Source organism: Brevibacterium antiquum (genome assembly GCF_016107655.1).
GTDB classification, from domain to species: Bacteria; Actinomycetota; Actinomycetes; order Actinomycetales; family Brevibacteriaceae; genus Brevibacterium; species Brevibacterium antiquum.
In genome coordinates, this window is the sequence record NZ_JABASX010000009.1 from 1 (window position 1) to 115343 (window position 115343).

Consider the following 115343-nt stretch of genomic DNA (forward strand, 5'->3'; position numbering starts at 1 on the left):
GTCCATTCGCCAACATCGTCGTTGCTCTTCCCTTAATTATACATTCATTTCACCCAATTGCACCCTGAGTTTCGATTTCAGTTCGTTCATTCTTCCATTCTCGTATCAATTGCTGACCCAGAAACTGAATGCTCCCACAAAGCCCCAGGTCAGAGGGTAGAACGACAATCACCCCACGAAAGTCGGAGACCTGAAACCAGAACGTCGGAAAAAATTTCAGCCCGACAGAACGCTGATCACACAAAAATGAGTCGCGACATCGTGTGATCACGATGTCGCGACTCGACGCCGAAAGCTGGCCGCCTCAGCTCAATGCAGCCCTCTCAGATCGCGCTGAGCATCTTCCCTGGGTTGAGGATCCCCTGGGGGTCAAGAGCATTCTTCACAGCGATCTGGATCCGCCTCGAGCCCTCGTCGAGCTCGTTGTTGAGCCAATCGCGTTTGAGGAAGCCCACACCATGTTCACCGGTGATCGTGCCGCCCAACTCGAGGCCGATGCGCATGATCTCGCCGAAGATCTCCTGCGCCTTAGCAGTCTGCTCCACGTCGCTGGCATCGAAGAACACCGAGGGGTGAGTATTGCCGTCACCAGCATGGGCCACCAGGGCGATCATCAGGCCAGATGACTCCTGCAGCTCTTTCAGCCGGTCGCAGAACTCAGGCATCGCCACACGTGGCAGACACACATCGTCGAGCAGCTGGCCTCCGCCGTGAGCATTGGCGAACTTCTCGTAGGCGGGCTGGATCATCCGCCGTGCAGCGATGAGCGCCGCCGAGTCGCTCGGATCGTCGGAGTACGCGACGTCGAGGGCACCGCAGGCTTCGGCCACCTCGGCGAACTGGGCCATAACTGCTTCGGAATCCGCAGGATTCTGGTCGACCTGCATGATGAGCATCGATCCGGCATCTGAGTCGAGGCCGAAGTCGCCGAACCCGTTGAGCATCTTCAGGCTCGACGAATCGAGGAACTCCAGCAGACTCGGCACACCCCCGGCGGCCATGAAGTCCGCCACGGTCTGGAGGCCGGAGCGCTCGTCGGGGAAGGTCGCGACGGCGGTGAATGGATCGGGCAGCTTCGGGATCAGGCGCAGGGTCGCCTCGACGACGATGCCCAGCGTGCCCTCGGAGCCGACGAACAGGTGGCGCATGTCGAGCCCGGCGACACCCTTGGCTGTCTGCGGGCCTAACTTCGTGAGCGTGCCATCGGCCAGAACCACCGTGAGGCTACGAACGTAATCCCTGGTCACGCCATATTTCACGCAGCACAGGCCACCCGCATTGGTGGCGATGTTGCCGCCGATCGACGACAACGCGACCGAACCCGGATCGGGTGGGTAGGACAGGCCGAAGGGTGCGAGGTGATCCTTCAGGTCCTGGTTGATGATGCCGGGCTGGACGGTGACGAGCCGTTCGGCCTCATCGACGGACACGACGTCCTTCATGCGCGAGACGTTGAGCAGGATCGCCCCTGGTGAGCCGTTCGCCCCACCTGAGATCCCCGACCGAGCACCCTGCGGGACGACGGGGACGCCGTGCTCCGTCGCGAAGCGCATGACCTCCTGCACATCGGTCGCCGAGGTGGCCCTGACCAGAGCGATCGCCCCTTCGTGGGGGCAGAACAGAGCTTCGTCGCGGGCGTGGGCTTCGATGACGTCGGGATCCGTCGTCAGCGTCCCCTCACTCAACCGTGCCGCGAGCGCATCGAGTTCGGCCGCACCGACTGCGGTCTGGTCCTGTACTGTCATGACGTCCTTCCGAACGGAACGGCCGGGGTGGTCACGACCGCCTCGGCGACTGTCTTCTGATGACGATCGGGTGTGTGTTCGCACCTACTTCGCCATCTCCGGATTCACCTTATCGGGCGCGGGAGCGGCCTTGAGGATGAGGGTGACGATTCCGGCGGCGACCATGGCGGCGCCGACGACCCACATGCCCGCGTTCTGAGTTCCGGTGAGCTCGGCGAGTCCGCCAGTGATGTAGGGCGCGAAGAATCCGGCCGAGTTGCCCAGCGAATTGATGAGCGCGAGTCCTGCGGCAGCTCCGGCGCCGGCGAGGAAGGTCTGTGGCAGGGGCCAGAAGGTCGGAAGGGCGGCGCAGATCGCCATGCAGGTGAGGGTCACGGCGATCATCGTGGTGAACGGCGAGCTCAGGTACAGGGCGATCGGGATCGTGACGCCGCCGATGAAGAGCGGGATCGCGACGTGCCAGACACGTTCGTTCGTCCTGTCCCCGTGACGGGACCAGAAGTACATGGCGAAGGCACCGAAGACATAGGGGATCGCGGTGATGAAGCCGATCTCGACGATCGAGTATTCGACGCCAAAGGTCTCCTGGAAGCCGGAGATGATGGTCGGCAGGAAGAAGCTCATCGCGTAGAGGCCGTAGACCATGCCGAAGTAGACGAAGGACAGCGCCCACACACGTGGCTGCAGAAGGGAACGGCGGACCGGGTAGTGGAAGGTCTCGGACTTACCCTTCTCCTCGGCGTCCATTGTCGACTGCAGCCAGTTCCGCTCCTCGGAAGTCAGCCATTTGGCGTCGCGTGGGTGGTCGGTGAGGTAGAAGATGCACATGATGCCGAGCAGGACCGCAGGCACGCCTTCGACGATGAACATGAAGCGCCAGCCGGCGAAGTTCGCGAAGATCGAGTTGCCGCTCGAGATCAGCCACGAGGACAATGGGGAGCCGATGACGCTGGAGAGCGGGATCGCGAGCATGAACAGCGCGGTGGCCCGGGCCCGCATCGATGATGGGAACCAGTACGTGAGGTAGAGGATGACGCCCGGGAAGAATCCCGCCTCGGCGACTCCGAGGAGGAAGCGCAGGAAGTAGAGCCATCCGTGGCTGGGCACAAACGCCATCGCCGCGGCCACGATGCCCCAACTGATGAGAATCCGGGCGAGCCAGATCCGAGCGCCGAACTTGTGCAGCGCAAGGTTCGACGGCACCTCGAGGAGGAGGTAGCCGAAGAAGAAGATGCCCGCCGCGAAACCGAACTGAGTGGCCGTCATCGCGAGGTCTTCGTTCATGCCACCAGGGCCCGCGATGCCGAGATTGGTGCGGTCGAGGTAGTTGATGAAGTACATCGCGATGATGAACGGAATCAGCCGAAGAGTGACCTTCCTCAGGGTCCGCTTCTCCATTGCTGAATCGCTCGACGGCTGCTGGCTCACAGGTGGGTTCACCTCGGATGACATGTGATCTCCCTCGATCAGGCTGAAGCCGCGGTGACGGCTCTCGGCACACTACGTCGAACACATTACGTCAGCTTTCGCTCAGGATCCTAGAGATCGGCTCCAAAGTGCCGAATATCGGGACGCAGGTGCTGACGACTGCCGGGCCTAGGATTGACCCCAAGAACCAGAGGAGGACGCACCATGCAGCCGATGACCGAGCTCGATGCCGATTCCCTGCGTGACTACTATCGGAAGTTCTCCCGATTCGAAGCGAGCGGCACCTCACCGATCTACGCCGCATGGGCCGCAGGCGTAGCGGAGGACGAGGAGATCATCGAACTGCTCCTCGAACTGCCCAAGCCCAAGCGTCAGGCCAACCTTCTCTTCGCAGCTGCCCGCCACCTCGGCGCCGGTGAGGGTGACTACCCGTCACTGCGGACGTGGCTGCTTGCGCACTGGGGCGTGACCCGGGACCTGATGCTTGCGCGCTCGACCCAGACGAACGAAGCCGGCAGGTGCGCCGTGCTGCTGCCGGCACTTGCGCGGATCGAGGGGCCGATCTCCCTCATCGAGGTCGGCGCCTCGGCGGGCCTGTGCCTATACCCCGACCGTTACAGCTACATCTACACCACAGAGTCTGGGTCGCTGGCCCTTCACCCCGAGGCCGCCCCGAGCACTGTCGAACTCACCTGCGAAATGACGAATGCAACGCCTCCCGAGCAGATCCCCGAGGTCGCGTGGCGAGCCGGAATCGATCTCAATCCCATCGACATCACCGACAGTGACCAGCAGGAATGGCTACACGCGCTGATCTGGCCTGAGCACCGACTGCGCCGGGATCGTCTGAGTGCCGCGGTCGCCCTTGTGTCCGCTGACCCGCCGAGGCTGGTGCCGGGCGATCTGCTCGAGACTGTGGAAGGCCTGGTGGCCGAGGCTCCCGCAGGTACGCAGAAGGTCGTATTCCACAGCGCAGTGCTCGCCTATGTCGAACCGGCCGAACGCGAAAGCTTCGCCGCTCTCATGCGATCGCGTGATGACGTCGTGTGGATCAGCAATGAGGGAGGCGGGGTACTGCCCGATATCGGAACTCAGCTTGACCGCGAAACCGACGGACGATTCGTACTCGCTGTCAACGGACAGGCGATTGCACTGACCGGGCCGCACGGGCAGAGCTTCGAGGGACTGGGCTGACGAACTTGCTCTTCAGGCAATCGACGAACTGGCCGTATACAGCTTGCACATTCGCAGTGAGAACACCGCGCTGACGAGCTCCGCTAAGCACAGCGGATCCTTCAGCGAGCGTCCCGTGAGTTCGTGCACACGGCGGAGTCGATAACGAACCGTGTTGGAGTGGCAGTACAGCTGTTCTGCGGCGCGCTCGGCCGACCCCTCATTGTCGAAATAGGCAACGAGCGTGTCGAGCATCATCGACCGGTCCGAGGCAGGCAGTTCCAAGACCCCGCTGAGCACCTCATAGGCCAGCCGGCGACCCTCATTCGGCTCACATGCGAGGAGCGCAGCCAAAGGACTCGAACTGAACTCGCGCACCTCTGTCTGACCTGGTCGCAATGTCGACAGAGCTGTACGTGCCAGCTGCAGAGCACGCGGCGTCTCAGCCAGCGCCCTGTATGGCGGGCTCACTCCTGCACGTACCGCAATGCTTCTCAGAACACCCAGAGCAGCTTCGTGCTGCTCGGAGTGCAGTGACACAACTCCGAGCTGCAGCGTCGGCGTCCGCTGCCACCCGGAGACAATGCCTCGGTCCGCAAGCTTCCGTTCCACGTCGGCCAGATCTCCGCCTGCCTGGTGACGTTTGTCGACGGCAACCACGATGAGATCCGCCCCCGGGGCCAGGCCGAGCAATGTGGCCATCTCCCAGGAGCTGCAATCCGGACTCGGCCGTCCTGCGAGCAGCGACTCGACCAGAGCCGAGCGTCGGCGCCCCTCTTCGGCGAGAAGCTCAGCCGATGCCGCCCGATAGGAATCAGTCAACGCCGATGCGTGCGCATCCGCGACTGACCACAGTCGAGTTGCCACAGCGAAGATGGCCTCCGGGGCTTCACAATCGCCTCCAGGCTTCGCCGCCTCGACCAGCGCGCCCCACAGAACGCCGAAGCTCAGATGGTTCGCCTGCAGGATCTCGGCCAGAGGAATCCCCTGCTGGGCTCGATGTCTGCCTGTCTCATGGGGCGCCGTCATCTGCAACGTGTCGTGACAGTGGTTCATCGCGTTGACCGCGGCCCTCAGGTTGTCCTCGATCGATCGATGAAGGTCCTTCTGAAGAAGCGGATCTGCGCGCTCGTAGAGCGGAATTCGCTCGAGAATCATGTCGTGGGCATCCCTGACAATGCGCGGCATCTGCGAATCAGCCCAATACACGAGTTGATCGGCATCCGACATCGTCAGCGCTCCCGCCGGCCGGCTCATCTCTGAAAGGTGCAACCCTGTACCCATTCCTCAACCTCGCGTCCAACCGATGTGTACCGATAGTACAAGTTTCAAGCTAGCCATGCACGCATGATCCTCGTTACCGTCATATTCGCCCAAAGGACAATTCACCTTGATTTCTCGTGGAAAAGCGCCGTTATCTGTGTACGTAATTTCCGCAACGAAGAAACCACCGTAAGGACGATCATGAAAATACCTCGCTTCACGCGGATCGATCAGTAAAAAAGCGATCAACTATGACGCAAAACCTCAGATCTCCTGTCGCTATCCAGCAATTGTTGCACATCACAACCAGGCTTGTTCTTCGTGTCAAAGTTCAATAGAACTCTCAAAATCTCTGGACACGGCCTGAGCGTTTCGGAAGTATGTCCTGTGGGTAACGCTCGTTGGTGCATATGCCGACATCTGAGGGAGCGGTCCAAACAACGAGCGGTACTTTGGAGGTAAATTCGTGTCTCACCACGTGCAATCACGTCCCCACGATGGTCGTCGAAAGAGAAAGACGGCTCTCAGGCGAATTCTGCCTGGCCTGGCTGTCGGAGTCGCGGGAACATTGTTGGCCTCGACCGCGGTATCGGCACAGGACGTCAAAGCCGATGAGCCGACGGAAGCCGGAGCCAGTGTCGCAGGCATGACTCTAGACTCGAAAGAACTTGTCGCACTGGGTAAGTCCAAGGCCGCATCCGAATCGGATCCGGGCCCGAACCGCGAAGCCTTCAACGGCGCCATCGGCGCCGACGAGGTCGTCGATTTCGGTGCAGGCTACGAGATCCCGCTCGATGATTTCCTCAGCTTCGGTGAAGCCGGCGCCATCCACAGCGAATCCACCGCTGCCGACTCCAAAAACGGTAAGTCCGTCACAGGAATCGTCGGCGCCGACGGTGGACTCACACTCGACGGCAAAGACAGCGACTTCGGCACCGCGAGCGTCGACCTCCTTTCGCTGGTCGATGCCACCGGAAAGTCTGATGTCACCGACGGACTCATCGACCAGGCAGACTTGAACTTCGGTTTCGGCGGTGCCTGGGTCGAAGCAGTTGACGGCGAGCTCCAGGATCCAGACGGTGTCGGCGGATACGGACAGTACCGCGTCGGTGACGCAAAGCTCAATCTCCACTCCCCCGCCATCGAAGATGCCGGCGACGGAGTGTCGGACGCTGCAGGTCAGATGGAAGACGAAGTGGCCGACAAGGTCAACGATGCGCTCGGACTCGGCAAAGCCCTCCCGGGAATGAAGGTCGACACGACCGTCACCTCCAACATCGAGGAAGACGTTCTCGATGCGATCCTGCGTGAACCGATCAAGACCGATGACGGACTCGCCACGATCGACCTTGGAAAAGGCTCGGTGGAGGTCGACCTCGCCCGCCTCGGCGGCAACGACGACGGAGTGACCGATCGTCCGGTCGGAATCAACAATCAGGACCCGAACTCCGAGCTGATCGACGATGAGACATACCCGCTCATCGCCAGCAGCATTCACGACGCCATTGAGAAAGTCATCGACGTCGCAGTGGACACAGCGATCGAATCGCTGCGCAGCGCGAAAGTGAACGTTGATATCACTGCCCTCGATGGAACCACCGCCGGATGGGACATGGACCTCACCGGAAAGGTCAGCAACTACGACTGCAAACCGTCGGGCGCAACGGGATCGGTGTCCTGCACGACGATCGACACCGTGATGAACTCGATGAAGACCGTAACCGGCCCGATCTATGACAAACTCTCGGACCCATCAGGCCTGCTGTACAAGGCGTTCACCACGATCAAGACCGACATGATGACGGTCCCGATTCGCGCGGCAGTTGATCCATTCCTCGAGCTGCTGGCTGATAACCTCGTTTCGCTGCAGATCAACCACCAGGAGACAACTGAGTGCAAGACCGCCGACGGTGAAAAGGTCGTCAGCGGCGTGGACGTCTCCGCGCTGAGCCTCGGCGTTGCCGGTGGCAAGTCACGGATGGGCTTCGGCAACGCTGGAGTCCGCACCGATCCTTGTGGCGAGTCAGCAGACGCCGTCAAGCCGGGACCGGTCGAGCCGCACAGCGACAGGTCGATGTTCGACCCACGCAATCTGTTCCCTGGCCTGTGAGACTCCCGACAGCTGCTGATCGCGATGCCAGCCATCGCAGTCGACAAAGATGCAGCACACGCGTTCACGAACACAGCGAATGCGGCGAACACAGCGAATGCATGACGCTCATTCCGCGATGAGCACCCGGGTGGTGGCGACACATTTCATGTGCCGCCACCACTCCCATTTGTCCATCAGATTCCGCCGGGAAAGACGAGCTGAACAACCTTGAGTAGACATGCCTACACGAACAGACGTCTGTTGCAGATCCTGGCAGGAGGACTCTGTCTCATCCTCTTCGTCTCGGCGTGCACTCGAGGTGACACCTCACCCAAAGATGCGAAGACTGCGGATTCCTCTGCAGTCGCCTCCAGCAGCTGCAAGGAGCCCGCGAAGAAGATCTCGCAGACCCTATCCAGCGGAGCGACCTGGACGATGTGCTGGGGTGTCCATCCCGATTTCGGCCTCAGTCTTTCCGAAGTCTTCATCGCACCTCCCGGAAAGGACCCGATCAGAATCATCGATTCTGCCTCCATCGCTCAACTGGAGGTCCCGTACGACACCGGAAAGCGCAATACATCGGATATCACTGCAGCCGGCTTCGGCGGCCGCAAGATGAAGACGCTGAAGGCCGATGCCTGTGCGGGAGACCTGAACTCGATGGAGATCCCGAAGATCGGCGACGGCAAGTACGGAGACAGCGAGACACGCAATGTCCTGTGCACCGAGGTCATCGACGACGGACTCGCCTATCATTCGAGCGATCTCGTGGCACCAGCCTCCGACCGAAAGAACGCTCTGCGACTGTCGACGATTTCGCGGGTGGGCTGGTATGAGTACGTCTCTCAGTACACATTCGGCTCGGATGGATCCATCGACGTGCAGCTCGGGGCAACCGGCGACCTCTCGCCTGCCGACTACACGGACAAGAACCACGGCTGGGACGTCGGAGACGATGAACATGCGGCTAGTCATTCGCATAACGCGGTCTGGAAGGTCCGTTGGGGACTCGGAGGCGAAGGCGGAATGAAGGCGCAGCAGTTCGACGCCACGCCGACGGGCGAATCCGGACCGGAATCACCGATCATGACCGGAAAGCTCAAGGATATCGAGCACCCGGCTCTCGCACGATGGAAGGACCGCCGTTGGTGGCGAGTCCTCAAACCGGATGTGCTCAACGACGACGGCCATCCCATCTCCTACGAGATCGATACCGGAAAGTCGGACTCATTCGAGTTCGTCGATGACGTCGAACATGCCCACTCACACGAGGAAGAGCCCGGGTACGACGTCGGCTTCACGAACTTCAACGAATGCGAACAGTATGCGACGAACAATCGGGGCGATTGCGGCCGTGGGGTCCCTGAGTTCGTCGATGACGGCAAGGGTCAGAAGCTCGACGACGTCGTGTCGTGGGTCGCTGTCGGATTCCATCATGTCCCCCGTGATGAAGAGCAGTCGCCCATGGAGATGCACTGGCAGGGATTCAAACTGCTCCCTCGTGATCTCACCGCGCAACGATTCGACATTCCCGAAGGGCATGAAGAAGTGAATGGTGTTCCCGACTCCGAATGGAATCAGGAACCGACGAATTGATTAGCTACTGTTTAGTAGAAAATGGAAAATGCCCCTGAGGGGACTGCTGATTTGCCTGGCAAACTCGTCTTGAGGAGCGAGATTAGCATTGCGGGTAAATAGCGTTACAAGGTAGGCTGATTTTGCTGACTTAGCATATTAGCTACTTGGCAATCGCATGAAAGTACCTCAGAGCGGAAATGCGATAACTCCTGAGCGCACGCAGCTTCCCGTGCGCTCGGGAGTCCTAATATCTATTAACTACATCAGATTTACATTGATAATGTTACATGGCGATCGTTCTGGCCGAACCGCACAACCTGAGCTATGAAAGACCCTGACCGCCGAGGCGGGCCCGTATTCTGGCACTGGCATCATTGAGTCCCACAATCTCTACGTGCTTTCCATAGTGCTCGTACGTGTCGGTCACAGAGTCCAATGCAGCGATCGTCGAAGCATCCCAGAGATGGGACTGATGCATGTCGATGACGACGTGCTCAGGGTCTTCGGCGTAGTCGAACATCGTGTACAGGTCGTTGGAGGATGCAAAGAACAGTTCACCGTTGACGGCGTAGCGGGCACTCGGACGTCCGTCAGATTCCACGATCTCACGGTGGACGCTGACGAAGTGCGCCACTCGATTGGCGAAGGCGACCATGGCCACGAGCACGCCGAGAATCACTCCGATCGCCAGATTGTTCGTCCAGACAGTCGCAATGACGGTGACCAGCATGACGGTGGTCTCTGACTTCGGCATCCGCTTGAGAGTGCTGGGGCGGATGGAGTGCCAGTCGAAGGTCGCCCAGGAAACGAAGATCATGACCGCGACCAGTGCGGCCATGGGGATCAGCGCAACGATGTCGCCGAGGACGACGACGAGGATGAGCAGGAAGACACCGGCGCAGAACGTCGAGATCCGTGTCCGAGCCCCCGAAGCACGCACGTTGATCATGGTCTGACCGATCATCGCGCAGCCGCCCATGCCGCCGAAGAACCCGGTGACGATGTTGGCCACGCCCTGCGCCCAGGACTCTCGAGTCTTGTTCGAACGGGTATCGGTGACATCGTCGACGAGTTTGGCCGTCATCAGTGATTCGAGCAGCCCGACCAGGGCCATCGCCACCGCGTAGGGGGCGATGACCTTCAACGTCTCAAGTGTCAGCGGCACCTGCGGAACAAGGAGAGTCGGCAGCGACTCAGGCAGCTGACCCTTGTCACCCACATTGGGAACATCCCAGGCGAAGAGCACGACGAGAAGGGTCAGGACGACGATGGCGACCAGGGGCGCCGGCACGATGGACGTGAACTTCGGGAGGACGAAGACGATGATGAGGCCGAGCAGGCACAGTGGGTAGACCAGCCACGGGACGTCGAAGAGTTCGGGCACCTGGGCCATGAAGATGAGAATGGCCAGGGCGTTGACGAATCCGACCATGACTTGTCGCGGGATGAATCGCATGAGGCGGGCGACCCCGACCAGTGCCAGTATCACCTGGATCAGACCTGCCAGGATGACTGTGGCGATGAAGTAGTCCGTGCCGTGCGAGGCCACCAAGGGTGCGATGACGAGCGCCACTGCACCGGTCGCCGCAGAGATCATTGCCGGTCGTCCGCCGAGGATCGCCACAGTCACAGCCATCGTGAATGATGCGAAGAGTCCGAATCGCGGGTCAACACCGGCGATGACGGAGAAGGCGATCGCTTCGGGGATGAGCGCCAGACCGACGACGAGCCCGCCCAGAATCTCGGTCTTGAGCCAACCGGGCCGTTTCAGCGTCCGGAGCACACTTTGGCGCTCCTCCGGTGTCGGAGTGTGCCGTGCAGTGTCTGGGGGCAGGGTGGTGGACACAGTGGGGCTCCTACAGGCAGGAAGAAAACGGGATACGAGTTGGTACCGGGAGTCGTCACGAACCTTCACAGCACGTCAGAGTTCCCGACCAACATTAACCTTGCGTTAAGGTTGGTGCAAACCAGTTCCTGCGGCCGGCACAGGCCAGGAGTGAGACCGGAGCGAGGCTGGCACTAGTCCGGAGCGAGGCTGGCACAGGTCTGGAGCGAGACCGGAGGCGACGAAAGGGTGCACGGCATGCACATCGGCGAGATGACGGAGAAATCAGGACTGTCCTCACGGACTCTGCGGCATTACGAAGACATCGGGCTCATTCCTGCCACGGGCAGGACCGAGGGTGGTTTCCGCGTCTACACCGACGAGGACTTCCGTCGCCTGATGACGATCCGGCGGATGAAGGCCCTCAGCTATTCCACTGCCGAGATGGGTGAGCTGCTGGCCCACCTGGACATCCTGGAGGGCGACTCTCCCGAGGAGGAACGAGCCGAGGCTCGGCGCAGACTGCTGGCACTGCTCGACGATGCCGATGCCAGACGTGAGAAACTCGCCCGCCAGGTCGAACGCGCCGACGAGTTCCTCGGCATCCTCCGTCATCGCCTCGGCTGAGGAACGCCTGCTCGCAACTGCCCCAACACGGCCGACACCGACTCACTCACATCTTCGCTGTCCACCCCAGCTTCGGTCCGATCTCGGTCGCGAGCTGGTGGAGGATGTGCTTCCAACCATCGAGTTCGAACTCGAAGGGCAGCTCGAAGAGGTAGTCATCGGACTGCCCGAACGCCGGATCGCTGAGCAGCCGATCGACGATCTCCTCGTTCGACCCCAGCACATCAGTCGCGATGATCGTGTTCTTCCCGTGGACCTTCTTCGTCCGCGGAGTCCTGGCCTCCGCATAGTCGCGATACTTCTTCACCTGGTGGGGGGGCTGGCACCGTCGGTGGGGACGATGACCAGAGCGATGCTGACTCGGCCTTCGCCGCCCGATTCTTCAGCTCCGGCATCGCCGGCCCAGGAGGCTGATTTCAGAGAACCACCGCCGTACCAGAGCCTGCCCGAGAGCCCTGGTGAGTACGGTTCGAGGCGCTCGGAATCGATGTCCCCCGAACACTTGGTACTCCGGCTTCTCGCGGACGGGTACTCTGGCGAGGAAGTCCCTCAGCCGATCGATACGTCGGTAGCTGAAATCGCTGCCACACCAGTCCTCGTCGAAGACCAGATCGTTGACCTCCTCGATGAATGCAGGAGGATGCACACTCAGCCCGGGAAGCACTCGCCCTCCGGTGAGCACATCGGCAACTGCGAGGTCTTCGGCCAGGCGGTAGGGGTTCTCATGCCCGACGGGATCACCGCGCTCCCCAAGCCGATGCGCTCCGTATGTCGGGCCAGCGCGGCAAAGTACACCGCCGGAGACGGCAGACCGTACTGCATATGTCGGGTGCGCACCCAGCCGCTGGCCAGGCCGAGCTCCTCTGCAAACCTGAAGAGCTCGATGCCCTCCTGCAGCCCCAGTGCCGGGTGGCTGCGGTCGAAGGGAACCAGATGGATGAAGCCCAGGTGATCGAGTGGCCGTGTCGTCTGTGTGCTCACGATTTCTCCCCCATGACGTCTCACTGAGGCGCCAACTTCAAGTAGTTGAACCATCAATTCATATCAGCATCGCCTGAACATCGGCCGTCATGCCGACGCATCGGCGAGCTCGCATCCTCATCTCCGTGACGGCGCTCCAACAACGACGTCACTCCAACAACCAAGCGCAATCGCGTTCACGCCCACCCGACAACGAGGCGGGCCGCCTCGGCGGGGATCATCGGGTCCACCCCGGTCAGGTCGGCGAATCGGCGCAGGCGGTTGGCCACCGTATTGCGATGGCAGAACAGCTCGGCGGCACTCGCCCCGATGCTCCCCGAGCGCAGGTAGGTGTGCACGGCCTCGACGAGGCGCTCACGTTCGCCCGATCCGCAGACGGCGAGCGCCCGTTCGACGTCGGTGACGATGGAGTTCCCCGCCGCATTCAGCGCCTGAGCGGCCAATCTGGCCCACCCGCGCTCCCAGGTCATCGCCCCCACCTCGGCGGCGGTGAGCACCTGCGCCAGATCTCGAGCTGTCAGCGCTGACCTGCGCAGGGACCCGATTCCCCGGGTATTGACCAGGCCCACCCGCGCCTCGGCGAGCCGACGTTCGACCGTCTCCAATCGCGACCCGGAGAGCTCGGATGACCCGGTGAAGGCAATGAGGACATCGCCGAGGTGGTGCGTGAACATGGTCCCGCCCGCGCGCTCATGGTCGGACACGAGAACCCGCAGCGCCGAGGTGTCCTCACCGTGCGCGGCCACGACGAGCAGCGGTCCGTCCGGGTCGAGGCCCAGCGCCGAGGCGATCGTGGCCAGGCGTTCGTCCGTCGGGTTGAGATCATCGAAGAGTCCCGCGATGAGTCCCTGCCGGACGGAGGATTCCTCCTCGCGCATCCGCTCCCGCTCTGCCGTGTAGGCACGCTGAACCTGGGAGACGTATTCGTCGACGGTGGAGAGCACGATCCCGGTGTGCCGGATGACGAGCTCCGCATCATCCTGCGTCGCGACCCTGGTCAGGGCCTCCCACAGGACGTTGAAGTCGTGCCTGATCGCCGTCATCAGCGCCTCCAGCGGAATCCCGGCACGAGCGCGAGAGACCCCGACCTCCGTGGACACCGCAACCGGGCCGTCGAAACCGCCGGCGCGCAGGCCCTCGACGAGAGACTGGAATGAGACGAACCCGGTCCGCCGCAGCTCCGAGACCGGAATCGGGGCGGGATCGTAGCCTGGCACCCTGACGACTCGGGACATGAACCGTTCGGTGAGCTGCTCGAGATCGAGGGCGTCGAGGAGTTCGATCCAGCGCTGACGGTCACCGGTCAGCGGCTGGTCCTTGAGCTGTCTCTCGTGTGTTGGCGGCATCGTCCTAGACTATGTGCGGAAGGCTGTGCAGATGCACAATCAGCAACCGAGATCTCGGGGCAAAATATACTCGAAATGGTGCGATCTCACTCTGTAGTGTTCTAAGTTACAGGTTGAATGCCCTAGCCGACCATGCCCTGCAACCCAGTCCTGCCACCCCGTCCTGCACTCGATGGAGAGAAACATGAGCCACACCGACCCCACAGCTGCGGCGGAATACTCCGCAACTCATGAACTCAGCGTCAAAGACGCCAACAAGGTCGCGCTCGGCGCCCTCCTCGGCACCGCGCTCGAATGGTACGACTTCTTCCTCTTCAGCGCGGCTGCGGCACTGGTCTTCAACGTGCAGTACTTCACCAGCGAGAACGCCACTGCCGCTGCCTTGGCATCCTTCGCAACCTTCGGCGTCGGTCTCGCCGCCCGTCCCATCGGCGGACTCATCTTCGGCCGCATCGGCGACAAGCTCGGCCGCCGTCAAGTCCTCATGGTCACGATCGTGGGCATCGGCATCGTCACCGGCCTCATCGGTGCGCTCCCGACCTACGCCGCGATCGGCTTCGCGGCACCTGTCCTGCTCGTGCTCCTGCGCATCCTGCAGGGACTCTTCGTCGGCGGCGAGTGGTCTGGCGCTATGACGCTCGTCGTCGAGAACGCCCCGCTTCACCTGCGCGCACGCTACGCCGCAATCCCGCAGATCGGCTCGCCCATCGGCACGATCCTGTCCTCGGGCGGCTTCTTCGTCATGACCCTGATCCTGTCGGCGGACAGCTTCAGCGCCTGGGGCTGGCGCATCCCGTTCCTCGCCGCCATCCCGCTCCTCCTCGTCGCCGTCTACATCCGCAGCCGCCTCGAAGAATCCCCGGTCTTCCGCCAGCTCGAGGATTCCGGCGAGCTCGAGAAGAGCCCCGTGCGCACCACCTTCCGCGACAGCTGGAAGCAGATCATCGTCGGCATGGCCGCGGCCCTCCTCGGCGTCGGCGGCTTCTACCTCGTCACCGCATTCTGCGTCTGGTACGGCGTCAACGTCCTCGGCTACGACGATTCGCTTCTGCTGTTGGGCAGCATGGTCGCCGCCGCTGTCGAGATCTTCGCCCTCATCTGGGGCGGAGCGCTCGGAACGAAGTTCGGGGCCAGCAAGGTCATCCTGTGGGGCGGCATCGCCTCGGCGGTGGTCTCGGTTCCTGCCTTCCTCATGTTCGCATCCGGGAACCCGGTTCTCGTCGTCCTCGCGATGACCCTGGCGGTCGGCACGCTGTCACTGCCCTACGCCGCCTCGGGCACCGTCATGACCGGACTGTTCCCGGCCAGCACTCGCTACACCGGTGTCGCCCTGGCACAGAACGTCGCCGGCATGATCTCCGGATTCATTCCGCTGCTCGCCACCGGGTTCGTCGCCGCAGCTGCCGATCATTGGTGGCCGGCCGCCGCGATGCTGGCCTTCCTGTCCCTGTTCACGGCCTTCGCCGGAGCCATCGCACCGCGCCTGAGCGTCGACCTGCCCGGTTTCAAGCACTGACGGACGGCGCAGCACCGGCGCTCCCGCCACCAGCCCCCATCTGCACTCACCTTCACGAAAGGGCCCCCACGCATGTCCCGCTCGGCCGGTCACCTCATCGTCAACACCCTGGAGAACGCCGGAATCGAGCGGATCTACGCGGTCCCCGGCGAAAGCTACCTCGACGTCCTCGACGGACTCTACGACTCTCCCATCGAGACCGTCGTGTGCCGACAGGAGGGCGGCGCAGGGTTCATGGCTCTGTCCGAATCACGGCTGACGGGGCGGCCCGGAATCGCCATGGTCACCCGTGGTCCGGGCGCCGCGAACGCGATGATCTCCGTGCACACCGCCTACCAGGACGCCACCGCGCTCGTCCTCTTCGTCGGACTCGTGCCCATCGCGGACCGCGCCCGGGAATCGTTCCAGGAGTTCAGCCTGCCCGAGTGGTTCTCCTCCACCGCGAAGAAGGTCATCATCGTCGACGACGAGCACCGTGCCGGCGACCTCACGGCCGATGCCCTGCGCATCGCCGCAGCCGGTCGCCCCGGTCCCGTGGTCGTGGGTCTGCCAGAGGACGTCCTCGTCCGCCTGACCGACTCACCAGCAACGACACCCGCTCCGATCGCCGAACCTCGGCCCTCGGCCATCGACCTCGAATCGCTTGGCGCCCGCTTCACCGCCGCGCAGAAGCCGGCCTTCGTCCTCGGTGGAGACGGGTGGCACGAAGGCCATGGGCGGGCATTGCTCGACCTGGCCGCCTCGGCGGGGATCCCGGTCTTCTGCGATTGGCGCGCCTACGACGCCGTCCCCCACACCGGCCCCGCGTGGGCCGGATGGTTGGGATATGGCCGCACCGAGGCGGTCGCCGCCGGATTCGGTGATGCCGACCTCCTCGTCTTCGTCGGGGCCACCCGATCCGATGTCGCCAGCGACGGCTACACCCGCGGCTTCGACGCGGAGACCGTCGTCGTCGGTCTCGACCCGGAGGCGACCCAGCATGCCGGGCGCATCGACCAGCAGATCCTGGCCTCCCCACGCAGCTTCGTCACGGCTCTGAGCTCGATCGATGCCTCAGACCTGCGCGGAGGACGCAACGACGCGTGGATGGAGTCGCGTTCAGTCGTGCAGTCTCAGGTCGCCGAGCACAGGCCCGACGCCGAGGTGGCCGGTGCCCGTCCTCGAACTGGAGTCGATCTCGGGGTTGCGTTCGGGATCCTCGATGACCGCCTCGGCGGCTCTGCGGTTCTGACATACGGAGCCGGCAATGCCACGATCTGGGGCCACAGGTTCATTCGGCATCTAGAGCCGGCGAGCCTCGTCGGCGCCCGCAACGGTGCCATGGGCCTTGCCGTTCCCGGTGCGGTCGCGGCCTCGCTCGTCTTTCCAGAGCGTCGCGCGGTCGCGATCTGCGGTGACGGTGACTTCCTCATGAATGGGCAGGAGCTGGCCACGGCCTTCGCTCATGGGGCGAAGCCGTTGGTCATCGTCGTCGACAACGGCGTGTACGGCACAATCGTCCAACACCAGGTCAAGCACTATCCCGGGCGTCCCTCGGGCACCTGCATGGTCAACCCCGACTTCGCAGTGTGGATGTCCTCGTTCGGCGGGCACGGCGAACGAGTCGAGCGGACCGAGGACTTCGAGGCCGCGCTCGACCGAGCCCTGGCTGCAGACGGTCCGGCGCTCGTCCACGTCCTCATCGACTCCGAGCTCATGCCCCCGGCTGCCGACGAGATTCCGGCCTGACGATTTGCCGACCATCCACGACAGTCCCCACAATCCCGCAAAGGACGAACCATGACGAAGACTCCCCACTCGCAGACTTCAGCTTCCTCACCAGCGACGACGCAGACCGATAGGGACGACGACTTCCTCGCCGACTGGTCGGTCCACTCCCGCTTCGGAGCCGTCGAGGGCACGAACGGCGTGGATCGTCAGGCGGCGAGCGCGGCCGACGGTGAGCAGCGCAGATGGTTCGCCGAGCTGCTGGACAAGCACGGGTTCAGCGTGCACCGGGATGCGATCGGCAATCAGTTCGGTCTGCTCGAACTCGTTCCCGGCGCCCCGTATGTGCTCACCGGATCGCACATGGATTCGCAGCCGACCGCCGGCCGCTTCGACGGGGCGTATGGCGTCATGTCCTCGGCTCACGCCTGCTTCGCCGTCGCCGATGAGCTGCGCGCCGACCCTGCAAGGGCGAAGTACAACCTCGCCGTCATCAACTGGTTCAACGAAGAGGGCTCGCGCTTCAAACCGTCGATGATGGGCAGCAATGTCTTCACCGGCAAGGCCGAGCTCGAGGCGGCACTGGCCACCACCGATCCTCATGGCGTCACCGTCGCCGAGGCACTCGATGCGATCGGTGAGCGTGGCGACTTCACCGCGCCGGAGATCGCGGCCTATGCCGAAATCCATGTCCAGCAGGGCCGCAGCTTGGAGGAGGACGGAGTCACGATCGGCCTCGTCAACGCCACGTGGGCTGCTCATAAGTTCGAGTTCCGCGTCACCGGCGAGCAGGCCCACAGCGGTTCGACGCTGATGAGCGATCGTCGCGATGCGCTGCTGGGTGCCGCCCGGCTCGTCGTCGCCGCGCGTGAACTCGTCGACGAATTCGAGCCCGGGGCGCTGCACACGGCGTGCGGTGAGCTCAACGTCTATCCCAACTCCCCGGTCGTCGTCGCCAGTGAGGTCGGCCTGCTGCTCGACCTGCGCTCCCCCGACGCCGAGGTGATCGCCGCCGCGCACGAGTCCCTCATGTCCACGGTCGCCCGGGTCCGCGACGAGGTCGGTGTCGAGATCGAGATCGTCGCCGAACACAGCTGGGATCAGAACCCGTACTCCGAGGACGGGGTCGAGCTGGCACGGTCAGCGGCCGAGGACCTGGGACTCACCTCGGCGCGGGTGATGACCGTGGCCGGACACGATTCGACGAACATGAAGGACACCGTGCCCACGGTCATGCTCTTCGTGCCCAGCGTCGGCGGCGTGTCCCACAGTCTTCAGGAATTCACGAAGGACGAGGACCTCGTGTCCGGCCTGCATCACCTCACCGAGGTGGTGCGACGGCTGGCCGCTGGCGCGCTGGGCTGAGCTGAGCTCGCCCATCTCGCTTCCGCTAGCCAAAAGTGCCCTGGTAGAGCACAAATGCTCTACGTGAGCACATTTGGCTAGCGGGCGTCAGGGCTCGCAGCAGCCGGGATTTAGAGGTGCGTCAAGCGATGGGCTCGACGTCCTGGTTCTCGTCGACGAGCTCTTCGGCCAGTGTCTCCCACTTGTCATAGGCCTCGGGATGTCCTGAGCCTTGGACTGCCTGGGCCGCGGCACCGGGATCCATCGTCTCCCACCCCGCGATCTGGAGCAGCCCCGGGTTCGGGCACTCAGGATTGACTCCGTAGAAGGACTTCGAGGCGTACACCGCATCGGTGATCTGCCCGTGGGTCCCCCAACCGTATGACGGCCGCTGTTGGAACAGTCCGGCGGAGTCTTTGTCACCGCTGTCGAGATTCCGCAGACTCGATTCCTGCAGCGCGGTCATGACTGCGATCGTCTGAGCCTGCGCCGTAAGATCAGAGCCCTTGCCGACGGCGATGATGGTGCGAGCATTGTCGATCTTCTCCTGCGAGAGCTGGCTGGTGTCTTGGGGCCTGGAACCTTCACCGCCATCAGCGGCCTTGCTCGTAGGAGGAAGGGTCTGCGCAGGCACTGCGGTCGCCGCAGACGCGCCACCGGCGAGGAGGCCTGCGGAAAGAGCTGTCACCGCTAATGCTCGTGCAAGTTTCATCGGTTCTGATTCTCCTGAAATCTGCTCAATGAAGCAATGGGCATTGTCTTGAGCGGTAGGTCCGCGCGAAATATCCTCACTCGAGGAACACACGGGCCTCTGAAAACTCGCCCACGCTCCAGCCTCTCGAAGGGACAATGTCGCCTGCAACGAACAGGGAGCTAACGGCTGTTGAATTGTGCCGATCCGGCGGCGTGTCGAAGCCGCAACGCGGTTGACGCACTGCGGCCGACGCCGAGGCAGTACTCTTGCCCCATGGACTCGACACTGCCTGAGGAAGCTGCCCACTCTGTCGAGTCATATCGGCGAGTCGCCGACCGACTGCTGCCGGGTGCGGTCATCGCATGCGCAGTCGGTGGGTCCATCGCCCTTGATGCCTACCGACCGGGCCGCAGCGATATCGATGTCATCGCTGTGCTCAGCGATGAGTGGAAAGACCACCGCAGCCTCATGGCCCGCTTGAGGCTTCTGCATCTCTCTCAGGTGCCCCGTCTGACCGTCCGTGCTGCACGCGGTCTGGGGTTCAGCGCATGCTGCAACACCGTGTTCGTCTGGCAGTCCGAGATCTCCCGCGCGGTGACCGAGATCCACCCGGTCGCGTCCCACGTGGGGGAGGTCTTCGACTCTCAGGGCGCGTTCGACGTCAATCCGGTGTTCTGGAAGCAACTCGTCGACGGCGGCATCTCCGTCCGCGGCGGCCCCGTCTCGGATTGGAGTCTCGACTCCGAGCCGGGTGAACTCCGTAACTGGGTGGCGCGCAACGTCCGCGAGTATTGGGCCCCGCTGGCTGAAAGGGCCCGCGGAGGTCGACGCACCTTGTCAGCTGGAGCCGTGGAGTGGTGCCTTCTCGGACCGGCGCGAATGCACTGCACCCTCCTGACCGGGGAGATCATCAGCAAGGAGGGTGCAGGAAGGCATGCGCTCGATGCTTTCCCTGATCACTCGGCGATCATCGAGGTTGCCCTCGCCCGACTGCGAGGCGATCCGCTTCCGACAACGCCACCTCGTGATCAGTGGCGTGGGCTGACTGCGTCGGCGATGAGCTCGATCATCGCCGACTCCCCAGTGAACGACCTCAATTGATGTCGTCGACGTCCTGGTTGTCGTCGACGAGCTGATCGGCCAACGGTTCCCACTTCGCGTATTCGTCAGGGAAAGCCGAAGACTGCACGTCCTGCGCGGCCTGCCCCGGGTCGATGTTCTCCCAGTTGTCGATCTGAGTCAGGCCCGGATTGGGGCTGTCGGGGTTGACTCCATAGAAAGACTTCGAGGCGAAGACGGGATCCTCTACCTGTTCGGCCGATCCCCAGTTCATCGAGGGACGCTGCTGGAACGCTCCGACGGAGTCGCGATCCCCGCCGTCGAGATTCTGCAGGCTCGACTCCTGCAGTGCGGTCATCACGGCGATCTTCTGGGCCTTCTCCGACAAGTCTGCGCCCTTACCGACGCCGATGATGGTGCGGGCATTGTCGATCTGCTCGGAGCTGAGCTCGTCCGGATCGTCGATGCCCACGGCTGTGCCGTCGCCCTGGTCCTGACCGGCGCCCGAGACGTTCTCGCTCGGCTGGTCGACGGCCCCTGAGATCGGACCCGCCGCGGCTGAGGTCGCCGCCCCCAGGGAGAGTCCCCCTGCGATGACGGCAGCGGACAGTGCAGTCACCGCAAATTTACGCACGCTTTTCATCTGTTCTCACTTTCCGGTTGGATCGGGCGAGCTGCCCGGACGGCGTCCTGATCGGATTCGGCACACATCTGCTTCCTGCATTCGGCACAGGGATGCTCCGTTAATCGCCTCACACCACACTGTCGGACGCAGGAAGGCGGTTCAATGCCGAGACGCTCATAGGTGGCTCCGTCTCGCCACAACGAATCGGAAGGGACTGGTGAGCATCAGCTCAGAATTCGCTGGATGCTCTGCGGCACCATGCGGCGCCCGCACACACCCGTGACCCGGGTCTCGGCCCACCCATCGGGCCACTCGAAGGTGCGGGTCAGGCTCCATTCAGGCGCGCGTCTGCCTACCTCACAACCTCGCGAGAGGTGTTGTCGATGCGGCGGGTCCAGCCGCGTCCGTCGAGGTATTCGAGGAGGGGAATGACGATGCGACGGGTGGTGCCCAGAGTCTTCCTCGCCGCGCTCGTCGTGAAGGGCTGATCCAAGCCTGCGAGCAGTCGCATCGCCTGTGCCGGTGTGCGTGGTGAAACAACCACACCATCGCCGAGGCGCAGGAGCCGTCCCGCTCTCTCGGCGACAGCAAGCTCCCGCACTCCCAGTCGGAGTTCTCGCAGGTCATCGGCCTCGGGCGCGGCGAAGGGGTTGGCCGCCAAGCGTCGTTCCAGCTCGGCGACTCCCGCCTCGGCCGGGCCCAGATCGGCGGTGTGACCGGGCGGTCGGACCATGCCCTTGACCGTTTCGAGGCCGGCGCGAGAGGCGATGGCGGACACGAGTTCCTGACCGCCGCTGTTCGGCAGCGGGGGCTCGAAGCGTCGCAGCTCTTCGGCCAGTGCCTTCTCGGGAACACCAGCAGCCAGAGGCTCTGCCGCCAGCTTCGTCTTCACCGTACTTCGCGCGGCAGTGACCCACTTCTCGAGTGTCGGCCGGTGGACGAGCCATCCTCCAGCGATCTCGTCAACGCCCTCGACGGCGTCGGGAAGCGTCAGTCCGAAACGCACCAATCTGGCACGTTCCACGGCTCCCCGGCGGGCCACCTCGGCGAGGATGTCTCCAGTCTCCGGACGATCGGTCAACTCGCGGGCCCGCCTGGTGCCGGCACCTCGGCGGCTCAGTTCCGGCGGGTCGACGTCGAGGATGACGACTCCGGCGAAGACATTGCGGCTGCCGGGGCTGCGCAGGACGATCCGGTCCGTGACCTGCAGCGGCAGCGGACGCTCGAGTGTGAGGCGGGCGTGGTCACCGTCGAAGGGCCTCATGTGCACCGGGACCGCGGCGGTTCCGATGTGGAGCATGAGTCCGTGCACGCCCTCGTCGAGTGGTTGTCCCATGGTTCGGCGAACGTCGATGATCTCGACGATCGGCCATGCATCGTCGGTGATGAGAGCGTCACCGCGGTGGATCTCATCGGCTGCGACCTCGCGCAGATTCACGGCGACACGGGCACTGGGGGCAACCACCTCGGCGGAGGAGTTCCGGCTCTGCAGACCACGGACGGCCGTCGCCTCGTCCGAGGTCTCCCCGACGAGGCGCAGACGATCACCGGTGCGCAGAGTTCCGGCCGTGAGCGTGCCGGTGACCACGGTGCCGGCGCCCTTGATCGTGAAGGCGCGGTCGACCCACAGCCGCAGTCGGGCCTCGGAGTCGGGGGCAGGGGCCTCGGCGGTGACCTGGTCCAACGTTGTGATGAGCGCTTCGATGCCGTCCCCGCTGGCTGCCGAGACCGTAAGCACTGGAGCATCGGCCAGCGGTGTGCCCCGCAGTTCGGCTCTGACCTGGGCCTCTGTCGCTGCGAGCGGCTCGGGGGCGAGGTCCGCGCGGGTGATGACGACGAGGCCGCCGGTGATGCCCAGCGCGGTGATCGCGTCCCGGTGGTCACTCGACTGGGCCTGCCACCCCTTGTCCGCTGCGACGACGAGGCACACGATGGGGGCCGGGCCGACGCCTGCGAGCATGTTCGCGAGGAACTTCTCATGCCCAGGAACGTCGACGAAAGCGAGCTCCCTCCCCGACGGCAGAGTCGTCCAGGCGAAGCCGAGGTCGATCGTCAGACCCCGCTTCCTCTCCTCTGCCCACCGGTCCGGTTCCATCCCGGTCAGGGCGTTGACCAGCGTGGACTTCCCGTGATCGACGTGGCCGGCGGTTGCGAGAACGTACATCTCAGTCATGGTTCGTGACGTCCGGATCATCGCCGAAACCCACACCATGGTCGCCGAGGTGGTTCCGCGTGTTCTCACGAGCCCGGTTCACGGCCTCGCCGATTCGATCGTCATCGGCTTCGGGGACGCAGCGCAGGTCGATGAGGCATCGTCCCTGGTGAACTCGGGCGACGACTGCCGGGTCGCCGAGGCGCAGCGGGCGAGCGAGCTCCTCGGGCAGTTCGACGGCCCAGCCGGGAAGGGGAACGCCGGGGGCTCCCCCGCCGCCGACGCGCCCGTCGTGGGCGACAACGGTTCCGGAGACGAGGCCGGCCAGGCGTTCGGAGCGTTCCCTGAGTCGATCGACGTCGATGTGCAGGGCCTGACGGACCGGAATCTCGGTGTTCGCGACCGTGGCCTCGATTGCGGCCAGCGTGAGTTTGTCGGTGCGCATCGCCCTGGCCAGGGGGTGCTTCGCGATGCGCTGCACGGCGTCGCTGCGGCCGAGGATGAGTCCGGCCTGCGGGCCGCCGAGGAGTTTGTCGCCGCTGACGATGACGACATCGGCTCCGGCGGCGAGCGCACCGGCGATGTCGGGCTCATCGGGCAGGTAGAGGTCGGGTTCGAAGAGTCCGCTGCCCAGATCGGCGATGAGTGGGAGTTCATGGTCGTCGGCGAGTTCACGCAGTGCAGCGATCTCGACGGAGGCGGTGAAGCCTTCGACTCGGAAATTGCTCGTGTGGACCTTGAGCAGACTCGCAGTCAGGTCGTTGATTGCCTCGGCGTAGTCGTCGAGATGGGTGCGATTGGTCATGCCGACTTCCCGGATCCGGGAACCGGTCGTCGCCATGAGATCGGGCAGGCGGAAGCCAGCACCGATCTCGATAAGTTCCCCGCGACTGACGATGATCTCGCCTGCCGCCTTCGCGTCGCTCGCACCGGCCGAACCGTCATTTCCTGTCACCTCGTCACCGCGCAGCGCAGTGACGGCGAGCAGCAGCGCAGCGGCACCGTTGTTGACGACCAGCGCGTCCTCGGCACCCGGGCAGGCACGCAGAAGCGCCTGCTTCGCACCGATCCCCCGCTTGCTGCGTCGACCGGTCTCCAAGTCCATCTCGACATCGACGTAGCCGGCCGCACTGGCCACGGCCCGCCGGGCTGCGGCAGACAGTGGGGCGCGGCCGAGGTTGGTGTGGACGATGATCCCGGTGGCGTTGAGCACCGGGGTCAGTGAGGAGGCCGAACGAGTGCTCAGGCGCTCGATGACGGTGGGGACCACCTCGGCGACGGGGATCTCACCGGTGCGGGCGGCTCTCTGTGCTTCGGAGATGATCGCTTTGATCGTTGCCTGACTCAGCTTCTCACCTGCGGAGATGACCTCCGGGAGGTTGAGGAGGTGATCGGTGCGCGGAATGCTGCGCCGCGGATCCGTATCGGCCAAGGCTGCATTCTCCTTCACTGCTCTCGAGCGCGACGACACCGACGATGCTGGTGGCGGAGGCGGACGGGAATCGAACCCGCCAGACCGAGATACTCGGTCTCACCGGTTTTGAAGACCGGGGAGCCCACCAGGACTCGGACGCCTCCGTCAGAGATCCTACCGCCCATCGGGGATGGAGCCGATTCCGTCCGAGTTCTCTGCTCACGTCACGGTTCCCGTTCTGCGGTGTCGCTGTCACCGCCAGATGCTAGCCTGAGATTGGAGGCGCAGGGCGCACTCCGATGTCGAAGGAGACATCCATGCCGATCGGCTATCTCATCACCATTGTCATCATCGGGGTGTGCACGTTCGCCTCCCTGATCCGTGTCACGCGCTTCGGAATCCCCGCGTTCTACCTCACTGTGATCATCAACGAGATCCCGCAGGTGGTGGCTCTTGCACTCATTCTCTCGACCGCTCTGGCGCTGAGCGAAGGGGATCTGGACGGGCCCATCGGCATCACGCTCCTCGTGATCGCGGGTCTCGAATTCCTGGGTCTCCTCGAGCTGGTCAGGCGCGCGACCGTGGCCCGATCAGTGGTGGAGTCAGTCGCACTCGCACATGGCGAGCGGATCAGAAATGATGTGACTCGAATCTGGCTGCGACCGCTCGTCTTCCCGCTGCCTCTGCGGCCCGGGTCAGTGAAGAGGATCGGGCCGCTGTCCTATGGCGATCATCGCCGACAGCGCTTGGACGTCTACCAGCACAGAAACAGCGAATTCTCGGGTCCCGTCTTCGTCTACTTCCACGGCGGCGCCTATTCGTCAGGGAGCAACCGGAACGAGGGCCGCGTCCTGCTCCATCGTCTGGCAGCTCAGGGATGGACCTGCATCAGCGCCACCTATCGCCTGCGACCGGAGGCAGGTTTCTCCGACCACCTCGACGATGCGAGGGCAGCCCTGCAGTGGGCCCGCGACAACGCCGATATTCACGGCGGGGACGTCACGAAGATCGTCATGGCGGGCAGTTCCGCCGGCGCGCATATGACCGCACTGACTGCCTTGTCACCCGCGAATACCGCCGAGGCGGGATCTCGGATCGCCGCGGCCGTGTGCTTGTACGGGTGGATCGGTCGGTACTTCGGCCGGGGCGAGGACGAGTCGCCGCCCTCGACACCATTGGCGCTGGACCCATCCTCGGCGCCACCGATGTTCATCGCCCACGGCGACCACGACTCCTGGGTTCCGGTCGAGGAGGCTCGCGCACTGTACGAGCATGTTCGTACCGGTTCGCCGAGCGAGACCTGGTATGTCGAGCTGCCCGGTGCCCAGCACGCCTTCGACGCCCTGTTCTCCTGGCGCAATGCGGCCGTCGTCGAAGGCATCGTGGCCTTCCTGCGGCCCATCGGCGATGCACCCTCTCTGGAAGGGAAGCACCATGCCTGATTTCACTTGGGATCCGGATACCTATCTCGACGTCATGGCCGAGGAGATGTTGGCCGGCGCCGCGCAGGTCCTCGACCCGAACCGCCGTTCCCTGACATTCGGACGGCTCGAGGACCCTCTGCCGAGTGACCCGTTCGACCTCGTGATGTCGACTCTCGCCGTGCACCACCTCGGCGGCGATGGCAAGGCCGATCTGTTCGCGAGGATTGCGCAGGTCCTTGTCGACGGGGGTCGGTTCGTGCTTGCCGATCTCGTTGTCCCTCTCGAGCCGTCTGCTGTGGTCACGCCGATCGACGGAGTCATCGACACTCCCAGCGCATTGGCCGAACAGCTCGATTGGCTGAGGGCCGCGGGACTCACTCCTCGCGTGTCCTGGCAGCACCGCGACCTTGCGGTGGTCGTCGCAGACAAGCCGTCATAAGAGGGACAAGGCCGAAGCTGTTGCTAACCCGAAACTGCTCTCCCGCCGGAACGAGGACGGCATCGCCTGCACCTACGATGAAGGCCTCCTCGGCGATCTCGATGTCGTGCTCCCTCTCAAGGACGTGGAGGACCTCCACCTCTGTCATTGTGTGCGCCAAGCCTGGCGTCTGCGGGGAGAAGACGGCCCTCCAAGCCCCCCAATCGCTGTGCCCCTGTGGCACTGCTGGGGAACGAATTGAAGACAACTCCGTGTGTGGTAAATGTGCGAGCGGCGATATACGGGAGATAGGACATGAGTCCTCCATTCAGCCAGTCTTGACCAGTATGGTCAATGTCATTGGCCATACTGGTCAATGACATTGACGACAAGGCCTAGAGTGAAGGAGTGGGCACTCCTGACGATCTCGCCATGCCCTGCTTCCTCTCCGCAGCATTCGACAGTCTCGTCGACGCCGTACATGCTCGTTTGGACGGGGAAGGTTTTCCCGGCCTCAGCGCCACCGATGGATTCGCCATGCAGGCGATCGGTGAGGGTTGCACGTGTGTCGAACTAGGAGGGAAATGACGAAGCATCTGCACTGACATCTGCACTGAGGGGAGAATCTCATGACGTTGCCGCTGGCACAGATGCCGCTGCGCATCGCACGTCCCAGCTGGGACCTCCACGCCGCAAAACGGTTCTGGGGTGAGGGGGTGGGACTCGAAGTCCTGTGAACGGTCGAGGCGACGAATTCTGCGGAACACGATTTGCTCATGATGGGCAGCGCCGAAGCTCAGTGGCATCTCGAACTCGTCTGCGACCCGGCCCTCATGGCCGAGCACCCGTCCAGCGCCGAAGATCTCCTTGTCCTCTATCTCGATGCAGAGATCGACGAGGCGTGGCCCGATCGGATCGTAGCCGCAGGAGGAAAGCGCGTCGAGGCGCACAATCCCTATTGGGAGAAGTGGGGCATCACGATTCTCGATCCCGATGGGTACCGTCTCGTCCTCTCGACGCGAGGCTGGGGGCAGGGCGGCTGATCCCTGATGTCCGAGCGGTTCGGTGTTAGTCTCGCGGTATGACTGCGACTCAGGAACGTCTGACTTCATTCGCCCACGGCGGAGGCTGCGCCTGCAAGATCCCGCCGGGCGAGCTCGAGGAAGCGGTCAAGGGGCTCACCGGTCAGTCCGGGCCCGATGTCCTCGTCGGCCTCGACGACGGCGATGACGCCTCGGCCGTGCGGGTCCGCGACGATCTCGCGGTGCTCTCGACCGCTGACTTCTTCACCCCGGTCGTCGACGATGCCTACGACTGGGGACGCATCGCCGCGGCGAACGCCCTGTCCGACATCTACGCGATGGGCGGAACCCCCATTACAGCGATCAACCTCGTCGGATGGCCGCGCGAGAAGCTGCCGATGGAACTGCTCACCGAGGTGCTGCGCGGCGGGCTCGACGTCGCTGGCCACGCGAAATGCCCCGTTGCCGGCGGTCACTCGATCGACGACCCCGAGCCGAAGTACGGCATGGCCGTGACCGGCATCGCCCACCCAGATGAGCTCATGCGCAATGCTGCCGCCGAGGCGGGGCTGCCCCTGACCTTGACGAAGCCCATCGGTGTGGGGATCCTCAACAACCGCCACAAGCAGACCGGCGAACACTTCGCCGAGGCGATCGCCACGATGACCGAACTCAATCGCGATGCTGCGCAGGCGGCCGTGGCAGCCGGCGTGCGCGCCGCGACCGATGTCACCGGGTTCGGGCTGCTCGGGCACCTGTTCAAGATGTGCCGGGCTTCGGGAGTCGGCGCGGTCATCGATGCGGCCGCAGTGCCCCGCCTCGGCGGTGTCGATGATTCGATCACTTCCGGCTATGTCTCCGGCGGAACTCGCCGGAATCTGGACTGGGTGCGCCCCAGCCTGAGTGCTGATGACTCCGTGAGCGAGGACGACCTGCTGCTTCTCGCCGATGCCCAGACGTCGGGCGGGCTGCTCGTCGTCGGCGAGTTGCCTGGTCATCCTGTCATCGGCGAGATCGTCGTCGGGTCGGGTGTGCACGTGCGCTGATTCGGGCAGCTGCCCGCCGTCAGCCTGAAGAGGGCGTGACGTCCTCGTTGGCATATTTTCTGAAGGCACTGGTGAAGGCCCAATAGTGGAACCCCTTCAGTGGCGCGGCCAGGAGGACCTGCCACCATGCGTAATTGCCGTTGCCCCACCCGAGGAGATGCATTCCGAAGTGGACTAGGGGAACGAGGATGGTCACGATGACAGCCTCTTTCAGACTGCCTCGGTCCTTCAACACCCATTCCTTCATAGGCCTGTCACGTTTGGCCCCATTGAGGACATTCGGAGCCGATCCGGCGCAAACGATGCTCTATCGACTGTGCTTACTAACGCGGCAATACGGTTGATGCCGGGCCGTGGAGGGATGACGAACAACTCAGGTGGCTGGCGCGTTGCTGCTCAGTCGTTTGTCATCAGAATTCGGCAGGCCAGTGAACCGCCAGATAAGGCCGCCGACCACAGCACCGATGATTCCCGGCACGATCCAGCCGAACCCGGCTGCTGCCAGTGGGATCGCTTGCTGAACATTAACGAGATTAGGCGGCAAACTCCACGCAAATTCCTCGCTGAGGAAAGCCGCTGCATCGTAGAGACCTAGGAGGGATGCTCCGATAAGTGCACCCTTCCACACGCCATCGTTCGGTATGGCTTTCCGAGCCAGTCCAAGGATCACGGTGATGATCATCGCCGGGTAGAAGAACAGCAGGAACGGCGTGGTGAAGGTGATGATGTAGGACACTCCGCCCATCGCCTGCACGATGAAGATCACGGTGATGATGAGGATCGTCCAGAAGTACGTGATCTTCCCACGCGACAGCTCCTCGGTGAATTCGCCAATAACCGTGGCCATGCCGATCGCCGTGGTCAGGGTGGCGAACAGTACGGCGACTGCGAGTGCGGCTGTCGCCGGCGGCCCACCGAGCTCGGCGACCACCGAATTGAGCAGAACCGTCGCGTCAGTGTCCGCGCTGAAACTGGCAGACCCTTGGGCACCGAGGTACTCCAGGCCACCGTAGATGACCATGAGACCGATGAAGGCGATGGCCGCGGCTCCGATGAGCGGCAGGGTCCGCTGCTTCTGTGTGGAGTATCCACGACCTGCCAAAGCGGCGATGAAAATGGCTCCGGTGATCAGTCCGGTAGCGACATCACCCGTCTGGTAGGAGGTCGTGAACGCCGTGTAGAACGGATCGTCAACTCCTCCGGTGGGAGTTCCAATCGGATTGACGAGAGCGAGCACCACGACGATGAGGAGCAGAATCAGCAGAGCAGGAGTGAGATATTTTCCGATCCGGTCGACGACCTTGCTCTTCTTGATCGAAAACGCGAGCACGATGAGAAAGAAGCCGATGATGGCGACTGGTTTGAGAATCGCCTGGTCGACATCGGGCAGAAGGACCCGGACTCCGGCCTCATATCCCGTGGCTCCGGTGCGAGGAACGATCGCTGCCACCGAACCGGTGTAGAGCAGCGTCGCCATGAACACCGGATGGAACCAGCGTGCGTATGGTCGGAAGAGACGTTCTGGGGAACCTGCATTGGCGACGGCGACGATCGCCAGGATCGGCAGGCCGACGCCTGCAATGGCCAGCGCCACCATGGCGATCGGCCACTTGTCACCGGCCAGAAGACCGATCTGGGGCGGGAAGATAAGATTTCCGGCCCCGAAGAAGATCGCGAACATAGCGAAACCGACCACGAGGACATCTTTGTTGATGAGGGCATGTCGCATGAGAGTCTGTTCTCTTTTCATTCGTGAACACCGGTCGAGGCGGTCGAGCACCGCTCGTATGGTCGGTACCCGGCCCCCGGTTCATGGTCAGGCCTCGTAGCGCTTGGTCCCTGCCAGCCACGTCTGGCTGACCTGCACGGCATCGAGTTGTTCGATAGGCAGGGTGAAGAGATCGCGATCGAGAACCACGAAGCTGGCCTCGAACCCTGGCCGAATCCGTCCCAGGCCCTCGAGACAGGTGACCTCGGCAGCCCGGGCCGTGTACAGGAGCATCGCCTGGGCCACCGAGATTGCTTGGTTCTGGCCGATGTCCGAACCGTCGTGGGAGCGTCGTTCCACGGCGGCTCGGATTGAGGTGAAGACGTTGTCGGCATCGGCCCATGCTGTGGCCGGCGAATCCGAAGCCAGGGCCGTATGTGGGACGCGCTCGTAGAACGAACGAATCGGGTAGGCGTTGTCGAACTGGGTGTCGGATAGGTTGTTGGCGTAGGCCTCATATTCTGCGAAGAAGAAGATCGTGTGGCTGATGACCCCGAAGCTCATCCGCGCCCGCAGGAGGTTATCGATCATCTCCGGTGTGAACAGTGAGGCGTGGTCGAGGCGGATGGAGGGGACATCCCCCATCCATGGCTCGTCTTCCCCGAACAGGGTCAGCACCTGGTTGAGGGCTCGATCGCCCATGGCGTGGAATGCCACCTGGACGCCGTTCCTCCGGGCCCAGGCGACGGCAGATCGCATGTCGTCGTCGGTGGCGACTCGTCCCCCGTGGGAGCACGTTCCGGGATAGGGGTCCTCGTTCCATGCGTTCCGGTCGGAGAAGGCCCCGTCCATGAACAGCTTGACGCCGCCGATCTTGATCCGTCCGGCGCGGTCGTCGTCACTGAGGTCCGGAACTATGCCGGCCTCGGCCGAATCGACAAGGGCGTCCCAGCCGGGATAAATCACGGCCTGCGGGGAGAATCCTTGTTCCCCTGCTCGCCGAAATGTTGGGAGGGGATCGTCGATGAACGAGGCGTAGAGGTCGTTGACCCCCACGAGACCGTGGGAGAGAAAGTGCTCGTCGAGGCCGGCAAGCTGTTCGGCGGATCTGTCGCCGTTGCTTGGGCGCTGCTTCTCGACGAGGTTCATCGCCGAGGTTTCGACCAGGACGCCGGTGGGAGCACCGTTGTCATCGCGCTCGATCCGCCCGCCTTCGGGGTCGGGGGTCGCAGCGGTGATCTCTGCCAGCTCGAGGGCGAAGCTGTTGACGACCATGGTGTGACCGTCGCAGCGGCGGGCGACCACCGGCTGATTCGCAGCGACCCGGTCGAGATCCTGTGCGCTGGGTTTGCGCCCATCGGAGAACTTCGACTCATCAAAGCCGTGGGCCATCACCCAAGCCTCCGAACCGGCGCCGAGTGAGGGATGGCTGCGCAGGACGTCGAGCATCTTGTCCAGCGATGTGACTCTCGGCGGGAAGATCTCTAGCGAGTCCGTCAGAGAGGCCATGAATGCGGGATGGGTGTGGATATCGAGCATTCCGGGAACGACCGTGCGACCCTGGAGGTCGACTACCTCGGCGTCGGAGGGGATGCTGTTGATTTCGCTGTCCTCGAGCACGCGGGAGAATCGTCCTTCGCAGACGCCGAACCCCGAGACGAAGTGTTTCTCGGATTCGCCTGTGAAGATCTTTCCGTTGACGAAGTAGCTCTCGCCGGTCTGCGCGGCGGTGTCTGGAGCAGCCATGTGGGGCTGTGTCCTGTCATTCATACCGGCACACCAGCGCCGATGAGTCCGAAGAGATTCTTTGGATCGTCGGGATCGGCGATGAGGTCGATGTCCTCCCGGAACTCGGTATCGCGCGTCGCAGCTTCCGCGTAGCGCAGCGCGGTGAAGTCGGCGATTGCGAAGCCCACCGAGTCGAAGAGGGTGATCTCTTCCGCCGAGCTGCGCCCAGGCGCCTCGCCGGTGAGGACCTGCCAGAACTCGGTGACAGGGAAGTCCTTGTCCTGGAGTTGGATCTCTCCTTCGATCCGAGTCTGCTCGGGATATTCGACGAACACCGAGCTGCGGCCCAGGATCGTAGGATCGAGCTCCGTCTTTCCGGGGCAGTCGCCACCGACCGCGTTGATGTGGACTCCGGGTGCGACGTTCTCATCGGCGACTGCGACACGGTGGGCTTTGTCCGCGATGCATGTCGTGATGATGTCCGCACCGGTAACGGCATCGGCTGCTGAATCGGCGGCGGTGATGCGGAACCCGAGCGGTTCGAGGTTGCGGGTGAGTTTGGCGACGGCGGCGGGGTCGGTGTCAAAGACACGCAGCTCCTCGATGCCCAGCCCGGCGCGGAACCCGAGTGCCTGGAATTCGGATTGGCTGCCCGCTCCGATGAGTGCCATGATCCTCGATTCCGGGCGTGCCAGCTTCCGGGCGACGAGGGCCGAGGTCGCGGCCGTTCTCAACGCGGTCAGCAGTGTCATCTCTGCCACGAATCGGGGGTAGCCGTTGTGCACATCGGCGAGGACTCCGAAGGCCGTGACGGTCTGGAAACCGCGTGCCGGGTTTGACGGGTGTCCGTTGACGTATTTGAAGGAATAGCTGTCGAGATCACTCGTCGGCATAAGTTCGATGACACCGAAGGGCGTGTGGCTGGCGACCCGGGGTGACTTGTCGAATTCCGGCCACCTGCGGAAGTCCTGGTCGAGAAAGTCGATCATTCCGCTAAGGGTGGCTTCGATGCCGATGCTGGACACCCAACGGGCCATAGATTTTACTCCGAGAAAGCTGGTCATCTGCTGTGTTCCCCTTTTCATTGTGTTCTTCTTGTGGTGATCTCGCCCCAGGTATCCCGAACGTTTTCGGACCTTCTAGGTTCTGTCTGTGGGCTCTGGTTATGTGTGTCGCTAGTGTGCCGAGACCTTCAGTCTGTGAGGTCCTTGCCGCGGGTTTCGGTGAGGCGGAAGGCGACGAATGTCGAGATCACCAGGAGCACAGTGACGTAGACGTTGAATGGCACCTGCCCGAACTCCTCGTTCAGCCATGCTTGCAGGTACGGCGCTGTTCCGCCGAAGAGCGCAATGGCCACCGAGTAGGGCACTGCAACACCGATGGTGCGCACTCGAGTCGGGAACATCTCTGCGAACACGGCCGGCGTGTTCGCGAGGACTGCGCCCATGATCACGAGGATGATCGTTGCCGGAATGAACAGGGACCAGAAGTTTGAACCCAGCATGTACTGAAGTGGAGTGAAGAGGAGGATGGGTACTCCGGTGCCGATGATCATGGCCGGGCGGCGACCGAAGCGGTCGGAGAAGCGGCCCCAGAACGGCAGAGAGATGATGAGCACGACATTCGACAACACGCTTGCCAGCAGTGCCGTTCCCTGTGGCATCCCGTGGATGAGGACTGCCTGCTGCACAGCGGAGACGCTCCACACGTAATAGCAGACGGTTCCGCCGACACTGAGCCCGATCACTCGTGCGGCAGAGGCCCAGTTCTTCCTGATCTCGGGCCACATCCGCGGCTTGTCCTCAACAGAGTCGAAGGCTTCGGTTTCGCTCAGGCGAGCCCTTGCAAACAGTGTGCATACTCCTATCAGGGCACCGAGAGCGAAGGGAATGCGCCAGCCCCAGACAGCCATGCTCTCCGCGGGTAGAAGTGCGTCGAGGATAACGCCCATGAGGAGGCCGATGACGATGCCGCTTGTTCCGGAGACATAGATAAGCGAGGACCAGAGGCCTCTGCGCTTAGCGGGCGCAGCCTCGGCGATGTAGGTCTGGGCCGTGGGCATCTCACCGCCGTGGGCAAGGCCCTGCATGAGTCGCGCGAAGAGAAGGATGAATGCCGCCCACAGGCCGACTGCGGAATAGGTCGGCACGAGGGCGACGAGGAGACTGCCTGCCGAGGCCAGTCCCACTGTCGAGATCATCGAGACTCGTCGTCCCAGATGGTCGGCCATCCAGCCGAACACCCAACCGCCGACCGGTCGAGCGACGAAGCCGACGGCGAAAACCGCCATGGCCCCCAGCAGAGCTGCCACCTTGTCATCGGGATTGAACACCTGGGTAGCGAAGTAGATGGCGAAAGCGGAGTAGATCCCCCAGTCGAACCATTCGAGAGCGTTGCCCATTCCCGTGGCAATGAGAGTCTGGCGAGTAGATCTGGCAGAGATACTCGATTGTTCGACTCGACGCTGAGTCATTTTGGTCATTGTTCAAACCTTTCGTTCACTGTATTCGCAAGCAGGAGGCGTGATCACACCTCCTGCAGTGGTCGCCAACGCCTGCAGTGTTGCCGGCGCCTCTTTATCTCACTGAGTCTCGGCGAGCATCTGCAGTCGAGATATTGCCAATTGGGCATACAGTGCGGCACCGTCAGGGAGGACTGAGTCCTCGAATACTGCCCGGGGTGAGTGGTTGAATTCGCTCGTGGACCCGTTCGGTGAGGCATCGAGGTTGATGAAGCTTCCGGGCACCTCTGCCAGAACATCAGCGAAGTCCTCCGACCCACCCAAGGGCTGGGTCAACGATGCATATCGCTCACCACCAAAGAGTTCGGCAACCTGATGAGCTGCGAATTCGGTGTGTTCATCGTCGTTGGCAAGGACTCTGCCTCCGACCCTGTAGTCGATAGACACATCGACTCCATGCGCGGCAGCGACGCCTTCGAGCACGCGGGGGATGAAATGTTGAAGCAGATCACGCGATCGTGCTGAGTACATTCGGAGACTGGCTCCGAACTCTGCGGCGTCGGGGATGACGTTGACGGCTTCTCCGGAGTGAACGCTGCCTACTGAGATGATGACCGGATCATGAGCGTCGAAGCGTCGAGTGACCATCGTCTGTAAAGACATAATCATTTCTGCCATGGCCGGAATAGGATCGGCGGCGGTGTGCGGCTGGGACCCGTGCCCCCCGCGACCGTTGATCGTGACAAAGAGTGCATCAGCTGCTGACATCATGACCCCCGGCAGAGAGCTGAACTGTCCTCGCTTCCCACCGGCGGAAAATACGTGCATCCCGAAGGCAGAATCGGCGCGGCGACCGGCCAGATCCAGGATCCCCTCCTCGATCATCTTCGGGGCGCCAGCGAGGAGTTCTTCCCCGGGTTGGAACATGAAGACCACGTCGCCGCCGAGCTTATGTCTGCGTTCGGAGAGTATACGAGCTGCACCGGCGAGCATTGCCGTATGCAGGTCATGTCCGCAGGCATGCATCCGCCCCTCTACTTGAGAAGAGAAATCGACACCGGTGGCCTCTTGCAGAGGCAGCGCGTCCATGTCAGCTCGCAGCAACACCACAGGATTTGACTCGCAGTTGTTGCCATCTCCACGGAGGACTGCACCAATGGAGGTGAGGTCCTCACCGAGAGTGATCTCGAGTGGCAGATCCTCGAGTTCTTTGAGCACTGTCTCTTGAGTGTGTGGGAGCTCGAGTCCGAGTTCAGGGTGTTTGTGGAGTCGATGACGCAGCTCAGCCATGGTGCCTGATAGCTCCTGCGCATCGCCGATGAGATTATCCACTCGGCCAGTCCTTTCACGAGGCATCATTGGTTCGTTGTGCGGTAGCTGGTACACAAGTCTAATTTTTAGGTACCTCTGGTAGATAAAAGCGAAAGAAAAAATCATTAAATGTATAATCCAGGTTCTTTTCCGTCAGAATGAAAGTACACATGGTGTTCTGATCGGAGGTTCCGTTCAGCAGGCATTTCGAAGGAGCATGACATGCGCCCAGTCCTCTCAGAGCAATACCTTGAGTTGGTCAATGCCCTTCAGATCGCGCCCCGCGCGTCTTGGATACGCCTGGCCGACATCCTCGGCAGCAAACCGGTGACTTTGTCTCGCCGGTGGGAAGAACTGCGAGCTCGCGGTCAGGCATGGGTAACGGCGATGACCTCAGGGGCTGTGAGGAACTCGGCGATCGCTTTCGTAGAAGTCGACTGTGCGATGAGTCAGCAGGAGAAGTTAGGGCGTAAATTCGTCAGCACCCCAGCGATCGCTTCGGTAGAGCGTCTCACTCAGGGTCCCAACTTCGGGCTCACTGTCGTCGCCGATAGTCTGGAAGCGATGACGATGGGCCCGCTGGATTCGTTTGCCGAATCCCCGGGGATCAACAGTGTCCAGACCTCGGCATGCATAGCCATGCACCACGGAGCTCATAGGTGGCGACTCGAGCACCTCGATAAGGGCCAGATCGAGGCTCTGAAGACGATTAACACAGAGATGACCGAAACCGACCCATCGATTACGCTCGATCCCGCGGCTAGCCAGATCGTACGCATGCTCCAGCTTGATGGTCGCTGCAGCGCGGCGGACATCGCCCGTGAACTTAATCTATCTCCTGCAACTGCACGCAGACGCCTCGACAAGGTGCTCCACAGTGAGGTGATAGCCCTACGTACGGAGATCGCTCAGTCTCAGTCGGGATGGCCAGTGAATGTGCAGTGGTTTGCACGTCTGCCGGCAAGTGAGCATTCTACTGCGGCTGCTCGCCTGGCTGAGCTCAATCCACGCATGATTGCCTCGTGCACTGGACAATCGAACATCCTCATCACGTTTTGGCTACGGTCCCTGCATGATGTTCTCACCGTGGAGCAGAGGATCGAAAAGGCGGTGCCTGCGATCAATATCGATCACAGTGCTGTACTTATCAATGGACTGAAACGTCAGGGGTGGGTACTTAACTCTGATGGCACCACAACCGGTGAGTTCATAGCGGATACCGGTCAATGATCGACTAAATGATTGCGCCTAGAACTCAATATTGAGGTCGACTTTCTGCTCGTGAATGTATCCATGCCGGTGGATATTTAGATGAAGACATGGCCTAATGCGATGGTTCAGGTGATGAATAGTCGACCTCGGGCGAGCCTTCCAATGTTGCTGAACAGTGCCTATTGCAGAGCTACGGAGCTCATCCTGGCAATACATATTCAGGGCAACGGAATTCTAGCGGAGCGAATTCAGGCGGCAGATTGTTGCGCGCGGACATGTGCTAATAACGGCCGGTGGATACGTGTGTGCCTCGATAGCAGGTCAGATATTCGCGATGCTTGCAGTTACCAGTCCGAGTGGTGCCTGGAGTAGTTCCAGTGCTGCGGGTGATTCATTCCACGAGACTGAGGTCGGAATGAGTGTGGCGGCACTGCCGCCACTGCATGTCGGTATGCCGTTACGGTATGGATAGACGATTGAAAAAGTATTTGAAGTAATGTTTCGACTGAACCTAACGTGGGATAGAACACATCGACGTGTGTGGATTCCAGTCCATTTCCAAGCGTCGTGAATTTCGCGATGGAGGGCAGCAACAGTGAAGATCGACAGCTTCTGGCACGGTAACTTTTGGACGGGAAACCCGCAGAAACCGCAAGCACGAACCCTTGCAGTTCACCGTGGACGAATCGTCGCCGTCGACGACGTCGACGGTCTGAGGCCCAGTGACGAATACGACCTCGGCGAAGATATCGTCATTCCCGGACTCCATGATGCCCATCACCATACGACAGCTGTCGGGGAACAGCTGGCAATGATCGACCTCAGATACCCGAACGTGACAACTCTCGACGGCCTTTACCAGGCAATTCGTGAACGTGCCTCAAAGTTGCCGGTCGATGCTTGGGTCAAGGCTGGAGGCTACGATCAAAACCGCCTTGGGGGCCATCCCACTGCTGAGGGGCTTGATCAGGCGGGGGGCGGCAGACCAATACTAGTCGAACACGTGTCGCACCACATGGTCGCAGCCAGCACTCGAGCCTTTGAGATCGCCGGCTACCCTCGCCGTGAAAACTTCCCGGACATTGACGGTGGGCGGGTGATTCGCGACGAACACGGACTGCCAGCAGGTCTGCTGCAGGAAAATGCCGGAGGACCGATTCGCCTCGCGGCAGCAAAGGTGAGCAAGGAAGAAAGTCTGGAACATCTTCGCCTCGCTTCCGAGCAGTCGGTAGCCTACGGTCTGACGAGCCTCACCGAACCCGGAATCGTCATCGGGGGTGCCTTGGGCATCAACGCTCCTATTCTCGATGCCTACCAGACGGCGGTGGAGTCAGGCGTTCTCAAGCCTCGCATGACCATCATGCCCTTCCACCACGTCCTGCATGAGCTCGATCTCAACAGTGAAGGGCTGCAGACGCTGGACATGGGTGTGCGTACCGGGTTCGGCGACGACAGACTTCGCCTGGGCCCGGTGAAGATCATCTCCGATGGGTCCCTCATCGGCCGCTCCGCTGCGGTCCACGACTGCTTCTGCGCAGAACCGGACAACCGTGGGGTGATGGTTGTCGACCCGGCTGACCTCTCGGCTCTTGTTCCGGCATATGATCGCGCGGGCTGGAGTGTAGCCATCCACGCCATCGGCGATCGCGCCATCGACCATAGCCTCGATGCGATCGAGAGAGCTCGCCGTGACAACGCTTCTACGCGTCGGCATCGAATCGAACATTTCGCCATCGCCACTCAGGAACAGGTCGACCGGGCAGCTCGTCTTGAGGTGGTCCCGGTGCCGCAGGGAGTCTTCATCTCCGAGTTCGGAGATGGCATTCTGGAGTCTCTGGGGAACCAGCGCGCAGCTGGGACATACCGGATGCGATCACTGCTCGATGCGGGCATCACAGTTCCGGGCTCGACCGATGCTCCGGTCTCCGACGCCAACCCATTCGTCTGCCTGCGTGATCTGGTCATCCGCAAGACCTCCTCGGGCTCGGATTTCGGTCCGCAGGAACGCGTGGCTGTCTCCGAAGCTGTCAGCGCCTACACTCATGGGTCGGCCTATGCTGTCGGTCAAGAGAGCGAATGCGGCACTCTCGAACTAGGCAAGCTGGCCGATTTCGTCCGGCTCAGCGACGACATCTTCCAGGTCGAATCTGAGCGCATCGGCGACATCGAAGCGACCGCCACTGTCATCGGCGGATCCCTTGCGTTCAATACCGATGACGTCACTACCCGCAGATCTACTGTCACCAAAGGACAATGATGTTCACAAGCTCCGAAAATTCCCTGTTGGCAATCATCCTGCTCGTCTATTTCATCTTCCTCATCGTCTTCGCCTACCTCGTCAACAGGGGAGTGAAAACCTATGAGGACTACAGTGTCGCCGGTCGCACCGTCGGCACGTTCCCGATGATCCTCACCCTTGTCGGCACCGCTATCGGCGGGTCCATTCTTCTGGGATACATCACCAACGGCTACACCTTGGGGATGGGCCAGATCTGGCTCGGCCTCGTTGCCGTCGTCCCCTCAATCCTCATCGTCGTCTTCCTGGCTAAACCCATCCGCAGGCTGGGCACCCGCTACAACATGATCACGCTCGGGGACTTCTCCGCACTCGTCTACGGTGAGAAGGCAAGAGTTCCTACCGCACTGAGTATGCTGTTCGCCTACTGTGCGATCACCGGCATGCAGTTCGTCGCGATTGCCTCCGTGCTCACGTTGACGACCGGGATCGACCTGACTCTGGGGATCACGATCAGCTGGGTGATGCTGACAATCAAAACGGTTCTCGGCGGACTGAAATCGGTCGTGTTCCAAGATGCGTTCCACGGCACGATTCAAACAGTCGGCATCTTCGTGCTCTTCGTCGTCGTCATCATCGTCTCGGGCGGATGGGACACGATCGAAGCCAACGCAGACAACCTCGATGCCCAAGCTGCTCTGAACTTCATGAACATCCCACCGAGTCAACTGGCGGTGCTGTTCCTGACCATCGGTGCCTATCAGTTCGTCCGTCAGGACCTGTGGCAGCGTATTTGGGCTTCCCGCACACTCAAGGTTCTCCAGACCAGCTTCTGGGTCGCCATCGTCCTCCAGACTCTCCTCGGCACGGCCGTGGTGGTCCTCGGTGTCATGGCGAAGTTCGGTCTCAATATCGACAGCGCGGATCCGACGCTGATCTACTACGAAATCGTCGGCGAGGTCTTCCCCTTCTCCCTTGTCGTCGTCATGCTCATCGCGTTGCTGGCCACCGTCATCTCAACAGCGGACTCCTTCTTCCTCGCCGGCAGCTCCTCGATCGTCAACGACATCATCCGACCACGGCTGAAGTCGCCGACTTCGACCACCCTTCTGCGGTGGAGCAAGATATCTGTTCTGATCACTTCGGTCATCGCCTATCTGATGGCCCTCTACATCCCCGAACTGATCGTCCTGTGGATTGTGGGAACTGCAATGCTCGTCTCCGGGCTGTTGGCACCGGTGATCATCGGCATGTTCTGGAAGGGCGTCAGCCGTCGTGCCGGAGTCGCGGCCATGTGGTCGGGCCTTGTCATCGCCGTCGCCTGGCAGATCTTGGGCCAACCCTGGGGATGGCATCCTGTCTTCGTCGGCTTGCCGATCTCTATCCTCGTTCTCGTCCTCGGATCCCTGTTCCTTCGGGACCCGACCCCATTGCCCCAGTCATGGTATCGCCACTCCCGTACGCTCGACGAAGAGGCCCCTGCAGAGGAGGAAATCCATGAGTGAGCAGACTGTGCCGCAGGCTCCTGCCGAAATGATCATCCACTCAGCCCAGGTCGTGTCCACTCGATCTGTCGAAGGTTCGGCCATCGACATCGAAAGGTGCGAAGCGTTTGCAGTCCGCGGCGGCAAGATCGTCGCGTTGGGCACGAACGCGGAGATCCTTGCGCTGCAGGGTGCTGAGACTGAGCTGGTCGATGCCAAGAACAGAACGGTGCTGCCTGGCTTCATCGAAAGTCATGTCCATCTCACTCAATTCGGAACGAACCTCCTTGAGGTCGACTGTCGACCCAGTTCCACTCCTTCGGTGTCCGCGCTGGTCAAGGCGGTCACAGACGAAGCGAAGAAGACGCCGGCGGGGGAGTGGGTCCTCGGCTGGGGGTGGGACGAAAGCCGAATGGACAGTGGAGTGGCCCCAACGCGTTGGGACCTCGACGCTGCTGCTCCTGACCATCCTGTCTTCATCCGCCGTACCTGTGCCCATATGGCTGTGCTCAACACCCGGGCACTTGAACTTTCAGGCATTGACTCTGAGACTGTCGTTCCCAGCGGTGGAAGACTGGTCCGCGATGAGGATGGGAGTCTCACTGGCCTCGTTCAGGAAAGCGCACTCAACCTCGTCGACCTGCCGCAGAAGACGCCCGCGCAGCTTGCACGGGGAATCGAACTGGCTCAGCAGCAGTTCTTCGCCCGCGGCATCACAACCATCCACGATATGGCCACGCAGGAAACTGACCTCGAAGCTTTGACAGCTCTCAGGGGGACCGGGTCTCTGCTGATTCGCGTACGTCCCTGGCTGTGGGCCCTCGACGGCAACGGATTCACCGGGATGCTCGATACAGCCGTGGAGCGCGGGTATGTTGCCGGTACCGGTGACGACCTCGTGCGGATTCAGGGAATGAAGTTCATGCTCGACGGCAGCATCGGCGGCAGAACAGCGGCAGTCGAAGAACCGTATGAGGGCTCGAATGAAACCGGTATCCTCATCCGCACTGCCGAGGAGGCGCTCCCTTTCGTCGCCTCAGCCCTGACTCACGGATTGCGGACTGCGATTCATGGGATCGGTGATCGCGCGGTGGCCACCGCAACCGAGGTGTACCGACAAGTGGCAGCAGCTCTGCCGGAGGCAGCCGGCATGCGCAATCGCATCGAACACTGTGCCCTGCCCTCATCCGAGGATCTGGCGACAATGCGATCTCTGGGAATCATCGCGGCCTCGTCAGTCGGGTTCCTCCGAGAACTCGGCGACAGCTATCTGGCCAACTTGGGACCTGAACGAATGGCTCGAGTGTACCCGCAACGAGACTTCGCCGACCACGACATCATCGCGCCGCCGAACTCAGATTGCCCCGTCACGGATGCCAACCCCTGGCCCATCATCGACGCTGCAGTGCATCGTCGATCGCTCAGCAACCGAACCCTTGACACAGTGCAAAACATCTCGGTTCAACAGGCCCTCGACGGCTACACCAGACAGGCGGCGATGGCCTCCTTCGAAGAAGGAATCATAGGATCATTGTGCCCGGGTGCGCTGGCTGACTTCATCATCGTCGATACCGATCCCACGGCTGCGGACATTGACCTGCGAACCATTCGCACCGACGAAACCTTCGTTGGCGGCGTCAGAGTCCACAGTGTGTAGCCGGTGACGTGATGAGACGATGAACATCACCCGTCTGCGATACTTCCTCAGTGTCGTCGAAACTGGAACAATCACGCACGCGGCCGCCCAGATGCACATCGCCCAACCGGCGATGAGTCGACAGATCAAGACCCTCGAGCGTGAACTCAAGCTCAAACTGTTCATCATCGAAGGCAACAGGCTTGTTCTCACTTCCGCCGGCAGACAGTTCGCGACCCTGGCCCGTGAGCTCCTCGCCAAGGTCGAGAGCACCAAACAAGCTGCAGCTGCCTTGCGGACCGGCCGAGTCGACGTGCTGACCATCGGTACGACGGTGTCATCAGCGCGCGGATTCCTCGCTGATTTCATTGCCTCCACCACGCCTGAAGATCCTGCTCTCGTCGTTCACACGGCCGAACATTACGCTCTCGAGCAGATGCTCGATCGAGGTGCTGACCTCATCATATCGCCTGTCCCACCGACACGCGCCCTACGCAGCATCGCCATCGCTGCCATGCAGATCAGAGCTTGCTTCCCCCAGCACCACCCGGCTGTACGTCCGGGTATGACTGAAATCGACATAGCTGATCTGTGTCGCTTCGACCTTGTCGTCCCTTCTGCCTCGAGCGTGAGCCGACGACAATTCGATGCTGCGGTGGTCGCACACGACCTGCGTCCCGGAATCACCGCCGAATGTGATGACGGCGCCTCCCTGCTCGGACTTGCCGCCAGCGGCCATGGAATCGGGATCAGCACCGAACCCGCTCCGACAGGCATGCATTCGTTGCCGATCACCGCCAACGGGAGGTCTCTGTCGATCACTCTCTTTTCCGCTTGGCGCCCCGAGCACTTCGCCAGCGAGACCATCACTGCACTCGTCCGCAGAGCTCAAGAATTCATCAACACGCGATATCCCCAACTCATGGCCAACGTCATGCCGGAAGGGCATACGAGCTGTCAATAAGAGGCATTGGATTTCCGTGGTCGCTGCCAAGACGATGGAAAGAACTCATTAGGTCAACGCTCAGGAGCAGACTTGTCAGAAGTAACCGCCGGCCATGCTGTTGTTCGTACTCTCGCAGCCCACGGCATCAACACCGTTTTCTCGGTCCCGGGAGAGAGCTTCCTCGAAGTTCTCGACGGCCTCTGCGACTCATCGATCAATAACGTCGTCTGCCGCCACGAAGGTGGTGCCAGCTATGCTGCAGAGGCGACCGGAAAGCTCGGCACTCTACCTGGAATCGCCATGGTGACACGCGGGCCAGGTGCCGCAAATGCGATGGTCGGCATCCATGCGGCCTACCAAGATGCCACGGCGATGATCCTGTTCATCGGCCTGATTCCGATAGCAGACAGAGGCAGAGAGTCGTTCCAGGAATTCGACATCCAGGCTTGGTTCGGATCGACGACCAAAGCAGTATTCGTCCTCGAGGAAGCAAAACAGGCTTCAGCAATTGTTGCGAAAGCAATCAGCATCTCTCAGTCAGGTCGTCCCGGTCCTGTTGTCGTCGGACTTCCAGAAGACGTTCTCAGAGACCCTGCTGGTGAATCGATCTCTCCTCCCATACCAGCAGCGCTGGACTCACTCGCCGACGACGTCATCACTGAGCTCAGTGCACGACTGAACGATGCAGAGCGTCCGCTGTTCGTTCTCGGTGGCAGCTCCTGGACTCAGATGGGCTGTCAAGAACTAAGGTCTTGGCTGGAAATGCACAATATTCCAGCTGCGGTCGAATGGCGTGGTGAAGGCCTCATCGATTCCGACTCGTCGAGCTATGTCGGGTCGCTTGGCTATGGGCGGTCGGATTCAGTGGCCCGAGCGCTCGATCAGGCCGACCTTGTCGTCGTCGTCGGCACAGTGCTCGGCGACGTCAACACCGACGGCTACACCCTGCGTCAGGACCCTGCGCAGACGACGGTTGTCATCAATGCCGATCGTGAACTCCTCGGCCATGGGGCCGCTGTGAGCGCGCACGTTCCCCTGAACCCATCCACCTTCGTCGAGTGCCTGGATCGCTTGAACGTCACGCTTTCGAACGCAAGGTCATCGTGGTTTATGAGTCTGCGCCAGGCCTATCTGGACGACGCGGTGAGAACTCCACCTCCATCACGTGTCGGACGAGTCTCAATGACGCGCGCAATGACTGCACTGTCGACCGAGCTCAACGACAATGCGGGGGTCAAAAAGATTGCACTCGCTTTGGGTGCGGGCAATCATACGGCCTGGGCAGCACCCTTCTTTGACACTCATCACTATGGATCACTGCTGTCGGTGCGCAACGGGTCAATGGGATACTCGATACCTGCCGCCCTTGCCGTCGGGCTAGCTGACCCCGAATGTCAGGCCGTGGCGATCTGTGGCGATGGGGAGTTCATGATGAATGCGAATGAACTCGCCACTGTAGCCCAACAGGGGTTGAGTCCGCTAATTATTGTTATGGACAACGGGCAGTTCGGTACGATTCGTTCCCATCAAGAGCAGTGGCACCCTGGGCGTGTGTCTGGCACACAGATTGTCAATCCGCGCTTCACTCGGTACGTCGAGGCTGTCAATGGCCTCGGATTTGAAGTCAACGACGACGACCAACTGTCCGAGGTCATTCCAGTTGCTGTCGACTATGTGGCCCGAAATAGGGGCCCGGTTCTCATTCATCTAATCGTGGATTCTGATGTGCTTTTGCCCTGAATTTCTTAGGCGTTTGTACTCCGCTGACGAGTGGCCCGTGAGGTGTCAAGATCATGGGCCACTTGCGCGACAGGCCTGCGGTGCGCGAGAGCTTCGATCGCCCGGCACAGGAATTGTCCGCTGATTGACCCCCAGCGTTGCCAGCACTCGGGATACACATAGGTGCGGCCCCGGATTGCCAAAGTCAATGCGTTCGGCCTGCCAGGTGGATGCATGAGTTTGCGCATTCTAATGGGCCGGACGAGTCCGTGTTGCTCTCAGGCCGTGCAGGAACGATCCTCGTCAGTGATCGTGCGCAGATGGTGAGATACCTGCCGGTGTGGCGTTGGCTGATGGCGTTGAGCCAAGGCAGAGGTAGATAAAGCTGTGCGACAGAGACCTGAAGTCGTGATGGAGTCGTGAGTTCCTGCACCACGATCCAGGGACCCTGAATCTTTTTGTCGCCATAGCTATCAGCAGGGTCCCACCACTCCATTTCTTCAAAAATCTGCCTACGTCTACCTCCGGGCATTGCATACAATCACTGGCTCTCGGCGATGATCATGATCGTCTCTTCCATGGCGCCACCGTTGGCCTTCCATCTGTGTTCTCAGTGCTCCCGCGAGTCCCGGGAAACACATTGTCGCCCTAACCGTACGGAAGGCGATCAGACTCAACAATTTTGCGTGCACGCAAAGTGAGTCTCGTCGGACCATTGAGATCACAGCGGACCAGTTGTTATTCTCCTCTGTATGGAATCACAGTCGTACTACCATAAGGGTGATCCCACCCTTGGGTCCTCTGCAGTCGCTCAGTCCGGTCCCGCTCCCCGCCCTCCGCCCAAAAGCGGGCACGACAGCCGCGAGTCCGGAAAATTTCGGCTCCACGGCCTCGACGCCCTGCGTGGTGGTGCCCTACTGCTCGGCATCCTGCTCCACGCACTCATGTCCTTCCACACCGGCGGCGGCTGGCTCATCGCGGATGCGCGCAGCACGGCTTACGCAGACACAGCCGTCTACGTCATTCACCTGTTTCGCATGACCCTCTTCATGCTCCTGGCCGGATACTTCGGGAATCTGGTCCTGCGCCGCCGAGGTACTCGATCCTATGTACGGGATCGGCTCGTCCGAATCCTCACACCCATTTTCGCGTTCTGGCCGCTGGCAGTGATTCTGCCGATGGCAACCCTCGTCCCCCTCGATGCGGCCCGCCGCAATTTGCCCGACCCCAGTGCATCTGCCGATGACGTCGGTCTGCTGCTGATCTTCAGTCCCTCGTTCCTGTGGTTCCTGTTGACTCTGATGCAGTGCGTCGTGATCATCGTGGCGGTGCGTGCGATTCTGATCCGCGTGTTCGGTGCCGAAGCTCTTGCACGGGCCGGTGCCACGGCCGGACGGTGGCTGGCCTCACCTGCAGGCATGCCAATCGCGGCCCTCTCCTACCTGGTCGGGCTGCTCATTCAGGGCAAAAGCCTCAGCGGGATCAGAGAACCGCTCACCGTGGTTCCGGAGCTGTCCTCGCTGATCCCCTACCTCGGCGCCTTTGTCGTGGGATGGATGCTCTTCGCCCACCGCGACGCCCTCGTCCAACTGGGGAATCGGTGGCTCGTCCATCTGGTCGCTGCGGTGCTGCTCACCATCGCCGCTGCTCCCGATCTGCCGAGCCACCGCCCCACGATCGTTGCCGCAGCGCTGACCGCACTGGCCGGTTGGGCTTGGACCTACGCACTTCTCGGGCTATGCACACGCTTCCTCACCCGGGAACGGCCAGCGATGCGCTATCTCGCGGATGCCTCCTATTGGATGTATCTGATCCATATGCCGATTCTGCTCGCCTGCGAAGTCCTGGTCGCCGGATCGCCTTTACCCATCATCGTCAAGTTGTTGTTCACGCTCACGGTCACCTTTGCCATTCTGCTCGTCAGCTATCACTTCCTGGTGAGGTCGACATGGCTGGGGAAGTGGCTCAACGGCCGCCGCCACCCGTTTCGGTGGAATCCTCTCGCTTCAACTGCCTCGAGTTCGCTGGCGGCCCGTCGATGATCGCGAGGCGCTGGCGCCTGGCTCCCCTGATCGGCGGTCTCATCGTTCTTCTCATCGTGGGCGCGCCGACAGTCGCTTTGGCTGAAGAACAGCCGCAGACTCCCGCGGACCTAAGTGACGTCGGGACCATCATCGACGAAATGGTCCCCAGGCAACTCGAGGACGGAGACATCCCCGGGGCCGTCGTCACAGTCGTCGCAGACGGCAAGACAGTGCATTCCCAGGGATACGGAGATGCCGAGCCGAAGACCGGTGAACCGATGGATGCACAGTCCACCGGAATCTACACGGGTTCGGAGGCCAAACTCCTCACAGCCACCGCAGCTCTCCAACTGGTCGAAAAAGGGAAACTCGACCTCGATACCGACATCAATGCCTATCTGGACTCGGTTGATATCCCGAATACCTTCCCCGGCCAGCCGATCACTCTCCGCGATCTGCTGACCTACACCTCGGGGTTCGACTACGACGTTTACGGGTGGTCACAGTGGAGTGAGGACGAGCTGCCGACTCTCGAGGAGTTCGCGGGTCTGGCGATGCCCCCGCGGGTCCGCCCGCCCGGAGAGCTGATTGCCTACAACAACTTCGATTTCGTCCTGGCCGGTCGTCTGGTCGAGATTGCCTCCGGACAGGAGTACTCCGATTACATCAAGGAGGACGTACTCACTCCCGCAGGCATGTCGGACACCACCGTCGGCCAACCCCATCCCGACAGTGCTGTCGCTTCGCTGACTCCCGGATATCGACCGTCCGGGGGCGGTCAGGAGCAGACCGGCGCGCAGCTCAGTCCCGCATCTCCTGCCGGGCCGGACGTCATCACCACCGGAGCCGACATGGGGCGTTTCATGACGGCGATGCTGAGTGAGGACTCACCGCTGGGAACCGATGTGCCCACGACGATGCAACAGCAGCAGTTCACCGTTGATCCGCGCATGCCGGGAATGGGGTTCGCCTTTGAGCATCGACCGATGAACGGCCAGAAGGTGGTGACGAAGGACGGTGACCAGCCGGGCACACACCACAACTTGGCGCTGCTGCCGGAACACGACATCGGAATCCACGTCGCATATAACGGCGACGGCACCAACCAGGCAGCGTTCTGGGGTGGCAAGGAGCTCGTCAGGTCGATTATCGACCAGCAGTTCCCCAGCGAGGAAAATACCGCCGAGGCGAGCGCTAAGGAGCCTGCATCGAGTGCCGACGCATCCGTCTTCGATGGCATATACCGGCCCGCCCGCGCTTCCAAGACCACATTCACGAAAGTCGGCACCCTGACCAGTCCGATCACGGTCGAGACCGACTCGCCCGGGAAGCTCACCACCGTCGGACTATCGGAGAATCCTGATGTTTCCGAGCAGACATGGGTGCAGACCTCCTCGGCGCAATTCAGATCATCCGACGGTGAGGCGACTCTCGCATTCACCGACTCCGGCGATATGGTGACGAGTCAGATACCCAACGACTCGTTCTCTCCCGTCCCCTGGTACGCATCACCGTTCCTCCACCTCATCATGATGGGCATAGCTGGCTTGGTGCTGCTCGCGGCCTTCGTGTTCCTGCCGGTACGCGCAATTGTCGGCCGAGCCGGATCGCGAGAGGAACCTGGAACCGTGGGCGCCCGAACCGCGAACCTGCTCGCGTGGGCCGCAGGGTTGTGCTTCACCGCATTCGGGGTCGGCTTCGCCCTCGTGAGTTCCGATGCCAATCGCCTGACAGAGCTCCCGTTCACAGGGAGCCCCACTCTGTCGATCGCCCTGAATACGATGTCGGTCATGGGTGCAATCACCGTGGCCATGGTGGTGTTCACAGTTCTTGCGTGGATCCACCGGTGGTGGGGGATCTGGGGACGGTTGATCTATTCCCTGGTCGCAATCTCGGCGATCGTCATCGTCGCCATCGCTGTGTACTACCGACTCATCGGCGTTCCGCTGACGATCACGGTCTGATCGATGCCACTGCTTTCTCAGCCGAACCAACACTGAAGTCTCACGAGGAGAGAATCGGCATGACTCGAAACACCACCGCGCCGCGACCACCCCGATCGCTGCGACTGCTGCTGGTCGGGGTCGCGGCGAGCATTGTCCTTCTGGTCGCTCTGCCGGTCGCCATGCTGGCTGATTTGGACGGCCTCCGGACAGCCATCAGAAACGACACGGATGCTGAGATCAGTCCCAAATGGTTGGAGTGGGCACTGATCGCGTCCCTGATCTATACCGTGGTCCTTCATTTGGTCGATGTCGTACTGTTGATCTGGCTGACACCCAGGGTCCTGCGGGGGCGACAGTGGGCCAGGATCACCCTCACCGCCTATCTGGTGATCGCCACCTATTTCAGTCTGTACTCGGCGTCGAAGGGCGGAATGTTCCTGTGGGCCGTGATTCCGACCGACATCCTGCATGTGATCATGATCGGCCTGCTCTGGATCCCGCCGTCCACGCGGCGTTTCTTCACCGCCCGCCAATCAGGCTTTCAGCGGTCACCGAGCCGCTGAGGGATCAGGATTCTCCTGCAGGAAACGAGTTACTCTCGCAGCGAGTTCTTCAGTAGCATCCCCATTGACCGCATGGGAAGCATCCGCGAAGACTTCCACCTCACCTCGGCGCAGCACTCGGCGCGCGGTCGCAGCGGCCACGTAGGAGTCGTGCATACCCGACCGTCCTCCCAGCACGACCAACATCGGACGGTCCACACTCTGCAACTGCTCTTCGGTGAAACGCTGGGGGTAGGGCAGCTTCAAGGAATATGTCTGCAGACCCGCCTCGATCACCCGGGCCACGGGCACGTCCTCGACGTCGGCACCACCCGCAGTCCAACTCGTGAATTGCTCTCGCCAACGTTTCGGCAACCAGCGGATCGTCGCAGGAATCGAGCGGACCATCACCTCGGCGCTGATTCCGGCGAACGTGAAGACCGGCTCGAGGAGAACGACCGAGGAGATCTTCTTCGGGAAATGGATCGCCAGATTGCAGGCGACCCAGCCACCGAACGAGAGTCCGAGCACGTGCACCTCGGGTTCGGGCAGCTGTTCGAGCACTTCGTGCAGCCATGTGGCCTGGTCGACCGACGTCTCCATCGGCCGGTCCTGGACGCTCATTCCTGGTTCTCCCAGCAGATCGAGGACGTAGACCGAACGGACAGCCAACAACCATGGAAGGTCACCGGCCCACATCGGACTGGCCGCCGCACGACCTGGAAGCAGGAGGACCGGTGTCGCATTGTCATCGGCCCCCCGGTACTTGTAGACCCTCACGACGCCGAATTCTGTGCGTATGTCGAAGGTCTGCGGATCGGCTGGCATCTCCTCCATTGCTCGGGAGTAGGCATCCATGTAGCGGCCTTTGGCCGCGCCCGAGGTGAAGTGACCGATGCGCGGGCGCCTTCGCAAGAACGCCCCGGTCGCCATTCCCGCGACGAACACGGCTCCCGCGATAGCCAGTCCGGTCGGGATCAGAATCGGCCTTCGAATCGCAGTTCCCTCAATCGGTTCCACCATCTGAGCTCTCCCCGTGGGCATCCAGCAATCAGAAACTTGATAGTACAATTGTACTTTTATAATCTGAACTCTACCCGCGCGCGTCGTCGTGGCTCAAGTCCCGAGCCTTCCGGCCGTCGACCACTATGAGGAGTCTGATCATGCCCAAGCTCATCGACCACGGGGAAAGACGTGAAGAGATCGCATCTGCCGCCTGGCGCGTCATCCTTCGCGACGGGGTCGGCGCAGCATCGGTGCGCTCAGTAGCCGCCGAAGCCGGTCTGTCGCCTGGTTCCCTGCGCCACGTATTCGCTTCCCAGTCACAGCTTTTGGCCTTCGCGATGAAGCTGGTCATCGACCGAGCAGATGCCCGCGTCGAGGCCCTGACTCTGCGGGGCACGGGTCTCCAATCGGCCGAAGATATCGTCGTCGAGCTGCTGCCGATAGACGAAGAACGAGTGATCGAAATGGAGGTCTATCTCGCCCTGTTCGCGGCATCCGGTTCAGATCCCATGCTGCGGGATGCCCGCCACGACGTCTTCACCCGCGTCCGCAATGGTTGCCGCAGAATTATCTACCTCATCGATCATGGCCAAAACCCGAAACCTGAAGCAGAGATCCAAGGAGAAGTGACTGCCCTCCACGCTCTTCTCGATGGTCTAGCCGCTCACCTGGTATGGCAACCCACCGAGATGGATGCGGACCAGGCTCGAGGTATCATCGTCAGCCATCTTCGAGAATTGGCTTCACGTCGCAAGAATGACTGATCCTCAGCCCTCATCGCGCTGCCCCCACTCTTGCGAACCTCCGCCGATTCGGGGGCGGTTTGACGCTTGGAGTCTCTCGGGAAGCAGCAGATTCAGGAGGGCGTGACGTCCTCGTTGGCGAAGCGCCTGAATCCGCTCAAGAAGAGCCAGTAGAAGAATCCCACCACTGGCGCCACGAGCAACGCCTGCCACCACGAGAACATGTGATTGCCCCAGCCAATGAGGTCCATTCCGATATAGACGCAGGGAAAGAGCATGGCCACAATGGCAGCCTCTTTCAGACTGCGCCGATCAGTGAGCAACGAGTCCTTCATAGACCATCCACCCTACTGCTAGAGCAGTTTCTCGCAACTGGGCTTGACGCTATATGGCACGCACCCCTCACTGCCAGCTGCATCAGCAACCGTTGCAGCGGGTGGATTTGAGGCTGGCGGTGCAGGGTGGAGTCGGCGGTGCACGGCGGAGTCAGTGGTAGGAGCTGGGATTACTGGGAGGTGATGCTCGATTCCACAGACCCCTGTACATCTAACTGCCGGTGGTGATCGAGTCATCGACGATGCCGCGGGCGCGACGTTCTTCCAGGCGAGCGCGCTGCGGATCGACGACGTGGCGTGGGTCCTTCGTAGATTCGATGCCAGCCTCGAGGACCCCGAAACGGGTGTACGCCGAGGCGGCTGCCAATGCCGCACCGCTGACGACGGAGAGTGCCCGCAATGCAGCCCGAGTCTTCCAACCCCGCTTCTCAGCGCCAGAGCCTGAGCGACCCGCACCGAAAGTCAGCGACCGCGAGCCGACACCAGCGCTGGTCCCGCGACCCAGCTTCTTTGCGAACACCCGTGCCCCCACCTCGACGGCGGCCGCACCGGCGGCACCGGCGATGAGCAACTGTTCGGACCGGTGGAGTTTGCGGCCCGGTTCGCCGGCTTCCAGCGGATCCACCTCGGCGGGGTGCATGCCCTTCTTCATCTGACTCATCGCGACGACCTCGCCGGCGGTACCCGCCAGTGCAAGCAGACGAGCGGGCCCGGTCTCGCGCACGGGAGCCAGCGCCATCGCAGTGCCTCCGGCAGCCATTGCGGCCGAGGACACGAACACGTAGGACAGACCATTACGGCCGGCGGCGTTCCAGGTGGGGACCGCGGTATCACCGAGGAGTGCCCCGGTGTAGGCGGCCAAAGGTGTGGCGAAGAGGGCGGATTCGAGCGCGGCCGGGGTCTCCATTGCGTGCAGCAGCCCGCGTAGGGGGCCAAGCGGCAGTCGCATTCCGGTCAGCCGATCGACCTCGATGGCGGTCAGCACGCCCGAGCCGACGCCGAACGCGGACAGGATCCAGGTGCCCAGGCTCATCGGTGAGCTGACCTTGAACACGCGCATCATGTTGAGGAAGCGTTCGGGCCGGCCGAGGTCGGCCACGAGTGCGCCTCCCCCGACGGCCGTCGCGGTGATCGCTGTCAGCCGTGTCGCAATCCGGAGCCCCGGACGGTCGCTGAACTGTGCGCCGAGCCCCAAGAGGCTCGAGCCTCCGGCAAGTCCGCCGAGGAAGAGGTAGAGCGAGATCTCGTCGCCCCACGGTGGGGCTTTGACGATCGGCCTGCCGTAGTAGGAGGAGAATTCGACGTCCTCGACCATCGGCATCTCACGATTGCCGTCTGACCCACGATTCTTCCACCCCTGGCCACCCGGACCACCACGTCCGCCGCCGTCACGACCGCCCGGACCACCACGTCCGCCGCCGTCACGACCGCCCGGGCCGCCAGGACGACCGCCTCGGCGCCGTTTCTTCCGTCCGCCTTCCGGCTCAGGTGGGCGGTAGGAGTCGTATTCGGATGTGCTCATGGACGGCGGCTCCCGAGGAACGCGAGTCCGGCGGCAGCGACCATGCCCAGCGCCGCCATGCCAGCAGTGGCATACATCTGCGGCAGATCCTTCGTCGGCACCCTCGGGTCCGGCGGCAGGCCATAGACCTCGGGTTCGTCGAGGATGAGGAACACGGAGCCTATGCCGCCGACGCCATCGTTCGGGTTGGCCCCGTAGAGACGCGCCTCGGTCATGCCCTTTGCGTGGAGGTCGGCGACCCGAGTGTGGGCCTTGTCGACCATGTCGTCATGATCGCCGAATTTGATCGATTCCGTCGGACAGGTCTGCGCGCACGCCGGTTCCTGTCCTTCGAGGAGACGGTCGTAACAGAGCGTGCATTTGTTGGCCGTGTTCTTATCCGGCACATCCATGTCCGAGGCACTGCGATCACGGTCGGTGGGAGTGTTGATCGTGCCGTCATCACGACGTTCGATGACGCCGAAGGGGCAGCCGGCCACACAGGTTCCGCAGCCGTTGCAGACGTCGTTCTGCACGACGACGGTGTCGAATTCCGTGCGGAACAGCGCGCCGGTGGGGCAGACGTCGAGGCAGCCCGCGTGGGTGCAGTGCTTGCACACGTCCGAAGACATCAGCCAGCGGAAGTCCGCGGTGTCCGGGGGCGTCGTGTCGAGCTTGGCGATGTCCTCCGGGTCGCTGGGGTCCAAGGCGCCGGGGGCCAGCAGGTCGATGCCCATCGGCGGTGTCGACGGCAGACCGCCACCCGAGGCGCCGGCCCCGTTGGACCCGGACTCTGCGGCACCGAGGGCTCCGTCCAAAGGCTGATCACCCGCGGACTCGTTCGAACGGGGACGGATCGTCGGCATGCCGAGGTTGACGAGCTTGCGTCCGGATTCGCGGGCGGCTTCGATCCGCTCCGAGTCCTGTTCGATGAAGGCGACGTGTCGCCACGTGTTGGCGCCGAGGCTGCCCGTGTTGTCGTAGGAGGAGCCGAGGAGTTCGAACGTCCCGTCCTGCGGATTGTTGTTCCACTCCTTGCAGGCGACCTCGCAGGCCTTGCAGCCTATGCAGATCGACGTATCGGTGAAGAACCCTTTGCGCTCGTGCGCGGAACCATGCCAGTGCCCGTCAGCAACAGCGTCATCCTCGACAGTCGTCGACATCAGTCCTCCTCGTCGTTTCCTCTATTGTCCACCGTATCGTCGCCGGTGGGCTCGCCCTCAGATGTATGCGTCCCCTCGCCGAGGTTGCCCGTCTCGACGCTGTCCGCATCCGAACCGACATATCCCTGGTCCGGATCACCGTCCGTCGGGTCGCCGTCATCGGCGCGGTTTCCCGCGCCCTTCGCGGTCGGCTTCACGTCGATCCGACCGGTGCGATCATCGGCACTGTCGGTGAGACCGGAACCCTCGGCCACCTCGGCGCTGGAGGATTCCCCACCATCGCTCGACTCCGCACCATAGGTGCGGCCCGGACTCACACCCACGGCGGAGTCGCCGCCGCGGTGGCTGTGTCCGCCCGTGTGGGCCGCAGAGCCTGTGGCCTGTGAAGCGGCCACGACATCCTCGGAGACGGTGACGAGCTGGTTGCCCGATTCGGGGCTCAGCCCTGCCTCACGCTGGTACTTCTCGACGAAATCGACGAGCTCGGGACCGCGCGGACGCCTGCCCGGCATGATCGTTCCGGCCACGTACTTGCTGTTCTGGATGAACACGTTGGGGTCCATCGTGACACCCAACAGGTCATTCGCAGAGTCGCCTTCGACCGTGGCATCCCCACCTACACCCCAGTGATAAGGCAGGCCGATCTGGTGGATGGTCTTCCCGCCGATCGTCAGCGGCGTCATTCGCCTGGTCACAAGCACGCGGGCCTCGATGGCTGCGCGCGGGGAGACCAGAGTGGCCCACCCATAGGGCTCAAGACCCACCTCGGCGGCGAGCTCTGGTGAGATCTCGCAGAACATCTCGGGCTGAAGTTCTGACAGGTAGGGCAGCCACCGAGACATGCCACCAGCGGTGTGGTGCTCGGTCAGACGGTAGGTCGTGAACACGTAGGGGTAGACCTCGGAACCGGGATTGCCGGCACCGGGCGCGGACAGGTTGTCCTCGCGGCGCATGACCAGGCGCGTCGGTGAGCTCTGCTGATCGTAGAGTGGGTTGGCAACCGTCGATTCCTGCGGTTCGTAGTGCGTGGGCATCGGTCCGTCGACCATGCCGCTGGGTGCGAACAGCCAGCCCTTGCCATCGGCCTGCATGATGAACGGATCATCGCCGTCGAGGTTCGCGGGTCCGCCGTGGGCCTGATCCGATCGGGCCGAGGGTGCGCGGTCGATCGGGAAGTCGGGCACGTCCTTGCCCGTCCACTTGCTGGATTCCTCGTCCCACCAGACGAATTTCTTCCGCTCCGACCAGGGGGTGCCATCCGGTGCCGCCGAGGCGCGGTTGTAGAGGATGCGACGGTTCGCCGGCCACGCCCAGGCCCATTCGGCGGCGGTCTCGTCCTGCTCGGTGCGGGGTTTGCGCCGGGCGGCCATGTTCTGCCCGCCGGCGTAGATGCCCGCGTAGATCCAACAGCCGCCCGCGGTGGTGCCGTCGTCGGTCATCTGGTTGAAGTTGTCGAGCGGCTGGCCGTCCTTCTCTCCGCCGACGTAGTAGCCGTTGATCTCGGCCAGCACGGATTCGGCGTCGACCTCGCCCTCCTCGTCGACCGGGTAGTCCCAGGTCATGTCGAGGAGCGGACGGTCCCGAGGGTCGGTCGAGTCCTTCAGCTTCTCGCGCACTCGCTGACCGAGTTCGAAGAAGAAGTCGAGTTCGCTCTGTGCGTCACCGGGCGGGTTGACGGCCTTGTGCCGCCACTGCACGAGGCGCTGCGTCTGCGTGAAGGTGCCGGCCTTCTCCGTGTGGTTGGCGGCGGGCATGAAGAACATCTCGGTCTCGATATCCTCGGTTGTGAGCTCACCGCTGGCGATCTCCGGACCGTCCTTCCACCAGGTGGCGGACTCAATGAGCCGGAAGTCGCGGACCACCATCCACTTGAGGTGGCTCATCGCCATGCGCTGCATCCGACCGTTGGCTGATCCCACGGCCGGGTTCTGGCCCAGCAGGAAGTAGCCGTCGACACCGTCATTGAGCATGCGGACCTGCGTCTGATAGGTGCCGTGGGCGCCGTTGATCTTCGGCAGATAGTCGTAGGCGAAGTTGTTCTCCTTCGTCGCCGCGTCGCCCCACCACGCCTTGAGCAGGTTGGTGGCGTAGCTGCGCCCGTTGGCCCAATAGCCCTTGTGGGTCTCCGGGGTGCCGACGGCGGCGACGTAGTCGTCGAAGGTCTCGTGAACTCCGGCACTGGGCATCGGCAGGTAGCCGGGCAGCAGGTTGAACAGGGTCGGGATGTCGGTCGAGCCCTGGATCGTGGCGTGCCCGCGCAGTGCCATGATGCCGCCGCCAGGTCGGCCCATGTTGCCCAGCAGGAGCTGGAGGATCGAGGCGGTGCGGATGAACTGCGCGCCCAAGGAGTGCTGGGTCCAGCCCACCGCGTAGGCAAAGCAGGTGGTGCGTTCGCGCCCGGAGTTCTGGGTCACGGACTCGACCAGATATTCGAAGTCGGCGGGTTTGATGCCGCAGTTCTCGGCCACCATCTCGGGTGTGTACCGGGAGTAGTGACGCTTGAGAATCTGGAACACCGACCTGGGGTCGCTCAGGCTCTCATCCCTGACCGCCCGACCTGCTTCGTCGGTCTGATACGACCAGGTCGAGTTGTCGTAGGAGTTCGTGTCTGGGTCGAATCCGGAGAACAGACCGTCCAGGTCCTCCGTGTCCTGATAGTTCTCGCTGATGAGGTTCGTGGCGTTCGTGTAGGCACGCACGTACTCGTCGAAGTGCAGACCTTCGCTCAGGACACGGTTGATGAGCGCGCCGAGCAGCACGATGTCGGAGCCGGCCCGGATCGGGACATGCTTATCGGCAATCGCGGTGGTGCGCGTGAAACGAGGATCGACGTGGATGACGCGTGCACCCCGGGCCTTGGCCTCGGTCACCCATTGGAAGCCCACTGGATGGCACTCGGCCATATTGGATCCCTGGATGATGATGCAGTCGGCATTCGCCATATCCTGGACGGGTTGTGTGGCGCCGCCTCGCCCGAACGAGGTTCCCAAACTGGGAACCGTGGCGGAGTGTCAAATACGCGCCTGGTTCTCGATCTGTATCGCCCCGGCCGCGGTGTAGAGCTTCTTCGCGAGGTAGTTCTCCTCGTTGTCGATGGTCGCCCCGCCGAGGCTGGCGATCCCCATCGTGCGCCGCAGAGGGTGGCCCTTGTCGTCGAAGTCCTCCCAGTGATTGCGGCGGGCTTCGATGAAGCGGTCGGCGACCATATCGAGGGCGGTGCCCAGATCGAGCTTCTGCCAGTCCTTGGCTTTCGGAGCCCGGTAGAGGACGTCGGTGATGCGTCCGTTGGCGTTGACCAGCTGTTCGCTGGCCGCGCCCTTGGGGCAGAGGCGTCCGCGGGAGATCGGTGAGTCCGGGTCGCCTTCGATCTGGATGACCTTGTCATCCTTGACGAAGACCTTCTGACCACAGCCGACGGCGCAGTACGGGCAGACCGACTGCACCACTTTGTCCGCGGTGGCATTGCGTGAGGTGGTCTCCCGCGTCTTCTGGGACACCACTGATTCGCCGCGCCCCGACGCATCGGAGGATCGCAGCTGCCGGATCACCGGCCACTCGAGAGGACTGAACCGAGCCATGGCTCAACCCTAGCCCTTCTCGGTGGCCGATGGTGACCAAATCGGTCACGATCATCCGCAGTGTTTCACGAGGTGAGATGCGCTGATCTCATTCGCCGAGGTGGCCCTCAGTCGGTGACCCTGTGTGCCAGGAGCACACTGTCGTCGAGTTCAGCAGGCTGACCGTCGGGTCCTTCGACCTCACGGGTGCGCAGTTCGGCGAGTTCGATCTCCCAACGGACAGGGCTGCCGCCGATGAGCAGAGCGAAATCGCCGTTCGGGGTCACCGGTTCATGATGATGACCGAGACCGTGGCCAAGTTCCTCGTCAAGGTTCTCCGCCCACGGCGGCATCTCGGCGTGGGAGATGAGCAGCAGTCGGCCATCGGCTGCGACGTGCTCGGCGACCTTTCCGACGAGCTCCTCACGGGTGTCGGGCAACCGGGTATGGAGGAAACAGCCGATGACAAGGTCATAGCCGCCTCGGCGAGGGTGCACTTCGTCGGAATTCGCACCCGAGGGATCCCAGGTGGAGACGTCGGCGACCTCGAAGGATGCGGTGGCACCCTTCGCGGCGGCTGCTTCCGCGGCTCGGTCGACGGCTGTCTGCGACAGGTCGATTCCGGTGGCATCCCACCCGTGTTCGGCCAGCCAGATGGCGTCGGCGCCCTCACCGCAGCCGACGTCGAGGACGCGGCCTGGGGTGAGACTGCCGACCGTGGCGACGAGCGCCTCGTTGGGCTTGCCCGACCAGATCGGATCGCCTCCGGCGTAACGTTCTTCCCAGGCCGCAACGGAGTCAGGGACTCCAGCATTCGCGGCCTGTTGGGGTTCGGTCACTGCTGGGGTCCGGATTCAGGGGAGACTTCGGTCGCCTCCGACTCCACTGCGGCGTCCGATCCTTCGGCTGCCTCGACGCCGGCTTCCTGCTTGGCCAGTTCCTCGCGGACCTCGTTCATATCGAGTTCCTTGACTGCAGTGATGACCTGTTCGAGCTGAGGTGCGGCGAGCGCACCCGGCTGGGCGAAGACGACGATGCCCTCGCGGAAGGCGACGAGGGTCGGGATGGAGGAGATCGCGAAGAGTCCCGCGAGTTCCTGCTGCGCCTCGGTGTCGACCTTTCCGAAGACGACATCCGAGTACTGTTCGGAGGCCTCTTCGTATACGGGGGCGAACTGCTTGCAGGGGCCGCACCAGTCGGCCCAGAAGTCGAGAAGAAGGATCGAGCTGTCGGTGATGGTTGACTCGAAGTTGTCTTTGGTGATTTCGATCGTAGACATTCGGGCAGTCTAAACGCCGACTATGAATACTGTCTGGACACCGTCGCAGTCTGGACAGCAACGCGCCCCCAAGGCCCGTTCACGAAGCGCACCAGTCGCCACGGTTCGTCGAACTCGCGTGTGGACCCGACCTCGCGAAGCTCAGTCCACGAGGTCGACGATCGGCTGATCTGCGGTGATGGCAGAGAAGACAGCATCGGCGGCTGCTGATTTCACGACACGGTTCTGATTGTCCGGTGCCGGCTGCCACGGCATGATCGCAAAGGTGATCGAGTCCTTGGGCACTGACGACACGGTCGCGGCCAGCGAGCCGAGGGAGGAGACCGAATCGAGTTCGTCATCGACGCGCAGGGAAGAGGTGACCGCGTCAAGGAAACTGTAGAGCCTGTCGGGCCTCGACAATGTGTGGGAGCTCTTCGCTCGGTCGATGATGGAGTCCATGACCATCTGCTGATTGCCCATGCGCGAGATGTCGCTGCCGTCTCCGACGGCGTGTCGGGTCCGCGCCAGGGCCAGGGCATCCGTGCCGCCCAGGGTCTGCTCCCCTGCGGGCAGGTCGAGATTCGCCTTGTCGTCGAACAGGGGTTCGTCGAGATCAACGGTGATCCCATCCAGTGCGTCGACGATTGTGGCGAAGCCGTCGAAGTTGACCTCGACGAAGTGGTCGACGCGAACTCCCGTGAGCTCTTCGGCCGCAGAGACCGAGCATGCAGGACCCTGGTTGAGTGCCGAATTGATCATCCCGCGCTGAGCCGGCGACGCACCGGACCCGGTGTCGTCGCAGGCAGGCATGTCCATCATCGTGTCGCGCGGAATCTGCACGGCATCGATGCGAGAGGAGTCATCGGAGACATGGGCGAGAATCATCGCGTCACTGCGCGCACCATCGCCGGAGCCGTAATCATTCGTGTCCAGCGCCCTGGTATCGGAGCCGAGGATGAGGACGTTCAGTTCATCCGTGATCTTCTCGGGCGCCTCACCGTCCCCCGCGCGCAGCGCTGAGGAGGTGATGTTCCCCTTCAGGTTGTGAACAACGGCGACGATCGTGACCGGGACTCCGATGACGAGGACCGCCAGTATGGCGACGATGGTGCGGCGACGTCGGTACTTCATGGCAAGGCGGCGCTGTCGTCGTGGACCGACTTCGGAATACGGCATGAGATTTCAATTCGCGATCGGCGGTGGATTGCATACAATCCTAAACATAATTTCTCTGAACTTTCTGTCACCGATGGGCGATACATTCTGTTAGAGTTGAATTGTTCCCGTACGAAACGGTGCGGAACGTGTGGCGCCGCGAGCGTAGGTAGATTCGCTTGGTGCCGTGCTGTTGCCTGTTGGCGCGTGTCTACCATCCGCGCCTCTCTAACTTTCTGACTTTTCAATCCAGCCGTTCTTCGGCTTCCGTCCAGCACCTTCGAGTGCCCTACCGAGACCGCACTTCCCGCTTTCACCTGAGATGAGGATTCTTCACTTCAGCACGAATCTCGGAACTTCGGTTTCTCCACAGTTTTCTGCCGGACCTGCGTTCAATGCGCAGATCATCCGACAGGAAGTCACATCTTCAGACGATCAGCAGATCGGCAATGTCGTTCAGTTCAGGTCTCTGACAATGTGAACAGCCGGGCCCTCAAAGGGTCCGACCATCCAGATCGCTTAGGCGGTCACCAGTTTAAAATAAGGATACAAAGATTATGGCTACAGGTACCGTGAAATGGTTCAACTCGGAAAAAGGTTTCGGATTCATCCAGCCTGACGATGGTTCAGCAGACGTCTTCACTCACTTCTCCGCGATCGAATCGACCGGCTACCGTGAGCTCGCCGAGGGCCAGAATGTTGAATTCGACTCGGAAATGGGCTCCAAGGGTCTTCAGGCCACAAGCGTTCGTCCCCTCTGAGACTTCCGTAACTTTCCGGTCCCGGCCGGATCGCGATTGATTCGTCAATAGCGAGCACCTGTCGGGAACGCAGTTGCACTGAGTTACACCAAAAGCGTGTGTTCGCGTTTGGAGTTTGTGTTTTCACTTGCTCCGACTGCGGTCACACGCTTTTCGGCGTCCGCTGACATCAGTTCTCAGCCGAAACTGGTCGCCGAGCAAATGACGGCGCCAGACGCCCCAGCAGTTCGATCAGCTGCTCCTGCTCTGTGGAATCGAAGACGTCACCCAGAAGGGTGGTGGCCTTCTCCTCGGCGACCTTGACGGCATCTTGATAGAGCGCGGCACCGACGTCGGTTACGCAGACGAGCGAGATCCTCGCATCGTGCGGGTCGGAATCCCGGGACAGATATCCGAGCTTTTCCAGCGGTGCGACCAAGCGGGCGATTCCAGATGGAGTGATTCCCATACTCTCTGCCAATTCGACTCGCCGCAGTCGTCGACCCGGCGCAGAGCATAGGCTCTGCAGGACTGTCAGATCGTTGAGGGACAGGCCTTGGACCTCAAGCTTTCGCCGGATCTCGGTATCGGCCCGGACAAGACGCATGCACAGCTCCAGCATGAAGCACAACCTTTCATTGTTAACTCATTGAGTACTCAACGATATGTCATGCACAAGCCATTTCAAAATCTGCCTTGGGGAAGTGAGCGTGGTGATCGCCATGCGGGCAGTCAGCTGAGGGTCGTCGAGCCATTGTCGACGGCTCGCTGGGCAGATACTGTTTCGGTTATGGAATCACAGTCGTACTACCAAGGCGGGGGCAATGCCCACACCCACCATCCGCCACCGGCGCCACGGGCGCTGCGCTGGCTGGTGGTCGGAGTCGTCGCCAGCATCATCCTGCTCATCGCCCTCCCCATCGTCATGATGATCGATCAGGCCGGACTCAGAGCTGCCATCGAGGAGGACACGGGAGGCAGCCTGGATCCCAAGTGGAAGGACTGGGTCCTCGTGGCGACCATCGTCTACGCGGTGGTGCTCCACCTCGTCGATGTCGCCTTGCTGCTCTGGCTGGTTCCCAAAGTCCTGCGCGGACGCAGTTGGGCTCGCATCACATTGACGGCCTATCTGATTGTCGCCACCTATTTCAGCCTCTACTCGGCCACCCAGGGAGCGATGTTCCTGTGGGCGGTGATCCCCACGGATATTCTGCATGTCCTCATGACCGGTCTCCTCTGGATACCTGCCTCCGTACGTCGGTACTTCCAACTCCAGCGATCCACGGCTCACCAGCTGTGACGCCGCCGACTCAACGAGGTGAATGCAGCTTGTTCAGTTGCTACGGTGAGACAGCCGTCCTACCCAGGGAAAGGATTTCTCGTGCCCAAGCTCATCGATCATGAGAGTCGGCGCGAAGAGATCGCCGCAGCAGCATGGCGGGTCATCGTTCGAGACGGGGTCGCCGGAGCATCCGTGCGCACAGTAGCGGCAGAGGCTGAGCTGTCCGTCGGTTCACTCCGGCACGTCTTCGCAAGCCAGTCCCAGCTCCTCGCCTTCGCCATGAGACTGGTCATCGACCGGGCAGGCGAGCGCGTGCGGGCACTTCCGCAGGCGCCGACTTCTCTGAAGTCGGCCGAGGCCATCGCTGGAGAGCTGCTTCCTCTGGACGAGGATCGACGCCTCGAGATGGAGGTCTACCTCGCTCTCTTCTCCGCGTCGGGGTCCGATCCGAACCTGCAGGAGACGAAGCAGGATGCCTGGAAGCGCGTACGCACAACATGCCGCATCATCATCGGCCAGGCGGTGGGAGCGGAGGCCAATGACCCGGCCGCGAATCCTGGCCCGGCTGTGCACACGGACCGAACCGAGCGAATCGAGACCGAGGTGATTCTGCTTCACGCCGTCATCGACGGCCTGGCATCCCATCTGGTGTGGCAGCCCGCTGAATTGACACCGCACGATGCCCGACGAGCCCTCATCGAGCATCTTCACCAGATGCAGGCGCGGCTCTCCGAGAGTAGCGTTGGAATCCTTGAGGTCCCCACACAGAACAGGTGATGCCACGATGACTCAGCCGACTGCCCTGCACCCCACCACCGTCGTCTTCGACCTGGGCAACGTCCTCATAGGCTGGGATCAGACCGGGCCTCTTGCCGACCGGATGACCCGGGACGAGTGGAATGATTTTGCCGCCGAGGCGGACTTCAGCATGCTGAATACGCTGGCTGATCGCGGGGCGCCGATCACTGAGGTGATCGCACAGGCGGCCGAATCCGATACGCGTCACGGCGAAATCGTCGCCGCCTACTATGACCGCTTCGACCTGTCCCTGACAGGACCGGTTCAGGGGATGGCCGAACTCGTCGCCGAGCTCAAGACCTCGGACGTGAGGCTGCTGGGTCTCTCGAACTGGTCGGCAGAGACCTTTCACCATGCACCGAAGGTCGCACCGGCGATCAATGAGCTCGAAGATATCGTGGTGTCGGGACGGGAGAAGCTGATCAAACCCGACCCTGAGATCTTCCACCTCTTGAGCCGACGCTTCGACCTTGTCCCCGAACAGACAGTCTTCGTCGATGACCTGCCGGCGAACATCGCCGCCGCCGAACAGCTCGGCTTCATCGGCCTGCTCTTCACCGATGCCCGGCAGCTGCGAGACGAGCTCACAGGCCTTGGACTCCTCGCCCCTCCCGCTACCGTTGAAAACTGAGGACGGGTCGTTCCCGTTCACACTCGAACTCGAGGAACACAGGACTTCTGAGCGAATCGAAGCCGAGCTCAAGGATCTGGGCCTGGAGGCCCACCGCATCTCGAAGACCGGCCTCGTCACTGTCATCGAGAACGGTCAGGGCCCTACGGTCCTCGCCCGGGCCGACATCGACGCCCTCCCAGTGAGCGATGGCACCGGCTTGGACTACTCCTCCACAATCGATGGAGTCATGCACGCCTGCGGACACGATATGCACATCACCGCGCTGCTGGGCGCAGTCCGTCGGCTGAATGAGAACCTCGACGCCTGGTCAGGCACCTACCTCGCGCTGTTCCAGCCCTCGGAGGAGGATGCTGCCGGGGCCAAAGCCATGCTCGACGACGGCCTCACCTCGAAGATCCCCAAACCCGACGTCGCCTACGCTCAGCACGTCATGCCCACGGGAACGATCAACACAAAGGCCGGCCCAGTGCTCTCAGCTGGAGATTCCGTGAAGATCACCGTGCACGGTCGTGGAGCCCACGGATCGATGCCGCACCTGTCTGTGGGGCCCGTGGTCCTCGCCGCCACGATCGTTCTGCGCCTGCAGACCATCGTCTCCCGTGAGGTCGAACCCGGTGAGTTCGCCGTCGTCACCGTCGGCGCCTCGAACTCGGGATCCACATCCAACATCACCCCTGACCGAGCGGAGCTTCTGCTCAACCTGCGCACCTATGACATGGGTGTTCGCGACCGAATCATCGCCTCGATCGGACGCATCGTCAAGCGCGAGTGCCAAGCCGCAGGATCCCAGAAGGAACCGACCTTCGAGTACTACGACCAGTTCCCGCTGACCGACAACGATGAAGAAGCGAACGACGCGGTCACCAAGGCATTCGAAGACTACTTCGATGACGGGGTCGCACAGTCGGCCGAACCCGCCACAGCCTCGGAGGACTTCAGCGAGATCCCCGATGCCTTCGAGATTCCCTACGCCTACTGGATGATCGGATCCAGCGATGCGGATAAGTACGAGAAGGCAGTCGAGGCGGGTATCGTGAACACGGACATCCCGGCCAACCACTCACCGCAGTTCGCCCCCGTCACCGATCCGACGCTCGAAATCGCCACGAAGGCACAGGTCGTCGCGGCACTGTCACAGCTGGGCAGGTAAGGAATTGCCACCCTCAGCAGATGGCGGCCTCGGATCTGGTTCGTTTCGGCAGGCTCGACCTTGCCATGGTCGGAACCGCTCAGGACGGCAGGAAGTCTCCGGTTGCGACTTTACGCAACTTCGGGATAGCTATTCGATAACCGACGGCGGCTGCCGACTGCGCGTCACCGTTCCAGCGCAGCAGGAGCGCGTCTGGATTGGCCTTCTGTCCGCGAGCGACAACTTCGGGTTCGCCATGAATGGGGAAGTCGCCGGAGACGCGGATGGTGAGTCCGAACTGTTCGGTCCAAAAGTACGATTGAAAGTTCAGCGGTGGGGCTTCATCACCGACGAGTAGAGCATGGCTTGCGGTTTTCGCCTGTTCAATCGCGGCTGTCCACAGGGGCTGTCGTTCGTGACCGTCTGCGGTCGGCAGCCACGCGATATCACCGGCTGCCACTATGTGCTCATTCACTCGGCCTCGAGTGTCCACTTTGAGGCGCCCATCGGTCAGCAGGCCGGAGTCGGCAAGCCAATCCCCTTCGGGAGCGTCACCGATCGTAGAGACGATGACATCCCCACCGACCTCCTGTCCGCTTTCGAGGCAAACCGTGATTGGTCCGTCAGCAGAATCGGGGGCGTACACCTCGGCGACTCGTCCATCGATGAGCTCGACACCCCGAGCACGGGCGGCCTCGGTGCACCAGCCGCCCAGATAGGGGCCAAGATGGCTGGCCATAGGGAGCCCTCGGTGCACCAGCGTTACGGCACAGCCGATATTCCGGGCCCCGGAGGCGATCTCCATTCCGAGCGGGCCCCCGCCCAGAATCACCACATTCGGTTGGTCGTGCAGGCGCGTTCGCAGTCGGAGCGCATCATCAAGGCTGCGAACCGCGAATTCGCGGGGATGATCGGTGAATCGCTTGGCAGTGGAGCCGCTGGCGATGACGAGTCCGTCGAAATCGATGTACTCACCGTTGTCGAGCGTGATCGTGTTCCGCTTCAGATCCAGTGCCACAGCACGGCTGCCCAGGAGCACTTTCGCGCCGTGGTCGGACGCCGGCAGATACTGCGGTTCGACAGTGCTGACGTCGGCCAGCATGGCCTTGGACAGAGCGGGCCGCGAATAGGGTTCATGCGGCTCCCCGCCAACGATGGTCAGCCGGCCCTGATACCCGTGAGAGCGGAGGGTATCTGCCGCTGTCATCCCCGCGATGCCGTAGCCGACGATCACGATGTTGTCATAATTGCGGTCCACGTGCGTTCCCTTCTGCTCGGTCCCGCGAGTATCAGTGCGTGCTTCTCATTTGAGCGACAGTGCAGTCACTGGGCAGATGCGAACTGCCTCTTGAGCATGGTGTTCCTCATTGGATCCGGCCTCGACCTCTGCGATGTCGATGACCAGTTCGCCTTCGTCATCGAGGTGGACCAGATCAGGGGCTACTTCTTCACAGAGTCCATGACCTTCACAGCGTGGTTGGTCGAGTTCAATGCGCATTTCTACCTCCGAAGAATCGAGTATCGGTGCCCAGCTTCGGTTCATACGAAACGCACCAGTTCCAGTGTCATGGCAAACGGCCATGAGTTCCATTTGGATGCTCTCGTGCCGTGTATTCGCGTTAAGAATACACCGAGTTCATGGGTGATTCATCGGCGCCGGATCAGCAGACTCGTTCCTCGGTGATGCCTTCTCAGTCAGTCACGGATCGCACCATGCGTGCCGGTGAGCCCACTACGACAGACCCTCCACGCACGTCCTTGGTCACGACCGAGGCCGCCGCCACCACGGCGTTGTCGCCGATGGTCACGCCGGGCAGAACGGTCACATTCGAACCGATCCACACATTGCGGCCGATGATGATGTGGCCAGGATGCATGTCCCCGCGACGCTCCGGATTGATGTCGTGATTGAGGGTCGCCAGAACAGTGTTGTGGCCGATGAGGCTGTCATCTCCGATCCTGATGCCGCCCTGGTCCTGAAAGCTGCATCCGGAATTGATGAAGACCCGTCGACCAAGCGTCGTATTCTTTCCGAAGTCGGTGTGGAATGGCGGGAACATCGTGACGGTCTTGTCCACTGGTTTGCCGAGCAGTGAGGCCAACAGCCGCCGAACTTCATCGGGCTCGTGGTATGAACCGTTGAGTTCGGCGGTGATGCGCAGCGCCTCTTGGCTGGTGCGGTGCATCACCTCGTGCAGGGGTGAGTCACTGACGATGGTTTCACCGTTGTTGAGAGCTTTGACCAGATCCTTGAGTTCCATACCAGCTATCCTTTCGCGTTTCTCACTTTCCTGCGCTCTCGGCCGAAACACGCTCACATTGTGAGCAGAATCTTGATCGACTCACGTCTGTCCATGGCGGCAGAAGCCTCGGTGGCACGATCCAGTGACATCGTCTGGTCGAAGACTTTGCCCGGTTCGATGGTGCTCTTCAGGCCGCCTCGCAGTTATTCCCGCGTGAGAACTCGTCCTTCATCGCCGTCAACGTCCTGTGGATGTTCAGTCTCTGAAAGTCTGCAAAGGGTCTGCCGCTGGTGAGTACGCGGTCGATGATCGCCGCGAACCAGTCGGGCCAGGCCGTGCGGTCGTCGTTCCAGGTCTCGGTGACTCGTGTGCGCCCGTCGATGTCCTCGAACTCATAGATCCAGGTGGCGATGCCGGCACGAAGCTTGGGTGAGCCGGCACCGATCTTGCGCACCTTGAAGGCGAACCGTTCACCCGGATCCGAGGCTGTGACGACGCATTCGGTGACCCACCCCGCCCGACCCCGATGATTGCTGCCTTCGAAGACTTCGCCGACCTGCAGCGGCCGGGAGTCTGCCGGCGTGTGTGCTCCCGTGTTCTCGGGACTCCACCGCGGCATCTGCGTCGGATCAGCCACCTGTCCCCACAGGGTGAGTGCGTCGACGTCGATGATCATAGTGTCGCTGACCTGCATGGTGCGCGTCATCCGATTCCCTTCCTCGCTTATGTCCACCCTAGTGGAGCGGGTGCGGAGTATTCTGACGTCCATGCCACCGAACGCGACTCCTCGACTGAGATTCCGTGAGATGTCGACGGATGATCTCGACGAAATGGCGAGCCTCCTCGGCGATCCCCGGGTCATGGAGCACTACCCACATCCGAAGGACCGTGCGGAAACTGCCGAGTGGATCGACCGGAACCAGCGCCGCTCTGCCACGGACGGATTCGGACTCTGGATCATCGAAACACATGATGGCGAATTTCTCGGAGACTGCGGCCTCACCTGGCAGAAGCTCCACAGCTCGATTGAGCTGGAGGTCGGATACCACGTGAAGACCTCGGCTCAGAATCTCGGATTTGCCACCGAGGCGGCCGCCGCCTGCCGCGACTTCGCCGGTACACATGCCCTGGCGTCCTGTTTGGTCTCGATCATCCACCGGGACAATCGGCCCTCGAAGCGTGTGGCGGCGAAGATCGGCATGGACCTTGATCACACGCTGAGGCATTCGTCGCCGGTCCACCTCGTCTACGCGATTGACCTCTGAGTCAGGAAAGTATCTCGACATGCCCGCGCTCCTGCCGCCATAGCCTGGATCCATGAGCGTGAAGGTCAATCGGGACGAGGTCATTGCGTTCCGCCTTGAGGCGCAGAACCTGAATCGGCGCCTGAATGAGCAGGCCCCGGTCACCGCCACCGGAGTCTGCGGAGCGCAGAACAGCCCACCCGGATCGGCTCTGCTCGCCCTCAACGCCCGGGTGGAAGGTGTCACTTCGGAAGCGGTCAATACTGCGAGCTCCCATGACAAGGGCCTGCTGCAGAGTTGGTGCATGCGCGGTGCACCCTTCTACTTTCCGACAAACGATCTTGTCATTTTCACAACCGGAGTCCTCCCACCCACTGAGAATGGACAGCGCCACTTGATCCTCGGAATCGAGGCATCGCTCGACAAGCTGGAGATGTCCCTCGCCAAGGTTGTCGACCGGACACGGGACACGATCGGATCCGTGCTCTTCGGTCGCAGACTCACCGTCAACGAATTGGGAGCGGAGATCGCCGAGCGGATCGCTCACAAACTGCCGAAGACCACGCGCGCCCGCTGGGAGCGTGAGGGGCCGTGTGCCAAGGGGCAGCTTCTGGGAGAAGGCGTCGTTCATTTCTGCCTGCGCATCCTCACCTTGGAGAAGGTCATCTGTTTCGCCCGACGTGACTGGAGCAAGGCACCGTTCGTGCTGCTCGATGAATGGCTGGACACTGAGGTGCCGGAGATGGCCCCAGAGGACGCCCCAGCCGAGCTTCTCCGTCGCTACCTGCACGCCTACGGACCGTCCACCCGTGGGGACTTCGCCTCGTGGATCGGTGTGCGTTCACGGGAAGGTGAGTCGTGGTGGAACCTGCTCGAAAATGAGTTGACCGAGGTCGACTTCGGTCGGCGAACCTGGGTCCTGACCGAAGACCTCGATGCGCTGCAGTCACCGCCCACACCCACGGGCGTGCGGCTGCTGCCACCGCGCGATCCCTATATTCAGGGACGCGACCGGGAGACCATCATCGACAAGCAGTTTCATAGCGATGTCTTCAAGACCGTCGGTGAGCCCGGGACCGTTCTTCTCGACGGCCGGATCGTCGGCACATGGCGAGCGCGCAAGAAGCGGAAGAATCTCAGCGTGTCCGTCACCGCATTCGGCCGGCTGTCGGCTCACATGAAGAAGTCGGTGGAAGCCGAGGCGAAGAAGGTGGCGAGTCTGCGCGGCGCCGCAGCGGTTGAGGTCGACGTCGACTCCGATTGATCGAGAGGTTGGGGCTGGACGTGGCCGGAGGCCGGACTTCAGCGAGCGTCTCCTGAGCCAGCGCCTCGTCCCACCAGCGCGTCACCATGAGCAACGGTCTGATCCCGCAGGGCCTGAACAACTGCGGCCACGGCCGGTCGGCGCATCGAGTCGGGTCGCAGCACCATCCAATACGGCAGCCGCTCGGAAAGGGTCTCGGGAAAGAGCCTGACCAGGTCATCGTGCAGATCGGCCATGAAACAGGGCAGAAAGCCGATGCCCGCACTGGCCCGTGTGGCTTCCACATGGACGAACACATTGGTCGAGGACAATCCGTCCTTCATCGTGGGGACCAGACGACGTGGGGCGTCGAGGTCGTCGACCTGGAGCATGGAGTCCACGAAGTAGACCAGACGATGTTCAACCAATTCTTCGACCGTTGCCGGTGTGCCCTGTTCAGCCAGATAGTCCTTTGAGGCATACATGCCCAATTCGTAGTCGCCGAGTTTGAACGCTTGAGCACGGTGCACCTGCGGCTCACCCACGACGACTTCGATATCCAAGCCAGATCGCTGCTGCAGAGCCTGGCGGGTCACGGTCACGATCTCCACGCTGAGTCCGGGATGTCGACTCCGCAGTTTTGCCACGGCCGGGGCCGCCACGTAGGCGCTGAAGCCGTCCGTGGCTGTCATTCGGACCACTCCGGTGATCGGGTCGGGGGCACGGCCTGGTTCGCTGAGGCTGCGCACCGCATCCTCTACCTGTTCGGCCACTCGCACTGCCTCTTCACCCAATTCGGTGAGTTCCCAACCGCCGGATGCTCGAGACAGGACACGTCCGCCCAAGGCTTTCTCCAGAGCCGCGATGCGACGCGAGATGGTCGTGTGATTCAGCCCCAATGTCGCCGCCGCAGTCGTGAACTTGGCTGACCGGGAAACCGTGAGCAGCACAAGCAGGTCATTCGGCTTCATGTCCATATCTGCAATATTAGGCAGAGAGGACTCCGAAATGGGCCCCAGAGCAGCAACGTGTGTGCATGAATGCTCAGAACTGGTCGGTCAGAACCGGTCGAACGGGCTCGCGTACTTGAAGGCTCCGCCCTGGCCGGCATAGTCCGAGAGGGTGCGGATCTGGAAATAGTCGCCCCACTCGGACTCCGGTGAGGAGACTGCAGTCGCCGAGGCTGGGACGAAACCGAAGCGCGCATAATAGGCAGGCTCTCCGAGCAGTCCCACTACGGTCTCACCTCGGGCATCTGCGGCACCTAGGACAGCATGCATCAGCGCCGAGCCAACACCCTCACCCTGTTGACCAGGGTCGACACTGACCGGTCCGATTCCCAAAGCAGGTGCGGAATCGATGTACGCACGAGAGGCGACAACGTGTCCGATGATCTTATCGTCAGCAACGGCAACGAGTGAGAGTTCAGGAATCCACGCCGCATCAGCCCGCAACCAGGAAATCAGAGTCGTTTCCCCAGGATCTCCTCCCGGCTCCACCGGAGGCGCACTGTGCTCCGCACCGCGAAATGCGGCCGCGGTGACGGCGCGAATAGCTTCAGTATCGCCTGAACGTTCTCGTCGGATCAGCATAGTCAGTCAGCCTACTCTCCGATGCTCACCATACCCGCCGGCGAACGCCGTATGGGCCATCAATATCTGGTCCCATAGCGCGTCAGACGCACTCCGTCGGGGAACGATCGACTCTCCAGCAAGTTCAGATTCACCCAGTTGTCGAGGGTGGTGAAGAAGGGTGTGCCGCCACCGGTCAGAACCGGGTAGGTGACGAGGATGTACTCGTCGATGAGTCCTGCTCTCATAGCTGTCGCGGCGAGCGCGGCACCGCCGATGTCCATGGGACCGCCATCGTCCGCCTTGAGTCCGGCGATCTCCGAGGCGGCTTCCCCGTGGATCAGGCGAGCATTCCACCCGACCGTGCCGATCGTCGAAGAGAACACTGCCTTCGGCATCTCCATCCAACGGCGCGCGTACTCGAGCTGCTCCGGCATGACTCCAGGCTGTTGGTCCGCATACGGCCAGAATGAGCTCATGTCTTCCCACAGTCGCCTGCCGTACAGGGCCAGCTCAGTGGACCCGACCCGATCGGACCACCACTGGAACACCTCGTCATTCGGCGTGGTCCAGCCAAGATCATTTCCAGGCGCGGCGACGTAGCCGTCCAGGCTCACATTCATCGCAAAGGTCAGTTTCCGCATGACTTCGGCCCCTCTCAAGTCGGCAGCCGCTGGTGCAGAAGAGTCTACTGCGGCATGTTGACGAAGCGGGACTTCGCGCCCTGGAAGGCCACGGAGATGTCAGCTGTCGGACCCGCACGGTGCTTGGCGACGATGATGTCGGCCTCGCCTGCACGTTCGTGTTCCTTGTCGTACATGTCGTCACGATGGATGAGCAGCACCATATCGGCGTCCTGCTCGATCGAACCGGACTCACGCAGGTCCGAGATCATCGGACGCTTGTCCGTCCTCTGCTCGCTGCCACGGTTGAGCTGTGAAAGCGCGATGACCGGGATCTCGAGCTCTTTGGCCAAGAGCTTGAGCGAACGGGAGAACTCGGAGACCTCCTGCTGACGCGACTCGACTCGTTTGCCGGAGCTCATCAGCTGCAGGTAGTCGACGCAGACCATCTTGAGATCGTGCTGCTGCTTCAGGCGTCGGCACTTCGCACGGATCTCGGTCAGTGCCATATTCGGGGAATCATCGACGAACAGCGGGGCATCGTTGATGCGCGATTCCGTTGCGGCCAGGGTCGTCCAGTCATGAGGGGACAGTTCACCGCGGCGAAGGTTCTGGAGGGGAATCTCCGACTCAGCCGACAGCAGACGCATGACGAGTTCGTTCTTGCCCATCTCCAAGGAGAAGAAGACGGCGGCCTGGCCGTGGTGGATCGCCGCCGAGCGCATGAAGTCCAGGGCCAGAGTGGACTTGCCGACACCGGGACGAGCCGCGATGACGATCATCGTGCCCGGATGGAAACCGTTGGTGAGCTGGTCGAATTCGGTGAAACCGGTCGGCACCCCCGCAGTCTGCCCATCGGTGTCGCCATTGCGTTCGATCTCCTGAGCGACATCGCTGAGGATGTCGGAGAGGATCACATAATCCTCTGTGGTGTGACGCTCGGTGACCTGGTAGATCTCCGCCTGGGCCGAGTTCACGACCTCATCGGTGTCGCCCTCGGCGTCATAGCCCATCTGCACGATGCGGGTGCCGGCCTCGACGAGGCGGCGCAGGACGGCCTGCTCGCGCACGATCGCGGCATAGTAGCCGGCGTTGGCGGCAGTCGGGACGGAGGAGATGAGCGTGTGCAGGTATGCCGCACCGCCGACTCGGGAGAGGTCGCCGGTCTTCGTGAGGTAGTTCGCAACGGTCACGGAGTCTGCGGGCTCACCACGCGAATACAGGTCGAGGACGGCCTCGTAGATAGTCTCGTGAGCAGGCTTGTAGAAGTCATCACCGGTCATGGATTCGACGCAGTCGGCGATCGCATCCTTGGACAGAAGCATCGCACCGAGGACGCTCTGCTCGGCCTCGACGTCCTGCGGCGGGGTCCTCATCCCGTCAAACCCCTGATTGTTGCTCAATCGTCTTCCTCTTCCTCGAACCTCGTCGGCGGACACCCGCTTTCAACGCCCTCCAACTGTACCTGGATCGAGAAGCCGCAGACCCACCTCGGCGGGGATATCCGGGTGTGAGCACACGCTCACTCCGGCATGTTCACGGCACCCTCCTCATTCCCGTGAACGGCACGCGGTCGCCACGGTCACGAGGATCGGCTTCGCCAGCTGCAATCCCGATCTGATGATGAGGATACCGAGGACCACTGACGCGAGAATCGTTGAGAACGTGATCGGTTTGAGCACGAGCGCTGCTCCGGCCAAGGGCAGAACGAGAAGCAGACCGAGACCGCCTGCCAGCAGCGCCACCCAGATGACCGGCCCCAGAACTGCTCTCACCATCGCTGTGTGCATGGTCTCCGGGTCCGTTCCCGCGGCGTAGAGATCTTGGAATGTGTCGGCTCGATCGTAGATGTCGGCAACCTGGTTGATCAGCGCGGATACAGCGATCAACAGGATCGATATCCCCATCACCAGCATAACTCCGGTGAAGATGTCCTGCAGCAGGAACCGGTCTGCGTCCTGCATCTGTGCACCGGGTTCATCCGCAGCATCCAGGCCGAGCTGCATGAGCGAGATGCCGGAGCCGCCCACGGCCGCAACGAATGCAGTCATGGCCAGACCGGAGACTCTGCGCCAGAACCGCTTGGGATCGTCGGAGACCAGCCGGGCGGCGATGAGTCGTTCCGGAGTCTGCGCCCGATTCCCGCTCAGGTGCGCAAACCACCTGATCAGCAGGCCGCCGACGAGGTCGACGACGATCAGTCCGAGGATGAACATGACCATGATGGCCGCGATCAGGATGCCCAGTCCGAGGCCGCCGCTCTGCGTCAGCGACACGGCGACCGGTAGGGGCACAATCGCGACGACTGCCAGGATCACCTGCCCGAGGGGAAACTTCCGCTCGAGTGACTTGGTGCGCACACCCAGGGGCGAGATCGCGACCTTGCGCAGTCCCACCAGGGCCGCGACGATGCACACGAGGATGAGGAACACGACCACTGCAGCCACCAGCCACGCGGGCATCAGCATGTTCTCGTAGCCGATGGAGCGGCCCATGAAGTGGATGAGGCTCACCGGCCATGCCACGACGAGATAGCCGAGGACTCCGAGCACGATTCCGCAGATTGCAGGCACCAGCGGTTCGGCAACGGCGAGGGTGACGACGGCCGTTCGCCTCGCCCCGAGCAGCGACATCGTGGACAGGCGCTCGTCCTGTCGACGGGCGGACAGGGTCGCCGAGGCGGACGCCAGTGTGCTCGCCGGTATCACGAGCAGGATTGTCGCGAAGCCGGCGAGGAACTTGTACACGAGGTCCATGCCCTCCATGTCCGAGCCCGGGGCCGCCGGGGTCTGGAAGAACATCCAGGCCCCGGCGGCAACGGTGAGGAACAGGGTGGCACAGGCGAAGAACGAACTCATCACCAGGAGAGAACTCGAGGAGGTGAACGTCTTGCGTCCCAGCACGAGCGCGACGATTCGAGTTGCTGTGGGCATATCGGTCTCCTTCTCGGATCCTCGTTCTCAGGCCGTGGCGGTCACGGCTGTGACGCGACGGACCAGCGGACGGGTGAACTGGAGCCCCAGCCACACCATCACAACACCGCCGACGAGCACCGCTGCGACAACTGCGATGGTCAGCGGATCGCCGAGGTCACTGGCCGAAGCCATGAGTCCGGCCAGCATTCCGCCCAGCACCAGTGACACGAGGGTGACGAGCAGGATGGGCGACATGACCGCGCTGACGGTGACTCGGTGCATCATCTTCTGCGTCATTCCCGCCGAATGCAGCTCCCGGTAGGTCGATGCCCGGTCGAGGATGTCTGCTGCCTGGTTGATCGTCGCGGAGATGACGATGAAGACGAAGGCAATGGCCAGAGTGAGGATGAGTCCGGCGAAGATGTCATCGGCCATGTACTGGTAGGGGCCCATGATGGCCTTGGCCTCGGCGGTGAGATCTCCCTGATTCGCCCGCATCATCGCCGTGCCGGCACCACCGACGACCGCGATGAAGGTGATCATCGACAGTCCCGCCACGCGACGCCAGTACTGTGCCGGTGCATCGGCGATCATCGACGCCGCGATCATCGACGTGGGTGTGCGGGCAATCCGGTGACTGAGCCATCCGTGGATCCGCATGACGAGGACGCCGATGACGTTGATGAGCAGAAGGGCGATCCCGATCGTGATGATGCTCGCGACAACGTAGGTCGTTATCGGCTGGTTCCGATTGAGGGAGAAGATGAGGGCACCGACCATGCCGACGACCAGGATGATGACGGTGATGATGCGGGCCACTGGGAACTTCCGGGCCAAGGACCTGGTGCGCACGCCCAATGGTGAAACCGTGATCTTGCGCAGGCCGAGCAGGGCCGAGAGCAGACAGACCAAGAGCAGTCCGATGACGACGGCGGCGAGCAGCCACAGAGGCATCATCAGCGCAGAATATCCGAGCGGTTCACCGGTGAAGACTAAGAAGCTGAGCGGGTAGGCGAGCAGGAAGTAGCCGGCGATACCTGCGAGGATGCCGGCCGAGGCGGGAATGAAGGGTTCGGCGACCGCCAGAAGGCGGACGGTGCCGGGTTTCGCACCGAGCAGGGAAAGTGTGGACAGGCGTTCATCCTGACGCCGGGCACTCAGCTTCGCCGAGGCGGCCCCCAAGCTGATCGCGGGAACGATGAGGAAGACCGTGGCCAAGATCGCGAGCAAGCGATAGAGCCCGGCCACCTCGGCGTATCCGGAGACTTCGGGTCGGTCGTTGAACGCCCAGGCACCGCCGGCGACGGTGAGGAAGAGCGTCGAGCATGCGAAGAATGCGATGGCGACGAGCTTCGACGTGGTCGAGGTGAAGGATTTCTTGGTCAGTACGAGGGGAAGGATATTCATAGTCGGCATCACCGGTTGTTCTGAAGGTACTGGTTGCTCTGCACGCGCTGGTCGTTCCCCGCAGGCTGGTTCGCGGAGTCGGAGACGATCCGACCGTCGGCAAGGCGGACGATGCGCGAACAGCGAGCGGCCACCGTCTCATCGTGGGTGACGACGACCAGAGTGGATCCTCGTCCGGTTGTGGAGGCCAGGAGTTCGGAGAGCACCTCGGTGGAGGTGGAGGAGTCCAGGGCACCGGTGGGCTCGTCGGCGAAGGTGACCACGGGCTGGGTGACCTGGGCGCGGGCGATGGCCACGCGCTGAGCCTGTCCGCCGGAAAGCTGCCCGATGCGCTTGTTCAGGTGCTCGGCCAGTCCCAGGCGCTGGAGCCACGCGCGGGCATGTTCGGTTGCATCGGTGCGCGTCAAGCCTGAGAGCATGGCTGCGAGCGCGACATTGTCCAAAGCGGTGAGTTCGGGCAGGAGCAGACCCTGCTGGAACACGAAGCCGAAGACCTCGCGACGCAGCGCAGTGCGGCCTTTCTCCTTCAGTGACGTGATCTCGGCGGCGGCGCTGCGGTCGGTGGGCAGGAGGCGAATGGTGCCCTCGTCGGGACGGATGATGCCGGCCAAGCAGTGCAGGAGGGTCGTCTTTCCGGAACCGGAGGGACCCATGATGGCCAAAGATTCGCCGAGGCCGATGGTGAGATCGACTCCGGCGAGCGCATAGGTCTGGTTGTAGTGCTTGGTCACGTTCGATGATGTGATGATTGCGGGAAGCTGTGTGTTTGTCATGTCTCTATATTTTCGCAATCGGACTTGCCCGACCATGAAGTCCTCCCACCACCTCGACGAGGAAAACCCGACATGTGGAATAGGGGTTGCAGATCCCGCGAATCACCTGGTGATTGACTTGAGATCGGTCCCGCCGATGGACCGAACGGCGAGTTCCGACCTATTGTGATTGCGTAGCGGATGCCCGACGGCTCGCCCTGAGCCAACACGCGGCATCGATCACCGAACATGCGGCTAAGACTGAGGAGTCATCATGAAGGCACAGTGGATCAGCATTCCGGTCGACGATCAGGCTCGCGCTCTGAAGTTCTACACAGATCGGCTCGGCTTCATTCCGAAGGTCGATGTGCCGGTCGGTGAGGACTTCCGCTGGTTGACGGTTGTCTCACCGGAGAATCCCGATGGAGTGGAAGTCGTCCTCGAACCCAAGGGGCACCCCGCCGCGGACACCTACACCAAGGCGCTGGCCGCCGATGGGATCCCCATCAACCAGTTCGCCGTTGAGGATGTCCAGGCCGAATACGATCGCCTGAGCAACCTCGGTGTGACCTTCACTCAGGAACCGACGACGATGGGCCCGGTCACCACAGCAGTCCTCGACGACACCGTCGGCAACCTGATCCAGCTCATTCACCAGGAAGAGGGCGAGCCTGACCTGCCGTGAGCAGGCTGGCAGATGCCGTCGAGAACCAATCCGGTTCGCCGATCGTAGGCCGCTCTGGAAGGGCGAATCCCGTATTTGAGTGCGAGTGAGTTGTCGACGGCCATCGCTTGAAAGTCGTCCGGCGTGACCTCTTCGGCCAGAGCGTTGGCCGCATGCCCCTCCCGCACCAGCTCCTCGTGGAAGCTTCCCCCGAGATGACAGAGTTCCATGAGTGGGTCCGAGGCAGGAAACGCCTGCAGAAGAACGTCGTTGACCGCCGGCAGTCGGTATTGAAGGTCGCGGATGGCACCGACGTAGAATCGAATCCGTTCGCTGATACCGGGCACTGAACGGGCATCATCGATGAGGGCCTTCAGTTGAGTCGCGACGACCTCGTCGATGACGGAATCGATCAGTCCGATCCGCCCGCCGAACCTGTTGAAGATCGTCGCCTTGCTCACCTGGGCGGTACCGGCAACGTTCTCCAGAGGAGCCGAAAGTCCCTCGACGCGAAACACCTCGATTGCGGCAGCGCGGATCCTCTCGACATTCCGGCGGGCATCCGTACGCAACGTCGGCCCAGAATTCCTATCAGCCACCCTCAGCTCTTCCCTGTTTCTCTCCATAACTTGACTCCACTGGTCACTTTACCGCAGGATGGATGTCGGCACTAAGTTGACCATGTAAGTCAACTTGAAGGGGTGCCCCATCAGCACCGGTCTCGCACCGGCTTCAGCGAAAGGCCGCCATCATGATCATCGTGACCGGAGCAACGGGCGCTCTCAACGGCTTCACTGTGGACCATCTCCTCCAACGGATTGCACCGAGCGACATCGGTGTCAGCGTCCGCAATCCTGACCGCGCACAGTACCTGGCTGACCAAGGCGTTCGCGTCAGACAAGGAAGTTACGACGATCCTGATGCTCTCCGTCACTCGTTCGCCGACGCGGAGCAGGTTCTTCTCGTCTCCTCGAGTGATGTCACCGCGGACGTCATCACACAACACAGAACAGCCATCGACGCGGCAGTCGAGGCTGGAGCCCAACGAATCCTGTACACGAGCGCTCTCGGGACCGGCTTCAACTCCCCCTACCCTCCACTGGCAATTCACGCCGCCACCGAGCAGTATCTTGCCGAGTCGGGCGTTTCCTGGACGGCACTGCGCAATGGCTTCTACGGAGACCTAGGAGATCTGCTCGGGCCATGGCAGACAACGGGCACAATCGCCAAACCAGCCGACGGCCCCTTCTCATGGATCGACAGACGCGACGCCGGCGAAGCGGCCGCGACAATACTGACCAGTGCATCGTCCTTCGACGGCCCGGTCAATCTCACACTGCCCTCACCGGTGACTCTCGCCGACTTCGCCACCAGCGCCTCCGAACTATCGAGCCACCCTGTCGAACGCATCGTTGTCAAGGACGAAGAATGGATTGCAGGCGAAGTGGCCAACGGGGTGCCCGAGGCTGCCGCACGATTCACTCTGACGATGTTCCAAGCAACGCGAAGCGGCCATTTCGCGCACCCCGATCCCACCCTGGGTCGTCTCCTCGGACGGGCGCCCCGCACCATCTCCGATCAACTCAGGGAACAGATGGTGCGGACTGAGTGATTGCCCCCGGACCGACGTCCAGCGATCAGGCACACGGCTTCACACCTAGTTCACGATTTCACATCGAGGTCTCGTCCTTCAGCAACTCCTTGCGGATCTCGACCTTGAGGACCTTGCCCACCTTCGACCTGGGCAGATCGCTCCAGGCATCGATGCGCTTCGGCGTCTTGATGCTGCCGATCCGAGCTTTGACGTGCGCCCGCAGCTCCTCCGTCGTCACCGCACCACCTCGGCGAAGCTGAACGACGGCGGTGACCATCTCACCCCAATGCTCATCGGGCAGACCGATGACGGCGCAGTCCTGAACATCGGGGTGGGAAAGGAGGGCCTGTTCCACTTCAGTGGAATAGACGTTGAACCCTCCGGTGATGATCATGTCCTTGGCACGATCGACGACATAGAGGTAGTTGTCCTCATCGAGGTAGCCGATGTCGCCGGTGTGGTGCCATCCGAATCGCGTCGCCTCCTCGGTCGCTTCGGGATTCTTGTAATAGCCGTCCATGACGAGCGATCCGCGAACGACGATCTCTCCGCGTTCCCCTCTGGACACAATCTCGCCTTCCGGAGTCATCACCTCCACAGTGCACAACGGGGTCGGTCTGCCCGCCGAGCTCAGCCGGCTTTCGGCTAGACTCCCGTCGGGCAGGAAATGATCGCTCGGTGCCATCGTCGAAATCATCATGGGTGCCTCAGTCTGTCCGAACAGCTGAGCCATGACCGGGCCGATCCTCTCGATTGCCTCTTCCAATCGCACCGGCGACATGGGCGCCGCCCCGTACCACAGGCATTCGAGGGAACTGAGATCCGTGGAGTCCAGTCCCGCCTCGGCGAGGATCATGTACACGATCGTCGGCGGCAGGAACGAGTGGGTCACCCCATGCTCTGCGACGTTGGCCAGGAACGCTCCGACATCGGCGCCGCGCATAATGACGCTACGCAGAGTTGAGCAGCACGTCTCCCATGGTCGAGTCGCGCGCCGCCTACTCGATGTTCGACGGCATCTTCGAATCCACTCTGCGGGACTTCCTCGCCGATCGAGCAGGTGCAGTCGACTGGATCAGAACCCAGGTGATGACCCTGCTTCCGGGACTGTGTGCGCCGGGGGAATCAACACCGCGCTGATCAACCGGGCAGCAGCACGATGATCGTGTGGATGAGAAGTCCGACCAGGGCTCCGATCACGGTTCCGTTGATACGGATGTACTGCAGGTCCCGGCCGACGTAGAGCTCGATACGCTCGGCGGCTTCCTTCGCATCCCAGCGTTCGATCGTGTCGGAGATGACGCTGGCGATCTCGGGGCCGAAGCTCTCGGCCAGGTCTCCGGCCGTGGTGGCGATCCGGTCATCGATCTTGGCCGCGAACTCCGAGTCAGCCTGCAGCCGCTGGGCGAATTCTCCGATGAGTTCTGAGATGCGTCCGCGCACCTCGCCGTTCGGGTCGATGATGGCCTGGCGCAGGAGCTGCTTGAGGCTGCTCCAGATCTCGAGCACGGAGTCGACGACCCCTGACTGGCTGAGCAGGTCGTTGATGATGACCTCTGCCTTCTCCGACAGCGGAGTCTCGCCATTGAGGTCATCGGAGAGGTCGACGAGCCAGGCGTCAAGGGCCTGACGGGCCTTGTGATATTCGTTGTCGCGGACGTCGGCGACCCAGCCGAGCACCTCTCGCTGCAGTCGGTTCGACAGCTGCTCGTTGACGAAATAGGGGACCCAGGACGGTGCCCGATTGTGGACGATCTCATCGATGACCTGCGGATTGTCGCTCAACCAGGAGTACGCCTCGGCGACGATGAGGTCGACAAGTTTGTGGTGCGCACCGTCGAGGACGATCTGGCGCAGCAGCTGCGCCAACACCGGGGTCTTGCGGGTCGCGACCAGGCGCGGAATGATGACGTTCTTGGTCAGAGCTACGACGGATTCGTCGTCGATGCGAGCCAGCACATATTCGAGCCCACCGGCGGCGCGGTCGACAACGAGGTCACGGTTGGCGGATCTGCTCAGCCACTCACCGGCACGATGTGACACCTGAGCGGACCTGATCTTCGTCGACACCGCCTCGGCGTGGAGGAAGTTCGCGGCGACGAATGCGGACAGGCTCGCGCCCAGGGTGTCCTTCTTGCGCGGAATGATCGCGGTGTGCGGGATCGGCAGACCGAGAGGGTGGCGGAAGAGCGCGGTGACGGCGAACCAGTCGGCGATCGCACCGATCATCGCGGCCTCAGAAGCGCGCGAGACGAAGCCCCAGACCCCGGTGTTATCGGTGAAGATGTGGGTGATAAGGAAGATGAGGGTGGCGAGGATGAGCAGCGACAGCGCCAGTGTGCGCATCTTGCGCAGACCCCGTGCCCGCTCCTGATCTTCCGGCGTCAGTTCGCTCGGACCGCCGAAGCGCGGCACGGACGGTGCTTTTTCGATCGACATCGTTCCCCCTTGTCATCTGTCATCGACTTTAGCGAAGTCCCCGCCCAAGATGGTCATCGGCAGGCTGTGCCGAGCCTGGGAACCTGCAGCAGAGCACACCCTGTTGCCGATGGCCGCATCGTGTTTGTATGGGGTAAGGCAGCATTCGACGATCTGAGGAGGATGACATGGCGGAGAACTTCTCTGTCGGCGATCACGTAGGGTGGAACTCGGAGGCCGGCGAGGTCTCAGGCACGATCACGAGGGTCCACACCTCCGACTTCGACTACAAAGGCCACAATCGTCGAGCGTCGAAGGATGAGCCGCAGTACGAGATCAAAAGCGACAAGACCGATCACATTGCCGCTCACAAGGGCACGGCTCTCCACCGGATCGACAAGAAGTGAGCAGCTCGCGGTTCCTCACCATCGGTCATTCGAATCATTCCCTCGCGGAGTTCATCGACCTCCTGACCGAGAATTCCGCCGAGGTGGTCGTCGACGTCCGCAAATTGCCCGGATCGAATAAGAACCCCCAGTTCAACGCGGACACTCTCATCGATGACCTGGCCGAGTCGGGAGTGGAGCTGCGTCGGCTCGAAGGGCTGACCGGCAGGCGACCCGTGAACCATGACATCGCGTTCGAGCTCAATGGGTGGTGGAAGAACCGCAGCTTCCACAACTATGCCGATCATGCCCTGACGGAGGAATTCCGCGACGATTTCGACCAGCTGCTTCAATGGGGCGCGAACAGCCGCAGTGTGCTGATGTGCTCGGAGGCCGTGTGGTGGCGCTGCCATCGGCGCATCATCGCCGATAACCTACTCGCCCACGACGTCCCAGTCACCCACATCATGGGCAGGAATCAGACCACTGCCGCCGAACTCAGCGCCGGAGCCGTCGTCGCCAAGAACGGAGACGTCACATACCCGGCAGGTGTCTCAGACGACTCGTCGAGCGCGCCAGGGCGATCGTAGGAATCAGAATGCCCGCTGGCACTGGTCTCAATTGACGAGACTTCACGATCTCATCATCATTTCGGACGTAGTGTGTCGGGGTCTGGTCACCGCTGTCCCGCACGGGAGGGACCCGACCAGGTTCCGCTTCAGGCTGACCAGACGGTTCATCCCCGTACAGTCAGGAGCAGCCGTGTCCGCACTACCGGCCAAGACCACCATTTCCGAGATCACCGATCTCATCACCTTCGACACCACGAGCCGGGACACGAACCTCCCGCTCATCGACCACGTCGTCGAGCGCCTCAAGGCCGCGGGCATCGAATCTCAGCTGGTGCCCAACGCCGAAGGCACCAAGGCGAACCTGCTGGCCACGCTGCCGGCCGCCGACGGTTCCACCAGCGGAGGCATCGTCCTGTCCGGGCACACCGATGTCGTACCGGTCGACGGTCAGGACTGGTCGAGCGATCCCTTCACCCCGCAGGTCAGGGACGGCAAGCTCTACGCGCGCGGCAGCGCGGACATGAAATCCTTCATCGGCGTCATCCTCGCCAAACTGCCCGAGCTGGCAGCCGCAAAGCTCAAGGAGCCCATCCACCTCGCCTTCTCCTATGACGAAGAGGTCGGCTGTGTGGGCGCGATCGACCTTGTGGACAAGATCGCCGAGGCGGGCCTGGCCCCTCGCGGCTGCATCGTCGGTGAGCCCTCGAGCATGCGGGTCGTGCGCGGACACAAGTCGATGAACGTCTTCCGCGTCGACTTCCACGGCGTCGCGGCCCATTCCTCGCTGACCCCGGAAGGTGTGAACTCGATTGCCTACGCCGCCGAGTTCGTCACCTTCGTCCATGCGGTCGCCGCCGAATTCCGCACCGAAGGACCTTTCGATGAGAACTACGTCGTGCCCTTCACCACGGTGACGGCGAATACGATCAGCGGCGGCATCGCCGTCAACACGATCCCCGCCAAGGCGAGCGTGCAGTTCGAATTCCGATCCCTGGGATCCGTCAACCGTGAAGCCCTGGTCGAACGATTCCGCGCCGAGGCGGCCCGCCTCGAACGCATGATGCGCGCGGAGAACGACAGCGCCCGAGTCGACTTCACCGTTGAGGCAGCCGCCCCCGGCTGCGAAACTCCGGCTGAGGCCGACATCGTCTCTCTCGCTGGTCAGTGGGGTGGAGAGGTCAGCGACGACAAGGTCACCTACGGCACCGAAGCGGGACTGTTCTCCAATGCGGGCATCCCCACTGTCGTCTGCGGCCCCGGGGACATTGCCCAGGCACACGCGCCCGATGAGTTCATCGAACTCGAACAGATCGCCGCCTGCGAAGCGTTCATCGGCAATCTCATCACCGACCTCAGCGCAGAGGCCGACGCCAGCGCAGCAGGAAAGCAGACACCATGAGCACCTCCACCGCGAATCCGCGGCAAGATCCTGTGCTCGAGGCGACTCCGGAACGTCTCCTTGCCGCACGCAAGGCCGTCATCTCCAGCTCGATCGGGGCGGCCCTCGAATGGTTCGACATCATCGTCTTCGCGTCGTTCGCCGTCGTGATCTCGGAGATCTTCTACCCTGAGGGTGATCCGGTATTCTCCCTCATCCTCACATTCGCCACGTTCGCGATCTCCTACCTGGTCCGGCCCATCGGTGGTCTGGTCCTGGGCCGGTTCGCCGATCGGCGCGGACGCAAGCCAGCGCTGACCCTGACACTGTTCCTCATGATGCTCGGTACGCTGCTCATGGCGATTGCCCCGACCTATTCGCAGATCGGGGTCTGGGGCGCTCTCATCATCCTCGCGTCCCGACTCCTGCAGGGATTCTCCGCCGGCGGCGAGTTCGGCACGGCGACGACCTTCCTCGTGGAGACCGCTCCGCACCGGAAGATGTACTACGCCTCCTGGCAGATCGCCAGCCAGGGCGCGTCGATGGCATTGGCCTCGGCCTTCGGATTCGCCCTCAATACCTATCTCTCCGATGAGGCGCTCCATTCGTGGGGGTGGAGGGTGCCGTTCGTCATCGGTCTCCTCGTGGGACCCGTCGGACTCTACATCCGCTCCAAGCTCGACGAGACCGAGGAGTTCACGTCGAGGCCTCCGGCGAAATCGCCCCTGCGCACGCTCTTCGCCAACCACTGGGGTCGCATCCTCGCAGCCTCCGCGTCGGTCGGTGTCGCCACGATCTCCGTGTACATGATCCTCTTCATGCCGACCTTCGCAATGTCCAACCTGGGCATCTCACCGACGGCGGCCTACCTCGGCGGCATTCTGGCCGGTCTGATCTGCCTGATCGGATCACCACTGGTGGGTCGCCTTGCCGATCGCGTCGGTCCCGCGCGAATCATGACCTATGCCGCGATCGCGGCCCTGGTGCTCGCGTGGCCGCTGTTCCAGCTCATCGTCACCCAGCGCAGCGTGCCCGCGTTCATCTTCGTCATCGCCGTGCTCGGTGTGATCATGGCGTTCTACTTCGCGCCGCTGCCGGGCATGCTCTCCGTGCTGTTCCCCGCCGAGATCAGGGGCACCGGGCTGTCCACGGCTTACAACATCGGTGTGACGCTCCTCGGTGGCATCGCTCCCTTGGTGCTCACGTGGCTGCTCGATATCACCGGTTCGCTGAACTCGCCGAGCGTCTACTACATGGGAGTCGCCGTGCTCTCCCTCATCGGCCTGTTCTTCGTCCGCAGGCACTACGGACAACGCTGATCCAGATGGCAGGGCGCGGCTGACTCCGGCGATCGGGCACAGTCTCATCGACACCGACCCCACGTCGCGCTCCACTCGTCGAGAGCATACAAAAACGTCGAGGGGACACTCTGTAAAGTGTCCCCTCGACGTTAAGCTCTGCTTTCGACTACGAGTCGAACTGACCACCGGCCAGTCACGCTCGATGCGGAAGCATCAGGCCTTACCGATGACCTCGAACTTGGCGTTCGCGGTGATCTCGTCGTTGACGCGCACGGTAGCGGTGTAGCTGCCGGAGGTCTTGACGTGAGCAGGCAGCGCAACCTGACGACGATCGAAATCGTGTCCGGTTGCGGTGTGCAGCGCCTCGGCCACAAGTGCCGGGGTCACGGCGCCGAAGAGGCGGCCGTTCTTGCCGGACTTGAGCTCGATGCGAGCGCTGGAGGATTCCAGCTGAGCCTTGACCTTGACTGCTTCATCGTGGTCGGCGATCTGCTTGGCCTGGCGGGTCTTGCGGAGAGCAAGGACATGCTTCTCTGCACCGGCGGACCATGCGGATGCCCAGCCACGGGGCAGCAGCAGGTTACGTGCGTATCCGGCGCGAACCTCGACGATGTCGCCGGCGGCTCCCAGACCATCAACTTCCTGGTTAAGAATTACTTTACGGTTTGGCATGTTCTTTCCCTCCGATCAGCGAGCAGTGCTCGAGTAGGGCAGAAGTGCCATCTCGCGGGCGTTCTTAACGGCCTTCGCGATGACGCGCTGTTCCTGCACGGTCACGCCGGTGACGCGACGGGCACGGATCTTGCCGCGGTCGGAAATGAACTTACGGAGCGTAGCGGTGTCCTTGTAGTGGATCTTCGCCGCTTCGCCCTTTTTGAGCGGATTAGCCTTCTTCTTGATAGGCTTCCGGATCTCTGGCTTGGCCATGAGTATCTCCTGATTTACGAAATGTCTTGAACGTGTTTAGAACGGTGGCTCATCGGCGCCCGGGTTGCCCCAGCCGCCGTTGCCGCCCTGTGGACTCGATGATGCCCACGGGTCGTTTGCCGGTGCGTTGTTCCCCTGGCCGTAACCGCCCTGGCGCTGACCACCCTGCTGCGAGCCACCCTGTTGTGGGTTGCCCTGCTGCGGGTTGTTGCCCCAGCCCGACGACTGCTGCTGACCGAAGTCTCCCTGCTGGGAGCCTCCGCCCTGCTGCGCTCCGCCGAAGTTACCGCCACCGGAGAATCCGCCGCCGCTGCGTTCGTTCTTCGTCACCTGAGCGGTGGCGCGTCGCAGGCTGGGGCCGACTTCGTCGACATCCAGTTCCATGACGGTGCGCTTTTCGCCCTCTTTGGTTTCGAAGGACCGCGACTTGAGGCGGCCCTGAACGACGACCCGAGTACCACGCTGCAAGGATTCGGCTACGTTTTCGCCCATCTCACGCCACACCGAGCAGCGAAGGAACAGGGTTTCCCCATCCTTGAACTCGTTGGACTGACGGTCGAACATACGCGGCGTCGAAGCCACGGTGAAGTTTGCGACCGCAGCACCGTTAGGTGTGAAGCGCAGTTCGGGATCACTTGTCAGGTTCCCGACGACCGTGATGACTGTTTCGCCTGCCATTGACTGCTCCTTGAAACGAGGTGCTTGACGCTATTACTTGGCGTCCGGGCGGAGGATCTTGGTGCGCAGGACGGACTCGTTGAGTCCGAGCTGGCGATCGAGTTCCTTGGTCGTTGCAGGCTCTGCGTGGAAATCAACCACGACGTAGAAGCCTTCGGACTTCTTCTGGATGTCGTAGGCGAAGCGCCTGCGTCCCCAGATGTCCACGTTGTCGACGGTTCCGTTTTCAGCCGGGACAACCTTCATCAGTTTGTCCACGGTGTCAGCCAACGTCCGCTCTTCGGTTTCGTTGTCAAGAATGAGCATGAGCTCGTAATGACGCATCTGTCACCCACCTCCTCTGGTCTTTGCGGCCATGGTCGTTCCATGGCAGGAGGGCATATGCATATCCGTTCCGGCCCCCACGATGGTCGTGAAATGGGAACAGACCTACACAGTCTAGTGGACGCCTACCTGTGGTGTCATGTCGGATTTCCGTGCCCTTGGACACGGATCGTGGGGTGGTCGTCTTCGACTCGCCGAGGCAGTTCTGCCCTGAGCAGTCGACCGCGGATCCGTCGCCGGTACAGATTCTCACCCGCGCAGATGACGACGACGACGAGGGCGACCAGTCGCAGGAGAGTCAGGAGTGCGACGAAGGTCGGTTCGAGGCCCTTGTCAGCTTCGTATCCGGTGACGTCGCCGAGGTGGATGGCAATGGCGAAGGCCGCTTCCGCCAGTGCCCAGATGATGAGCACCCACCAGCGACGGACTGTGAGCGCGAGGAACGGCAGGATCCAGAGGCTGTCCCAGGGCATGATCCCCGGCGCCAGCAGCAGGCAGCCACCGATGAGGAGGCAGGTGGCCACGGCTGGGTCGAGTCCTGCTCTGCGCACCATGTACAGCGCGATGGTGACCGCGACGATGACACCCGCGCTGGCGATGATCCACACCGGCGCCCACACCTCGGCGGTTCCCAAACGTGCCATGACCAGGATCGAGGCGAATGATCCGCCGTCGACGGCGTCGCCCATCCAATGCGTGATCCGTCCGACGGCACTGCCGTCGAGGAGCAGGATGAGCGCCGAGGTGATCGTCAGCGCGGCCAGCATCATCCGCGGATCCCGGGGACGCAGCCTCCCGGCCGGGCGCGGTCCAGCCAGGGTAAGTGCGAGCACAACCAGCAGCGCGAGCGGGTTGATGAATGCGGCTATGCCGAGGAGGACCCCGGACAGCCACGGTCGAGGGGCCACCGGCGACGATCCGACGAAGATGACCATGGCCCAGACGCTCAGCGCCAAGGCCACCGGGTCGAGGGTCGAGCCCAAGGTGAAGAGGATGACCGGGGAGGCGAAGGCCGCGACCAGCCAAGCTCGCTGCCTGGCGAGGACCAGAAGTGCGACGCCGAGAGCGGCGAAGGCGATCGCGTTGACGATGAGAACGAACGTCATGAAGACGGAGACATCGTCAGTCACGAGCTTCATCAGTTGGACGAAGCGGGCGTCGATCACCGACAGTCCGGCCATCCCTCCGTGGGAGCGGCCCAGGGCCTCCTCAGGATTGGTCTGGCCGAGGAATGCCGTGGACAGAGGTCCGGAGCACATCCTCGCCGAGGCGGACGGCTGTTCGTAGCCCGAACTCAGGCAGGGGCCCTGCAGGGCGAGTGCGAGAAAGGTCGTCAGGCCGAGGATTCCGGCGAAGATGTAGGCCTGGCCACGCCGAAACTGTGCGCCCGCTGAAGCAAGATGAATGCCGTCCGGACCGCCGAGCAGAGGCTCGGCGATCCGGGTGCTGGACTGAGAAGGCATGGCTAGAGGTTACCGGCCCGCGGTGACACTCGCCATCGATGCGCGTGTCACAGGCCGAGACTCAGCCACCGGGCGAGACGACTCCCACGGGATCACCGTCGCCGTTTTCGCCACCGCCGGTGTCGGAACCGCTACCGTCTTCTCCACCGCCGGTGTCGGAACCATTACCATTGTCGGAGCCGCCGGTGTCCGAACCATTACCGTTGTCACTACCACCGGTATCGCCGGTATCGCCATTCTTCGATCCGCCGTCACCATCCTTAGACGAGCCATTATCCTCACGGCCGTCTTTCGAGTCTTTGGAGTCCTTACCGTCGTCCTTGGAATCGTCCTTGCCGTCGGCGTCCTTGTCCTTATCCTTGCCCTTGTCTTCGTCGTCCTTCGGCTTCTCGCTCGGCTCGTCGACTGGAGCCTTCTCGTCGGACCCGTCGCCGCCATCGCTGCCGCTCGGAGCCTCCGGCTCCGGTGCCTTGGGTTCGGGTTTCGGAGCCGCCGGTGCGTTGGTGTTCTTAGGCTTCGGCTTGTCCGGCAGTTCTCCACGCTCGGGGAACTGTTCGACCTTGGTTCCCTGGAGCGCGTCCTGCATGTACTCAGTCCACACTTGAACAGGGAAAGATCCGCCCGTGACCTCACCGCGGCCGCCGTAGGAGCCGATCGACATCTGCTTGCCGTCGACCTCACGGTAGAGGACCACTGATGTCGCAAGATTCGGGGTGTAGCCCGAGAACCAGGCCGCCGTGTTGTTGTTCGTCGTACCGGTCTTGCCCGCTGCTGGTCGTCCCAGCTGCTGGGCATAGCTGCCCGAGCCGCCGTTGATGACCTGCTGCAGAGCGAAAGAGGTCTCAGCTCCCACCGCCTTGTCGAAGACGCGCTTGCCCTTGGTCTCGCCCTTGTAGACTTCCGTGTCGTCGGCCCCCTGGGTGACCTTCTCGATCGAGTGCGTGTCATGGTGGACACCGTTGGCTGCGAAGGTCGCGTAAGCCGAGGCCATGTCGATCGGCTTCACGCTGGGCGTTCCCAATACGTTCGAGGGGTTCGGGGTGAGTCCGATGGAGCATCCGCCCGTGTCACCGGACTCCATCTCCTTGTCCGTGCAGTTGCCGCTCAGGCCCGCTCGCTGTGCCACGTCGACAGTCTTGTCCGGACCGACCTGGACATTGAGCGCGGCATAGGCCGTGTTGATCGAGGACTGAGTGGCCTTGAGCAGAGTCACGGGACCGTAGCTCGTATTGCCGAAGTTCGACAGCTCCCACGGAGTGCCGTCGTTGTTCAGGGTCGTCGGACTCGTACCCGGGTAGGTATCGGTGAGTCGCACACCGTTCTCGAGCCCAGCCACCAAGGCGAAGGGCTTGAAGGTCGAACCAGCCTGTACATGGCTCTGCGTCGAAGCGTTGAAAGCCTGATCGAGGTAGTTCTTACCGCCATAGAAGGCCTCAATTCCACCGTTGTCCGGATCGATCGAGACCAAGCCCGTCTGCAGACCCTCCGGCTGATCGGACGGCAGGTTCTTGATGGCCTTCTCGGCCTGCTTCATGCGGTCCTCGTCGAAGGTGGTCGTGATGTTATAGCCACCACGGTCGAGCTGTGCCTCGGTGATGTCGAGCTTGCGCAGGGCCTCACGGCGGACGAAGTCCCACATGTACCCCTTCTGGCCGGACAGTGAAGATTCTTTGTTCTGCTTCTCCACCTTCGGCATCTCGATCTTGGCTGCCTGCTCCTCGGTGATGAAGCCCTCATCCACCATCGACTTCACGACGTAGTCGAAACGATCCTGGTAGACCTCGGGGTTGTCCGAGGGATCGGCGGCTCCTGGGCGCTGGATCATCGCTGCCAGCAATGCCGACTCGCTGACGTCGAGGTCCTTTGCCGACTTATCGAAGTAGTTCTGGCTGGCAACCTCGATGCCGTAAGACCGGCGTCCGAGGTAGATGGTGTTGAGGTAGTTGGCAAGGATGTCGTCCTTGCTCTGCTGCTGATCGATCTTCAGCGAGATGAACATCTCCTTGACCTTACGATCGAAGGAGTGCTCGTTCGTGAGGTAGAAGTTCTTCACGTACTGCTGCGTGATGGTGGATCCACCACCGGCGTACTGATTGGTCGCCACACCGACGACTGCGCGGGAGAGTCCCTTGATGGAGATTCCGCGATTCTCGTAGAACGAGGTATCTTCTGCAGCGACCGCTGCCTTCTGCATCGGCTCGGAGATCTCATCGATTCTGATCGACTTCCGGTCTTCGACCTTGTACTGCCCGATGGGCGTCTTGCCATCGTTGTAGTAGATGGTCGAGGTCTGACCTGTGGCCTCTTGATTGGGTTCGGGGACGTCTGTGGTCGCATATCCGATCGAGAACAGCACGCAGAGGAGAATGACGATGCTGAGTCCGCCGACGACGAGCAGCCGGATGCTGGGCAGAAAACGCGTCCATCCGTGCACGCCTGAGCGCGGATAGTTGAGAATATTCTTCGTCTTCTTGCCTCTGGTTTTGGCTTGTCTTTGTCCCTTAGCCACCCAAGGTCCTCCAGGTCAGTTTGCCTGCCGCATTGCGTGGCGACGAGGTTCGATAAGGTCACACTTGAGCTTCAGTTTGGCACGCCTTCTTTGGAACAGAGTGAAAATCCCCTGAATCCAGCGCCAAGTCACCCCAGTTGTTACTTGTTAGCACATATGAGTAGAGTCGTATGTCCACTCTCACCAGGGATTTTACCGTTGCACCTGGGTATCGACCACACCAAGTGGCGAATTGCTCACATTTAGCCATATTTTCAACTATCAGCCGCCTGTCGGCCCAACTTTGTGCACAGAACTGTGCACTCCAGACCCGAACTGCTCATTGAGAGTAGGCCGCCGACGAATACTCTCCGAGCGGAATCGCCCTCGTTCAACGCTGAGTCAGATTCTCGCGCCAAGGCAACAGCGAAAACCTGACTCAGCGTTGAACGAGAGGGATGCGCCCTCGGGTCTCGCCGTGAGCGACGTGCCCTCGGCAATCGCCGAGAGCGGTCAGCCCCTGAGGTCGAAGTCCGTGTCTGCGTACTCCTTGCCTTCGACAGCCGGCTCACCGCTGAACGGATGCAGCTGGTCCTCACGGGCACGAAGTTCGACACGGCGGATCTTGCCGGAGATGGTCTTCGGCAGCTCGGAGAACTCGAGCCGGCGGATGCGCTTATAAGGGGCCAGGTGCTCACGGCAGTAGGCAAGGATCTCCCGAGCGGTGTCCGCGTTGGGCTCGAAACCACCCGCCACGACGACATAGGCCTTGGGAACAGCGAGACGGACAGGATCCGGCGAGGGGACCACAGCCGCCTCGGCGACGGCCTCGTGCTCGATGAGCACGCTCTCAAGCTCGAACGGCGAGAGTCGATAGTCACTGGCCTTGAACACGTCGTCGGCGCGCCCGACATAGGTGATGTAGCCGTTCTCGTCGCGTTCGGCCACGTCACCGGTGTGATAGACGCCGCCTTCGAAGGCTTCAGCGGTCTTCTCCTCATTGGACCAATATCCGCTGGTCAGTCCCAAGGGGCGCGGGTCGAGGCGAAGGCAGATCTCGCCCTCATTGCCCTCTTCACCGGTCGCGGGATCGATGAGGACCACATCATAGCCGGGGAGCACCTTGCCCATGGAGCCGTATTTGAGCTCCTGATCAGGCGAGTTGCCGACCTGCAGGGTGGTCTCCGTCTGACCGTAGCCGTCGCGGATGAGCACATCCCATTCCTGCTTGACCCGGTCGATGACCTCCGGATTGAGGGGCTCGCCGGCACCCAGGGCGATCTTCGGCGGAGTCTTGAGATGGCTGAGGTCTGCCTGGATGAGCATGCGCCACACCGTCGGAGGAGCGCAGAAGCTGGTCACGCCGACCCGGTCCATGGTCTCCATCAGGGCATTCGCGTCGAAGCGCGAGTAGTTGTAGAGGAAGACACAGGATTCGGCGATCCAGGGAGTGAAGATATTCGACCAGGCGTGCTTGGCCCAGCCGGGCGAGGCGACATTGAGGTGGACGTCGCCGGGCCTCAGCCCCATCCAATACATCGTGGACAGGTGGCCGACGGGGTAGGACACGTGAGAATGGGCGACCATCTTCGCCTTCGAGGTCGTGCCTGAGGTGAAGTAGAGGAGGAGCAGGTCATCGGCGCGGGAGGTGCCCTGCGGGTCGAAACTGACGTCTTCCTCGTCGGCGTCGACGTAGCTGTAGTCCTGCTGGCGCTTCGCATCGTCACCGACGACGATGCGCACCACCTCGGCCTCGACATCGTCAAACTTCGCAGCATCAGCAGGTCCGGCGATGACGAACTCGGCCTTGCCGCGATCGACACGATCATTGAGGTCGATGGGACCCAACTGGGTGGTTGTCGGCAGAAGGACCGCACCGAGCTTGATGCCTGCGAGCATGGTCTCCCACAGCTCGACCTGATTGTTGAGCATGATCATGACGTGGTCGCCGCGCTTCACACCTGACCGGCGGAGGAAGTTGGCCACCTGATTCGAGCGACGGGAGAGCTCCGCGTAGCTCCACTTGCCCTCCGAGCCGTCCTGCTCGACGATCCACAGTGCTGGGCTGTCGTTGCCCTCGGCAACCTTGTCGAACCAGTCGATGCCGAAGTTGAAGTGATCGAACCGCGGCCATTCGAAGCCGTCACCGGCCGCCGCGGCATCGCTGCGCAACTCGATCAGCTTGTCTCGGGCTGCACGGAACTCATCGGTCACAGTCATCAGGATCTCCTCACATCGTCGCCTGCGCCACACCATGTGACTGCAAGCACAAACATACGCGAATTACGAAGTTATCAGTTGGTGTGAGGCCGACAACAGGCGGGGGTGAAGACTAGGACTGCTCGCCGGGCTCAACGTCGCCGGGCCCAGCTTCTCCGGGATCAATCTCCGCAGCCCCGTTCTCGGCCCACCACTGACGCAGAACCTCTTCGGCACGCTCAGGTCCCAGCGGGCCGTGCTCCATCCGCTCCTCGAGAAGGTGCTTGTAGGCCTTGCCCACCAGCGGCGAGGGTGTGATGTCGAGGATGGCCATGATCTGCCGACCGTCGAGGTCGGGGCGGATCGCGGCGAGCTCCTCCTGTTCGCTGAGCTTCTCGATCCGGTGCTCCAGGTCGTCGTAGGCGAATGCGAGCCGATCAGCCTTCTTCTTGTTCCGCGTGGTCACGTCTGCGCGGGTGAGGATGTGCAGGCGCGAGAGCAGCGGGCCGGCGTCGGTGACATAGCGGCGCACCGCAGAATCGGTCCACCCGGCGTCACCGTAGCCGTAGAAGCGCAGATGCAGTTCGACCAGACGGCCGACGGCCTTGGTCGTGTCCTTGTCGAAGCGCAGCGACTTCATCCTCTTCGCGGTCAGCTTCGCACCGACGGCATCATGGTGATAGAAGGTGACAGCCCCACCGGGCAGGAATCTGCGCGTCGCAGGTTTGCCCACATCGTGCATCAGCGCCGCGAAGCGGACGGTGAAATCGGGCACGACGAGGTGGTTGGGGTCATCAGAGCTCAACCCGGCCTCGCGCTGTTTGGCCGCATACTGCTCTTCGAGCTCCACAGCCTGGCGCAGCACGGTCAGCGAGTGCTGATAGACGTCCTTGTGGCGGTGGTGTTCATCGGTCTCCAGTCGCAGACCTGCGACTTCGGGTAGGACGTGATCGGCGACATCGGTGCGCACCAGCAGATCGATGCCCGCGGCCGGGTCGATGCCGGTCATCAGCTTGAACAGCTCCACCTGGATGCGTTCGGCGGAGATGATCGCAATCCGATCGGCCATGTCCCGCATCGCCGCTTCCACCTCGGCGACGGGATTGAGACCCAGCTGAGCGGTGAAACGGGCAGCGCGCATCATGCGCAGCGGATCATCGGAGAACGAATCCGCGGCCGTGCCCGGGGTGCGGATGACACCCTCGACGAGGTCGGTGAAGCCTTCGAACGGGTCGACGAAGGTCATTGTGGGCAGGCGAATCGCCATCGCACCGATTGTGAAATCGCGTCGGACCAGGTCAGCGTCGAGATCTGTGCCGAACTTCACCGTAGGTTTGCGCGAATCCGGGTCGTAGGCCTCGGCGCGGTAGGTCGTGATCTCGATCTGCACACCGGACTTGATCGCGCCGATGGTGCCGAATTCCCGCCCGATGTCCCAATGTGTGTCGACCCAGTCGGAGATGAGGGAGAGGATGTCGTCGGGGCGCGCATCTGTGGTGAAGTCGAGATCGGGCATCGGACGGCCCAGCAGTGCATCGCGAACGGAACCGCCGACGAGCGCGAGTTCGAATCCGGCCGCGGCGAAGCGCTTGCCCAGGGGCCCGAGGATGTTCTCGAGCTCATCGAGCTTGTCGTACAGACGGGCGTGCGCGGTCTTCGGGTCCACCGAGCTCCTTCGTGTTCTACCGTGTTCGTTCCAATCGGAGACGACTCATCTACAGCCGAGTCCAGCCTACCGGGAGCGCGCCCCACGACACTTCCAAGAATCGCCTACTAAGGTAGGAGAATGACCACACCGATGCCCAAGCCGGGACCCAGAGCGTCTCGTCGCACCACGGTAGAGGAGATATCCGCCGGGGGCATCGTCGTCGACTTCACACGCCCGGAACTGACCGTGGCCGTGATCGCCCGGATCAACCGGGCAGGACGGATCGAATGGTGCCTTCCCAAGGGTCACCTCGAAGGACTTGAGACCCCCGCCGAGGCGGCTCGCCGTGAGGTGGAAGAGGAGACAGGCATCCTCGGGCAGATAGTCTGCCCCCTGGGCACCGTCGACTACTGGTTCACAGTGACCGGAATCCGCATCCATAAACTCGTCCACCACTTCCTGTTGCGTGCACGGTCTGGGACGTTGACCGTGGATAATGATCCTGACCAGGAAGCGATCGACGCTGCGTGGATTCCGTTCAACGATCTGCGCTCCCGGCTCTCATTCGCCAATGAGCGTCGCATCGTTGCCGCCGCCCGTCCGATGGTCGCCCGATTGGAGCAGTGAAACCCATCAGCCATATGCGTTTCCTCCTCGCCCTGCTGAGCACAGTCCTTCTGCTCGCAGGGTCAGTTTTCGTCATCCCGCTCATGGGGTCGAGCCCCGCAGCCGCCGCCGGTTCGACCGCCGCCGATGGCACCTCAGCGGACGGGGGCTCGGGCGGGGGCAAGTCAGGGGGCTCCGAAGTCGCGATCACCCTCGACGAGGTGACGCCCTGGGTCGATGCAAAGGGCACACTCAAGGTGCGCGGCACGATCACGAACCCCACGGATGAGGCGATCTCCGATCCTGATCTGGATCTGGCGATGTCGATGCAGAAGCTCGATTCCGGGCGCAAGATCGAGAACTGGAAGACCGACCAATCTCAGAACCGCAGCATCGCCGATCTCGAGAACAACGGTCCCGATGCCCGCAAGAAGGCCGAGGAGGGCTCAAACGGAGATTCCGACCCGATGACTGCGGTGGACACCACGTTCGAGGATGAGATCGCGGCCGGGTCCTCCGCAGAATTCACGATCTCCGTCCCCGCAGATGATCTCGGGCTGCAGAAGTCCTCTCCGGTCTCGAACTGGGGCCCGCGTGGACTGAGCGTGCAGCTCGGCGATGCCACCGGGAGACTCGCCTCCGAAGTCGGCTTCTCCACCTGGTACCCGAGCCCGAAGTTCGACAAGACCAAGATCAGCATGCTCGCCCCGGTGACGATTCCGGCTCATACCTCTGACGGCATCATCGCCCCCGACGACCTCGACAAAGCGATCGGCAAGGACGGCTCTCTGACGTCGATCATGAACGTTCTCGAGACTCCCGGAGTGGGAATCGCCCTCGACCCCCGGATCATCGCCTCCTTCGAGTCGGCTGTGGCCGAACCATCAGAGGAAGACGGATCAGATCCCGAGGAGTCTGAAGAATCCTCGCCACAGGGCACGGAAACGGCATCCACGGGACCCGATGCCCAGGACACCGACCCCGACGCGAATTCCAATGACGAGGGCGGTGCCGATGGGCTCAGCGCCGACGAGGCGGAGGCCGAGGAAAAGCAGCGCAAGCGCCTCGACACCTGGTACCAGGACTTCCTTGCCGAAGCGCAGTCACACACCGTCATCGCTCTGCCCTATGGCGACCCCGACCAGGCGTCGCTGGTGGACAGTGATCTGGAGAGTCTGGGCAAGTTCGCGCAGAAACAGAGGCAGATGGTCAAGGATGTCCTGCCGAAGGCCAAGACCGACATCGCCTGGCCAGTCGCCGGCTCCGCACAGCGCGATCAGCTCGCTGACTTCGCCAAGGCCGGTGATCAGACCGTGATCCTCAGCAACAATCAGCAGCCATCGCTGGCAGGGGTCCACGACAACGCCCACTCCAAGACTCGCATCACCGCCGATGCACAGTCCTCGATCGACACTCTGATCACCGATACGGCTCTGGCGCAGCAGAGCGCCAAGATCATCGGTTCCGATCATCCCGCTTCGGGCATCTCAGAACTGGTCGCGACAACCGCCGCGATCCAGGCGGAGTCCCCCTACCGGACACGACACCTGCTCTTGCCCATGCCGCGTACGGCCGCCTCGGCGAACTGGGAGGGTACGGTCAAGTCCGTCGCGGACGCTCCCTGGGTGGATCCGTCCGGCATCGATGATCTCCTCGACACCGACCCCGTGCCCCGCGGGCTGCTGCAGTCAGGAGCGGATCCGAAGGCGATCGGATCCAAGGCAGTCCACAGCCTCGCAGAGACCCGGGCGACCCAGAAGAAGTTCAACAGTGTGTTCTCTGACCCGGCAAGTGCGAATACACGGCTGGACCGTGAGCTGCTCAGCTGTACCTCGGTCGCGTGGACCCTGGAGGGCAGCGCGAAAAGCTGCGCCGACGATGCCCAGGCTTCGAGTGAGAAGGTGAGGAACAGCCTCTACCTTGAGAAGGGCTCCTCGGTGCTGCTGGTCACCGGTGAGGAGACGACCATCCCGGTGACGATCGTCAACGATTCGCCCGCCGAGGCGACCATGAGCATCCGGATGAAGCCGACGACCCCCCAGCTGCGGGCCGAGCCCACCGAGACAGTCGTCGTGCCCTCCCAGGAGACCATGCGCGTTGACGTTCCCGTCGAAGGCCTGGCCAACGCAGACGTCCCGACGACGATCGAGATGGTCGCCACCGATGACGTCGTCCTGCCGAAGAACGAGACACTGCTCGTCAGGGTGCGCGCCGACTGGGAGAACATCGGTACGGCCGTAGTCGGATTGGCACTGGCCGCCGTGTTCGTGATCGGCTTGATCAAGACGATCTCCCGCGGACGCAGGAAGATCCCCGAACAGCAGCTGGCCGATGCGATGGCCCGCGCGCAGAACGACGAATCGGAAACGAGGTAGAGCGTGTCCAGTTTCTCAGCGCTGGCCAAGTCCTCGGCCATTATGACCGCAGGCACACTGACTTCGCGTGTGCTGGGCCTGGTCAAGGCTTCACTGCTCGCGACGGCAATTGGAATCACTGCCGTCCAGGCGGACGCCTTCGATGTCGCCAACAAGGTCCCCAACACCCTGTACATGCTGCTGGCCGGCGGCGTGGTCAACGCCGTCCTCGTCCCGCAGCTGGTTCGGGCGTCGAAGCGCAAGGACGGAGGCGAGGACTACACGAATCGTCTGCTGACTCTGGCATTCATGATCCTTGCGGTCGTCAGCATCATCGCGACCCTCGGGGCTCCGGTCCTCGTCTGGCTCTACTCCTCCGGTTGGGGGCCGGATCAGATGGCTCTGGCCACGGCATTCGCATTCTGGTGCCTGCCGCAGCTCTTCTTCTACGGTCTCTACACGCTCTTGGGCCAGGTGCTCAACGCGAAATCATCTTTCGGTCCATATATGTGGGCACCTGTGCTCAACAATGTCGTCGCCATAGTGGGACTCCTCGTCTTCGTCCTTGTCTTCGGCACGAACAATGCTTCCCCTCATCATCTGAGCACCTGGACTCCGGACAAGATCGCCCTCATCGGAGGATCAGCCACGCTGGGTGTCGCCGCTCAGGCTCTCATCCTGATCTGGCCGCTCAAACGCATCGGCTTCAAGTACAAGCCGACGTTCGGGTTCCGTGGGGTCGGCCTCGGCACCGCTGGCAAGGTGGCATTCTGGACCTTCTCCGCGATGCTCATCGGCCAGATCGGATTCCTGATCATTTCCCGCGTCGCCGCGGGTGCCTCGGTTCCGGGAGAGGGCAATGCCTCGAACGCCGCCTACACAAACGGCTACCTGGTGTTCATGCTCCCGCACTCGCTCATCGCAGTGTCGCTGGCCACGGCGCTCTTCACCTCGCTGAGCAGGGATGCCGCGAACAACGACACCAAAGCTGTTGTCGGTGACTTCTCCATGGGCATACGCATGGTCGGATTTGTGAATTCGTTCGCTGTCGCTGCTCTCATCGTCCTCGCGTCGCCTGTGGCGATGATCATCGCCGGCGATGGCCGCGAACAGGCTATGGCCGTGGGGCTCGTGATCATCACGATGGTCTTCGGCCTCATCCCCTTCAGCGCCAACTACCTGGCACAGAGGGTCTTCTACGCCTATGAGGACGCGAAGACACCGTTCCTCATCCAGCTCCCGCAGGTGATCTTCCAGTCCTTAGCGGTGCTCTCTGCATCGATCTTCCCGAAATCGGTCACGGTCGCCATCATCGGACTGACGATGAGTCTGGGCTACCTGTTCGCCATGATCCTCTCGTTCGCGCTCCTGTCGAAGCGCCTGGGCGGGATTGATCTCCGCACAATCCTCGGCGCCCATGTGAAGTTCTTCGTAGCAGCATTGCTTGCCGGATTGTCCGGTTATGGGCTGCTCTTCTTCTTCCCGGACTTCGCATTGTCCGGCAGGTGGCAGGCATTCGTCTCTGCCGCGGGCGTCGGCACGGTCATGCTTGTCATCTTCCTGGGAGCATCTTATTTGCTGAAAGTCAGAGAGTTGCATTCGATTATTGGCGTGGTTGCTGGAAAACTAAGAAGATAGCCTGCGCATTGAAGCCCCTCTGGAGGTGGTCACCCTGATCGATATCGCACCCGGCATGGTCGTTGCCGGTCGTTACGTCGTATCAACGGTCGACCGTCGGTGGCTCGAGGACAATCCACAGGCGGGCGCCGTGTGCACGGCGCTCGACGCCATTCTCGATGAACCCGTCCTCATCCACGTCGCCGATGCCGATGGATCCACGGATGTTCTCGAAGCAGCGCGACGGGTCTCCATCCTCGGCGATCATCGCATTGCCCCGACGTTGGACGTCGGTCATTCGAACGGACTCGACTATGTCGTGTCCAAGCGCATTGCCGTCACCTCACTCAGCGAGATCCTGCCCAAGTCACCGCTTCCCATCGATGCCGCCCGTGCTCTCATCGGCGAGATCGGAACAGTTCTCGTCACGGCCGCCAGACGCGGCCTGTTCCATATGTTCCTGCGTCCGAACACGGTGGGCATCACGACCAAGGGCACCGTTCTGGTCTCCGGCATCGGCATCGATGCCGCTCTGGCCCTGGGCACGGGAGTCATCCGCCCCGAGGACTACACACCGACGAAGGCATCTCGAGAGGATGCCCTGGGCCTCATCCGGCTTTTCTATGCCGCCATCACCGGCTATTGGCCCACCGACGAGCCATTCAACGGCATACCTGCAGCAGGGCGCGAGAATTCCCGTATTGCGAGGGCCAAGAGCCTCAATCCCGATATCTCCGATGAACTCGATGACTTCGTCAGCGGCATCCTCACCGGGACCGATCCAGGCCCTGGCTCCGTAGCCGAAGTATTGGGCTACCTGGACGAGTGGGATGCCGAGCTCCTGCGCTACGTCAACCGTGCTCCGGTACTCGACAACGACAGTGTCTTCAACCAGTCGCCGCGCAGCTTCGACGAGGCGACGAGCCTACCCGCACCACGATCGACGTCGATGGGTACGTCCACTGCGAACACAGCCAGCGACGACCAGGTCAAAGCGGCTCTGGTTCGCATCGGCATCACCCGTCCGGGAACTCGCGGACTGGCTGTGGGAGTCGTCGGCAAGACTACGGGGCAGTATGCCGACCGTATGCAGATGCGTGAGGCCTCGAGCTTCCCGATCGGCAAGGATCAGCTCGACAACGCCGCCCAGGACTGGGAAGAGTGGGAGCCTGAACAGACGTATTCGGAGTACTCCGCATACGCCGACCATGAATATGACGAGAATCTGACGTCTCCGATCATGAATCGTGACGCCCAGGATTCGGACCCCGACACCCAGGCCCTCGACATCGTGTCCGAGGACGGAGTTGACGAGACCGAGGACGATAACGATACCCGTGTCATCATGGATGATGAGGATGACGGGTCGTGGTTCCTCGGCGGCATGTTCGAGACTCATGAGCAGCAGCGCGAGCATCAGCTGCGCGAGTACGAACGCGAACGACGCATCGCCAGGGCCAAAGAAGACGAAGCACGCCGGCGCATCGCCGCGCTTGAGGCAGCCTCGACATCCAAACGAGAAGAGGCGAACGCCGCAAAGCCACCCAAACAGGTGCGCAGGCTTTCGCCCACTGCTGTCGATGAGTCACCAGCCGATTCGTCTCGTTCAACTGCGCCCGTTGCCGCAGTCTCGCCCGAGCAGAAGTCGGACGACAATTCTGGAGCCTTATCAGCCGGAGTTGCCGGCATCGCAGGGGCGGCCGGTGCCGCGGGTGCAGCCGGCGTCGGGGCAGCTGGAGCAGTGGGTGCAACTGGAGCCTCCAAATCCGCTGACTCCGGGGGCAAGAAGAAGACTTCAACCAAATCCAAGTCGGCTGCCGCTGGAGCAACGACAGGTGGTACGGGTTCCGGGGCATCCGGCGCTGCGGCGGCTGGCGGTTCAGCTGCCGGTCCGGCGGCAGGCGGTGGATCTGCCGACAATGGCGGCAACCCGGACGATGACCCGTCGAGTACGCGAAAACCGTTCGCCTGGTTGGTCCTTGCGCTGGTCGTCATCGCAGCCATCGTGATCTCGATTGCGGTCTTCAACTTCACGTCAGGCGACGACGAGCCGGAAACGGCAGCCGAAACCTCGGCTCCGGCCAAGCCTGAGGACAGCAAGGACAAGAAGACAGAGGAGCCCAAAGCAGATCCGCCGAAGATCGATACGGTCAAGGCCTTGGACCCCGAAGGCGACAACGAGGAGAACGACGACAAGGCCGAAGACGTTGTCCCCAATACGGACGGTTCATGGCGGACCGACCGCTACAATTCGGCATCGTTCGGCAACCTGAAGTCCGGCGTTGGACTGCACTTCGAACTTGAAGACAAGACGACGGTGAAGGAAGTCAAGGTCAAGTCCTCGAACTCGGGTGGGTCCTTCGAGATTCGCAATGGTTCCGATCCTGAAGATGCAAAGAAGGTCGGCGAGGGCAAATTCGACTCTGACGGCGTCACCATCAAACTTGATGATGACGTTGAGACGGACAACCTGATTCTCTGGGTGACCGAGCTTCCCCAGGACGAAGGCGGCTTCCGTGCCATCATCAACACCGTCGACTTCAAATAAGAGCCCGATCCAGGCATACGGTCCTCGGTAACCCGAGCAGACATCAGCCTGCGAGATCGACACTGGGCCTGGGAGATGCGGCGTACATCGCTTGAAGCCAGATGCGGAATAGTCGCAACCGCCGTACCGTTACACGTACGATAGTCAATCCGTGCCGCCATCGAGCGGGACACCGAGTACACAGCGAGCAGAAACAGGGAATTTTCACATGACTGATACACAATTGGTGATCATCGGGTCGGGGCCGGCCGGATACACCGCGGCCGTCTACGCGGCTCGTGCGAACCTTTCGCCCGTGGTCATTGCAGGTTCTGTGACAGCAGGTGGTGAGCTCATGAACACCACCGACGTTGAGAATTACCCCGGTTTCCCCGCCGGAGTACAAGGTCCAGAACTCATGGAGAGCATGCGCGAGCAGGCTGAGAAGTTCGGCGCCGAGGTGATCTACGATGATGTCGCAACCCTCAAGCTGGAGCCCGGTGCCCATCAGATCGAAACTGCGCTGGGAGCCAGGTACACGGCTCAGGCAGTCATCCTCGCCACCGGCTCGGCGTACCGCGAGCTCAACCTTCCCAATGAGAAGAAGCTCTCCGGCCATGGCGTCAGCTGGTGTGCCACCTGCGACGGCTTCTTCTTCCGAAACCAGCACATCGCTGTTGTCGGGGGCGGCGACTCGGCCCTCGAAGAGGCAACATTCCTCACTCGGTTCGCCTCCAAGGTGACTCTCATCCACCGTCGTCAAGAGCTTCGGGCTTCACAGGCGATGCAGGATCGGGCAGCCGCCGATGAGAAGCTCGAATACCTCCTCGACAGCGAAGTCACCGAGATCCACGGCGAAGACTCACTCTCTGGTCTCACAGTTCGCAACACTGTCTCCGGCGAAACGTCTGAGCTGCCGGTCACTGGCTTGTTCGTGGCAATCGGCTCCGATCCCCGCACCAGTCTCTTCGGCGATCAGCTCTCGCTGCGTTCCGATGGCTACCTCAACGTCGAAGGGCGAACCTCCAAGACCGCGATCGAAGGTGTCTTCGCTGCGGGCGACGTCATCGACTCCGTCTACAGGCAGGCCATTACGGCTGCGGGATCAGGTTGTTCGGCAGCCCTCGATGCCGAGCACTACCTGGCTGATCTCGATGCAGTGACAAAACAGGCCGAGGCCGTAGCAGCCGCCGAGGCTTCACAGGCGCCAGCGCCGATTGCGTCCTGACCAGACAGACATAAATCGGTTGACACCAACCGCCACGAAGCACACACTTCAACTGACCCGACGAAGGTCTGCGAACGGCGTTGGGGAATGAATCCTGCACAACGGCTGTTTCCGCTAGAGAACATTGTTAAGAGAAAGGTTGGTCATGTCGACAGAAGTCACTGACGCCACGTTCGAAGAGACCGTATTGAAGTCCGACAAGCCAGTGCTCGTCGATTTCTGGGCTCCATGGTGCGGCCCTTGCCGCATGGTCAGCCCGATCGTTGACCAGATCGCGGAAGAGAACACTGAGAAGCTCAACGTGGTCAAGGTCAACACCGACGAAAATCTCGAGACGGCGAGCAAGTACGGAATCACCTCGATTCCTGCGCTCTACGTCTTCAAGGATGGTGAAGTAGCAAAGACCATCATCGGTGCACGGCCCAAGCCGGCGCTTGAGGATGAGCTCTCCGACTTCATCTGATCATGTTCTAAGGCGCCTGTTGTACGATCAACAGGCGCCTTAGGTCTATCCAGATGGCAGACAGGAACACGTTCAGAACTTCGCACAGCAGATTGGCATCGCATTGACTCACAACCCACACCCGCCGTTTTCACGCGGGAACAGCTCTGAGGTGTTGCCCAACATCAAATCTCAGATGGCTCGTCTGGGGCTCAATGTCGGTCAAGCCGAATCTGTCGAGTTTGATCGGACCTTCGAGCTCGCCGTCCGGCAGTTCCAACAGGTGCGAGGGATTCTCTGTGACGGTGTGATGGGCACAGAGACCTTTTCAGAGCTCGAACGGGCTCGATATCAACTCGGAGACCGTGTCCTCCGTTATGACCCTGTGAGAGTCCTTACAGGCGACGATGTACTCAGACTGCAGCGAACCCTCGCCGGTCTTGGGTTCTACGCAGGCCGCATGGACGCGGAGTACTCAGCAGTCACTGACGCCGCCGTCAAAGAGCTGCAGATGAGTCTCGGCACCAAGGTCGACGGAGTAGCAGGACCACAGACACTGCGCGGGCTCGACGCAATTGACCGCAAACAGGACACCGGGAACCTCTTTGCTTTAGAAGAACGAGCACGAGTTGCAGCTTCTGGGACCTCGCTTGCCGGACGCACATTCGTCATCGAGGCCGCAACTACAGTTGTAGATTTCGAGACTCTTCCAATGACGGAAGCGCAGGCCGACACCGAACGACGTATCACCACCGATATAGCAACCCGACTTGCCGGACGACTGGAGGCTGTCGGTGCAGGAGCAATCGTTCTCAACGGTGACGCCGTCGAGGTCAACAAGGCAGACCAACTCGGTGCTTCTGCCGTCATCACGGTGACCGCGGACATCAATAAGTCCAAAGACGCTAACGGAATCGCGACCTTCTTCTTCGGACACGAGACTCATTCAGACATCAATTCCCCGACCGGCGCACGTCTGGCAGAACTCATTCAAAGCGAACTCGCTGCCCGAACAGGAATGAGAGACTGCAGAAGCCATGCTCGCACTTGGTCTTCTCTGAAACGGCTCCGCACTCCAAAGGTTCACGTAGTCGCTGGCTACCTCACTAATGCAGACGATCTCGATAACCTCGAAGATGCCAACGTACGAGATGCGATTGCTGACGGCATCGCTGCTGGCCTGCAAAGACTCTACGTCCGCGAGGACTCGGATCCTGAAACCGGGACTCTCAGCCTGGCGCAGATCAAAGCGTACAGTTAGAAACTCGATGCCTGACGTTTCACGTGAAACGCGAGCTCGATAGCCCTCAACCTGATTCGGTAGATGGCGCTGTGTCCGTCGCTTGCTTCGATCCGTTGCCTCGAACTCGGTCGCAGATTCCCATCCTCCCGGCCAGAAGGGTAATCGTTGATTCTCGGCCGCGACCTTGGGTTGCCAATCGCCGAAAATGTCATTGCGGAGTACCAAGTACATCTGTGCGGGTAAGAATGAGACAGTACATCGAAGCACTCATCTCTCGAGCCCAATCAATGCGGTTAAAGTCGATCTGACCAGCTCGATGACCTTGCCGAGGCTTGAGGACATCCTCAAGCCGCAACTATCCTCGTTTAGTGCATGTTGATCAGCACCGATGCTTCACCATATGTCTGCTTAGCAATCCATCTGGAGGCTAGCCCCCAGTAGACCTACGGAAGTGTCTACTGGGGGCACTACAGACTGCCGACCGTATGTGCACGGGGCACGTGTCGACCTTGATCATACACACCTGTCCCCGTACCGACTCACCCGAACGCTGTTTCACGTGGAACATGAATCGCACGGAGTACACAGGCCGAGAGACGGAGCTCAAGGGAGCGCAGCAATATTCACAACTCACCCCGATGTGGAGTCATAGCGGGCACAACACCGACGCCCACCAGCATATTGTGGGATACACCCCAGATAGCAGTCTGTTCTCTGCGTACATCTGGCCACCGATGTACGACTCACGATCGTCATATTCGGGCGCCGTTCCACATGAAACAGACGAGAAGCCATCCGTCCAAGAGTTCCCACCAACGCGACCGATAGGTGTTTCAGTCGTCCTCTATAGGATGTTGCGACACTGCCATAGACTACTCACTTGTCCACGCCGCAGCCACGAATGCCTCAGCGAGCTGCTTCAAACGGTGTATCGTCCCGACACACGTTACGAGATTACGTTGAGATCGACTTGCTCAGGTGCCCATCGCCCGTGTTTCATGTGAATCAGCACTTGCCAACTCATGCATCACAATGTGCCCATCAAGTCCCTTGTACTTGCACGCCGCGTACTAGGTTTTGCCTGCCCAAAGCCGGCCCGAAATGCGCGGGACCCCAAGGACGCGGCGATTGAAGGGATAGACGCGACATTATGAGCGAGCATGTCCGCGTGCAATACTGCGTGGCTCATATTCCGTGATTACGGCCATCAACCGTCTATTGAAGCGGATTGTTCCACGTGAAACTATCATCAGCTTCACCCCACGAGCGTCGTGCCGATGACCATGCCCAATCCAAGAAGACAAAAGTATTCGCTAGCGGTGATCAAACCACATCTTGTTCCACGTGAAACAAACATGCTCAAATGCAAGATGGACAAAGAGATAGCACGAAGACGGTGTTTAGCAATTCCACGGTCACCGTTCAATGGTTGGTGCCCCCCCCAGACTATTCAGCCGTCGATGCGCTTATTCAAGCAAACCTCGATCATGTTTCACGTGAAACACCGACCAAAATATGGGTCGCTTCATCGACAGGTCCGAAGCTTGCTAACCACGTGGCGTCAGACGATGGAACAACGGGCAACCACAAGCAGCCGAAAGGTATGTTGCGAGGTCATTGAGAACTATCCCCGTTTGTACAACGACCAGCATTGGAAAGCGGCGCTGAGCATCACCGATATGAGTACTGCTTCTGCTCTACGGTCACACAAGATCGAAGGGAGCTCGGCATTCGCTACGAGCACCACCTAGGTAATCGCGAAATAGATTGTGCCGGGGTTAGATTGAGAAGGCGGCCGTTTCACATGAAACATCCGCTTAAGCGAGATTTCGGAGGACAAACAGCACCGCAGAAGGAGCGCCCAAGCGCTCGACCCGGTATAAGATAATCAAACTAAGAAGGCCGTACTGCCTGCTAGCGAGCACGTTTCAAACTAATCACGGCCACCAAAATCGCAGCTCATACCGGAACACCACCGATGTCGGATCCACACCACCGATGCTGGGTCCATCGGGTCACGGCTCCTCAGTCCCGAATTTGCCAGCGACGAACGAGATATTCAATGACTCATATGAACCATGTTTCACGTGAAACGCTTGTTTCTCTCGCCCACCCTGTTCGATGTACTAACGCCGAATTGTCGACGATGGGTCCGAGCATTCAGCCATTGCGAACGAACCCCGGATACGGTCGCCAATCCTGTCCGCAAATACGTCACATGAGGCGAAGTACGTATACACCAAGCGGGACAGCCGGAGACGGTATCTGCGTTGCATTCGACACAATGCACACGTTAGCTGGCTCCTACCCAGGTAAGACAGGAGACAAACCGATACGTAGTTTCACGTGAAACCTACTCGGTGGATGCAATATTGGAAGTACGAAGCAACAGTAGCGGACGACGCCGCGGCAAAAGTGGTCCTCAGAGTTGATGGTATTCACGATGCGGGCATACTGCTCGACCGGAACCGCACACGAACGCAGTTCACACCCGCCGATCGCCATCAGTGCGGCGTCGCCAACGGCCTCTGCTCCGCTGCTTGAGGGCATATCTCATTACGGGCACCCGCCGAAGAGGCTTGTGTGACAACGACAGACGTTTCACGTGAAACCAGTACCCTCCGCACAGGCCAATAGGCACAAGACCGAAATCGCGCATACTGACACCCTGTATTCATCAGCTTGAGGAAGTCGGGTCCTGCTTCGTCACCCCTGGTCATCAGATTAAGATTAATAGCTAAGTTGATTCTATTTTGGCCCGAAGAGCCTGGTTCACGTTGGCCCACACAGCGTGAGATGTGCAGGGAAGGCGTTAGCCGGGATGATGGATAGTCATTGGGCCGACCGTTTCACGTGAAACATGCCTTACCGAGGAATTTAGCAGACGGCAGCCGCTGCATATTGGATAGAACCATCTCTTAGATCGGCTAGAGGGCTCGCGTAACTCGATAATGTGGCCACGTTCGAGTGCTCCCGCCAGTGAAGCGATCGGCGGAACGTTGCCCGAGTGAAGCGGTCACGTAGATAAGTTCAGTGTCTATAGAGGTGGACCTGCCACTGTTTCACGTGAAACGAGCGCAACAACCCGACCGATCGCGCCGACTATACGTCTTGGAGCAACTATCTATGCCGCCAACACCAGACCGGAAGTCTAATAGCAACAGTTCCGATTCGACGGCTCTCGGAACGGTAGTCAACCGACCCACAGGAATCGTCGTAGCCTTGCCGCGTGGGACGTGAGCAATTCGGCGAGAGGATCTTCCTGGACTAGCAGCGAAACCCAACTAAACGGGGTTGAATAGAAGTTGGGCGGGTGAGGATCGACAATGTCATTCTCACCCGCCCAACTTCAATCAACTCAGAGCAGCTATTCCGCCGGCGACTCGACTCCAAGCAAGCTCAGAATGCGGTCGAGGTCGTCTTGATTCGCGAACTCTACGCTCAGCTTGCCCTTCTTCTTTCCGACCGTGATGTTGACCTTGGTATCAAGACGATCGCCCAGGCGTTCAGCAACTTCAATGAACTGAGGTGCCACGCGTGTGGTTGCACGTGAAACATTCACCGAGTCGCCACGGTTAAGAAGCACCACAGCTTCTTCGGACGCTCTCACAGAGAGTCCCTCAGCAACGATGCGCTGAGCAAGAATCTCCATGTGCTCCGCCTCGCGAAGACCCAAGATCGCGCGAGCGTGTCCTGCTGAAATGACACCAGCAGCTACACGCCGCTGCACCAACGGAGGCAAACGAAGCAGGCGAAGAGTATTGGAAATCTGCGGGCGAGAACGTCCGATCCGTTCGGAAAGCTCCTCCTGAGTGCAGCCGAAGTCCTCGAGCAGCTGGCCATATGCAGCGGCCTCCTCCAACGGGTTCAGCTCTGCTCTGTGCAAGTTCTCAAGCAGAGCATCCCGCAAGAGGTCTGTGTCATCAACGTAGCGAATGATCGCAGGGATAGTTGAAAGACCTGCGTCCTTCGTCGCCCGAAGACGACGTTCACCCATGATGAGTTCGAAGCGTTCGTGGTCACTTGGCTTCTGTCGGACGACGACGGGCTGCAGCACACCGATCTCGCGGATGCTGTGTACAAGTTCACTGAGCTGATCTTCGTCAAAGAAGGTACGGGGCTGACGAGGGTTGGCATCAATGCGATCAACGTCGATCTCGCCAAACTCCGTATCGGGGATCGAATCAACTCCCGCGATTCCAATATCTTCGTTTGCTACCGAGTCGTCATCTTCGTTGCCGGAGGCAGGCGTCGACGATGCGGGCGAGGGCTCAGCCGCAGCAGACACTTCATGTGTAGTTGACGGTTCATCTGCCGCGGTCTCTTGTCGAGCCTCATCGAAGACTTCATGGCCTGACCTGTATACCCCGGGATGGGTCTCCAGAACATCGTCCGCCTGCGTCGACTCTTCGTCAGCTCGATCTACGGTCGAGTCCACAGGTGTCGCCTCGACGTCGGGTTCAGCAGTTTCAACGAAAGATGCTTCGATATCGGCTGTGCTGTCGAGCACCGATTCCGCTTTACGCTCTGCAGCGGCGGTCGCGGGTGCCTCGCTCGCCGCCTTGGTGCTCGACGCATGAGTTGCAGTCTTGGTTCCTGTCGAGGTCTTAGCACTCGATTTCGCAGGCGTCGATTTCGCAGGCGTCGACTTCGCAGAAGAACTACCAGACGCTCCGGTCTTCGCTGCGCTGGCTTCAGCCGTTGCGGATTTCGCCCCTGAAGCGGCCTTCTTCGCTTTTGTCTGAGACGCGGCGGGTTTGGACGAGGTTGAGCCACTTGCCTTCTTCGCAGAAGCGCTCTTCGCTGGCCCACTCTTCGCAGTCGTGCTCTTCGAAGTGGGGCTCTTAGCCGGCGACGACTCAGAAGCAGGTGCATCCGCCTTAGTGGTCTTCGACGTCGAAGACGCGGATGACGCTCCGGCCTTAGGCTTGCGCCTGCGTGAGGACTGCATGGAGGCTGCAGGATCCGTGCGAACGGCCCGAGGTGCCTTCGGCTCTTCTGTCGTCTGCTTGGTATCTTCAGGCTCGCCACCGGAGAAGAACACGTCGACTGGTCGGTCGCTCGACGCCGCATCCGGAATCAAAGCGCCGAGACCACGTCCCAATCCACGCTTCCTGCGTTCAGCCACGATTTACTCCTCGTTGTGCGATTTCTTCGGCTGCTTCCCGGTAGGACAAAGCGCCACTGGAATGGGGGTCGTACGAAATGACAGTCTGTCCGTAGCTCGGAGCCTCTGAAATGCGCACGGAGCGTGGAATCGAGGATGACAGGACCTGCTCGGGAAAATGAGTCCGTACATCATCGGCTACTTGGGCGCTGAGGTTGGTCCGCCCGTCATACATCGTCAGAAGGATTGTGGAGATCGCCAATTTCGGATTGAGATGCTTCTGGATGAGCTGAATATTCTTCAGCAGCTGACTCAAGCCCTCAAGCGCATAGTATTCGCACTGAATCGGGATGAGCACTTCGCGGGCGGCGACGAACGCATTGACTGTCAGAAGGCCCAAGCTCGGAGGGCAGTCCACGATGACGTAGTCCACTCGACTTCCTGCCGCAGCCTGTTCATCGAGATAGACATTCAGGGACCTCTGCAGGCGCTGTTCTCGAGCGACAAGAGACACCAGCTCGATCTCGGCCCCGGCAAGATCAATAGTCGCCGGCACACATTTGAGAGTCGCGAAGTCCGGGCACTGCGCTACGGCTTCACGCATCGGTACGTCATCGATGATCACATCGTAGATGCTGGTGACTTCCGAATAGTGGTCAATGCCCAGAGCAGTGCTGGCATTGCCCTGGGGATCGATGTCGATGAGCAGAACGTTGAGATTCTGATTCGCCAGCGCAGCAGCGATATTCACAGCGGTCGTGGTTTTCCCGACGCCACCCTTCTGGTTGGCGATCGTGAAGATCCGGGTAGAGTCTGGTTTTGGAAAACTCACCTGGGACAGTCGATCGGCGCGTCGATTGTCGCGCGCGATTGCAGCACCTATGGGAGACGACTCGTCCATGATCGGCATTCGGCGCACTCCATCATCCATTGGTTTCACAAAGCTATACTCAGCCTAGACCAAATCTACTTCGTACTATTTCTTGACTATCTCGACGACACGGCTAGGCACTTCGAGGATTCCGCCGTCAGCGATGTGAATCTTCGGCTGAGACAGTCGGTATCGCTTCAGCAGCTTCTTCGTCTTCGCCAGTTCAGCCTCGACAGAAGCACCTTTGAGGGCCAGGATCCGTCCATCAGGACCCATCACTTCATGAGTCCATTCGATGAGAGTTGTCATCGCCTTGACCGCCCTCGAAGTCACAACGGTGAACATCTCCTCGTCAACGAGCTCTTCGACGCGAGCTCGGACGATACGAACGTTGTCCAGTTGAAGATCATCGACGACCATCTTCAGCCACTCGACTCGGCGCTCCATCGGTTCGATGAGAACCACCTGCGCTTCAGGACAAAGCAGGGCTATCGGAATACCTGGGAGACCAGCGCCGCTGCCGACGTCGCCGACGACATCACTGTCATCGATGAACTCAGCCACAACAGCACAGTTGAGGATGTGCCTGGTCCAGAGCCGGTCGATCTCGCGGGGGCCGATCAGTCCCCATTCGATGCCGGTGGTTGCCAGATGCTGCGCATACCGGTTAGCTGCGGGGTAGGCATCTCCGAAGAATTCTTCGGTGCCTGCCGGGGGAATTTCGAGAGCGGAAATGTCAGTCATGGGCGGGACGGACGAGTACATGCCGGCCGTCACCCTCACCTTCGGACTCCGAAACCAAACCGGCCTGAGCAACCTGATCGTGGATGATCTTGCGCTCAAAGCTGTTCATCGGTTTGAAAGCGAATTCATTGCCCGACTCTTTGACGTCTTCGATTGCGCGCTTCGCCTGCTTGATCAGCTCGTCTCGACGGTTGTTGCGGAAGCCGTCGATGTCGAGCATCAGCCAGGATCGCTGACCGGTGCTGGTCTGGACTGCCAGTCGACTCAGCTCCTGGAGTGCGCCGAGGGTTTTGCCTTCTCGGCCGACCAACGTGCGCAGGTTGGAATCATCGTCGTCTTCGCAGACGATCGACAGTTGTGCGCGCCCGTCTCCGACATCAATGTCGATGTCGCCATCGATGTCGGCAAGGTCCATCAGTTCTTCGAGGTAGTCCGCTGCGATCTCGCCCTCTTCTTCGAGGAGCTCGGCTCTCGTCGGCTTCGCATCTTTTTCGGTGCCGCTGTCCGCAGCACCCGCGTCGGCAGTCTCATCGACGGTCTCATCAACAGTCGTGTCGACATTCTCTTCAGTCATGGTTCTTCCTCAGCGCTTCTTGTTCTTCTTGCGGTTCTTGCTCACCGGCTGCTGCCGCTGACGGCTCTGGTTCGGGGTCTGCTCAACAACAGTGTCAGTGCCACCCTTGATCTCAGGCTGCTGAACGGGCTTGCCCTTGCGAGCCTTCCGCTCCAGCATCTCCTTCTCGGCTTTGGAGCCTGGGGCCGGCATATTGCGGATGACCACGTGCTGCTGGCACATCGTCCAGGTATTCGAGACGAGCCAGTAGAAGAGAACGCCGAGCGGGAAGTAGATGCCGCCGATGCCGAAGACGAGGGGCATCACGTAGAGGAGCATCTTCTGCGACTGCATCATCGGGTTCGCCATAGCGGACTCAGACATGTTCTTCGCCATCATCTGTTTCTGAGTGATGAACATCGTCGAGGCCATGATCACGATGAGAACACCGGTCAGCAGCTTGACGCCAATGCCATCCGACATGAACGTCGCCGACAGCGAAATGCCGAATACCGAAGACTGCTCGGCCTGAATCGCGAGCTCCTGAGTGAACCCGCCGATCGCTCCGACCGAGCCGGAGGCCACGTCCGGCATGTTGTGGATGACACGGAACAGGGAGAAGAAGATCGGCATCTGCACGAGGAGCGGCAGGCACGAAGCCCATGGGCTGGTCTTGTTGTCGCGGAACAGGTTCATCTGCTCTTCGGCCATGGCCTGACGCGAGTACTGGTCCTTCTTGCCCTTGTACTTAGCCTGCAGGCGCTGAATCTGAGGCTGCAGCAGCTGCATCTTCCGCTGGGACTTGATCTGATAGACGAACAGCGGAATCAGGATTGCACGGATCACAAGGGTCAGCCCGGCGATCGACAGAACCCAGGTCCAGCCATTGGCTGCTGGCAGGCCGATCGCGGTGAAGATCTCGTGGAAGATCGCGAGGATCCAAGCAACTACCCACTGCAGCGGGTAGAGCAGCTTGTCCATCCAGTCCATTCAGTACTCCTCGTTACAACGATTCTTCACGATCGTTCATTTTGCCATTGTTCGCGGGTCTTCGCGACACAGAACCATGGGTCCTGCTCTCGCGTGTACCGGAGGGGTCAGCCACCGGAATGTCGTGATGCACAGACGCGCTGAACATCTGCTGCTCACACGACACGATTGTCAGCGGCCATCTTCGTCATGCATTGAAACTGAGCGGGCCTGGCGCGCTGAACCGGGAACATGGTCCACCCCGCCAGGGGAAAAAGGATTGCATCGCAGTATTCGCCACCCAGTTAACACCATTCCCTTGAGAACTCCGTGTATCTCGAAGGCCTCCAGGCCGTACATCGAGCAACTGGGATAGTACCGACATACCTGTCCGTACAGTGGAGACACCACGACTCGATACGCTCTGATGAACCACACAAATGGCATGCGCGGCCCGATTCGGATCACCCACCAGACTGTGGGCCAGAAACCGGCCGGTCTGCGGGGCACCTCCGAGGGGTGCTTCAGATCATGTTCGGCGTCCACGGCTCTCTAGTTTCTTCTGCGCTTTGTCCATCAGCATCGTGACCTCGGACTCAAGCACGGAGAATTCCGCTTCTGCCGCTTGGGGCAATGCTCTGATGACGAACAGAGCACCGGGATCAAGGCTGTCGAGCCGGACTCGCATGATCTCTCGAAGACGACGTTTCACTCGGTTCCGTCGAACGGCGTTTCCAACGGCCTTGGATACGATGAAACCCACGCGTGCAGCGTGGGAATCATCACTATCTATCAGGCTGTGTGCCATCAAATGGTCCGAGCGCACACGGACGCCAGCTTTGAAGACCCTTCTGAAGTCGTCTCCGCTGCGGATCCGGTGAGCCGCGGTGATCACACTTATGCCGAAACTTCGGCACGTCCCTTGCGACGACGTGCGGCCAGGATCGAACGGCCGGCACGGGTGCGCATGCGCAGACGGAAGCCGTGCTTCTTGGCGCGCTTGCGGTTATTGGGCTGGAAAGTACGCTTACTCACTTCAAGTCTCCGATTTCTAGGTTGCGGTCGAACGACGGTGCGTTCTCACAAAAAACGGCGGTACGAGTCTCGACCGCCGAGCACTCCTGTGCATAAGAGCCAAAAGATATTCAAGATAATCGGATGAAGCCCGGTACACAGGACACTCCATCTTAGCCAAGGTCAAAGTTCCTGGTCAAACTCGATGTCAATGTTTCACGTCACTGTCGTGAACTGTTCGCCGGAATTCATCCTCTGCGCATCGGCGGTCGTCCACAAGTAACAAGCGTGTAGTTTTCCACATGGTTATCCACCAATGTGGAGGATTGCTGGGATGACTCGTCAGTTCTCCACAAACTGTGGAAAACTATGTGGAAGTCATACACAGGTGTGGACCATGCCAATAGGAAACTACGAAAACGGAGGAAGATTGACGGTGTCGAATTCCAAGAATGAGCTCATCAGCCAATGGCGGACGGTGGTCTCGACCCTGGATCAGGACCCCAGTCTCACCGCTCATCAGAGGGGCTTCCTCTCACTTGCAGTGCCCAAGGCTCTCGTCGACAACGCATTGGTCCTGCTTGCTGTCCGGGATGAACACACGCGCAGAACCATCGAGACTCGCCTCCTCGGTCCTCTGACCAGGGAGTTCTCTCATGTTCTTGGGTTCGAAGTGACCTTCGGGTTCGTCGTCGATCCCGAACTGGACGTTCCGATCAGGTTCGAAGATCTCATCGGGGAACCCACACCGGGATCACCCATCGAAATCGATCCGGAGACATCCACCTCGGCGATGGGATCTGCCGGGTCTCCGGCCTATGCACCGTCACAGACCGCGACCGCTGCGCCTCAGACCCCGGGGCCCTACAACCGCGCGCCACATCCGCAGCCGCAGACGCCCAGGTACGAGGACACCGGGCCAGCGCCCAGCAACGGGGCGCCTGTGGAAAGAACGACGCGAGAGATGAAGATCGCCGAGGCGACCGCCGCCCAGTCGACTCCACCGGTCGAGGTTCCCGGCGTCGCCCAGCTCAACCCCAAGTACACCTTCGACACCTTCGTCATCGGGGCGTCCAACCGATTCGCCCATGCTGCGGCCTTCGCCGTGGCCGAGGCACCGGCCAAGGCCTACAACCCTCTGTTCATCTACGGCGATTCGGGGCTGGGTAAGACACACCTCCTGCACGCGATCGGGTACTACGCGACACAGCTGTTCCCCGAGATCAGAGTGAAATACGTCTCGAGCGAAGAGTTCGTCAACGACTTCATCAACACGATCGGTTCGTCGAAGACGT

101 protein-coding genes, 1 tRNA gene and 1 pseudogene (1 of these 103 running past the window's edge) are annotated in these 115343 nt (G+C 61.6%); 46 read left to right on the top strand and 57 right to left on the bottom strand.

The features are described 5' to 3' along the window. Positions 1 to 323: 323 nt before the first annotated feature. Together JFC13_RS14915 and JFC13_RS14920 are read right to left on the bottom strand one after the other, a co-directional pair. Positions 324 to 1745: an FAD-binding oxidoreductase gene (locus tag JFC13_RS14915; protein WP_198397868.1), complete on the bottom strand. Its 1422-nt coding sequence runs from the start codon at positions 1743 to 1745 to the stop codon at positions 324 to 326. Positions 1746 to 1829: 84 nt separating this feature from the next. After that, positions 1830 to 3197, bottom strand: coding sequence for an MFS transporter (locus JFC13_RS14920; RefSeq protein ID WP_232488661.1), 1368 nt, complete (start codon positions 3195 to 3197; stop codon positions 1830 to 1832). Between the two features lie 180 nt (positions 3198 to 3377). Between JFC13_RS14920 and JFC13_RS14925 the strand changes: the two genes are divergently transcribed. Beyond that, entirely contained in the window at positions 3378 to 4367 is a 990-nt protein-coding gene (locus JFC13_RS14925; protein WP_232488662.1) for a DUF2332 domain-containing protein, read from the top strand. Positions 4368 to 4379: 12 nt separating this feature from the next. Here the strand turns inward: JFC13_RS14925 and JFC13_RS14930 are convergent, their stop codons facing one another. Further along, positions 4380 to 5603 carry a PucR family transcriptional regulator gene (locus tag JFC13_RS14930; RefSeq protein ID WP_198397869.1) on the bottom strand — a complete coding sequence of 408 codons (1224 nt, stop codon included), beginning with the start codon at positions 5601 to 5603 and terminating at the stop codon, positions 4380 to 4382. Positions 5604 to 6255: 652 nt separating this feature from the next. Between JFC13_RS14930 and JFC13_RS14935 the strand changes: the two genes are divergently transcribed. Next, positions 6256 to 7719 carry a choice-of-anchor G family protein gene (locus tag JFC13_RS14935; RefSeq protein ID WP_198397870.1) on the top strand — a complete coding sequence of 488 codons (1464 nt, stop codon included), beginning with the start codon at positions 6256 to 6258 and terminating at the stop codon, positions 7717 to 7719. A gap of 210 nt (positions 7720 to 7929) precedes the next feature. Beyond that, positions 7930 to 9297 (top strand): copper amine oxidase, encoded by a 1368-nt coding sequence (locus JFC13_RS14940; RefSeq protein ID WP_198397871.1) that lies wholly within the window; start codon positions 7930 to 7932, stop codon positions 9295 to 9297. 304 nt (positions 9298 to 9601) lie between these two features. Here the strand turns inward: JFC13_RS14940 and JFC13_RS14945 are convergent, their stop codons facing one another. Continuing rightward, on the bottom strand, positions 9602 to 11125 hold the full coding sequence (locus JFC13_RS14945) for a SulP family inorganic anion transporter (protein ID WP_332839429.1): 1524 nt from the start codon (positions 11123 to 11125) through the stop codon (positions 9602 to 9604). Positions 11126 to 11362: 237 nt separating this feature from the next. On the opposite strand from JFC13_RS14945, the gene JFC13_RS14950 reads away from it, so the two are divergent. Next, a complete protein-coding gene (locus JFC13_RS14950) occupies positions 11363 to 11731 on the top strand; it encodes a MerR family transcriptional regulator (protein WP_198397872.1) in 369 nt (122 codons plus the stop codon). Between the two features lie 46 nt (positions 11732 to 11777). Here the strand turns inward: JFC13_RS14950 and JFC13_RS14955 are convergent, their stop codons facing one another. The 3 genes from JFC13_RS14955 to JFC13_RS14965 form a co-directional block, all read right to left on the bottom strand. After that, complete coding sequence (locus JFC13_RS14955) at positions 11778 to 12038, bottom strand: hypothetical protein (protein WP_198397873.1); 261 nt, start codon at positions 12036 to 12038, stop codon at positions 11778 to 11780. Positions 12039 to 12379: 341 nt separating this feature from the next. Further along, positions 12380 to 12712 (bottom strand): LLM class flavin-dependent oxidoreductase, encoded by a 333-nt coding sequence (locus JFC13_RS14960; protein WP_198397874.1) that lies wholly within the window; start codon positions 12710 to 12712, stop codon positions 12380 to 12382. Positions 12713 to 12888: 176 nt separating this feature from the next. After that, positions 12889 to 14058, bottom strand: a complete 1170-nt coding sequence (locus JFC13_RS14965; RefSeq protein WP_198397875.1) for a helix-turn-helix domain-containing protein — start codon at positions 14056 to 14058, stop codon at positions 12889 to 12891. Between the two features lie 184 nt (positions 14059 to 14242). Here JFC13_RS14965 and JFC13_RS14970 point away from each other — a divergent pair, with 184 nt between their 5' ends. The 3 genes from JFC13_RS14970 to JFC13_RS14980 all read left to right on the top strand — a co-directional run bounded on the left by JFC13_RS14970 (position 14243) and on the right by JFC13_RS14980 (position 18646). Continuing rightward, positions 14243 to 15574: an MFS transporter gene (locus tag JFC13_RS14970; protein WP_198397876.1), complete on the top strand. Its 1332-nt coding sequence runs from the start codon at positions 14243 to 14245 to the stop codon at positions 15572 to 15574. Between the two features lie 72 nt (positions 15575 to 15646). Then, positions 15647 to 17302, top strand: a complete 1656-nt coding sequence (locus tag JFC13_RS14975) for a thiamine pyrophosphate-dependent enzyme (RefSeq protein ID WP_198397877.1) — start codon at positions 15647 to 15649, stop codon at positions 17300 to 17302. Positions 17303 to 17353: 51 nt separating this feature from the next. Further along, on the top strand, positions 17354 to 18646 hold the full coding sequence (locus JFC13_RS14980) for a M20 family metallo-hydrolase (RefSeq protein ID WP_198397878.1): 1293 nt from the start codon (positions 17354 to 17356) through the stop codon (positions 18644 to 18646). Positions 18647 to 18767: 121 nt separating this feature from the next. Here JFC13_RS14980 and JFC13_RS14985 read toward each other — a convergent pair whose 3' ends face one another. Further along, a complete protein-coding gene (locus JFC13_RS14985) occupies positions 18768 to 19337 on the bottom strand; it encodes a hypothetical protein (RefSeq protein WP_198397879.1) in 570 nt (189 codons plus the stop codon). Positions 19338 to 19592: 255 nt separating this feature from the next. Here JFC13_RS14985 and JFC13_RS14990 point away from each other — a divergent pair, with 255 nt between their 5' ends. Beyond that, positions 19593 to 20420: a hypothetical protein gene (locus JFC13_RS14990; protein ID WP_198397880.1), complete on the top strand. Its 828-nt coding sequence runs from the start codon at positions 19593 to 19595 to the stop codon at positions 20418 to 20420. Here JFC13_RS14990 and JFC13_RS14995 read toward each other — a convergent pair. From JFC13_RS14995 to JFC13_RS15010, 4 genes are all read right to left on the bottom strand, one after another. After that, positions 20413 to 21021, bottom strand: a complete 609-nt coding sequence (locus JFC13_RS14995; protein WP_198397881.1) for a hypothetical protein — start codon at positions 21019 to 21021, stop codon at positions 20413 to 20415. The two genes, JFC13_RS14990 and JFC13_RS14995, sit on opposite strands and share 8 nt — an antisense overlap. 334 nt (positions 21022 to 21355) lie before the next feature. Next, positions 21356 to 23167 carry a selenocysteine-specific translation elongation factor gene (selB, locus tag JFC13_RS15000; protein WP_198397882.1) on the bottom strand — a complete coding sequence of 604 codons (1812 nt, stop codon included), beginning with the start codon at positions 23165 to 23167 and terminating at the stop codon, positions 21356 to 21358. Between the two features lies 1 nt (position 23168). Continuing rightward, positions 23169 to 24587, bottom strand: a complete 1419-nt coding sequence (gene selA / locus JFC13_RS15005; RefSeq protein ID WP_198398009.1) for an L-seryl-tRNA(Sec) selenium transferase — start codon at positions 24585 to 24587, stop codon at positions 23169 to 23171. Positions 24588 to 24638: 51 nt separating this feature from the next. After that, a tRNA-Sec gene (locus JFC13_RS15010) sits at positions 24639 to 24733 on the bottom strand. A gap of 153 nt (positions 24734 to 24886) precedes the next feature. Here JFC13_RS15010 and JFC13_RS15015 point away from each other — a divergent pair. From JFC13_RS15015 to selD, 5 genes are all read left to right on the top strand, one after another. Beyond that, complete coding sequence (locus JFC13_RS15015; RefSeq protein ID WP_198397883.1) at positions 24887 to 26011, top strand: alpha/beta hydrolase; 1125 nt, start codon at positions 24887 to 24889, stop codon at positions 26009 to 26011. Continuing rightward, positions 26004 to 26432 carry a class I SAM-dependent methyltransferase gene (locus JFC13_RS15020; RefSeq protein WP_198397884.1) on the top strand — a complete coding sequence of 143 codons (429 nt, stop codon included), beginning with the start codon at positions 26004 to 26006 and terminating at the stop codon, positions 26430 to 26432. Before JFC13_RS15015 ends, JFC13_RS15020 begins: the two co-directional genes overlap by 8 nt. Before the next feature lie 387 nt (positions 26433 to 26819). Next, positions 26820 to 26999, top strand: coding sequence for a hypothetical protein (locus JFC13_RS15025; protein WP_198397885.1), 180 nt, complete (start codon positions 26820 to 26822; stop codon positions 26997 to 26999). Positions 27000 to 27187: 188 nt separating this feature from the next. After that, positions 27188 to 27454 carry a hypothetical protein gene (locus JFC13_RS15030; protein WP_198397886.1) on the top strand — a complete coding sequence of 89 codons (267 nt, stop codon included), beginning with the start codon at positions 27188 to 27190 and terminating at the stop codon, positions 27452 to 27454. A 38-nt stretch (positions 27455 to 27492) separates the two neighbouring features. Then, the gene (gene selD, locus JFC13_RS15035; protein WP_198397887.1) at positions 27493 to 28479 is read left to right on the top strand and encodes a selenide, water dikinase SelD; all 987 of its coding nucleotides are present in this window, start codon (positions 27493 to 27495) and stop codon (positions 28477 to 28479) included. A gap of 19 nt (positions 28480 to 28498) precedes the next feature. Here selD and JFC13_RS15040 read toward each other — a convergent pair whose 3' ends face one another. The 6 genes from JFC13_RS15040 to JFC13_RS15065 all read right to left on the bottom strand — a co-directional run bounded on the left by JFC13_RS15040 (position 28499) and on the right by JFC13_RS15065 (position 35708). Next, complete coding sequence (locus JFC13_RS15040; RefSeq protein ID WP_332839430.1) at positions 28499 to 28714, bottom strand: hypothetical protein; 216 nt, start codon at positions 28712 to 28714, stop codon at positions 28499 to 28501. Between the two features lie 138 nt (positions 28715 to 28852). Then, positions 28853 to 30229: a branched-chain amino acid transport system II carrier protein gene (locus tag JFC13_RS15045; protein WP_198397889.1), complete on the bottom strand. Its 1377-nt coding sequence runs from the start codon at positions 30227 to 30229 to the stop codon at positions 28853 to 28855. Between the two features lie 66 nt (positions 30230 to 30295). After that, positions 30296 to 31933, bottom strand: coding sequence for an amidohydrolase (locus tag JFC13_RS15050; RefSeq protein WP_198397890.1), 1638 nt, complete (start codon positions 31931 to 31933; stop codon positions 30296 to 30298). A 20-nt stretch (positions 31934 to 31953) separates the two neighbouring features. Next, entirely contained in the window at positions 31954 to 32979 is a 1026-nt protein-coding gene (locus JFC13_RS15055; protein ID WP_198397891.1) for an ornithine cyclodeaminase, read from the bottom strand. Positions 32980 to 33107: 128 nt separating this feature from the next. Next, positions 33108 to 34397, bottom strand: coding sequence for an MFS transporter (locus tag JFC13_RS15060; RefSeq protein WP_232488664.1), 1290 nt, complete (start codon positions 34395 to 34397; stop codon positions 33108 to 33110). A gap of 99 nt (positions 34398 to 34496) precedes the next feature. Next, entirely contained in the window at positions 34497 to 35708 is a 1212-nt protein-coding gene (locus tag JFC13_RS15065) for a M20 metallopeptidase family protein (RefSeq protein ID WP_332839431.1), read from the bottom strand. A gap of 201 nt (positions 35709 to 35909) precedes the next feature. On the opposite strand from JFC13_RS15065, the gene JFC13_RS15070 reads away from it, so the two are divergent. From JFC13_RS15070 to JFC13_RS15110, 9 genes are all read left to right on the top strand, one after another. After that, a complete protein-coding gene (locus JFC13_RS15070) occupies positions 35910 to 36917 on the top strand; it encodes an Lrp/AsnC family transcriptional regulator (protein WP_198397892.1) in 1008 nt (335 codons plus the stop codon). 577 nt (positions 36918 to 37494) lie between these two features. Beyond that, positions 37495 to 39156: an amidohydrolase gene (locus tag JFC13_RS15075; protein ID WP_198397893.1), complete on the top strand. Its 1662-nt coding sequence runs from the start codon at positions 37495 to 37497 to the stop codon at positions 39154 to 39156. Beyond that, entirely contained in the window at positions 39153 to 40640 is a 1488-nt protein-coding gene (locus JFC13_RS15080; RefSeq protein WP_198397894.1) for a sodium:solute symporter family protein, read from the top strand. Before JFC13_RS15075 ends, JFC13_RS15080 begins: the two co-directional genes overlap by 4 nt. Beyond that, positions 40633 to 42276, top strand: coding sequence for an amidohydrolase (locus tag JFC13_RS15085; protein WP_198397895.1), 1644 nt, complete (start codon positions 40633 to 40635; stop codon positions 42274 to 42276). The genes JFC13_RS15080 and JFC13_RS15085 overlap by 8 nt, the downstream gene beginning before the upstream one ends. 19 nt (positions 42277 to 42295) lie before the next feature. After that, positions 42296 to 43219 carry a LysR family transcriptional regulator gene (locus JFC13_RS15090; protein ID WP_198397896.1) on the top strand — a complete coding sequence of 308 codons (924 nt, stop codon included), beginning with the start codon at positions 42296 to 42298 and terminating at the stop codon, positions 43217 to 43219. Between the two features lie 72 nt (positions 43220 to 43291). Then, positions 43292 to 44941 carry a thiamine pyrophosphate-dependent enzyme gene (locus JFC13_RS15095; RefSeq protein ID WP_198397897.1) on the top strand — a complete coding sequence of 550 codons (1650 nt, stop codon included), beginning with the start codon at positions 43292 to 43294 and terminating at the stop codon, positions 44939 to 44941. Positions 44942 to 45672: 731 nt separating this feature from the next. After that, complete coding sequence (locus tag JFC13_RS15100) at positions 45673 to 46962, top strand: acyltransferase family protein (RefSeq protein WP_198397898.1); 1290 nt, start codon at positions 45673 to 45675, stop codon at positions 46960 to 46962. Continuing rightward, on the top strand, positions 46959 to 48908 hold the full coding sequence (locus tag JFC13_RS15105) for a serine hydrolase domain-containing protein (protein WP_198397899.1): 1950 nt from the start codon (positions 46959 to 46961) through the stop codon (positions 48906 to 48908). Before JFC13_RS15100 ends, JFC13_RS15105 begins: the two co-directional genes overlap by 4 nt. A 59-nt stretch (positions 48909 to 48967) precedes the next feature. Further along, entirely contained in the window at positions 48968 to 49453 is a 486-nt protein-coding gene (locus JFC13_RS15110; protein ID WP_198397900.1) for a hypothetical protein, read from the top strand. On the opposite strand, the gene JFC13_RS15115 is transcribed toward JFC13_RS15110, so the two are convergent. After that, positions 49439 to 50455 carry an alpha/beta fold hydrolase gene (locus JFC13_RS15115; protein ID WP_198397901.1) on the bottom strand — a complete coding sequence of 339 codons (1017 nt, stop codon included), beginning with the start codon at positions 50453 to 50455 and terminating at the stop codon, positions 49439 to 49441. The two genes, JFC13_RS15110 and JFC13_RS15115, sit on opposite strands and share 15 nt — an antisense overlap. Positions 50456 to 50595: 140 nt before the next feature. Here JFC13_RS15115 and JFC13_RS15120 point away from each other — a divergent pair, with 140 nt between their 5' ends. Then, a complete protein-coding gene (locus JFC13_RS15120; RefSeq protein WP_198397902.1) occupies positions 50596 to 51201 on the top strand; it encodes a TetR/AcrR family transcriptional regulator in 606 nt (201 codons plus the stop codon). 92 nt (positions 51202 to 51293) lie between these two features. On the opposite strand, the gene JFC13_RS15125 is transcribed toward JFC13_RS15120, so the two are convergent. The 7 genes and pseudogenes from JFC13_RS15125 to JFC13_RS15160 form a co-directional block, all read right to left on the bottom strand. After that, positions 51294 to 51515: a hypothetical protein gene (locus tag JFC13_RS15125; RefSeq protein WP_198397903.1), complete on the bottom strand. Its 222-nt coding sequence runs from the start codon at positions 51513 to 51515 to the stop codon at positions 51294 to 51296. 211 nt (positions 51516 to 51726) lie between these two features. Beyond that, positions 51727 to 53037: an NrfD/PsrC family molybdoenzyme membrane anchor subunit gene (gene nrfD / locus JFC13_RS15130; RefSeq protein ID WP_198397904.1), complete on the bottom strand. Its 1311-nt coding sequence runs from the start codon at positions 53035 to 53037 to the stop codon at positions 51727 to 51729. Then, on the bottom strand, positions 53034 to 54179 hold the full coding sequence (locus tag JFC13_RS15135; protein ID WP_198397905.1) for a 4Fe-4S dicluster domain-containing protein: 1146 nt from the start codon (positions 54177 to 54179) through the stop codon (positions 53034 to 53036). Before JFC13_RS15135 ends, nrfD begins: the two co-directional genes overlap by 4 nt. 410 nt (positions 54180 to 54589) lie before the next feature. After that, positions 54590 to 57757: pseudogene (gene fdnG / locus JFC13_RS15140) on the bottom strand (formate dehydrogenase-N subunit alpha); the annotation flags it as partial. Between the two features lie 107 nt (positions 57758 to 57864). Beyond that, the gene (locus tag JFC13_RS15150) at positions 57865 to 58575 is read right to left on the bottom strand and encodes a class I SAM-dependent methyltransferase (RefSeq protein ID WP_198397908.1); all 711 of its coding nucleotides are present in this window, start codon (positions 58573 to 58575) and stop codon (positions 57865 to 57867) included. Then, positions 58572 to 59015 (bottom strand): thioredoxin family protein, encoded by a 444-nt coding sequence (locus tag JFC13_RS15155; protein WP_135447348.1) that lies wholly within the window; start codon positions 59013 to 59015, stop codon positions 58572 to 58574. The genes JFC13_RS15150 and JFC13_RS15155 overlap by 4 nt, the downstream gene beginning before the upstream one ends. A 141-nt stretch (positions 59016 to 59156) precedes the next feature. Continuing rightward, on the bottom strand, positions 59157 to 60173 hold the full coding sequence (locus tag JFC13_RS15160; RefSeq protein ID WP_198397909.1) for an LCP family protein: 1017 nt from the start codon (positions 60171 to 60173) through the stop codon (positions 59157 to 59159). Between the two features lie 536 nt (positions 60174 to 60709). Here JFC13_RS15160 and JFC13_RS15165 point away from each other — a divergent pair. Continuing rightward, a complete protein-coding gene (locus JFC13_RS15165; protein ID WP_009882802.1) occupies positions 60710 to 60913 on the top strand; it encodes a cold-shock protein in 204 nt (67 codons plus the stop codon). A 169-nt stretch (positions 60914 to 61082) separates the two neighbouring features. On the opposite strand, the gene JFC13_RS15170 is transcribed toward JFC13_RS15165, so the two are convergent. Beyond that, positions 61083 to 61514: a MarR family winged helix-turn-helix transcriptional regulator gene (locus JFC13_RS15170; RefSeq protein ID WP_198397910.1), complete on the bottom strand. Its 432-nt coding sequence runs from the start codon at positions 61512 to 61514 to the stop codon at positions 61083 to 61085. A 168-nt stretch (positions 61515 to 61682) separates the two neighbouring features. On the opposite strand from JFC13_RS15170, the gene JFC13_RS15175 reads away from it, so the two are divergent. The 4 genes from JFC13_RS15175 (at position 61683) to JFC13_RS15190 (ending at position 64756) form a co-directional block, all read left to right on the top strand. After that, complete coding sequence (locus JFC13_RS15175) at positions 61683 to 62192, top strand: hypothetical protein (protein WP_198397911.1); 510 nt, start codon at positions 61683 to 61685, stop codon at positions 62190 to 62192. 81 nt (positions 62193 to 62273) lie between these two features. After that, the gene (locus JFC13_RS19435) at positions 62274 to 62951 is read left to right on the top strand and encodes a TetR/AcrR family transcriptional regulator (protein ID WP_198397912.1); all 678 of its coding nucleotides are present in this window, start codon (positions 62274 to 62276) and stop codon (positions 62949 to 62951) included. Positions 62952 to 62958: 7 nt separating this feature from the next. After that, a complete protein-coding gene (locus tag JFC13_RS15185; protein ID WP_198397913.1) occupies positions 62959 to 63603 on the top strand; it encodes an HAD family hydrolase in 645 nt (214 codons plus the stop codon). After that, positions 63593 to 64756, top strand: a complete 1164-nt coding sequence (locus tag JFC13_RS15190; RefSeq protein WP_232488665.1) for an amidohydrolase — start codon at positions 63593 to 63595, stop codon at positions 64754 to 64756. Before JFC13_RS15185 ends, JFC13_RS15190 begins: the two co-directional genes overlap by 11 nt. 79 nt (positions 64757 to 64835) lie before the next feature. Here JFC13_RS15190 and JFC13_RS15195 read toward each other — a convergent pair whose 3' ends face one another. From JFC13_RS15195 to JFC13_RS15210, 4 genes are all read right to left on the bottom strand, one after another. Beyond that, complete coding sequence (locus JFC13_RS15195; protein WP_332839432.1) at positions 64836 to 65993, bottom strand: NAD(P)/FAD-dependent oxidoreductase; 1158 nt, start codon at positions 65991 to 65993, stop codon at positions 64836 to 64838. Positions 65994 to 66038: 45 nt separating this feature from the next. Continuing rightward, positions 66039 to 66233 carry a ferredoxin gene (locus JFC13_RS15200; RefSeq protein WP_193079018.1) on the bottom strand — a complete coding sequence of 65 codons (195 nt, stop codon included), beginning with the start codon at positions 66231 to 66233 and terminating at the stop codon, positions 66039 to 66041. A 193-nt stretch (positions 66234 to 66426) separates the two neighbouring features. Continuing rightward, entirely contained in the window at positions 66427 to 66996 is a 570-nt protein-coding gene (locus JFC13_RS15205) for a DapH/DapD/GlmU-related protein (protein ID WP_198397915.1), read from the bottom strand. A 169-nt stretch (positions 66997 to 67165) separates the two neighbouring features. Beyond that, complete coding sequence (locus JFC13_RS15210) at positions 67166 to 67684, bottom strand: SRPBCC family protein (protein WP_198397916.1); 519 nt, start codon at positions 67682 to 67684, stop codon at positions 67166 to 67168. 61 nt (positions 67685 to 67745) lie between these two features. On the opposite strand from JFC13_RS15210, the gene JFC13_RS15215 reads away from it, so the two are divergent. Beyond that, positions 67746 to 68243, top strand: coding sequence for a GNAT family N-acetyltransferase (locus tag JFC13_RS15215; RefSeq protein ID WP_198397917.1), 498 nt, complete (start codon positions 67746 to 67748; stop codon positions 68241 to 68243). A 52-nt stretch (positions 68244 to 68295) separates the two neighbouring features. Further along, positions 68296 to 69486, top strand: a complete 1191-nt coding sequence (locus JFC13_RS15220; protein ID WP_198397918.1) for a winged helix DNA-binding domain-containing protein — start codon at positions 68296 to 68298, stop codon at positions 69484 to 69486. A gap of 38 nt (positions 69487 to 69524) precedes the next feature. Here JFC13_RS15220 and JFC13_RS15225 read toward each other — a convergent pair whose 3' ends face one another. The 7 genes from JFC13_RS15225 to JFC13_RS15255 form a co-directional block, all read right to left on the bottom strand. Further along, on the bottom strand, positions 69525 to 70442 hold the full coding sequence (locus JFC13_RS15225) for a LysR family transcriptional regulator (protein ID WP_198397919.1): 918 nt from the start codon (positions 70440 to 70442) through the stop codon (positions 69525 to 69527). 81 nt (positions 70443 to 70523) lie between these two features. Continuing rightward, positions 70524 to 71057 (bottom strand): GNAT family N-acetyltransferase, encoded by a 534-nt coding sequence (locus JFC13_RS15230; protein ID WP_198397920.1) that lies wholly within the window; start codon positions 71055 to 71057, stop codon positions 70524 to 70526. 59 nt (positions 71058 to 71116) lie between these two features. Beyond that, a complete protein-coding gene (locus tag JFC13_RS15235; RefSeq protein WP_198397921.1) occupies positions 71117 to 71680 on the bottom strand; it encodes a dihydrofolate reductase family protein in 564 nt (187 codons plus the stop codon). Between the two features lie 44 nt (positions 71681 to 71724). Next, the gene (gene dnaB / locus JFC13_RS15240) at positions 71725 to 73035 is read right to left on the bottom strand and encodes a replicative DNA helicase (protein WP_101618901.1); all 1311 of its coding nucleotides are present in this window, start codon (positions 73033 to 73035) and stop codon (positions 71725 to 71727) included. A gap of 174 nt (positions 73036 to 73209) precedes the next feature. Further along, complete coding sequence (locus tag JFC13_RS15245; RefSeq protein ID WP_198397922.1) at positions 73210 to 74592, bottom strand: FtsX-like permease family protein; 1383 nt, start codon at positions 74590 to 74592, stop codon at positions 73210 to 73212. A gap of 27 nt (positions 74593 to 74619) precedes the next feature. Continuing rightward, positions 74620 to 75981: an FtsX-like permease family protein gene (locus JFC13_RS15250; RefSeq protein WP_232488666.1), complete on the bottom strand. Its 1362-nt coding sequence runs from the start codon at positions 75979 to 75981 to the stop codon at positions 74620 to 74622. A gap of 8 nt (positions 75982 to 75989) precedes the next feature. Further along, complete coding sequence (locus JFC13_RS15255; protein ID WP_198397924.1) at positions 75990 to 76754, bottom strand: ABC transporter ATP-binding protein; 765 nt, start codon at positions 76752 to 76754, stop codon at positions 75990 to 75992. A 253-nt stretch (positions 76755 to 77007) separates the two neighbouring features. On the opposite strand from JFC13_RS15255, the gene JFC13_RS15260 reads away from it, so the two are divergent. Further along, the gene (locus tag JFC13_RS15260; RefSeq protein ID WP_198397925.1) at positions 77008 to 77418 is read left to right on the top strand and encodes a VOC family protein; all 411 of its coding nucleotides are present in this window, start codon (positions 77008 to 77010) and stop codon (positions 77416 to 77418) included. Here JFC13_RS15260 and JFC13_RS15265 read toward each other — a convergent pair. After that, positions 77385 to 77996 (bottom strand): TetR/AcrR family transcriptional regulator, encoded by a 612-nt coding sequence (locus JFC13_RS15265; protein ID WP_332839433.1) that lies wholly within the window; start codon positions 77994 to 77996, stop codon positions 77385 to 77387. The two genes, JFC13_RS15260 and JFC13_RS15265, sit on opposite strands and share 34 nt — an antisense overlap. 152 nt (positions 77997 to 78148) lie before the next feature. Between JFC13_RS15265 and JFC13_RS15270 the strand changes: the two genes are divergently transcribed. Then, positions 78149 to 79009, top strand: coding sequence for an SDR family oxidoreductase (locus tag JFC13_RS15270; protein WP_198397927.1), 861 nt, complete (start codon positions 78149 to 78151; stop codon positions 79007 to 79009). 58 nt (positions 79010 to 79067) lie between these two features. On the opposite strand, the gene JFC13_RS15275 is transcribed toward JFC13_RS15270, so the two are convergent. Beyond that, the gene (locus tag JFC13_RS15275) at positions 79068 to 79934 is read right to left on the bottom strand and encodes an AMP-binding protein (protein WP_198397928.1); all 867 of its coding nucleotides are present in this window, start codon (positions 79932 to 79934) and stop codon (positions 79068 to 79070) included. A 17-nt stretch (positions 79935 to 79951) separates the two neighbouring features. Between JFC13_RS15275 and JFC13_RS15280 the strand changes: the two genes are divergently transcribed. Continuing rightward, positions 79952 to 80131 (top strand): hypothetical protein, encoded by a 180-nt coding sequence (locus tag JFC13_RS15280; protein ID WP_198397929.1) that lies wholly within the window; start codon positions 79952 to 79954, stop codon positions 80129 to 80131. On the opposite strand, the gene JFC13_RS15285 is transcribed toward JFC13_RS15280, so the two are convergent. Then, on the bottom strand, positions 80132 to 81430 hold the full coding sequence (locus JFC13_RS15285; RefSeq protein WP_198397930.1) for a DUF445 domain-containing protein: 1299 nt from the start codon (positions 81428 to 81430) through the stop codon (positions 80132 to 80134). A gap of 167 nt (positions 81431 to 81597) precedes the next feature. On the opposite strand from JFC13_RS15285, the gene JFC13_RS15290 reads away from it, so the two are divergent. From JFC13_RS15290 to JFC13_RS15305, 4 genes are all read left to right on the top strand, one after another. Then, positions 81598 to 81816, top strand: a complete 219-nt coding sequence (locus JFC13_RS15290; RefSeq protein ID WP_198397931.1) for a hypervirulence associated TUDOR domain-containing protein — start codon at positions 81598 to 81600, stop codon at positions 81814 to 81816. Next, on the top strand, positions 81813 to 82385 hold the full coding sequence (locus JFC13_RS15295) for a DUF488 domain-containing protein (RefSeq protein ID WP_198397932.1): 573 nt from the start codon (positions 81813 to 81815) through the stop codon (positions 82383 to 82385). Before JFC13_RS15290 ends, JFC13_RS15295 begins: the two co-directional genes overlap by 4 nt. A gap of 172 nt (positions 82386 to 82557) precedes the next feature. Further along, positions 82558 to 83766 (top strand): acetylornithine deacetylase, encoded by a 1209-nt coding sequence (argE, locus tag JFC13_RS15300; protein ID WP_332839434.1) that lies wholly within the window; start codon positions 82558 to 82560, stop codon positions 83764 to 83766. Continuing rightward, positions 83763 to 85064: an MFS transporter gene (locus JFC13_RS15305; protein ID WP_198397933.1), complete on the top strand. Its 1302-nt coding sequence runs from the start codon at positions 83763 to 83765 to the stop codon at positions 85062 to 85064. The genes argE and JFC13_RS15305 overlap by 4 nt, the downstream gene beginning before the upstream one ends. A gap of 195 nt (positions 85065 to 85259) precedes the next feature. Here JFC13_RS15305 and rplI read toward each other — a convergent pair whose 3' ends face one another. The 8 genes from rplI to JFC13_RS15345 all read right to left on the bottom strand — a co-directional run bounded on the left by rplI (position 85260) and on the right by JFC13_RS15345 (position 94791). Continuing rightward, positions 85260 to 85718, bottom strand: a complete 459-nt coding sequence (gene rplI / locus JFC13_RS15310) for a 50S ribosomal protein L9 (protein WP_198397934.1) — start codon at positions 85716 to 85718, stop codon at positions 85260 to 85262. A gap of 15 nt (positions 85719 to 85733) precedes the next feature. Continuing rightward, positions 85734 to 85973 (bottom strand): 30S ribosomal protein S18, encoded by a 240-nt coding sequence (gene rpsR / locus JFC13_RS15315; RefSeq protein WP_009882767.1) that lies wholly within the window; start codon positions 85971 to 85973, stop codon positions 85734 to 85736. A 36-nt stretch (positions 85974 to 86009) separates the two neighbouring features. Beyond that, a complete protein-coding gene (locus JFC13_RS15320) occupies positions 86010 to 86651 on the bottom strand; it encodes a single-stranded DNA-binding protein (protein WP_198397935.1) in 642 nt (213 codons plus the stop codon). Positions 86652 to 86684: 33 nt separating this feature from the next. Beyond that, the gene (rpsF, locus tag JFC13_RS15325) at positions 86685 to 86975 is read right to left on the bottom strand and encodes a 30S ribosomal protein S6 (RefSeq protein ID WP_114384810.1); all 291 of its coding nucleotides are present in this window, start codon (positions 86973 to 86975) and stop codon (positions 86685 to 86687) included. Positions 86976 to 87112: 137 nt separating this feature from the next. Further along, the gene (locus JFC13_RS15330; protein WP_198397936.1) at positions 87113 to 88438 is read right to left on the bottom strand and encodes a hypothetical protein; all 1326 of its coding nucleotides are present in this window, start codon (positions 88436 to 88438) and stop codon (positions 87113 to 87115) included. 61 nt (positions 88439 to 88499) lie between these two features. After that, positions 88500 to 90947, bottom strand: a complete 2448-nt coding sequence (locus tag JFC13_RS15335) for a transglycosylase domain-containing protein (protein WP_332839435.1) — start codon at positions 90945 to 90947, stop codon at positions 88500 to 88502. A 492-nt stretch (positions 90948 to 91439) separates the two neighbouring features. Then, on the bottom strand, positions 91440 to 93146 hold the full coding sequence (locus tag JFC13_RS15340; RefSeq protein WP_269770056.1) for an AMP-binding protein: 1707 nt from the start codon (positions 93144 to 93146) through the stop codon (positions 91440 to 91442). 112 nt (positions 93147 to 93258) lie between these two features. After that, positions 93259 to 94791 carry a CCA tRNA nucleotidyltransferase gene (locus JFC13_RS15345; RefSeq protein ID WP_198397937.1) on the bottom strand — a complete coding sequence of 511 codons (1533 nt, stop codon included), beginning with the start codon at positions 94789 to 94791 and terminating at the stop codon, positions 93259 to 93261. Between the two features lie 120 nt (positions 94792 to 94911). On the opposite strand from JFC13_RS15345, the gene JFC13_RS15350 reads away from it, so the two are divergent. The 7 genes from JFC13_RS15350 (at position 94912) to JFC13_RS15380 (ending at position 104808) form a co-directional block, all read left to right on the top strand. After that, the gene (locus tag JFC13_RS15350) at positions 94912 to 95400 is read left to right on the top strand and encodes an NUDIX domain-containing protein (RefSeq protein WP_232488668.1); all 489 of its coding nucleotides are present in this window, start codon (positions 94912 to 94914) and stop codon (positions 95398 to 95400) included. Continuing rightward, complete coding sequence (locus tag JFC13_RS15355) at positions 95397 to 97754, top strand: DUF6049 family protein (RefSeq protein ID WP_198397938.1); 2358 nt, start codon at positions 95397 to 95399, stop codon at positions 97752 to 97754. The genes JFC13_RS15350 and JFC13_RS15355 overlap by 4 nt, the downstream gene beginning before the upstream one ends. Positions 97755 to 97757: 3 nt before the next feature. Beyond that, positions 97758 to 99371 carry a murein biosynthesis integral membrane protein MurJ gene (gene murJ / locus JFC13_RS15360; RefSeq protein WP_198397939.1) on the top strand — a complete coding sequence of 538 codons (1614 nt, stop codon included), beginning with the start codon at positions 97758 to 97760 and terminating at the stop codon, positions 99369 to 99371. A 25-nt stretch (positions 99372 to 99396) separates the two neighbouring features. Beyond that, positions 99397 to 101898: a protein kinase family protein gene (locus tag JFC13_RS15365; protein WP_198397940.1), complete on the top strand. Its 2502-nt coding sequence runs from the start codon at positions 99397 to 99399 to the stop codon at positions 101896 to 101898. Positions 101899 to 102106: 208 nt separating this feature from the next. Further along, entirely contained in the window at positions 102107 to 103105 is a 999-nt protein-coding gene (gene trxB / locus JFC13_RS15370) for a thioredoxin-disulfide reductase (RefSeq protein WP_198397941.1), read from the top strand. 145 nt (positions 103106 to 103250) lie between these two features. Then, positions 103251 to 103568 carry a thioredoxin gene (gene trxA, locus JFC13_RS15375; RefSeq protein WP_009882752.1) on the top strand — a complete coding sequence of 106 codons (318 nt, stop codon included), beginning with the start codon at positions 103251 to 103253 and terminating at the stop codon, positions 103566 to 103568. A 151-nt stretch (positions 103569 to 103719) separates the two neighbouring features. Then, positions 103720 to 104808, top strand: coding sequence for a peptidoglycan-binding protein (locus tag JFC13_RS15380; RefSeq protein WP_332839436.1), 1089 nt, complete (start codon positions 103720 to 103722; stop codon positions 104806 to 104808). A gap of 3349 nt (positions 104809 to 108157) precedes the next feature. Here JFC13_RS15380 and JFC13_RS19440 read toward each other — a convergent pair. Then, positions 108158 to 109300 (bottom strand): ParB/RepB/Spo0J family partition protein, encoded by a 1143-nt coding sequence (locus JFC13_RS19440; protein ID WP_332839437.1) that lies wholly within the window; start codon positions 109298 to 109300, stop codon positions 108158 to 108160. A gap of 79 nt (positions 109301 to 109379) precedes the next feature. Here JFC13_RS19440 and JFC13_RS19445 point away from each other — a divergent pair, with 79 nt between their 5' ends. Beyond that, entirely contained in the window at positions 109380 to 109535 is a 156-nt protein-coding gene (locus JFC13_RS19445) for a hypothetical protein (protein WP_232488669.1), read from the top strand. Between the two features lie 375 nt (positions 109536 to 109910). On the opposite strand, the gene JFC13_RS15390 is transcribed toward JFC13_RS19445, so the two are convergent. From JFC13_RS15390 to rpmH, 7 genes are all read right to left on the bottom strand, one after another. After that, the gene (locus JFC13_RS15390) at positions 109911 to 110807 is read right to left on the bottom strand and encodes a ParA family protein (protein WP_232488670.1); all 897 of its coding nucleotides are present in this window, start codon (positions 110805 to 110807) and stop codon (positions 109911 to 109913) included. A 66-nt stretch (positions 110808 to 110873) separates the two neighbouring features. Continuing rightward, entirely contained in the window at positions 110874 to 111512 is a 639-nt protein-coding gene (rsmG, locus tag JFC13_RS15395) for a 16S rRNA (guanine(527)-N(7))-methyltransferase RsmG (RefSeq protein WP_198397945.1), read from the bottom strand. After that, entirely contained in the window at positions 111505 to 112086 is a 582-nt protein-coding gene (locus tag JFC13_RS15400) for a Jag family protein (protein WP_096168405.1), read from the bottom strand. Before JFC13_RS15400 ends, rsmG begins: the two co-directional genes overlap by 8 nt. Before the next feature lie 9 nt (positions 112087 to 112095). Further along, a complete protein-coding gene (gene yidC / locus JFC13_RS15405; RefSeq protein ID WP_198397946.1) occupies positions 112096 to 113055 on the bottom strand; it encodes a membrane protein insertase YidC in 960 nt (319 codons plus the stop codon). A 171-nt stretch (positions 113056 to 113226) separates the two neighbouring features. Continuing rightward, on the bottom strand, positions 113227 to 113481 hold the full coding sequence (yidD, locus tag JFC13_RS15410) for a membrane protein insertion efficiency factor YidD (RefSeq protein WP_232488687.1): 255 nt from the start codon (positions 113479 to 113481) through the stop codon (positions 113227 to 113229). Positions 113482 to 113563: 82 nt separating this feature from the next. Beyond that, a complete protein-coding gene (gene rnpA, locus JFC13_RS15415) occupies positions 113564 to 113929 on the bottom strand; it encodes a ribonuclease P protein component (protein ID WP_198397948.1) in 366 nt (121 codons plus the stop codon). 2 nt (positions 113930 to 113931) lie between these two features. Continuing rightward, the gene (gene rpmH / locus JFC13_RS15420) at positions 113932 to 114069 is read right to left on the bottom strand and encodes a 50S ribosomal protein L34 (protein ID WP_009882743.1); all 138 of its coding nucleotides are present in this window, start codon (positions 114067 to 114069) and stop codon (positions 113932 to 113934) included. Positions 114070 to 114484: 415 nt separating this feature from the next. Between rpmH and dnaA the strand changes: the two genes are divergently transcribed. After that, positions 114485 to 115343 carry the 5' portion of a chromosomal replication initiator protein DnaA gene (gene dnaA, locus JFC13_RS15425; RefSeq protein WP_096168401.1) on the top strand. The gene runs 776 nt beyond the window's last position, so only the first 859 of its 1635 coding nucleotides appear in the window; its start codon is at positions 114485 to 114487; the stop codon falls past the right edge of the window.

What these genes read in the sequence shown, in the direction of transcription:
- JFC13_RS14915 (WP_198397868.1), bottom strand. Translation starts at nt 1,745, where the DNA reads ATGACAGTACAGGACCAGACCGCAGTCGGTGCGGCCGAACTCGATGCG.
- JFC13_RS14920 (WP_232488661.1), bottom strand. Translation starts at nt 3,197, where the DNA reads ATGTCATCCGAGGTGAACCCACCTGTGAGCCAGCAGCCGTCGAGCGAT.
- JFC13_RS14925 (WP_232488662.1), top strand. Translation starts at nt 3,378, where the DNA reads ATGCAGCCGATGACCGAGCTCGATGCCGATTCCCTGCGTGACTACTAT.
- JFC13_RS14930 (WP_198397869.1), bottom strand. Translation starts at nt 5,603, where the DNA reads ATGAGCCGGCCGGCGGGAGCGCTGACGATGTCGGATGCCGATCAACTC.
- JFC13_RS14935 (WP_198397870.1), top strand. Translation starts at nt 6,256, where the DNA reads ATGACTCTAGACTCGAAAGAACTTGTCGCACTGGGTAAGTCCAAGGCC.
- JFC13_RS14950 (WP_198397872.1), top strand. Translation starts at nt 11,363, where the DNA reads ATGCACATCGGCGAGATGACGGAGAAATCAGGACTGTCCTCACGGACT.
- JFC13_RS14965 (WP_198397875.1), bottom strand. Translation starts at nt 14,058, where the DNA reads ATGCCGCCAACACACGAGAGACAGCTCAAGGACCAGCCGCTGACCGGT.
- JFC13_RS14970 (WP_198397876.1), top strand. Translation starts at nt 14,243, where the DNA reads ATGAGCCACACCGACCCCACAGCTGCGGCGGAATACTCCGCAACTCAT.
- JFC13_RS14975 (WP_198397877.1), top strand. Translation starts at nt 15,647, where the DNA reads ATGTCCCGCTCGGCCGGTCACCTCATCGTCAACACCCTGGAGAACGCC.
- JFC13_RS14980 (WP_198397878.1), top strand. Translation starts at nt 17,354, where the DNA reads ATGACGAAGACTCCCCACTCGCAGACTTCAGCTTCCTCACCAGCGACG.
- JFC13_RS14985 (WP_198397879.1), bottom strand. Translation starts at nt 19,337, where the DNA reads ATGAAACTTGCACGAGCATTAGCGGTGACAGCTCTTTCCGCAGGCCTC.
- JFC13_RS14990 (WP_198397880.1), top strand. Translation starts at nt 19,593, where the DNA reads ATGGACTCGACACTGCCTGAGGAAGCTGCCCACTCTGTCGAGTCATAT.
- JFC13_RS14995 (WP_198397881.1), bottom strand. Translation starts at nt 21,021, where the DNA reads ATGAAAAGCGTGCGTAAATTTGCGGTGACTGCACTGTCCGCTGCCGTC.
- selB (WP_198397882.1), bottom strand. Translation starts at nt 23,167, where the DNA reads ATGTACGTTCTCGCAACCGCCGGCCACGTCGATCACGGGAAGTCCACG.
- JFC13_RS15015 (WP_198397883.1), top strand. Translation starts at nt 24,887, where the DNA reads ATGCCGATCGGCTATCTCATCACCATTGTCATCATCGGGGTGTGCACG.
- JFC13_RS15020 (WP_198397884.1), top strand. Translation starts at nt 26,004, where the DNA reads ATGCCTGATTTCACTTGGGATCCGGATACCTATCTCGACGTCATGGCC.
- JFC13_RS15030 (WP_198397886.1), top strand. Translation starts at nt 27,188, where the DNA reads ATGATGGGCAGCGCCGAAGCTCAGTGGCATCTCGAACTCGTCTGCGAC.
- selD (WP_198397887.1), top strand. Translation starts at nt 27,493, where the DNA reads ATGACTGCGACTCAGGAACGTCTGACTTCATTCGCCCACGGCGGAGGC.
- JFC13_RS15045 (WP_198397889.1), bottom strand. Translation starts at nt 30,229, where the DNA reads ATGAAAAGAGAACAGACTCTCATGCGACATGCCCTCATCAACAAAGAT.
- JFC13_RS15050 (WP_198397890.1), bottom strand. Translation starts at nt 31,933, where the DNA reads ATGGCTGCTCCAGACACCGCCGCGCAGACCGGCGAGAGCTACTTCGTC.
- JFC13_RS15055 (WP_198397891.1), bottom strand. Translation starts at nt 32,979, where the DNA reads ATGACCAGCTTTCTCGGAGTAAAATCTATGGCCCGTTGGGTGTCCAGC.
- JFC13_RS15060 (WP_232488664.1), bottom strand. Translation starts at nt 34,397, where the DNA reads ATGACCAAAATGACTCAGCGTCGAGTCGAACAATCGAGTATCTCTGCC.
- JFC13_RS15070 (WP_198397892.1), top strand. Translation starts at nt 35,910, where the DNA reads ATGCGCCCAGTCCTCTCAGAGCAATACCTTGAGTTGGTCAATGCCCTT.
- JFC13_RS15080 (WP_198397894.1), top strand. Translation starts at nt 39,153, where the DNA reads ATGATGTTCACAAGCTCCGAAAATTCCCTGTTGGCAATCATCCTGCTC.
- JFC13_RS15085 (WP_198397895.1), top strand. Translation starts at nt 40,633, where the DNA reads ATGAGTGAGCAGACTGTGCCGCAGGCTCCTGCCGAAATGATCATCCAC.
- JFC13_RS15090 (WP_198397896.1), top strand. Translation starts at nt 42,296, where the DNA reads ATGAACATCACCCGTCTGCGATACTTCCTCAGTGTCGTCGAAACTGGA.
- JFC13_RS15100 (WP_198397898.1), top strand. Translation starts at nt 45,673, where the DNA reads ATGGAATCACAGTCGTACTACCATAAGGGTGATCCCACCCTTGGGTCC.
- JFC13_RS15105 (WP_198397899.1), top strand. Translation starts at nt 46,959, where the DNA reads ATGATCGCGAGGCGCTGGCGCCTGGCTCCCCTGATCGGCGGTCTCATC.
- JFC13_RS15110 (WP_198397900.1), top strand. Translation starts at nt 48,968, where the DNA reads ATGACTCGAAACACCACCGCGCCGCGACCACCCCGATCGCTGCGACTG.
- JFC13_RS15115 (WP_198397901.1), bottom strand. Translation starts at nt 50,455, where the DNA reads ATGGTGGAACCGATTGAGGGAACTGCGATTCGAAGGCCGATTCTGATC.
- JFC13_RS15120 (WP_198397902.1), top strand. Translation starts at nt 50,596, where the DNA reads ATGCCCAAGCTCATCGACCACGGGGAAAGACGTGAAGAGATCGCATCT.
- JFC13_RS15125 (WP_198397903.1), bottom strand. Translation starts at nt 51,515, where the DNA reads ATGAAGGACTCGTTGCTCACTGATCGGCGCAGTCTGAAAGAGGCTGCC.
- nrfD (WP_198397904.1), bottom strand. Translation starts at nt 53,037, where the DNA reads ATGAGCACATCCGAATACGACTCCTACCGCCCACCTGAGCCGGAAGGC.
- JFC13_RS15135 (WP_198397905.1), bottom strand. Translation starts at nt 54,179, where the DNA reads ATGTCGACGACTGTCGAGGATGACGCTGTTGCTGACGGGCACTGGCAT.
- JFC13_RS15155 (WP_135447348.1), bottom strand. Translation starts at nt 59,015, where the DNA reads ATGTCTACGATCGAAATCACCAAAGACAACTTCGAGTCAACCATCACC.
- JFC13_RS15160 (WP_198397909.1), bottom strand. Translation starts at nt 60,173, where the DNA reads ATGCCGTATTCCGAAGTCGGTCCACGACGACAGCGCCGCCTTGCCATG.
- JFC13_RS15165 (WP_009882802.1), top strand. Translation starts at nt 60,710, where the DNA reads ATGGCTACAGGTACCGTGAAATGGTTCAACTCGGAAAAAGGTTTCGGA.
- JFC13_RS15170 (WP_198397910.1), bottom strand. Translation starts at nt 61,514, where the DNA reads ATGCTGGAGCTGTGCATGCGTCTTGTCCGGGCCGATACCGAGATCCGG.
- JFC13_RS15175 (WP_198397911.1), top strand. Translation starts at nt 61,683, where the DNA reads ATGGAATCACAGTCGTACTACCAAGGCGGGGGCAATGCCCACACCCAC.
- JFC13_RS15185 (WP_198397913.1), top strand. Translation starts at nt 62,959, where the DNA reads ATGACTCAGCCGACTGCCCTGCACCCCACCACCGTCGTCTTCGACCTG.
- JFC13_RS15200 (WP_193079018.1), bottom strand. Translation starts at nt 66,233, where the DNA reads ATGCGCATTGAACTCGACCAACCACGCTGTGAAGGTCATGGACTCTGT.
- JFC13_RS15205 (WP_198397915.1), bottom strand. Translation starts at nt 66,996, where the DNA reads ATGGAACTCAAGGATCTGGTCAAAGCTCTCAACAACGGTGAAACCATC.
- JFC13_RS15210 (WP_198397916.1), bottom strand. Translation starts at nt 67,684, where the DNA reads ATGACGCGCACCATGCAGGTCAGCGACACTATGATCATCGACGTCGAC.
- JFC13_RS15215 (WP_198397917.1), top strand. Translation starts at nt 67,746, where the DNA reads ATGCCACCGAACGCGACTCCTCGACTGAGATTCCGTGAGATGTCGACG.
- JFC13_RS15220 (WP_198397918.1), top strand. Translation starts at nt 68,296, where the DNA reads ATGAGCGTGAAGGTCAATCGGGACGAGGTCATTGCGTTCCGCCTTGAG.
- JFC13_RS15225 (WP_198397919.1), bottom strand. Translation starts at nt 70,442, where the DNA reads ATGGACATGAAGCCGAATGACCTGCTTGTGCTGCTCACGGTTTCCCGG.
- JFC13_RS15230 (WP_198397920.1), bottom strand. Translation starts at nt 71,057, where the DNA reads ATGCTGATCCGACGAGAACGTTCAGGCGATACTGAAGCTATTCGCGCC.
- JFC13_RS15235 (WP_198397921.1), bottom strand. Translation starts at nt 71,680, where the DNA reads ATGCGGAAACTGACCTTTGCGATGAATGTGAGCCTGGACGGCTACGTC.
- dnaB (WP_101618901.1), bottom strand. Translation starts at nt 73,035, where the DNA reads ATGAGGACCCCGCCGCAGGACGTCGAGGCCGAGCAGAGCGTCCTCGGT.
- JFC13_RS15245 (WP_198397922.1), bottom strand. Translation starts at nt 74,592, where the DNA reads ATGCCCACAGCAACTCGAATCGTCGCGCTCGTGCTGGGACGCAAGACG.
- JFC13_RS15250 (WP_232488666.1), bottom strand. Translation starts at nt 75,981, where the DNA reads ATGAATATCCTTCCCCTCGTACTGACCAAGAAATCCTTCACCTCGACC.
- JFC13_RS15255 (WP_198397924.1), bottom strand. Translation starts at nt 76,754, where the DNA reads ATGACAAACACACAGCTTCCCGCAATCATCACATCATCGAACGTGACC.
- JFC13_RS15260 (WP_198397925.1), top strand. Translation starts at nt 77,008, where the DNA reads ATGAAGGCACAGTGGATCAGCATTCCGGTCGACGATCAGGCTCGCGCT.
- JFC13_RS15270 (WP_198397927.1), top strand. Translation starts at nt 78,149, where the DNA reads ATGATCATCGTGACCGGAGCAACGGGCGCTCTCAACGGCTTCACTGTG.
- JFC13_RS15275 (WP_198397928.1), bottom strand. Translation starts at nt 79,934, where the DNA reads ATGCGCGGCGCCGATGTCGGAGCGTTCCTGGCCAACGTCGCAGAGCAT.
- JFC13_RS15285 (WP_198397930.1), bottom strand. Translation starts at nt 81,430, where the DNA reads ATGTCGATCGAAAAAGCACCGTCCGTGCCGCGCTTCGGCGGTCCGAGC.
- JFC13_RS15290 (WP_198397931.1), top strand. Translation starts at nt 81,598, where the DNA reads ATGGCGGAGAACTTCTCTGTCGGCGATCACGTAGGGTGGAACTCGGAG.
- JFC13_RS15305 (WP_198397933.1), top strand. Translation starts at nt 83,763, where the DNA reads ATGAGCACCTCCACCGCGAATCCGCGGCAAGATCCTGTGCTCGAGGCG.
- rplI (WP_198397934.1), bottom strand. Translation starts at nt 85,718, where the DNA reads ATGCCAAACCGTAAAGTAATTCTTAACCAGGAAGTTGATGGTCTGGGA.
- rpsR (WP_009882767.1), bottom strand. Translation starts at nt 85,973, where the DNA reads ATGGCCAAGCCAGAGATCCGGAAGCCTATCAAGAAGAAGGCTAATCCG.
- JFC13_RS15320 (WP_198397935.1), bottom strand. Translation starts at nt 86,651, where the DNA reads ATGGCAGGCGAAACAGTCATCACGGTCGTCGGGAACCTGACAAGTGAT.
- rpsF (WP_114384810.1), bottom strand. Translation starts at nt 86,975, where the DNA reads ATGCGTCATTACGAGCTCATGCTCATTCTTGACAACGAAACCGAAGAG.
- JFC13_RS15330 (WP_198397936.1), bottom strand. Translation starts at nt 88,438, where the DNA reads ATGCCTTCTCAGTCCAGCACCCGGATCGCCGAGCCTCTGCTCGGCGGT.
- JFC13_RS15340 (WP_269770056.1), bottom strand. Translation starts at nt 93,146, where the DNA reads ATGACTGTGACCGATGAGTTCCGTGCAGCCCGAGACAAGCTGATCGAG.
- JFC13_RS15350 (WP_232488668.1), top strand. Translation starts at nt 94,912, where the DNA reads ATGACCACACCGATGCCCAAGCCGGGACCCAGAGCGTCTCGTCGCACC.
- trxB (WP_198397941.1), top strand. Translation starts at nt 102,107, where the DNA reads ATGACTGATACACAATTGGTGATCATCGGGTCGGGGCCGGCCGGATAC.
- trxA (WP_009882752.1), top strand. Translation starts at nt 103,251, where the DNA reads ATGTCGACAGAAGTCACTGACGCCACGTTCGAAGAGACCGTATTGAAG.
- JFC13_RS15390 (WP_232488670.1), bottom strand. Translation starts at nt 110,807, where the DNA reads ATGCCGATCATGGACGAGTCGTCTCCCATAGGTGCTGCAATCGCGCGC.
- rsmG (WP_198397945.1), bottom strand. Translation starts at nt 111,512, where the DNA reads ATGACTGACATTTCCGCTCTCGAAATTCCCCCGGCAGGCACCGAAGAA.
- JFC13_RS15400 (WP_096168405.1), bottom strand. Translation starts at nt 112,086, where the DNA reads ATGACTGAAGAGAATGTCGACACGACTGTTGATGAGACCGTCGATGAG.
- yidC (WP_198397946.1), bottom strand. Translation starts at nt 113,055, where the DNA reads ATGGACTGGATGGACAAGCTGCTCTACCCGCTGCAGTGGGTAGTTGCT.
- yidD (WP_232488687.1), bottom strand. Translation starts at nt 113,481, where the DNA reads ATGCCATTTGTGTGGTTCATCAGAGCGTATCGAGTCGTGGTGTCTCCA.